The organism is Streptomyces sp. NPDC047706 (assembly GCF_043204795.1).
In the GTDB taxonomy this organism is placed as follows: Bacteria; Actinomycetota; Actinomycetes; order Streptomycetales; family Streptomycetaceae; genus Streptomyces.
The window spans coordinates 1-97108 of record NZ_JBIDCW010000030.1; the positions used below are offsets into that span (position 1 = coordinate 1).

Annotated in this window: 89 protein-coding genes, 3 tRNA genes, 7 pseudogenes and 1 riboswitch; of the genes and pseudogenes, 41 read left to right on the plus strand and 58 right to left on the minus strand. The window is 72.9% G+C overall.

Going from position 1 to position 97108, the window contains the following annotated elements; all coding sequences use genetic code 11:
* Window positions 1-656: 656 nt before the first annotated feature.
* Together rpsN and rpmB are read right to left on the minus strand one after the other, a co-directional pair.
* Window positions 657-962: a 30S ribosomal protein S14 gene (rpsN, locus tag ACGF8A_RS28985; RefSeq protein WP_393113164.1), complete on the minus strand. Its 306-nt coding sequence runs from the start codon at window positions 960-962 to the stop codon at window positions 657-659.
* Entirely contained in the window at window positions 962-1198 is a 237-nt protein-coding gene (gene rpmB, locus ACGF8A_RS28990) for a 50S ribosomal protein L28 (protein WP_004936751.1), read from the minus strand. Before rpmB ends, rpsN begins: the two co-directional genes overlap by 1 nt.
* A gap of 66 nt (window positions 1199-1264) precedes the next feature.
* On the opposite strand from rpmB, the gene rpmG reads away from it, so the two are divergent.
* The 4 genes from rpmG to rpsR are packed head-to-tail and all read left to right on the plus strand — an operon-like array spanning window position 1265 to window position 3167.
* Entirely contained in the window at window positions 1265-1429 is a 165-nt protein-coding gene (gene rpmG, locus ACGF8A_RS28995; RefSeq protein ID WP_393113165.1) for a 50S ribosomal protein L33, read from the plus strand.
* Between the two features lie 55 nt (window positions 1430-1484).
* Window positions 1485-1739: a type B 50S ribosomal protein L31 gene (locus ACGF8A_RS29000; protein ID WP_393113166.1), complete on the plus strand. Its 255-nt coding sequence runs from the start codon at window positions 1485-1487 to the stop codon at window positions 1737-1739.
* Window positions 1739-2893 (plus strand): CobW family GTP-binding protein, encoded by a 1155-nt coding sequence (locus ACGF8A_RS29005; protein WP_393113167.1) that lies wholly within the window; start codon window positions 1739-1741, stop codon window positions 2891-2893. The genes ACGF8A_RS29000 and ACGF8A_RS29005 overlap by 1 nt, the downstream gene beginning before the upstream one ends.
* Before the next feature lie 37 nt (window positions 2894-2930).
* On the plus strand, window positions 2931-3167 hold the full coding sequence (gene rpsR / locus ACGF8A_RS29010) for a 30S ribosomal protein S18 (protein ID WP_393113168.1): 237 nt from the start codon (window positions 2931-2933) through the stop codon (window positions 3165-3167).
* 197 nt (window positions 3168-3364) lie between these two features.
* Here rpsR and aztD read toward each other — a convergent pair whose 3' ends face one another.
* The 4 genes from aztD to aztB form a co-directional block, all read right to left on the minus strand.
* Entirely contained in the window at window positions 3365-4564 is a 1200-nt protein-coding gene (aztD, locus tag ACGF8A_RS29015) for a zinc metallochaperone AztD (RefSeq protein ID WP_393113169.1), read from the minus strand.
* A gap of 89 nt (window positions 4565-4653) precedes the next feature.
* On the minus strand, window positions 4654-5613 hold the full coding sequence (gene aztC, locus ACGF8A_RS29020) for a zinc ABC transporter substrate-binding protein AztC (protein WP_393113170.1): 960 nt from the start codon (window positions 5611-5613) through the stop codon (window positions 4654-4656).
* Window positions 5610-6848 (minus strand): hypothetical protein, encoded by a 1239-nt coding sequence (locus tag ACGF8A_RS29025; RefSeq protein WP_393113171.1) that lies wholly within the window; start codon window positions 6846-6848, stop codon window positions 5610-5612. The genes aztC and ACGF8A_RS29025 overlap by 4 nt, the downstream gene beginning before the upstream one ends.
* A gap of 10 nt (window positions 6849-6858) precedes the next feature.
* Window positions 6859-7755, minus strand: coding sequence for a zinc ABC transporter permease AztB (gene aztB, locus ACGF8A_RS29030; RefSeq protein WP_393113172.1), 897 nt, complete (start codon window positions 7753-7755; stop codon window positions 6859-6861).
* 14 nt (window positions 7756-7769) lie between these two features.
* Between aztB and aztA the strand changes: the two genes are divergently transcribed.
* The gene (gene aztA, locus ACGF8A_RS29035) at window positions 7770-8558 is read left to right on the plus strand and encodes a zinc ABC transporter ATP-binding protein AztA (protein ID WP_393113173.1); all 789 of its coding nucleotides are present in this window, start codon (window positions 7770-7772) and stop codon (window positions 8556-8558) included.
* A gap of 456 nt (window positions 8559-9014) precedes the next feature.
* On the opposite strand, the gene ACGF8A_RS29040 is transcribed toward aztA, so the two are convergent.
* Window positions 9015-10907 carry an ABC transporter ATP-binding protein gene (locus tag ACGF8A_RS29040; RefSeq protein ID WP_393113174.1) on the minus strand — a complete coding sequence of 631 codons (1893 nt, stop codon included), beginning with the start codon at window positions 10905-10907 and terminating at the stop codon, window positions 9015-9017.
* A gap of 150 nt (window positions 10908-11057) precedes the next feature.
* On the opposite strand from ACGF8A_RS29040, the gene ACGF8A_RS29045 reads away from it, so the two are divergent.
* From ACGF8A_RS29045 to ACGF8A_RS29070, 6 genes and pseudogenes are all read left to right on the plus strand, one after another.
* Complete coding sequence (locus tag ACGF8A_RS29045; protein ID WP_393113175.1) at window positions 11058-12026, plus strand: YbhN family protein; 969 nt, start codon at window positions 11058-11060, stop codon at window positions 12024-12026.
* 67 nt (window positions 12027-12093) lie between these two features.
* Entirely contained in the window at window positions 12094-12858 is a 765-nt protein-coding gene (locus ACGF8A_RS29050) for a crotonase/enoyl-CoA hydratase family protein (protein WP_393113176.1), read from the plus strand.
* Between the two features lie 282 nt (window positions 12859-13140).
* Window positions 13141-13917 (plus strand): annotated as a pseudogene (locus ACGF8A_RS29055) (amino acid permease); the annotation flags it as partial.
* Between the two features lie 179 nt (window positions 13918-14096).
* Window positions 14097-15191 carry a mechanosensitive ion channel family protein gene (locus ACGF8A_RS29060; protein WP_393113177.1) on the plus strand — a complete coding sequence of 365 codons (1095 nt, stop codon included), beginning with the start codon at window positions 14097-14099 and terminating at the stop codon, window positions 15189-15191.
* Between the two features lie 225 nt (window positions 15192-15416).
* Window positions 15417-17636: an NADP-dependent isocitrate dehydrogenase gene (locus tag ACGF8A_RS29065; RefSeq protein WP_393113178.1), complete on the plus strand. Its 2220-nt coding sequence runs from the start codon at window positions 15417-15419 to the stop codon at window positions 17634-17636.
* 140 nt (window positions 17637-17776) lie between these two features.
* Window positions 17777-18577, plus strand: coding sequence for an N-formylglutamate amidohydrolase (locus ACGF8A_RS29070; protein ID WP_393113179.1), 801 nt, complete (start codon window positions 17777-17779; stop codon window positions 18575-18577).
* Window positions 18578-18653: 76 nt separating this feature from the next.
* Here ACGF8A_RS29070 and ACGF8A_RS29075 read toward each other — a convergent pair whose 3' ends face one another.
* The 3 genes from ACGF8A_RS29075 to ACGF8A_RS29085 are packed head-to-tail and all read right to left on the minus strand — an operon-like array spanning window position 18654 to window position 21213.
* Entirely contained in the window at window positions 18654-19151 is a 498-nt protein-coding gene (locus ACGF8A_RS29075) for a hypothetical protein (protein WP_393113180.1), read from the minus strand.
* Window positions 19148-19723, minus strand: a complete 576-nt coding sequence (locus ACGF8A_RS29080) for an RNA polymerase sigma factor (protein ID WP_189701024.1) — start codon at window positions 19721-19723, stop codon at window positions 19148-19150. Before ACGF8A_RS29080 ends, ACGF8A_RS29075 begins: the two co-directional genes overlap by 4 nt.
* 59 nt (window positions 19724-19782) lie before the next feature.
* Window positions 19783-21213, minus strand: a complete 1431-nt coding sequence (locus ACGF8A_RS29085; protein WP_393113181.1) for a S8/S53 family peptidase — start codon at window positions 21211-21213, stop codon at window positions 19783-19785.
* Window positions 21214-21323: 110 nt separating this feature from the next.
* On the opposite strand from ACGF8A_RS29085, the gene ACGF8A_RS29090 reads away from it, so the two are divergent.
* On the plus strand, window positions 21324-23927 hold the full coding sequence (locus ACGF8A_RS29090; RefSeq protein ID WP_393113182.1) for a CHAT domain-containing protein: 2604 nt from the start codon (window positions 21324-21326) through the stop codon (window positions 23925-23927).
* A gap of 16 nt (window positions 23928-23943) precedes the next feature.
* Here the strand turns inward: ACGF8A_RS29090 and ACGF8A_RS29095 are convergent, their stop codons facing one another.
* Window positions 23944-25749: a LuxR C-terminal-related transcriptional regulator gene (locus ACGF8A_RS29095; protein ID WP_393113183.1), complete on the minus strand. Its 1806-nt coding sequence runs from the start codon at window positions 25747-25749 to the stop codon at window positions 23944-23946.
* Window positions 25750-25844: 95 nt separating this feature from the next.
* On the opposite strand from ACGF8A_RS29095, the gene ACGF8A_RS29100 reads away from it, so the two are divergent.
* Together ACGF8A_RS29100 and ACGF8A_RS29105 are read left to right on the plus strand one after the other, a co-directional pair.
* Entirely contained in the window at window positions 25845-26930 is a 1086-nt protein-coding gene (locus tag ACGF8A_RS29100; RefSeq protein ID WP_393113184.1) for a M12 family metallopeptidase, read from the plus strand.
* A 214-nt stretch (window positions 26931-27144) separates the two neighbouring features.
* Window positions 27145-27438, plus strand: coding sequence for an SCO4225 family membrane protein (locus ACGF8A_RS29105; protein WP_393113185.1), 294 nt, complete (start codon window positions 27145-27147; stop codon window positions 27436-27438).
* Window positions 27439-27491: 53 nt separating this feature from the next.
* Here ACGF8A_RS29105 and ACGF8A_RS29110 read toward each other — a convergent pair.
* Window positions 27492-27565: transfer RNA gene (locus ACGF8A_RS29110), tRNA-Pro, on the minus strand.
* Window positions 27566-27889: 324 nt separating this feature from the next.
* Here ACGF8A_RS29110 and ACGF8A_RS29115 point away from each other — a divergent pair.
* Window positions 27890-28234 (plus strand): cupin domain-containing protein, encoded by a 345-nt coding sequence (locus tag ACGF8A_RS29115; RefSeq protein WP_393113186.1) that lies wholly within the window; start codon window positions 27890-27892, stop codon window positions 28232-28234.
* On the opposite strand, the gene ACGF8A_RS29120 is transcribed toward ACGF8A_RS29115, so the two are convergent.
* Window positions 28224-29231, minus strand: a complete 1008-nt coding sequence (locus ACGF8A_RS29120; RefSeq protein WP_393113187.1) for a LacI family DNA-binding transcriptional regulator — start codon at window positions 29229-29231, stop codon at window positions 28224-28226. The two genes, ACGF8A_RS29115 and ACGF8A_RS29120, sit on opposite strands and share 11 nt — an antisense overlap.
* Window positions 29232-29344: 113 nt before the next feature.
* Between ACGF8A_RS29120 and ACGF8A_RS29125 the strand changes: the two genes are divergently transcribed.
* Window positions 29345-30508, plus strand: coding sequence for a Gfo/Idh/MocA family protein (locus ACGF8A_RS29125; protein ID WP_393113188.1), 1164 nt, complete (start codon window positions 29345-29347; stop codon window positions 30506-30508).
* Between the two features lie 10 nt (window positions 30509-30518).
* Here ACGF8A_RS29125 and ACGF8A_RS29130 read toward each other — a convergent pair whose 3' ends face one another.
* The gene (locus ACGF8A_RS29130) at window positions 30519-31130 is read right to left on the minus strand and encodes a TMEM175 family protein (protein ID WP_393113189.1); all 612 of its coding nucleotides are present in this window, start codon (window positions 31128-31130) and stop codon (window positions 30519-30521) included.
* Between the two features lie 74 nt (window positions 31131-31204).
* On the minus strand, window positions 31205-32239 hold the full coding sequence (locus ACGF8A_RS29135) for a LacI family DNA-binding transcriptional regulator (RefSeq protein WP_393113190.1): 1035 nt from the start codon (window positions 32237-32239) through the stop codon (window positions 31205-31207).
* Window positions 32240-32431: 192 nt separating this feature from the next.
* On the opposite strand from ACGF8A_RS29135, the gene ACGF8A_RS29140 reads away from it, so the two are divergent.
* Entirely contained in the window at window positions 32432-33436 is a 1005-nt protein-coding gene (locus ACGF8A_RS29140; RefSeq protein ID WP_393113191.1) for a Gfo/Idh/MocA family oxidoreductase, read from the plus strand.
* A 1-nt stretch (window position 33437) separates the two neighbouring features.
* Here the strand turns inward: ACGF8A_RS29140 and ACGF8A_RS29145 are convergent, their stop codons facing one another.
* Together ACGF8A_RS29145 and ACGF8A_RS29150 are read right to left on the minus strand one after the other, a co-directional pair.
* On the minus strand, window positions 33438-34820 hold the full coding sequence (locus tag ACGF8A_RS29145; RefSeq protein WP_393113192.1) for a glutamate decarboxylase: 1383 nt from the start codon (window positions 34818-34820) through the stop codon (window positions 33438-33440).
* A 173-nt stretch (window positions 34821-34993) separates the two neighbouring features.
* On the minus strand, window positions 34994-35923 hold the full coding sequence (locus ACGF8A_RS29150; RefSeq protein ID WP_393113193.1) for a GNAT family N-acetyltransferase: 930 nt from the start codon (window positions 35921-35923) through the stop codon (window positions 34994-34996).
* 154 nt (window positions 35924-36077) lie between these two features.
* On the opposite strand from ACGF8A_RS29150, the gene ACGF8A_RS29155 reads away from it, so the two are divergent.
* Window positions 36078-37031 carry a DUF3068 domain-containing protein gene (locus ACGF8A_RS29155; protein ID WP_393113194.1) on the plus strand — a complete coding sequence of 318 codons (954 nt, stop codon included), beginning with the start codon at window positions 36078-36080 and terminating at the stop codon, window positions 37029-37031.
* A gap of 44 nt (window positions 37032-37075) precedes the next feature.
* On the opposite strand, the gene ACGF8A_RS29160 is transcribed toward ACGF8A_RS29155, so the two are convergent.
* The 4 genes from ACGF8A_RS29160 to ACGF8A_RS29175 are packed head-to-tail and all read right to left on the minus strand — an operon-like array spanning window position 37076 to window position 41007.
* Window positions 37076-37984, minus strand: coding sequence for a sugar phosphate isomerase/epimerase family protein (locus ACGF8A_RS29160; protein WP_393113195.1), 909 nt, complete (start codon window positions 37982-37984; stop codon window positions 37076-37078).
* A gap of 1 nt (window position 37985) precedes the next feature.
* Complete coding sequence (locus tag ACGF8A_RS29165) at window positions 37986-38918, minus strand: ATP-binding cassette domain-containing protein (protein ID WP_393113196.1); 933 nt, start codon at window positions 38916-38918, stop codon at window positions 37986-37988.
* Between the two features lie 5 nt (window positions 38919-38923).
* Window positions 38924-39997, minus strand: coding sequence for an ABC transporter permease (locus ACGF8A_RS29170; protein ID WP_393113197.1), 1074 nt, complete (start codon window positions 39995-39997; stop codon window positions 38924-38926).
* A gap of 5 nt (window positions 39998-40002) precedes the next feature.
* The gene (locus ACGF8A_RS29175; protein WP_393113198.1) at window positions 40003-41007 is read right to left on the minus strand and encodes a sugar ABC transporter substrate-binding protein; all 1005 of its coding nucleotides are present in this window, start codon (window positions 41005-41007) and stop codon (window positions 40003-40005) included.
* Window positions 41008-41170: 163 nt separating this feature from the next.
* Between ACGF8A_RS29175 and ACGF8A_RS29180 the strand changes: the two are divergent.
* Window positions 41171-41376: pseudogene (locus ACGF8A_RS29180) on the plus strand (hypothetical protein); the annotation flags it as partial.
* Between the two features lie 232 nt (window positions 41377-41608).
* Here the strand turns inward: ACGF8A_RS29180 and ACGF8A_RS29185 are convergent.
* Window positions 41609-42274, minus strand: a complete 666-nt coding sequence (locus ACGF8A_RS29185) for an NUDIX domain-containing protein (protein ID WP_393113251.1) — start codon at window positions 42272-42274, stop codon at window positions 41609-41611.
* 147 nt (window positions 42275-42421) lie between these two features.
* Window positions 42422-42495: transfer RNA gene (locus ACGF8A_RS29190), tRNA-Pro, on the minus strand.
* A gap of 100 nt (window positions 42496-42595) precedes the next feature.
* Between ACGF8A_RS29190 and ACGF8A_RS29195 the strand changes: the two genes are divergently transcribed.
* The 3 genes from ACGF8A_RS29195 to ACGF8A_RS29205 all read left to right on the plus strand — a co-directional run bounded on the left by ACGF8A_RS29195 (window position 42596) and on the right by ACGF8A_RS29205 (window position 45199).
* A complete protein-coding gene (locus ACGF8A_RS29195; RefSeq protein WP_393113199.1) occupies window positions 42596-43111 on the plus strand; it encodes a DUF309 domain-containing protein in 516 nt (171 codons plus the stop codon).
* A 78-nt stretch (window positions 43112-43189) separates the two neighbouring features.
* Window positions 43190-43963 (plus strand): precorrin-6A synthase (deacetylating), encoded by a 774-nt coding sequence (gene cobF / locus ACGF8A_RS29200; RefSeq protein ID WP_393113200.1) that lies wholly within the window; start codon window positions 43190-43192, stop codon window positions 43961-43963.
* A 222-nt stretch (window positions 43964-44185) separates the two neighbouring features.
* The gene (locus ACGF8A_RS29205; RefSeq protein ID WP_393113201.1) at window positions 44186-45199 is read left to right on the plus strand and encodes a YbhN family protein; all 1014 of its coding nucleotides are present in this window, start codon (window positions 44186-44188) and stop codon (window positions 45197-45199) included.
* A 19-nt stretch (window positions 45200-45218) separates the two neighbouring features.
* Here the strand turns inward: ACGF8A_RS29205 and ACGF8A_RS29210 are convergent, their stop codons facing one another.
* Window positions 45219-45953, minus strand: a complete 735-nt coding sequence (locus tag ACGF8A_RS29210; RefSeq protein WP_393113202.1) for a cobalt-precorrin-6A reductase — start codon at window positions 45951-45953, stop codon at window positions 45219-45221.
* A gap of 103 nt (window positions 45954-46056) precedes the next feature.
* Window positions 46057-46422, minus strand: coding sequence for a VOC family protein (locus tag ACGF8A_RS29215; RefSeq protein WP_393113203.1), 366 nt, complete (start codon window positions 46420-46422; stop codon window positions 46057-46059).
* Window positions 46423-46531: 109 nt separating this feature from the next.
* Between ACGF8A_RS29215 and ACGF8A_RS29220 the strand changes: the two genes are divergently transcribed.
* Window positions 46532-47338: an HAD-IIA family hydrolase gene (locus ACGF8A_RS29220; protein ID WP_393113204.1), complete on the plus strand. Its 807-nt coding sequence runs from the start codon at window positions 46532-46534 to the stop codon at window positions 47336-47338.
* Here the strand turns inward: ACGF8A_RS29220 and ACGF8A_RS29225 are convergent, their stop codons facing one another.
* Both ACGF8A_RS29225 and ACGF8A_RS29230 read right to left on the minus strand, forming a co-directional pair.
* Window positions 47339-48115 (minus strand): sulfite exporter TauE/SafE family protein, encoded by a 777-nt coding sequence (locus ACGF8A_RS29225; protein WP_393113205.1) that lies wholly within the window; start codon window positions 48113-48115, stop codon window positions 47339-47341.
* A gap of 515 nt (window positions 48116-48630) precedes the next feature.
* Window positions 48631-49818: a thiolase family protein gene (locus ACGF8A_RS29230; protein ID WP_393113206.1), complete on the minus strand. Its 1188-nt coding sequence runs from the start codon at window positions 49816-49818 to the stop codon at window positions 48631-48633.
* 156 nt (window positions 49819-49974) lie between these two features.
* Here ACGF8A_RS29230 and ACGF8A_RS29235 point away from each other — a divergent pair, with 156 nt between their 5' ends.
* The 5 genes and pseudogenes from ACGF8A_RS29235 to ACGF8A_RS29255 all read left to right on the plus strand — a co-directional run bounded on the left by ACGF8A_RS29235 (window position 49975) and on the right by ACGF8A_RS29255 (window position 52621).
* The gene (locus ACGF8A_RS29235) at window positions 49975-50784 is read left to right on the plus strand and encodes an alpha/beta hydrolase (protein ID WP_393113207.1); all 810 of its coding nucleotides are present in this window, start codon (window positions 49975-49977) and stop codon (window positions 50782-50784) included.
* 43 nt (window positions 50785-50827) lie between these two features.
* Window positions 50828-51091: a WhiB family transcriptional regulator gene (locus ACGF8A_RS29240; RefSeq protein ID WP_393113208.1), complete on the plus strand. Its 264-nt coding sequence runs from the start codon at window positions 50828-50830 to the stop codon at window positions 51089-51091.
* Window positions 51088-51567, plus strand: coding sequence for a Dps family protein (locus ACGF8A_RS29245; protein WP_393113209.1), 480 nt, complete (start codon window positions 51088-51090; stop codon window positions 51565-51567). Before ACGF8A_RS29240 ends, ACGF8A_RS29245 begins: the two co-directional genes overlap by 4 nt.
* Window positions 51568-51642: 75 nt before the next feature.
* Entirely contained in the window at window positions 51643-51975 is a 333-nt protein-coding gene (locus ACGF8A_RS29250; protein WP_393113210.1) for a DUF3140 domain-containing protein, read from the plus strand.
* Window positions 51972-52621: pseudogene (locus ACGF8A_RS29255) on the plus strand (endonuclease). The gene ACGF8A_RS29250 and the pseudogene ACGF8A_RS29255 overlap by 4 nt, the downstream one beginning before the upstream one ends.
* A 31-nt stretch (window positions 52622-52652) precedes the next feature.
* Here the strand turns inward: ACGF8A_RS29255 and htpG are convergent.
* Both htpG and ACGF8A_RS29265 read right to left on the minus strand, forming a co-directional pair.
* Window positions 52653-54482: a molecular chaperone HtpG gene (htpG, locus tag ACGF8A_RS29260; protein WP_393113211.1), complete on the minus strand. Its 1830-nt coding sequence runs from the start codon at window positions 54480-54482 to the stop codon at window positions 52653-52655.
* Window positions 54385-55818, minus strand: coding sequence for an amidohydrolase (locus ACGF8A_RS29265; RefSeq protein ID WP_393113212.1), 1434 nt, complete (start codon window positions 55816-55818; stop codon window positions 54385-54387). Before ACGF8A_RS29265 ends, htpG begins: the two co-directional genes overlap by 98 nt.
* Before the next feature lie 247 nt (window positions 55819-56065).
* On the opposite strand from ACGF8A_RS29265, the gene ACGF8A_RS29270 reads away from it, so the two are divergent.
* Window positions 56066-57364 carry a serine/threonine-protein kinase gene (locus ACGF8A_RS29270; protein ID WP_393113213.1) on the plus strand — a complete coding sequence of 433 codons (1299 nt, stop codon included), beginning with the start codon at window positions 56066-56068 and terminating at the stop codon, window positions 57362-57364.
* Window positions 57365-57625: 261 nt separating this feature from the next.
* Window positions 57626-58636 carry a PucR family transcriptional regulator gene (locus ACGF8A_RS29275; RefSeq protein ID WP_393113252.1) on the plus strand — a complete coding sequence of 337 codons (1011 nt, stop codon included), beginning with the start codon at window positions 57626-57628 and terminating at the stop codon, window positions 58634-58636.
* Between the two features lie 29 nt (window positions 58637-58665).
* On the opposite strand, the pseudogene ACGF8A_RS29280 reads toward ACGF8A_RS29275, so the two are convergent.
* The 3 genes and pseudogenes from ACGF8A_RS29280 to ACGF8A_RS29290 all read right to left on the minus strand — a co-directional run bounded on the left by ACGF8A_RS29280 (window position 58666) and on the right by ACGF8A_RS29290 (window position 61688).
* Window positions 58666-60164: pseudogene (locus tag ACGF8A_RS29280) on the minus strand (flotillin family protein).
* Between the two features lie 56 nt (window positions 60165-60220).
* Window positions 60221-60703 (minus strand): hypothetical protein, encoded by a 483-nt coding sequence (locus tag ACGF8A_RS29285; RefSeq protein ID WP_393113214.1) that lies wholly within the window; start codon window positions 60701-60703, stop codon window positions 60221-60223.
* A 112-nt stretch (window positions 60704-60815) separates the two neighbouring features.
* Window positions 60816-61688, minus strand: coding sequence for a Cof-type HAD-IIB family hydrolase (locus ACGF8A_RS29290; RefSeq protein WP_393113215.1), 873 nt, complete (start codon window positions 61686-61688; stop codon window positions 60816-60818).
* Between the two features lie 218 nt (window positions 61689-61906).
* On the opposite strand from ACGF8A_RS29290, the gene ACGF8A_RS29295 reads away from it, so the two are divergent.
* Genes ACGF8A_RS29295 through ACGF8A_RS29310 form a run of 4 tightly spaced genes read left to right on the plus strand, consistent with a single transcriptional unit; the run spans window position 61907 to window position 65852 of the window.
* Entirely contained in the window at window positions 61907-62719 is an 813-nt protein-coding gene (locus ACGF8A_RS29295) for an SAM-dependent methyltransferase (protein ID WP_393113216.1), read from the plus strand.
* 36 nt (window positions 62720-62755) lie between these two features.
* Window positions 62756-64156 carry a glutamine synthetase family protein gene (locus tag ACGF8A_RS29300; RefSeq protein ID WP_393113217.1) on the plus strand — a complete coding sequence of 467 codons (1401 nt, stop codon included), beginning with the start codon at window positions 62756-62758 and terminating at the stop codon, window positions 64154-64156.
* A 1-nt stretch (window position 64157) separates the two neighbouring features.
* Entirely contained in the window at window positions 64158-65300 is a 1143-nt protein-coding gene (locus ACGF8A_RS29305) for an amidohydrolase family protein (protein WP_393113218.1), read from the plus strand.
* 24 nt (window positions 65301-65324) lie between these two features.
* Window positions 65325-65852: an NUDIX hydrolase family protein gene (locus ACGF8A_RS29310; protein ID WP_393113253.1), complete on the plus strand. Its 528-nt coding sequence runs from the start codon at window positions 65325-65327 to the stop codon at window positions 65850-65852.
* A gap of 105 nt (window positions 65853-65957) precedes the next feature.
* Here ACGF8A_RS29310 and ACGF8A_RS29315 read toward each other — a convergent pair whose 3' ends face one another.
* Together ACGF8A_RS29315 and ACGF8A_RS29320 are read right to left on the minus strand one after the other, a co-directional pair.
* Window positions 65958-66614, minus strand: coding sequence for a sigma-70 family RNA polymerase sigma factor (locus ACGF8A_RS29315; RefSeq protein WP_393113219.1), 657 nt, complete (start codon window positions 66612-66614; stop codon window positions 65958-65960).
* 179 nt (window positions 66615-66793) lie between these two features.
* Entirely contained in the window at window positions 66794-67489 is a 696-nt protein-coding gene (locus ACGF8A_RS29320; protein WP_393113220.1) for a hypothetical protein, read from the minus strand.
* A 203-nt stretch (window positions 67490-67692) separates the two neighbouring features.
* Here ACGF8A_RS29320 and ACGF8A_RS29325 point away from each other — a divergent pair.
* Window positions 67693-68440, plus strand: a pseudogene (locus ACGF8A_RS29325) (YqjF family protein).
* Window positions 68441-68442: 2 nt separating this feature from the next.
* On the opposite strand, the gene ACGF8A_RS29330 reads toward ACGF8A_RS29325, so the two are convergent.
* From ACGF8A_RS29330 to ACGF8A_RS29340, 3 genes are read right to left on the minus strand one after another with little or no spacing between them, the layout of a single operon-like run.
* Window positions 68443-68931 carry a copper chaperone PCu(A)C gene (locus tag ACGF8A_RS29330; protein WP_393113221.1) on the minus strand — a complete coding sequence of 163 codons (489 nt, stop codon included), beginning with the start codon at window positions 68929-68931 and terminating at the stop codon, window positions 68443-68445.
* Complete coding sequence (locus ACGF8A_RS29335; RefSeq protein ID WP_393113222.1) at window positions 68928-71156, minus strand: heavy metal translocating P-type ATPase; 2229 nt, start codon at window positions 71154-71156, stop codon at window positions 68928-68930. The genes ACGF8A_RS29330 and ACGF8A_RS29335 overlap by 4 nt, the downstream gene beginning before the upstream one ends.
* Entirely contained in the window at window positions 71153-71410 is a 258-nt protein-coding gene (locus ACGF8A_RS29340; RefSeq protein ID WP_393113223.1) for a hypothetical protein, read from the minus strand. The genes ACGF8A_RS29335 and ACGF8A_RS29340 overlap by 4 nt, the downstream gene beginning before the upstream one ends.
* A gap of 181 nt (window positions 71411-71591) precedes the next feature.
* Between ACGF8A_RS29340 and ACGF8A_RS29345 the strand changes: the two genes are divergently transcribed.
* A complete protein-coding gene (locus ACGF8A_RS29345) occupies window positions 71592-72011 on the plus strand; it encodes a molybdopterin-binding protein (protein WP_393113224.1) in 420 nt (139 codons plus the stop codon).
* On the opposite strand, the gene ACGF8A_RS29350 is transcribed toward ACGF8A_RS29345, so the two are convergent.
* A complete protein-coding gene (locus ACGF8A_RS29350; protein ID WP_393113225.1) occupies window positions 71977-72294 on the minus strand; it encodes a DUF899 family protein in 318 nt (105 codons plus the stop codon). The two genes, ACGF8A_RS29345 and ACGF8A_RS29350, sit on opposite strands and share 35 nt — an antisense overlap.
* Window positions 72295-72409: 115 nt before the next feature.
* Between ACGF8A_RS29350 and ACGF8A_RS29355 the strand changes: the two genes are divergently transcribed.
* Both ACGF8A_RS29355 and katG read left to right on the plus strand, forming a co-directional pair.
* Complete coding sequence (locus ACGF8A_RS29355) at window positions 72410-72844, plus strand: Fur family transcriptional regulator (protein ID WP_393113226.1); 435 nt, start codon at window positions 72410-72412, stop codon at window positions 72842-72844.
* A 33-nt stretch (window positions 72845-72877) separates the two neighbouring features.
* Window positions 72878-75097 carry a catalase/peroxidase HPI gene (gene katG / locus ACGF8A_RS29360; protein ID WP_393113227.1) on the plus strand — a complete coding sequence of 740 codons (2220 nt, stop codon included), beginning with the start codon at window positions 72878-72880 and terminating at the stop codon, window positions 75095-75097.
* Between the two features lie 158 nt (window positions 75098-75255).
* Here katG and ACGF8A_RS29365 read toward each other — a convergent pair.
* From ACGF8A_RS29365 to ACGF8A_RS29435, 15 genes and pseudogenes are all read right to left on the minus strand, one after another.
* Window positions 75256-75332 (minus strand) — tRNA-Pro (locus tag ACGF8A_RS29365).
* 98 nt (window positions 75333-75430) lie between these two features.
* Window positions 75431-76226: pseudogene (locus ACGF8A_RS29370) on the minus strand (hypothetical protein).
* Window positions 76227-76386: 160 nt separating this feature from the next.
* The gene (locus ACGF8A_RS29375) at window positions 76387-76746 is read right to left on the minus strand and encodes an MmcQ/YjbR family DNA-binding protein (protein ID WP_393113228.1); all 360 of its coding nucleotides are present in this window, start codon (window positions 76744-76746) and stop codon (window positions 76387-76389) included.
* 30 nt (window positions 76747-76776) lie between these two features.
* Window positions 76777-77310 carry a GNAT family N-acetyltransferase gene (locus ACGF8A_RS29380; RefSeq protein ID WP_393113230.1) on the minus strand — a complete coding sequence of 178 codons (534 nt, stop codon included), beginning with the start codon at window positions 77308-77310 and terminating at the stop codon, window positions 76777-76779.
* Window positions 77307-77918, minus strand: a complete 612-nt coding sequence (locus tag ACGF8A_RS29385; RefSeq protein WP_393113231.1) for a helix-turn-helix domain-containing protein — start codon at window positions 77916-77918, stop codon at window positions 77307-77309. The genes ACGF8A_RS29380 and ACGF8A_RS29385 overlap by 4 nt, the downstream gene beginning before the upstream one ends.
* Before the next feature lie 46 nt (window positions 77919-77964).
* Complete coding sequence (locus ACGF8A_RS29390) at window positions 77965-78867, minus strand: LysR family transcriptional regulator (RefSeq protein ID WP_393113232.1); 903 nt, start codon at window positions 78865-78867, stop codon at window positions 77965-77967.
* 17 nt (window positions 78868-78884) lie between these two features.
* A complete protein-coding gene (locus ACGF8A_RS29395) occupies window positions 78885-80078 on the minus strand; it encodes a glycine C-acetyltransferase (RefSeq protein WP_393113233.1) in 1194 nt (397 codons plus the stop codon).
* A gap of 29 nt (window positions 80079-80107) precedes the next feature.
* Window positions 80108-81136: an L-threonine 3-dehydrogenase gene (gene tdh / locus ACGF8A_RS29400; protein ID WP_393113234.1), complete on the minus strand. Its 1029-nt coding sequence runs from the start codon at window positions 81134-81136 to the stop codon at window positions 80108-80110.
* A 174-nt stretch (window positions 81137-81310) separates the two neighbouring features.
* The gene (locus tag ACGF8A_RS29405) at window positions 81311-81886 is read right to left on the minus strand and encodes a GAF domain-containing protein (protein WP_393113236.1); all 576 of its coding nucleotides are present in this window, start codon (window positions 81884-81886) and stop codon (window positions 81311-81313) included.
* Between the two features lie 61 nt (window positions 81887-81947).
* Entirely contained in the window at window positions 81948-82616 is a 669-nt protein-coding gene (locus ACGF8A_RS29410) for an ATP/GTP-binding protein (RefSeq protein ID WP_393113237.1), read from the minus strand.
* Window positions 82594-82971 (minus strand): DUF742 domain-containing protein, encoded by a 378-nt coding sequence (locus tag ACGF8A_RS29415; protein WP_393113238.1) that lies wholly within the window; start codon window positions 82969-82971, stop codon window positions 82594-82596. The genes ACGF8A_RS29410 and ACGF8A_RS29415 overlap by 23 nt, the downstream gene beginning before the upstream one ends.
* Window positions 82968-83402 carry a roadblock/LC7 domain-containing protein gene (locus tag ACGF8A_RS29420; protein WP_365451047.1) on the minus strand — a complete coding sequence of 145 codons (435 nt, stop codon included), beginning with the start codon at window positions 83400-83402 and terminating at the stop codon, window positions 82968-82970. The genes ACGF8A_RS29415 and ACGF8A_RS29420 overlap by 4 nt, the downstream gene beginning before the upstream one ends.
* Before the next feature lie 101 nt (window positions 83403-83503).
* Window positions 83504-85804, minus strand: a complete 2301-nt coding sequence (locus ACGF8A_RS29425) for an ATP-binding protein (RefSeq protein WP_393113239.1) — start codon at window positions 85802-85804, stop codon at window positions 83504-83506.
* A 591-nt stretch (window positions 85805-86395) separates the two neighbouring features.
* Window positions 86396-87358, minus strand: a pseudogene (locus ACGF8A_RS29430) (alpha/beta hydrolase); the annotation flags it as partial.
* 389 nt (window positions 87359-87747) lie between these two features.
* Window positions 87748-88941: an MBL fold metallo-hydrolase gene (locus ACGF8A_RS29435; protein ID WP_393113240.1), complete on the minus strand. Its 1194-nt coding sequence runs from the start codon at window positions 88939-88941 to the stop codon at window positions 87748-87750.
* A 144-nt stretch (window positions 88942-89085) separates the two neighbouring features.
* On the opposite strand from ACGF8A_RS29435, the gene ACGF8A_RS29440 reads away from it, so the two are divergent.
* Both ACGF8A_RS29440 and ACGF8A_RS29445 read left to right on the plus strand, forming a co-directional pair.
* Window positions 89086-90264 (plus strand): Glu/Leu/Phe/Val dehydrogenase dimerization domain-containing protein, encoded by a 1179-nt coding sequence (locus ACGF8A_RS29440; RefSeq protein WP_393113241.1) that lies wholly within the window; start codon window positions 89086-89088, stop codon window positions 90262-90264.
* 53 nt (window positions 90265-90317) lie between these two features.
* A complete protein-coding gene (locus ACGF8A_RS29445) occupies window positions 90318-90935 on the plus strand; it encodes a TetR family transcriptional regulator C-terminal domain-containing protein (RefSeq protein WP_393113242.1) in 618 nt (205 codons plus the stop codon).
* A gap of 38 nt (window positions 90936-90973) precedes the next feature.
* Here the strand turns inward: ACGF8A_RS29445 and ACGF8A_RS29450 are convergent, their stop codons facing one another.
* Window positions 90974-91759: an SGNH/GDSL hydrolase family protein gene (locus ACGF8A_RS29450; protein ID WP_393113254.1), complete on the minus strand. Its 786-nt coding sequence runs from the start codon at window positions 91757-91759 to the stop codon at window positions 90974-90976.
* A gap of 232 nt (window positions 91760-91991) precedes the next feature.
* The gene (locus ACGF8A_RS29455) at window positions 91992-92969 is read right to left on the minus strand and encodes a peptidoglycan DD-metalloendopeptidase family protein (RefSeq protein WP_393113243.1); all 978 of its coding nucleotides are present in this window, start codon (window positions 92967-92969) and stop codon (window positions 91992-91994) included.
* 4 nt (window positions 92970-92973) lie between these two features.
* Window positions 92974-93129, minus strand: a riboswitch (cyclic di-AMP (ydaO/yuaA leader).
* 572 nt (window positions 93130-93701) lie between these two features.
* On the opposite strand from ACGF8A_RS29455, the gene ACGF8A_RS29460 reads away from it, so the two are divergent.
* Window positions 93702-94499: a tyrosine-protein phosphatase gene (locus ACGF8A_RS29460; RefSeq protein WP_393113245.1), complete on the plus strand. Its 798-nt coding sequence runs from the start codon at window positions 93702-93704 to the stop codon at window positions 94497-94499.
* 2 nt (window positions 94500-94501) lie between these two features.
* Here the strand turns inward: ACGF8A_RS29460 and ACGF8A_RS29465 are convergent, their stop codons facing one another.
* The 3 genes from ACGF8A_RS29465 to ACGF8A_RS29475 all read right to left on the minus strand — a co-directional run bounded on the left by ACGF8A_RS29465 (window position 94502) and on the right by ACGF8A_RS29475 (window position 96804).
* Window positions 94502-94621, minus strand: a complete 120-nt coding sequence (locus tag ACGF8A_RS29465; RefSeq protein ID WP_393113247.1) for a DUF6126 family protein — start codon at window positions 94619-94621, stop codon at window positions 94502-94504.
* The gene (locus tag ACGF8A_RS29470; RefSeq protein ID WP_393113249.1) at window positions 94618-95238 is read right to left on the minus strand and encodes a helix-turn-helix domain-containing protein; all 621 of its coding nucleotides are present in this window, start codon (window positions 95236-95238) and stop codon (window positions 94618-94620) included. The genes ACGF8A_RS29465 and ACGF8A_RS29470 overlap by 4 nt, the downstream gene beginning before the upstream one ends.
* A 138-nt stretch (window positions 95239-95376) precedes the next feature.
* Window positions 95377-96804, minus strand: coding sequence for an aspartate aminotransferase family protein (locus ACGF8A_RS29475; protein WP_393113250.1), 1428 nt, complete (start codon window positions 96802-96804; stop codon window positions 95377-95379).
* Between the last annotated feature and the right edge of the window lie 304 nt (window positions 96805-97108).

The following is a 97108-nucleotide window of genomic DNA, read 5'->3' on the forward strand; positions in this document are numbered from 1 at the left end:
CGCACACGAACACGACCCCCTCACCACCGTGACGGGGCACTGAGACTCCGGGCCGGACGCTGGTCGCAGCCACGGCACCGTCCGGCCCGGTACACACCTGTGTCACGGAGGCCGCGCGGATCAGGGGAAGGCCGCGCCTGCGGACGGACGGTGCAGGAGACACTCCTCATCGCGCTGTACGACCGTGCGGTGGAGGACCGCACGGAACACGCCCTGCTGCGGGACACCCGTGCCGAAGAGATCGTCGCCCGATGGACTACTCCTTCGACGCCTTCGACGAGCTTCCCGGCCTCGCCAACGCGCTGCTGCGCACCCGCATCCCGAAGCCACCCTCGTTGAGATCGGCACCGGGCTCAACACGCGTCACGGACGCATCGGCAACGGCCAGGATCCGGCACGCACGACGTCCTCAGCACGGCAGACGCCCGCATGCACCGGCGCTGCCCCGACCCGGCCGGCCGACCGGCGGTCCGGGCCCGGCGTACCCGCACCGCACACCCTCGCGATCGCCGCTGCGACTCCCCCAGGTCGAGGGCCACCGGCTCAACCTCCCGCACCTGCCCTGACATCCGGGTCGCCTGCCCGAGGGCGTAGTTGCAGGCCGTGACCCCGCCGGGTCACGGCCTGCCACTACGCCCCTCATGCGAGCGGCAGGGCTACCAGGACGACTTGGTGACTCCTGGAAGGAAACCGGCATGGGCCTGCTCGCGTACGCGAACTCGTGACAGGCCGAACCTGCGCAGGTGGCCCCGCGGACGCCCGTCGACGCTGTCCCGGTTCCTCACCCGGGTCGCACTGGCGTCGCGGGGCTGACGGCGCAACTCTCGCGCTGCGGCCAGACGTTCGGCGTCGGTGGAGGACGGGCGGCGGATGATCTCCTTCAGCTCCGCACGCCGGGCCGCGTACCGCTCCACGGTCACCTTGCGCTTCTCGTTCTGGGCGATCTTGCTCTTCTTGGCCATCAGACCTTCCCCCCTCGCGCGCGGATACGGGCCACGGCGGCCTCGATACCGATGCTGTCCACGGTCTTGATCGCCTTGGCGCTCAGCGTCAGCCGGACATGCCGCCCCTCACTGGGCAGCCAGTAGCGCTTGCGCTGGATGTTGGGGTCGAAACGGCGCGAGGTGCGCCGGTGCGAGTGGGAGATGGTGTTGCCGAATCCCGGCTGGGCGCCGGTCAGTTGGCAGTGGGCGGACAAGGTTCTACTTCCTCTCGTCGGACACCTGGTTATCGATAATGGAAACCATTGCCATATAGTACCCGCATGGCACGCAACGAACTACGCCCGATCATCAAGCTCCGCTCCACCGCCGGAACCGGCTACACCTACGTCACCCGCAAGAACCGCCGCAACGACCCCGACCGCATGGTCCTGCGCAAGTACGACCCCCTCGCCCGGCGCCACGTCGACTTCCGCGAGGAACGCTGACCCACCGCCGCTCCGCCCCGTCCGCCCCCGCCGCCTCAAACTCAAGGACACCCCGATGAAGCCCGGCATCCACCCCGCCTACGGTCCCGTCGTCTTCCGCGACCGGGCCGCGAACTACGCCTTCCTCACCCGCTCCACCATGACGAGCGACAAGACCATCGAATGGGAGGACGGCAACACCTACCCCGTCGTCGACGTCGAAGTCTCCAACGCGAGCCACCCCTTCTACACCGGAACCGCCCGCGTCCTGGACACGGCCGGACGCGTCGAGCGCTTCGAGCGCCGTTACAACCGGCACGGAGCCAACTGATGCGGGCCGAAGCCCCACTGCCCGTCGTCCTCGTCGCCGGGCTCCACGCGGAGGCACGCCGCAAGACCGTCGACCACCTCCTGCACACCGTCCCCGGCAGCATCGCCCTCCACCACGACCTGTCCACAGCGGCCGAGGGCACCGTCCTGCGTCAGGCACGCGACGCCTCGGGCGAGCTGTCCAGCGGCGAAACCCCACTGGTCAACGACTGCGCGTGCTGCGCGCTGCGCGAAGACCTCGTCCCCGAGCTGGAACGACTCGCCCACTCCGGCCTCACCCGGCTCGCCGTCGTCGAGCTGTGGGACTCCGTCGAACCCAAGGGCATGGCCGAGGTCATCGTCCACCACGGTGCCGAGACGCTACGGCTCACCAACGTGATCACCGCGGTCGACCCCGCCCTCGTACTCCCCTGCCTCGGCAACGGCGACGACCTGGCCGAGGCCGGCCTCGCGGCCGCCGCCCGTGACCAGCGCGCCATCGGCGACACCTGGGCCAGACAGCTGGAGTACGCCCCCGTCCTCGCCGTCGTGGAGAGCGAGGAGGCCGACGACGAGGACCGCGCACTCCTCACCCAACTCCACCCCACCGCCCGGCACGTGGCAGCCGACTCCCCGGAACTCGCACGGCTGGCGTTCGCCGGCTTCGACGCGGACGCGGCCGCGGCGGCCCAGCACCCGGCCTGCGCCCTGCTCCCCCAGGAAGCCGACGAAGCCGGCGTCAGCACCTTCGTCTGGCGCCGGCACCGCCCGTTCCACCCCGAACGCCTCTACCAGGCGCTGGAAGACCTCTGCTGCGCAGCCGCCCGCAGCCGCGGACGGTTCTGGCTCGCCGACCGCCCCGACACCCTGCTCGCCTGGGACGCCGCCGGCGGAGCACTGTGCGTGGAGAGCGCCGGACCGTGGCTGGCCTCCCTGCCGGACGCGGCCTGGGAGATGGTCCCACCCGTACGCCGGGCCGCCGCCGCACTGGACTGGCACCCCGAACACGGCGACCGCTGCCAGCACCTCGTCTTCACCTCACCCGGCCTCGACCGCGACGGGCTCGCACGCGTGCTGGAGTCCTGCCTGCTCACCGACGCCGAGTACGCCGCGGGACCCGAAGCGTGGAAACACCTCCCGGCAGCGTTCGACTCCCTCCTCGACCCCGTCACATGACCCGGCCTCATCCACCCCGTCACAGAAGGAGCCACCCATGACCCCACGCAAAGGCCCCCGCAAGCCGCTGAAGTCCCGCCCCAACCCGCTCGACGCGGCCGGCATCACCTACATCGACTACAAGGACACCGACCTGCTGCGGAAGTTCCTCTCCGACCGCGGCAAGATCCGCAGCCGCCGCGTCACCCGCGTCACCGCCCAGCAGCAACGGCAGCTCACCACAGCGATCAAGAACGCCCGCGAGATGGCACTCCTGCCGTACTCGAGCCGGTAGGGGCTGAACACAGCACCGTGCGTGGAGGCGCCCCGTCCTCCTGTCACCGGTGATTCAGCACAAGGAAATGCACCCCCACGTGGGGGTGCATTTCCTTTACGGCCGGCACGGCATGCCATGCCATGCCATGCGGGCATCGCGGAACGCCCGCCGACACACGGTCGGCGGGCGCCACGACAACCTCGCGAGGGGGCCGATCAGTGACCGGCCACCGTGCCGGACAGTTCGTTGGTGGCCTTCGGGAGGGTCACCGACGTCAGCTTCTCGCCCGAGTCCAGGTCGAAGGCGTGCAGTCGGCGCTTGCCCGGCTCGGAGACGTACGCCGTGTGGTCACGGACGAAGAGCGTGGGCCTCGGCTGCTGCCAGTCCAGCGGCTCCGTCCAGTCGCCGACCGCTTCGATCTCCTTCTCCACCTTCCCGGTCTCCGGGTCGATGACGTGGAGGACACCGTTGGTGCCGAGCACGAGGGCCTCGCCGTGCGGGCCGCGGCCCAGCGAGCGGAAGGAGTAGCTGGTGCCGAGGTCGACCAGGCGCAGCTTCGCGGTCCGGGTGTCGATCAGCGATATGCGCGTGGGCCGTTCCAGTTCCGCCTCGGGGTCGGTCTTGTAGTCGCCGAGGAGGATCGGGGAGACGTCGCTGCCCGCCTGGTTGCCGATGCGTCCGTAGTCGTCAGGCGCGTCGATCTTGGTGAACTCGCCGTCCTTGTACAGCAGGACGCCGTCCTCGCAGCCGACGGCTATCACTTCGTCCTTCACGGCGGCCTCGCCGTGCACTCCCGGGCAGTTCTCGGCGCGCTTGATCTCCTTGTTGTTCTTGTCCAGGACCAGGGCACCGGTGCGCTTCTCCTCGGTGCCCAGGGTGCTGAGGAGTTCGCCGTTGCTCAGCTCGATGGCGACACCGTGGTGGGGCTTCGCGGACGTGTAGGTGCGGGCCTGCGGCTTGGCGCCGTCGCCGAGTTCGGCGGGGTCGAAGACGTTCACCTCGCCGGTGCCGTCGGTGAACAGCACGGTCCTGCCGGCGTGCCGCACCACGTGACCAGGCTTGGCACCCTTGAACTCGGTGCCTGTGAAGGTCTGCCGGGCGGCGTCGAACACGCGGAAGCCGCTGTCGGTGGAGATGACGACGTGGTCCTCGTCGCCCGCGGGGTTGACCCGGTTGAAGCCGGGCAGCTCGATCGTCTTCGCCGGCTTCAGGGTCTCGCCGTCGAGGACGTACAGTCCCCCGTCGAAGGAGGCGACCAGCGGGTTCTTGACCACGGCGGCGTCGCTGCTCTTCGTCTGCTTCGGCTTGGCGGCGGACGAGGCGTCGTCGTTCCCGCCGCAGGCGGTCAGTGCCATGGATGCCGTCAGGGCGAGGGCCGTGCCCGCGAGTGTTCTGGCGCGTGTCGGCTTGTTCATGGTGTGTGTTTCCTCTCCGGCCCTGGGTGGGGCGGGGTTGGGGGTGGAGCGGTCGGCGTTCGGTCCGCCGGGCCGCGGGGTAAGGGGGTTCAGTCGCCGGTGAGGCCCTCGGCCATGGCCGAGGTGTTGGCGCGCATCATCTCCAGGTACGTTCCGGCGCCCTTGCCCTTCTCGGTGAGCGACTCGGAGTACAGGGCGACGACGTCCACGTCGCCGCCCATCTCCTGGCGGAGGACCTCGGCCAGCCGGGTGGGCTGCGAGGAGTCGGCGAAGACCGTGCGTACTTTGGCCTTCTCCATGGCCTGGGTGAGGGAGCGCAGGTCGGAGGAGCTGGGCGAGGCGAGTGTCGTGCCGCTGGGGATGACCGCGCCGATCACGCGGAATCCGAAGCGGTCGGCCAGGTATCCGAAGACGTGGTGGTTGGTGACCAGCGCGCGGCGGTCCTCGGGGATGGCCGCGAAGGACTTCTCCATCCAGGCGGTGAGCTCGGTGAGTTGTCCGTCGTAGCGGTCGGCGTTGTCCCGGACGGCCTTCTCGCTCACGCCCTCGACGTGCTCGACGACCTGGTCGGCGATGAGGCCGGCGGCCTTGCGCACCCTGTCGGGGTCGGTCCAGAAGTGCGGGTCGGGCTCGCCTGCCTCCTCCGCCGGACCGCCCTCGTCCCCGATGTGGAAGGTGAGGGGGTCCGCCGCCTCGCCTGCCGCGAAGGTGGCCACGCCCGACTCGCGGGCGGCCTCCACGTGCCGCAGTACGTTCTCCTCCAGCCCGAGCCCGTTGTAGACGACGAGGTCGGCGTTCTCCAGTTCGGCGGCCTGTACGGCCGACAGGCCGAAGGAGTGCGGGTCGGCGTTGGGCTGCATGAGAACACTGACGTCCGCCTCCTTCCCGACGATCTCCCGGGTGATGTCACCGAGGATGTTGGTCGTCACGACGACCCGGGGCCGGTCGTGGCCGCTCGCGCAGCCGGTCACCGTACCGGCGAGGACGAAGAAGGCGACCAGGGTCAGCAGCAGGGCGCGGATCCGCGCGGTCCGTGCGCGCACGCTCATCGGCCCGTCTCCACCATCAGGGACGGCCGGACGTCCAGGTCGAACGTGCGGGCGACACGGAGGTTGTCGTTGTAGTCGATCTCGTACACGCGCTTGCCTGACGGGTCGTTGAGGTAGGCCCGGCTCCGGTCGACCTCGATCACCGGCGCCGCGGTCCCGCTCGTCGCGTTCTTGAGCAGGGGCTTGAGCAGGGGTGGGGTGACGGCGGTCTCCTTGCGGCCGGCGATGTCGTAGCCGTGGAGGGCTCCGTCGGTCTCCAGGACGACCAGCGGCGAACCCTCGCCCGCGGTGTTGGCGGCGACCACGGGGCCGGTCTCCACCCGGGTCCAGGCACGCCTGGTCACGTCCAGGACCCAGACGGCGCTCTCCCCCGCGGGTGCGGTCAGCGTGGTACTGCCCGCGCGGTGCCGGAACTCCATGGCCCGCTCCGCCTTCGGCACGTCCTCGCCGTACGGGATCTTCTCGGCGGTGAAGGCGCCGTCGTCCTCGCGGACGAGCAGGGCGCCGTCGGCGCAGCCGAGGACGACCCCGCGCCGGGTGACGGCGTCACCTCCCGGGTCCTCGCACCGGGCCTCCGGGGAGGCGATGCGCCTGCCCGCGCGGTCGAGCACGGCGACCTTCGCCGGGCCGTCCCCCTCGCGCGCGAGCGCGATCAGGTGTTCCGCGTACGGCACCACCGCCCCGGCGTAGGAGCCGGGCAGTTCGACGGGGGTACCGATCGCGCCCTTCTCCAGCTCGGCGCGCGTATAGACGTCCGCATCGCCGTCCGGGTCCGTCACCACGGTCACGCCGGTGTCGCTGCGGATGCCGGTACCGGCGCCGCCCGGAAGTTCGCCGGCGTCCTGGATCTTCGCGCGGTAGTAGTGCACGTGGTCACCGTGGTCGACCATCCACGCACCGCTGTCGAGGACGTGGGTGCGGTCCGGGCCGTGGAAGTAGCCGAAGCGGCCGTCCGTGGTGAGCTCCGTGACCCCTGCCCGGCGCGAAGTGGTGTGCACCTTGCCGGATATCAGGTCCAGGACCCGGGTCTCGCCGCTGCCGGGGTCGTTGAGCAGCAGCCGGGACTGCTGCTCGGCCGACTCGGTGGCTCCTTCGACGTAGCCGTGGGGGGTGGCGGAGGGAGAAGGGCCCCCGGAGACGGACTTGGTGTCGTCCTCGCCCGCGCAACCCGTGGTCGTCAGGACCATTGCCAGGAGTGCCGGTGCCAGGGATGTGACGTTTCTTCGGACGAACAAGGAGATCGCCTCAGGTTTCGTTCGGTCGGGTCGTGCGGGCGTGCGCGGTGAAGGGGGCGGCACTGGCGAGGAGACCGGCGCGGCGCGCGCGGCGCCGGTGCCGGAGCCCGGACGCAAGGTGGGACAGGAAGAAGAGGCTGACCGCGAGGGCCGAGACGGTCGCTCCGGCAGCGGTGCTCAGATGCCAGGACAGCAGCAGGCCGCCGAAGGTGGCGGTCGCGCCGAGGGCCGCCGCGAGGAGCATGACGCCGCGCACGCCTCGTGCCCAGGGCAGGGCCGCCGCCGGCGGGGCGATGAGCAGGCCGAGCACGAGCAGTGTTCCCACGATGTGGAACGAGGCGACGATGGCCAGCGCCAGCAGCCCCAGCAGTACGGCATGCGCCAGCCGGGGACGCAGACCGAGCGTCCGGGCCTTGCGCGCGTCGAACGCCAGGGCCAGGAAGGCACGGTGACCGAGCACCGAGACGGCCAGCGCCAGCAGCAGCGCCGCTCCCAGGAGGACCAGGTCGCTCTCGCGTACGGCGAGGACGTCGCCGAAGAGGAACCCGGTGAGGTCCACCGCGAAGGACTGCGAACGCGACACGATGATGACGCCGAGGGACAGCATCCCGACGAAGAGCAGGCCGATGCCGGTGTCCTGGGACAGCCTCGGAGTGCGCCCGAGGGCGGTGACGCCGGCTGTCATGACGGCGGCGCTCACCACCGCCCCCACCAGCAGATTGCCCCCGAGCAGCGCGGCGACCGCGACGCCCGGCAGCAGCCCGTGGGACATGGCGTCGCCGAGGAAGGCCATGCCCCTGAGCACCACCCACGTACCCGCGAGGGCGCATATCGCCGACACCAGAATCCCGGCCCACAGGGCCCGTTGCACAAAGGCCACCTCGAAAGGGGCCGTCAACCACTCCATGCGATGACCTTACAATGACAACCATGTTCAAAAAACACCGCCCCGAGCCGCCGGCCGGCGAGATGGGGAACCAGCGCGTCCGGTTCACCGACCTGGACGCGGGCTACCCGGGCAGGCCCGTGCTCCGCCAACTCAGCGCGGACATAACGGCATTGGCAATGACGGCGCTCGTCGGACCGAACGGGAGCGGGAAGTCCACCCTGCTCGGTGTCCTCGCCGGAGTGATCGATGCCACAGCCGGACGGCTCCGGTACTCCGAGGGGCGCCCGCCGGCGTTCGTGCCGCAGCGCGGCGCCGTCGGCGACGCCCTCCCGCTCACGGTGCGACAGACCGTGGAGATGGGGCGCTGGAGCGACCGCGGTCCGTGGCGGCGGCTCACCTCGCACGACCGGACGGTGGTCGATTCCGCCATGGAACGGCTGGGCGTCACCGACCTGGGCGGCCGCCAGCTCGGGGAGTTGTCGGGCGGGCAGCGCCAGCGCGTCCTGATCGCGCAGGGCCTGGCCCAGGGGTCGGATCTGCTGCTGCTGGACGAACCGACCACCGGTCTGGATCCCGAGGCCCGGGATCGGATCACCGCCCTGCTCACGGACCTGGTCGCCGACGGCGCGACCGTCGTCCAGGCGACACACGATCTGGAGGCCGCCCGATCGGCGGACGCCTGCCTGCTGCTCAGCGACGGACGGCTGGCCGGGCAGGGCCCGCCCGGCCAGGTCCTCACTCCGGCGGCCCTCGCCCGGATCTGGCAGCCGGCGCTGGACGCCGGGACCGTCCGCCGGATCGCGGAGCCCTCGGTTCCGTAGGGGAAGCGCTGACGCTCCGGCGGCTCGCTCCCCACCAGGCACGGCACGGGAACAGGGTCGCCCGCGTCGCCGGCTGTCCGAGGATCCCCGCCTAGGGAGCGGGCGCGCCGTTCCCGCTCATGCGCGACCAGGGCAGTGCGAGTCCGTCCGTGCCCCGCACCGGACGAGGTGCCAGGTCCTCGCCGGGCCGCCTCCCGGTGCCGGGCGAACAGGGTGTCGACGTAGCGGTGGCCGGTGTCGGCGGCGACGAACAGCGCCGTCCGGCCGGGTTCCTCGCGGCGTTCCCAGCGGGCGGCGAGCGAGGCGGCACACCGGTGAAACAGGCCGGCGCAGACGGCGTGCCGGCGCAGCAGGCCGACGCTCCCGCGAGCGGGGCGTCGAAGGCGGGCCATTTGGTCGTGCCGCGTCACCTTCCCGCGCGCCGGAGGACCGCGGGCACGCCTGCACCACCGCTGCCTACACCACCGCTGCCTCCGCCACCTCCTCGGTGCCCTCCTCGAACTGCGTCCGGTACAGCTCCGCGTACCGTCCGCCCGCCGCCAGCAGCCCTTCGTGCGTGCCCCGTTCGACGACGCGGCCGCCCTCGAGGACGAGGATCAGGTCGGCGGCCCGCACGGTGGACAGGCGGTGGGCGATGACGAGGGCCGTGCGGCCCTGGAGCGCCTCGGTGAGGGCCTCCTGCACGGCCGCCTCCGAGGTGTTGTCGAGGTGGGCCGTGGCCTCGTCGAGGATCACCACCCGCTGGCGGGCCAGGAGCAAACGGGCGATGGTCATGCGCTGGCGCTCGCCGCCGGAGAGGCGGTAGCCGCGTTCGCCGACCACGGTGTCGAGACCGTCGGGGAGTGAGTGGACGAGGGTGTCCAGGCGGGCCCGGCGCAGGGCCGCCCACAGTTCGCCGTCGCTCGCGGCGGGGCGGGCCAGGAGCAGGTTGGCCCGAACCGTGTCGTGGAACAGGTGGCCGTCCTGGGTGACCATGCCGACGGTGGCGCGCAGCGAGCCGGCGCTCAGGTCGCGGACGTCGACGCCGCCGACGCGGACGGCGCCCCCGTCGACGTCGTACAGGCGCGGCAGCAGCTGGGCGATCGTCGACTTGCCGGCGCCGGAGGAGCCGACGAGGGCGACGGTACGACCGGGTTCGGCGCGGAAGGAGACGCCGTGCAGGACCTCGGCGCCGCCCCGGCCGTCGAGGGCGGCCACCTCCTCCAGGGAGGCGAGCGAGACCTTGTCGGCGGCAGGGTAGGCGAAGCGGACGTCCTCGAACTCGACCGGCACAGGCCCCTCGGGCACCTCGACGGCGTCCGGCTTGTCCTCGATGAGCGGCCTGAGGTCGAGGACCTCGAAGACACGCTCGAAGCTGACGAGCGCGCTCATCACCTCGACGCGTGCTCCGGCGAGCGCCGTGAGCGGCGCGTACAGACGGGTCAGCAGCAGGGCGAGTGCCACCACGGCGCCGGGCTCCATGCTGCCGCGCAGCGCGAACCAGCCGCCGAGGCCGTAGACCAGGGCCAGCGCGAGGGCCGACACCAGGGTCAGGGCGGTGATGAACGCGGACTGCGCGGTCGCCGTACGCACGCCGATGTCCGCGACCCGCCGGGCCCGGACGGCGAACTCCGCCGACTCCTCCTGCGGCCGCCCGAAGAGCTTGACAAGGGTGGCTCCGGGCGCCGAGAAGCGCTCGGTCATCCGGGTGCCCATCGCCGCGTTGAGCGTCGCGGCCTCCCGCTGCATTCCAGCCATCCGGCTGCCCATCCGCCGGGCCGGGATCACGAACACCGGCAGCAGCACCAGCGCGAGCAGGGTGACCTGCCAGGACAGGGTGAGCATGACGGCGAGGGTGAGGACCAGCGTCACGAGGTTGCTGACCACGCCGGACAGCGTGTTGCTGAACGCCCGCTGGGCGCCGATCACGTCGTTGTTGAGCCTGCTGACGAGCGCTCCGGTGCGGGTGCGGGTGAAGAAGGCGACCGGCATCCGCTGCACATGGTCGAACACGGCCGTCCGCAGATCGAGGATGAGTCCCTCCCCCAGGGCCGCCGAGATCCTGCGGCCGAGGATGCCGAGGGCCGCCTCCACGACCGCGATCAGCGCGATCAGCAGCGCGAGCCGTACGACGGTCCGCTCGTCGCCGTGGCTGACGATCGCGTCGACGACGCGTCCGGCCAGGACCGGGGTGGCGACGGCGAGCAGCGCGGTCACCACCCCGAGCAGCACGAACAGCACGATCCGTGGGCGGTGCGGGCGGGCGAACGCGGCGATGCGGCGCAGGGTGGCGCGGGCGAAGGCGCGGCGTTCGTCTGTGGCGTTCATGACGCTGTACAGCTGCGTCCACGCCGTGGTCTCCATGCTCATGCGACCGACCGTAGAACCTCGACCAAACTTGAGGTCAAGCACTCCGCACGCACCCTCACGGAGATCGTTGTCCGCCCGCTCCCCGCACGTAATCCCCCGTCCCCGCTTCCGCAACCCGCAGTTGAGGCGGTGCGGAAAACCTCTCGAAGTGTGACAGCGGCAGAACGACAACCCGCGGGACAGCGCCCTGGACGCATTCCCTTCCGGCTGCTCCTCGGCCTGATCCCGCTCGCCTTCGTGGCATACCTCGCGGTGCGGCACCGCGACGTGCTCACCGACGGCTTCCACCACCTGGCGACGGCCAAGTGGCCGTGGCTGCTGGCCGCGGGCGGCGCCACCTGTCTGACCTGGGTCGCGATGGCGGTGACCCGGCAGGGCGCGGTCGTCGAACGACTCCCGGGCTTCCGGCTGCTCGCCACTCAGGTCGCGGCGATGGCCGCCAACCACATGCTTCCGACCGGGCTGGGCTCCAGCGCGGTCAACCTGCGGTTCATGACGGTGTGCGGGCTGCCGCTGGCCCGCTCCTCGGCCGCGGTGGCGCTCTATCTGCTCGCCGAGAGCATCGCCAGGGTCGGCATGCTGGCCGTCCTGCTGATCGCCTTCCCCGGCGCGCTGCGGCTCGGCACGCTGCTGCCGGAGAACGCGGCCGGTCCGCTGCTGCTCGTGCTGGCCGCGCTCACCCTGGTGGCGGCGGCGGTGCTGCTGCTCGTACGGCGGCTGCGCACGGCCGTGTTCTCCTTCCTGCGCACGGCGCTGGGCGAGGCGCGCTCGGTGCACACCCGCCCGGCGCGGGCGCTGGCCCTGTGGGGCGGTTCGCTGGCGTTCCCCGCGTTGCAGGCGGCCGGGCTGGTCGCGGTGGGCCTTGCGCTGGGGCTGGAGGTACCGCTGTGGCACATCGCCGTCGCGTATCTGGCCGCGACCGTCGCCGTCGCCGTGGTGCCCACGCCGGGCGGGCTGGGCTCGGTCGAGGCGGCGCTGATCGTGGCCCTGGTCGCGGCGGGCAGCCCGGCCGCGGTGGCCACGGCGGTGGTCCTGGCGTACCGCGTCATCACCGTCTGGCTGCCGCTGCTGCCGGGGGCACTCACACTGGGCGCGCTGGTGCGGCTGAAGGTGATCTGAAGCCGGCCCGGACCAGTAGCGTGCTGCCCTTCGACGAACACGAGGACGAAACGAAGGGGGCTCCACCATGCCGGTCCGCGTCGAGCGTCAGCGGCACGTCACCACCGTCATCCTGTCCCGCCCCGAGGCCCGCAACGCGGTGGACGGCCCGGCAGCGGCCGGGCTCGCCGCCGCCTTCCGCGAGTTCGAGGCGGACGACGAGGCACGCGTGGCGGTGCTGTGGGGTGAGGGCGGCACGTTCTGCGCGGGGGCGGATCTCAAGGCGATCGGCACCGAACGCGGCAACCGGGTCGCCGAGGACGGCGACGGCCCGATGGGCCCGACCCGTATGCGGCTGACCAAGCCGGTGATCGCCGCCGTGGCGGGTCACGCGGTCGCGGGCGGCCTGGAACTGGCGCTCTGGTGCGATCTGCGCGTCGCCGAGGAGGACGCCGTCTTCGGGGTGTTCTGCCGCCGCTGGGGCGTCCCCCTGATCGACGGCGGCACGGTGCGGCTGCCCCGGCTGATCGGCACCAGCCGCGCCCTGGACATGATCCTCACCGGGCGGCCGGTACCCGCCCGGGAGGCCTACGACATCGGGCTCGCCAACCGCCTCGTCCCCACCGGCCGGGCCCGCGCCGAGGCCGAGGAACTCGCGGCCGGCATCGCCCACTTCCCGCAGGCCTGCCTGCGCGCCGACCGCGCCTCGGCCCTGGAGCAGGACGGCCTGGACGAGCCGGCGGCGCTGCGCGGGGAACTCCGCCACGGCACGGGTGTGCTGGCGGAGAGCCTGGGGGGCGCCGCCCGCTTCGCGGCGGGGGCGGGGCGGCACGGCTCGTTCACGGACGGCTGAGCCCGGGCCCTCCGGGGCGGGCAGGGGCCACGCACACCCCCTCAGGGACCGCGGCGGTACGGCGGGCGCACCCGGGCGAGACCGCGCGACATCCGCCCCCCACGCCCTCGGCACTCGCCACGGCTCGCTCACCGCCCGTGGACGCCGCGCCCCGGCATCGGCGTCCACGGGCGCCACCGACGACGAAGCGCCGGGCCCGAGGCACGCGCGTGCCGCCCACTTCGCCGTCCGGCGCCGGCAGCCGGCCCGGCTCGTTCACGGACGCATGGCGCCGAGCCCCGACAACAGACCGCCAACGCCTCGGTGTCGGCGGCGCGGGGCATCGTCCGGGCCATCTGGGCGTCCTGGATAGCCGGTTTCGTGCTGCTCGCCGGCCTGACCTTCGCGATCCAGGACTACGACGCCACGCGGGCCGGCGAGACGGGCGTGCCGCCCGCCCAGATCCTGCTCGACGGGCTCGGCACCGACGGCGCGAGCGCGCTGCTGCTCGTCGTGATCGTGGCCCAGCTGTTCTGCGGCAACGCGGAGGTCGCGGCGGCCAGCCGGATGGTCTTCGCGTTCAGCCGGGACCGGGCCCTGCCCGGCTCACAGCTGTGGCGCAGGGTCAGCAGCCGCACCCAGACCCCCGTGCCCGCCGTCTGGCTTGCGGTGGGCGTCGCCTGCCTGCTCGCCGTGCCGTCCCTGTACTCCGCGACGGCGTACGGGGCGGTCACCGCCATCAACGTCATCGGCATCACGCCCGCCTACGTCATCCCCGTGTACCTGCGGCTGCGCGCCGGGGACCGGTTCACGCCGGGACCGTGGAACCTCGGCCGCTGGAGCAGGCCGATCGGCTGGATCGCGGTCGTGTGGGTGGCCTGCGTGACCGTCCTGTTCCGTCTGCCGCAGTCCTCGCCGGTGACGGTCGACACGATGAACTACGCGTCCGTCGCCCTGGTCGTCGTACTCGTCCTGGCCACCGCGTGGTGGTACGTCGCCCGCCGTTCGTACGGAACGCCCACCAGCGCCGCGTACGGATCGGACCGGGAACAGGCGGAAACGGCCGAGGGAATCGTCTGAGCCGCGCGATCCGGCCGCCGGACCAGGTACGAACTGGCGTGCCGGATACGGCAGGATGAGCGGTCGCGCCGCCCCCGCACTCCGCGACGGCGCGCTCGCACATCCCGTCTTCGAGCAGGTGACAACGTGACGCGACTTCACATCCGGTATGCCGCAGCTTGTTTCCCCGGAGGTGACCGATGACCCGCGCGCTGACCCTGGACGACCTCATGCTCGCCGGGATCGCCCTCGCGGCCGGTCTGCTGGCGGCGTTCCTGCTGCGCACGCTGCTGCGCTGGCTGGGCAAGCACGCGCTGCGGACCCGCTGGAGCGGCGACGACGTCATCGTGGACGCCCTGCGGACCGTGGTGCCGTGGGGGGCGGTCGTGGGCGGCGCGGCGGCGGCCGGAGGCGTGCTGCCGCTGACCCGGACGGTCCAGCACCACGTCAACCAGTCCCTGACGGTGCTGTTCATCCTCGTCGTGTCGGTGTCCGCGGCCCGGGCGGTCGCCGCCCTGGTGCGTTCGGTCGCCCAGTCCCGGTCCGGGGTCGCCGCCTCGGCGTCGATCTTCGTGAACATCACCCGGGTCGTGGTGCTGGCGATCGGCTTCCTGGTGATGCTCCAGACGCTGGGCATCTCCATAGCCCCGTTGCTGACCGCACTCGGCGTCGGCGGCCTGGCCGTCGCCCTCGCCCTCCAGGACACCCTCGCGAACCTCTTCGCGGGCATCCACATCCTCGCCTCCAAGACCGTACAGCCCGGCGACTACATCCGGCTGAGCAGCGGCGAGGAGGGCTACGTCACCGACATCAACTGGCGGCAGACCACCATCCGCAACCTCTCCAACAACCTGGTCATCATCCCCAACGGGCAGCTCGCGGGGACGAACATGACCAACTACAACCGGCCCGAGGAGCAGCTGACGATCCTCCTCCAGGCGGGCGTGGCGTACGACAGCGACCTGGAGCAGGTCGAGCGGGTGACCATGGAGGTCATCGCCGAGGTGATGAACGAGATCGACGGGGCCGTCCCCGAGCACGAGCCGGCGGTCCGCTTCCACACCTTCGGCGACTCCCGGATCGGGTTCACGATCATTCTGGGTGTCGGCGAGTTCAGCGACCAGTACCGGATCAAGCACGAGTTCATCAAGCGGCTGCACCGCCGGTACCGGGCCGAGGGCATCCGCATCCCGGCCCCGACCAGGCGGGTGTCGCTGGAGCATGGCCCGGTGTCGATACCACAGCAGCGGGGAGCCGGGGAGACGGAGGACATGGCGGCCTTCCGCATCAACTGAGCGGCCGGCCGCCGAAGGGTCGCCGGGCGCCCGCGACACGCCCGGCGACCTGCTGCTTCTTACGAGGTGAGGCAGCCCCGGGCGGAGCCGGCCGGCAGTGCTCGGCCACCGGGGCGGCGGGCGGGGGGCCGGATGCCCGGAATCACGCGGACCCCGTTCGAGTGAGGCCCCGGCACGAGATATCTTGATGTCGAGCAATGTTGCAGACGTGGAGCGGAGCACCCGGTGACTGACTCGACCATCATCTATACGCACACTGACGAGGCCCCCGCCCTGGCGACGTATTCCTTCCTGCCGGTGGTCCGGGCCTACGCCTCGCAGGCGGGTGTCGCCGTGGAGACGCGGGACATCTCGCTGGCCGGCCGCATCATCGCGGTGTTCCCGGAGTACCTCACCGAGGACCAGCGCATCCCGGACGCCCTCTCCGAGCTGGGCGAGCTGGCCAAGACGCCCGCGGCCAACATCATCAAGCTGCCCAACATCTCGGCGTCCATCCCGCAGCTGAAGGCCGCCGTCGCCGAGCTCCAGGGCCAGGGCTACGCGCTCCCGGACTACCCGGACGACCCGAAGACCGACGAGGAGCGCGAGATCCGCGCCCGCTACGACAAGGTCAAGGGCTCCGCGGTCAACCCGGTCCTGCGTGAGGGCAACTCCGACCGCCGCGCCCCCGCCTCGGTCAAGAACTACGCCAAGACCCACCCGCACCGCATGGGCGCCTGGACCGGCGAGTCGAAGACGAACGTGGCGACCATGGGCGTGGACGACTTCCGCTCCACCGAGAAGTCCGTCGTGATCCCCGAGGACGGCACCCTGCGGATCGAGCTCAAGGGCGACGACGGCTCCACCACCGTCCTGCGCGAGTCCGTACCGGTCCTCGCCGGTGAGGTCGTCGACGCCTCCGTGATGCGTGTCGCCGCACTGCGCGAGTTCCTGACCGCGCAGGTCGCCAGGGCGAAGGCGGAGGGCGTGCTGTTCTCCGTGCACCTGAAGGCGACGATGATGAAGGTCTCGGACCCGATCGTCTTCGGTCACGTGGTGCGCGCCTTCTTCCCGAAGACCTTCGCCCGGTACGGCGACAAGCTCGCCGCGGCCGGCCTCACCCCGAACGACGGCCTGGGCGGCATCTACAAGGGCCTGGAGGCCCTGCCCGAGGGCGCCGAGATCAAGGCCTCCTTCGACGCCGAGCTCGCCGAGGGCCCGGAGCTGGCGATGGTCGACTCCGACAAGGGCATCACCAACCTGCACGTGCCGTCCGACGTGATCGTCGACGCCTCGATGCCGGCCATGATCCGCACCTCCGGCCACATGTGGGGCCCCGAAGGCCAGGAGCACGACACCCTCGCGGTGCTGCCGGACTCCTCGTACGCCGGTGTCTACCAGGCCGTGATCGACGACTGCCGCGCCAACGGCGCCTACGACCCGTCGACGATGGGCTCCGTCCCGAACGTGGGCCTCATGGCGCAGAAGGCCGAGGAGTACGGCAGCCACGACAAGACCTTCGAGATCCCGGTCACGGGCACGGTCCGCCTGGTCGACGGCAACGGCGACGCGGTCATCGAGCAGACCGTCTCCGCCGGAGACATCTTCCGCGCCTGCCAGACCAAGGACGCCCCGATCAAGGACTGGGTGAAGCTGGCCGTCACCCGCGCCCGCGCCACCGGCGACCCGGCCGTCTTCTGGCTGGACGCCACCCGGGCCCATGACGCCAACCTCATCGAGAAGGTCGACGCCTACCTGGCGGAGCACGACACCGAGGGCCTGGACATCCGCGTCCTGGCCCCCGTCGAGGCCACCAAGCTGTCGGTGGAGCGCATCCGCCGCGGCGAGAACACCATCTCGGTCACCGGCAACGTGCTGCGCGACTACCTGACCGACCTGTTCCCCATCCTGGAGCTGGGCACCAGCGCCAAGATGCTGTCGGTCGTCCCGCTGATGGCGGGCGGCGGCCTGTTCGAGACCGGCGCCGGCGGCTCCGCGCCGAAGCACGTCCAGCAGCTGGTCAAGGAGAACTACCTGCGCTGGGACTCGCTCGGTGAGTTCTTCGCGCTGGTCCCCTCCCTCGAGCAGTACGCGCAGGTCACCGGCAACGCCCGCGCCCAGGTCCTCGCGGACACCCTGGACCGCGCCACGGCGACCTTCCTCAACGAGGACAAGTCCCCGACCCGCCGCGTCGGTGGCATCGACAACCGCGGCAGCCACTTCTACCTGTCCCTCTACTGGGCGCAGGAGCTGGCGAAGCAGACCGACGACGCCGACCTGGCGAAGGCCTTCGCGCCGCTCGCCGAGACGCTCACCGCGAACGAGCAGAAGATCGTGGACGAGCTGATCGCCGCACAGGGCAAGCCCGCCGAGATCGGCGGCTACTACCAGCCCGACCCGGAGAAGGCCGCGACGGTCATGCGGCCGTCGGCCACCTGGAACGAGGCGCTCGCCGCCCTGAGCTGAGGCCCGGCCCGAAGGACCGCCCCTTCCCTCTCCGCCCCGACCGGTGCACCGTCCGGCCGGGGCGGAGCCGTGTCCGGCGGACACGACGGCGTTGTGACACCTTGATCGTGATCACCCCGCCGACGACCCCGGAGCCGCCCATGACCAGCCCCACGCCGTCCTCCTTCGAGCTTCTGCCCGGAGCCGGCGACTCACCCGTGATCCTGCACGTGCCGCACGCCGCCCGTCGGATACCGGCGGACGTGCGGGCGGGGATCCTGCTGGACGACGGGGCTCTGGAGCGCGAGCTGGACCACATCGTGGACGCGTACACGGACCGGATCGCCGAGGGTGCGGCGCGGCGGGCCGGGGTGACGCCCTGGAGATTCGTCAACCGGCTGTCGCGGCTGGTCGTCGACCCGGAGCGGTTCCCCGACGACCGGGAGGAGATGCTCGCCGCCGGCATGGGTGCCGTGTACACGCGGACCACCCACCGGGGTGCGCTGCGGGGCGCCGGCTTCGACCCGGAGCCGCTGCTCGAGCGGTACTTCCGGCCCTACGCCCGGGCGATGACCGACGCCGTCACCGGACGGCTGGCCGCCACCGGGCGGGCCGTGATCATCGACGTGCACTCGTATCCGAGCGTCCGGCTGCCGTACGAGCTGCACGGGGACGGCGCACGGCCGGCCGTGTGCCTGGGGACCGACTCCTTCCACACCCCGCCCGCGCTGCTCGACGCGGCCCGGGAGGCGTTCGCGGGGATCGGGGGGACGGGGCTCGACAGTCCCTTCAGCGGAACGTACGTGCCGCTGCGGTACCACGGGAGCGAACCCCGGGTCTCCGCGCTGATGGTGGAGATCCGCCGGGACACGTACATGAGCGAGCCCGGCGGGCCGGCCGGAGCGGGGCTGTCCCGGCTCGCCTCGGCGCTGGCAGACCTGGTGGACGCTCTGACGCGGTGACCACCGGGGCAGGGAGGGTGGCTCGGCGAAGCTGCCCCGGACCTGGTGAGAGACCTGGGCCGGGCCCGGCCGGTGCTCAGGCCCGCAGCCACTCCGTCACGACCACCTCCCCGCCGGCCCGCAGGCGCAGCGCGAAGGGCCCGCAGGGCGCCACGCCACCGGCGAAACGGCCCATGGCGTCGGCGGTGAGCGTGTCCGGCGCGGCGGGCTGCGGGCCGCCCAGCACCTCGATCCGGGCCGGCTGCGGCGGCAGCACCTGCCCCATCAGGCCCTGGGCGGTCACCTCGACGTCGACGGTCAGGTCACCGCTGCGGAAGGTCAGCATCCGCGGCGCGTCCGTCACCCCCCGGACGGGGATGGCGTCGACCAGCGAGTCGAAGGTCAGCTCGGCGAGCCGGACGTCCAGATCGTGCAGTGCGAAGGCGTCGACGGCGACACGGCGCAGCTGAGCCGGGACCGGGTCCAGGACGGCGGCGGCGCCACGGAGCTCCTCCTCCAGCGGGCCGCCGTCGAACTCGTCCCCGTGCAGGGCGTCGTCGTTGTCGTCGAAGCCGTCCCGGTCGGTGGCGTTCACGATGCTCCCCGTGCGTCGAGTCGGGCCCGCAGACGGCGCAGGCAGCGCTGGCGCAGTGGCCCGATGCTGCCGACGGCGATCCCCAGGGCGGCGGACACCTCCTGGTAGCTGGGCGGCGGCGAGGCCATCAGGACCCGCAGCAACTGCCGGCAGCGCTCCCCCAGTTCCTCGAACTCCTGCCACAGCCGCCGGATGCGCTCGCTCTCGGCGGCCGCCTCCTCGGAGTCGATGACCGTCTGCTCGGGCGTACGGTCCTCGCTGACGCGGTCCAGCAGCTGCGGATCGTCGGTCGGTGTCGTCCGGCGCAGGCTCTTGAGCACCTTCAGGCTCTCGTGCCGCGCGGTGCTGGCGAGCCATGCGCCCGCCTTCTGCGGTTCCCGGATCCGGCCCAGGTGCTGGGCGAAGCGGAACCAGACGGTCTGATAGACCTCGTGCGCGTCGGCGTCGGAGAGCCGGTGGGCGCGCACCACCGACCACACCAGTGGGCTCAGCCCTTCCACCAGCGCTTTCCAGGCCGCCGCGTCACCGTCGACGGCGGACTGGACGAGCGCGCCGACATCTGCACGGTCCACGGTCCCACCCCTCGTGTACGGCAAGTCATCGTACGCCGTGGCGGGGACCGTCAGGACACTCATGCCGCGGCACCGGAGGTACCGGCCGGACCGGGGCGCCAGGTCGGCGGAAGCAGGGCCGGCACGATGGCGCCGCGCACCTCCGCGAACTCGGTGTTGCCCGCGAGCAGCTGCTGCCGGGCGGCACGCGGGTCGGTCTCCTTGTGGGCGACCATGTGCGAGGCGATCAGCCCGGCCACCACGGGGGTGGCGAAGGAGGTGCCGCTCCAGTTCGCGAGCCCCGCGAACATCACCCGGTCCGGCTCGTCCTGGCCGGCCTGCCCGCCGCTGAGGACCCCGGTGTGCCGGGGGGACTGGCAGGTGCAGGCGTAGCTGAAGCCGTAGCGGCAGGACTCGTACGTGGAGTGCTGGTAGACGTACGGGACGGGCTTGGTGAAGCCGGTGAGGGCGCTGGTGAGGCGCTCGCCGGGGGCGAAGACCTTGACCCAGGGGCCGTGGTTGCTGAAGCAGGCGCCGAACTCGCCGTCGCTGCGCAGCGCTCCGACCGACAGCACGGAGCTCGCGTAGTCGGGCAGGTCGGCGTAGGCGGCGGGCCAGAAGGGGGTGGCGCTGCCGTTGTTGCCGGCGGCGGCGACGAGCAGGGTGTCCCGGGTGCGCAGTTCCTCCATGAAGGCCTGGACGCCGAGCAGGCCGTCGGTGCGGCCGTTGGAGGTGCCGGCGGAGAGGCTGATGATGTCGGGCCAGCCGCCGTCGACGGCCTCGAAGAGCTTGTCGCCGAACTCGGACTCCAGGATGGCGCCCGCGTCGTTCAAGGTGTTGCGCACGGTGAGGTCGGTGTTGGGTGCGACGGCGGCGACGAGGCCGCCGATGAACGTGCCGTGCCCGACGTACTGCTGGAGCACGCCGTCGTCGTCGCACTCCTGGATCTGGTGGTCGCCCCGGGCGCGGGCCAGCGGCGGGTACGCCCGGTGGTCCTGCATCAGGCCGGTGTCGATCACCAGCACGCCGACCGCGGTGTCCGGGTCGTGAAGGCCCTCGGCGGGCGCCGGGTTGGGCTGCTCGGTGGGCTGGGCGGGCACGGGCTCGTCGCCGGGGCAGGCGTTGACCGCGATGTGCACCACGTGGTTGCGGCTGACCAGCCGGCGGCCCGCGCGGCCCTCCGCTGTGCGCAGCGCGCGCAGGGCGCCCGCCACGTCACGGTCGCCGCCGCGGTCGCCCTGGCCGGGGTCGCCGACCTGGATCCGGGTGATTCCGGAGCGGTTGGTCTCGGGGCTCGCCCGGCGCACGCTCTCCCCGACGAGGCCTGCGGTCTCGGTGAAGTGCGCGCGTACGGTGTCCTCCACCATGCGGGCCTCCTCGCCGTCGCGGGCGAGCACGACACCCCTCTCGTACATGAACTCGGCGGAGTCGTCCGGTCCCATCGCCAGGGGGACGTCCGGCATCGACCGCTGGATCTGGTCGAACTGCTCGCGGAATCGCTGTGGTGCCATGGCGGGTCCTCCCACTGGAGCGTTGCGTCGACAACTAGAGCGGACGAGCCGCTGATTGATACAGAGACAAACCCGTGTGGCATGGTTCCCGGCCCACTACCATCCGAGGGGTGACAGCGGGAAGCGACACGGTTCTCGAACTGCTGCCGATGGTGTTCGCCGCTCCGAACGACGCACTGGCGGGGGCGGAACGGGTGCTCGGCACGGATCCGCCGCCGTTGCACGCCTCCGTCGCCCATCAGGTGATCGGCATCTGGCAGCGGGACTTCGGCGATCTGCGGATCGCCCTGGACCATCTGCGCCGCGCCCGCGATCTGGCGGCGCGCGCCGAGTCGGCCGAGCGGGAGGCGGACGTCCTCGCCACGCTCGGCGTGGCGCTGGTGCACGCGGGCCGCACGCGGCAGGGCCTGGCCGCGTTCGAGCGGGGTGTGCTGCGCGGTTCGGGTCACACGCGCGCGCGGGTGCTCTACCGCCGGGCCTACGTGTGGTGGGTGCTGGGGCACCACCGGGAGGCGCTGGAGGACGTTCGCCGGGCCATTCCCGTGCTGCGGCAGGCGGACGACGTGATCTGGACGGCGCGGGCGCTGACGCTGCGGGCGACCGTGCATCTGGCGCTGGGCTCGGTGGAGCGCGCCGACGCGGACTTCACGGCGGCCGAGAGCTTGTGGGACACCACGGGGCAGGAGCACGACAAGGCCGACGCGGTGGAGAGCCGTGGCCTGGCCGCGTTCCGTTCCGGTGACATCCCGGCGGCGCTGCGGCTGCTGGACGAGGCGCAGGAGCGGTACGCCAAGCTCGGCACGCCCTCCTTCATGCTCGACATCCGGCGCTGCGAGGTCCTGATGGCGGCCGGACTGGCCAAGGAGGCGCTGGCCGAGGCGGACGCGGCGACAGGGGTGCTGGACGGCATCGGCGGGCAGTCGACGCGCAAGGCGGAGCTGCTGCTCGTCGCCGCCCGCGCGGCCCGGCTGGCCGGCGATCCGCACACCGCGATCGCCCGGGCGGCGCTCGCGGTGCGGCTGTTCGCGGCGCAGCGGCGCACCTGGTGGGAGACGCACGCCCGGCTGGTGCTGATCGACGCCCGGGTGGCCGCCGGGCGCCGTTCGGGCCGGCTGGTCGCGGACGCCGCCGCGGTGGCGGACCGGCTGGCCGCTTTCGGGGCACCGGCCGCACCCGAGGCGTCGCTGCTCGCGGGCCGGATCGCGCTGGGCCTGGGCTGGCGCGCGGACGCCGAACGGCACCTGGTGGTCGCCGCCCGCAGCAGGCACACGGGTCCGCCGCACGCACGGATGACGGGCTGGGCGGCACAGGCCCTGCGCGCGCGTGCCGCCGGTTCGAGCCGCGGGGTGCTGGAGGCCTGCCGGCGCGGGCTCGACGTGCTGGACGACCACCGGATGACGCTCGGCGCCTCGGAGTTGCGGGCGCGCGCCACCGAGCAGGGCGCGGAGCTGGCCGCGCTGGCCCAGCAGGCCAGCCTCACCGGCGGGGGCCCGCGGCGGCTGCTGGTGTGGAGCGAGCGCTGGCGGGCCACGGTGCTCTCCGCGCCGCCCACCAGGCCGCCCGCCGACCCCGCGCTGGTGCGCTCGCTGACCGCGTTCCGGGAGATCGCCGCCCGCGCCGAGGCCGCCCGCATGGAGGGGCGGCCGGTGCCGGCACTGGAGCGTGAACAGCGGCGCCTGGAGCGGGAGGTGCGCTCGCGGACCCTGCACATGCGGGGTGAGTCGCCGGGTGACGGCGACCTGTTCGACGTGGGGCGGCTGCTGGCGCGGCTGGGCGGGACGCGGCTGGTGGAACTCGCCGTGCTCGACGGGCGCGTGCATGTACTGCTGTGCGGTCAGGGCCGGGTGCGGCGGTACGAGGCGGGGCTGCTCACGGAGGCGGAGGCCGAGGCCGAGCACGTGCAGGCCGGGCTGCGGCGGCTCGCCCACCCGGGCGCGGAGGGGCGGCTGCCGGTGGTGGAGGCGGCAGGGCGGCGGCTGGAGGAGCTGCTGCTCGGGCCGGCGGCCGCGCTCCTTGGACCCGGGCCGGTCGTGGTGGTGCCGCCGGCCCGGCTGCACCGGGTGCCGTGGGCGCTGCTGCCGTCGCTGCGGGAGCGGGTGCTCAGCGTGTCGCCGTCGGCCGGCAGCTGGCTGCGGGCGCGGGAGACCGAGCCGCCACCGGGCGGCCGGCACGTCCTGGTTCGGGGGCCCGGACTCGCCACGGGGGGTGCGGAGGTGCCCGAGGCCGCGGACCGTTACGGCAGGCCGACCGTCCTGGAGCACGACGAGGCCCGCGTCCCGCGGGTTCTGGAGGAGCTCGACGGCGCGGCCCTCGCGCACATCGCCGCGCACGGCACGTTCCGCGCGGACAGCCCGCTGTTCTCCGCGCTGCGGATGGCCGACGGGCCGCTCATCGTGCACGACTTCGAACGCCTGGACCGCAGCCCCTACCGCATCATCCTCTCCAGCTGCGACACCGCCCGCCTCGCCACGGTCGGCGCCGACGAACTCCTCGGTTTGGTCACCGCGCTGCTGCCGCTGGGCACGGCGGGCGTCGTCGCGAGCAGCGCGCCCGTCAACGACGCCGCCGTCGTCCCCCTGATGCTCGCCCTCCACAAGGGCCTCGCCACCGGCCTCTCCCTGGCGGAGGCCCTCCGTGACGCCCGCGCCGCACTGCCGGGAGACGCGGTCCACCAGGCGACGGGGTGGGCGTTCACCGCGTTCGGGGCCGCGTGACACGGGGTCCCCGCGTCTACGCGGGCCGCGCGTCCGGCAGTTCCACCAGCCAGGGCAGGGCGGCGCGGTCTGCGGTGCCCAGGCGGGCGTAGGCGCTGTAGAGGTGGTTTCCGACCGTGCGGACGGAGAGGGTCAGCTGCTCGGCGATCTGGCGGTTGCTGAGGCCGGCCGCCGCCAGGGTGACGATCTGGCGCTGGCGGGCCGTGAGGGCGCCGAGGGCGAGGCCGGACAGGGCGGGGGTGCGGGCGCCCTGGCACCGCCGGGCGAGGGCGGCCGCCCGGGTGCGTGAGGTGCGGGCGGCGCGTGGGTCGCGGTGCGCCCGTACCGCCTGCGCGTGCGCCTCGGCGGCGAACAGCAGGAAGCCGCGCTCCTCCAGCCGCCGCGCCGCCCGGTCCAGGGCCGGCCCGTCGCCGCGGGCGAGCGCGTCGGCGTGCTCGGCGAAGACGCCACGCAGGCGGCCGGCGGCGTGCTCCGGCGCGCCGAGGCGTACGCCGTCGTAGGCGCTGTCCGCGCCGGCCGCCGCCAGGGCCCGGTCCAGGTCGCCGCGCGCCGCCGCGGTCCAGACGGCCACGGCTCCGCTCCCGCCGGCCTCCCCACGGTCGGGCACCTCGCCCGACTGCGCCGCGGCCAGGGCGAGTTCGGCACGGCAGACGGCGTCCCCGGCCGTGCCGCGCAGTCCCTCCCTGGCCCACGCCCCGGCCTCCCGCAGCTCTCCGCGCAGCCGCGCGAGGCGGGCCCGCACGGCGGCGTACCCGGCGGGCACGGTGGCCCCCTCGGCCACGAGCCACTCCCCCACGGGCGCGGCCGGCGGCCGTACGTCGCACTGCTCGATGTGCCGCAGCAGCGTGGCCTGTTCGGCCGCCAGGGCGGCGGCGCACCGGTCCGGCGTGCCCGCCAGGCGCCGGGTGCGCAGCTTGCCGGCCGTGGCGCGCAGGACGGGGCCGGTCAGGGGGTGGGCGAGTCGGACGGCGCCGTCGTCGTCGACGTGGATCAGGGCGTCGTGTTCGAGCTGTTCGAGGATGCCGAGGTCGAGGGCGTCCATGGGCAGCGGGAGCGGTTCGGCGAAGGCGAGGCGGTCCAGGGTCTCGCGCTCGTCGGGGGCGGTGCGCTCCAGGGCGGGGGCGATCCGGGCGAGCACGGTCGCGGTGACCGGCACCGGCCCGCGCCACGCCCGCTCGTCCGTGCCCTCGACGCGGGTGAGCAGGCCGCCGTCGCGGAGCGCGCCGACCAGGTCGCGCAGGACGCGCAGGTCACCCCGGCACAGCCGGTGCAGACGGTTCACGGTGAACGGCTCCACCGGGCCGCCCACGCCCGCGGTGATCAACTGCGCCGTCTCCTGCGCGGGCAGCGGTTCCAGGGCGAGCCGGGGCAGCAGTTCGCCGGTCCACAGTCGGGTCACCGCCGTGGGCACCGGTGCGCTCTCGGTCACGACGACCAGCAGGCGGGTGCGGCCGTGCACGGCGAGCTGGTGGACCAGGGCGGCGGAGGCGTCGTCGAGCAGGTGGGCGTCGTCCACCAGCAACAGCCGGGTGCCGGCGAGCAGTTGCACCGCGCGGTGCAGGGTGACCCGCTCGGGCAGCAGATGGGCGAACGCGGCGAAGGGGATGTCCCGGGTCTCGGGCGTCCCGGCCACCCTGGAGCAGCCGGCGCCCCGGACGGCCTCGGTGGCCAGGCGGGTCCTGCCGCACCCGGCGGGGCCGGTGACCACGATGCCGTGCCGGCCGGCGGTCAGCGAGCGGCGCACGAGTTCGAGTTCGTCCTGCCGGCCGGTGAAGGGCCAGGGCAGTTCCAGGGTCTTCGCGTCCTGTCCGTAAGTCGTCACATGAACAGGAGCGCCCCTACTCAGTCCTGATACAGGGCGACTTGAGTAGCCCCCGACTCAGGCGCCCGGGGTGAGCCCGACGGCAGGCTGTGCGCATGCCCGGACGCTACTGCTCCCTCGTGCAGGCGTCGGCCCCCGTGTTCGCGCCGGGGCTGACCGCCGAGCGGCTCGGTGCGCTCGCAGGCGGCAGCCGGATGTGGGTCAACGGCAGCGTGCTGCACTACTACTTCTTCGCCGGCGACCGCGACGCCTCCGTGATCCCCGTGCCGGGGACCGCGGAGAGGCGGCGGGTGTCGTGGGGCGGTGCCAAGGAGCAGCAGGACGTCGTCCGCGAGTGCCTGGCGCAGTGGCAGGGCCTGGGCATCGGCGTCACCTTCACCGAGGTCGACGACCGGACGGAGGCCGAACTGCGGATCGGCTTCCAGCTGGGCGACGGCTCGTGGTCGGCGGTGGGCAGGGACGCGCTGCGGGCCGGCCTGCACGAACGCACGATGAACTTCGGCTGGGACCTGACCGGGCCCGGGGAGCGCGGGACGGCCCTGCACGAGATCGGGCACGCGCTCGGGATGCTGCACGAGCACCAGAGCCCGTTCGCCGGTATCCACTGGGACGACGAGGCCGTCTACGACGAGTTGGCGGGCCCGCCGAACTTCTGGAACCGCGACCGGACCTTCCACAACATCTTGCGCAAGCTCGACCCGGACGAGGTCAACGGCTCCGTCTGGGACCCGCACTCGATCATGGAGTACGCGTTCCCGTCGGGGCTGATCCTGGAGCCCGAGCAGTTCCGTGCGGGGCTGAACCCGCCCGGCACCCTCTCCGCCCTCGACAAGGAGTTCGTACTGCGCTGGTACCCGCCGGCCGGCCCCTCCCGGCCGCCCGCGCTGGTGCCGTTCCGTTCCGCGCCGCTCGGTCTGGGGCCGGGCGAGCAGGCCGACTTCACCGTCGAGCCGCCGGAGACCCGCACGTACACCGTGGGCACCTTCGGCGACAGCGACACCGTCGTCGTGGTCTTCGAGGAGCGGGACGGCGAACCCCGCTACCTCGCCGGACAGGACGACGCGGGCACCTCCGGCAACGCCACCGTGCGGGTTCGGCTCGTCAAGGGCCGCCGCTACTTCGTCCGTGTGCGCCTGTACTCCTCGTGGGGTCCGGGCGAGACGGCGGTCATGTGCTGGTGACCGCAACTCCCCACACCACACGGACGCCTGGACCACAGTCCGGCACCGGGGGAGCGGTCGGGGTCCGTCACCTTCGGGGGAGGGTGACGGGCTCCGACCACGCCACGCCGTGCCTACGCGCGCCCAGCCTCCGTGCGAGCGGGGGCAGGGGGCCTCACGGCACCCGGCAGGGGGTACCCGGGCAGTGACACAGTCCCGTACCCGAGGAGACCCCATGCGCTCGCCCCGGCAGACCGCCGGTCTGTACACCCGCGGAGAAACCGCCCTGCTGCTGGCCGGGGGTTACGCCACGCTCGTCGTCGGCGTCGCCGCCTGGCTGGGCACGCTGGTCGCGGTGGGCGACCCCGGTTTCGGCGGGATCTGGCTCATCGCCCTGACCCTGCCCGTGTCCGTCCCCCTGCTCGCGATACCCGCCTCACCAGCAGCCCACGTCGTGCTGCTGACCGCCGGAGGCCTGGCCCAGGCCTGGGTGCTGTGGCGGGTGCTGCGCGGCAGGCGCGCCGCGTGAACGCGAAAGAGGGCCTTCGCCGGCTCCCACCGGCGAAGGCCCTCTTCGCACCGTCGGGACGACAGGATTTGAACCTGCGACCCCTTGACCCCCAGTCAAGTGCGCTACCAAGCTGCGCCACGTCCCGGTGCGTCGGCACCCGGGTCTCCGGGTGAACACGCAGGTAAACCCTACCCCATCCGGCGCGAGGGCTCGTTCACGCGCCGGGCCTCACCCGCCGCGGGCACCGGTCCGCGGCCCGCCGACCGGGCAGGCCACCGGCGTCCGCGGCGGCGGCCGGGCTGCGCGCGTCCGCGGTGCCCTACCTGCTCGTACGGCGGTGAGCGCGCCGGCGGGGCCGGTGCGTGCCGCCGGCCCGTCCCGCCGTCGCGACGAAGTGTCCGCCGGCGGGTGCGGATATCGCACAGCTTGTCGGCACCGGGTGGGCGTTCGCGCTGGTTAGGGTCCTGGCATGAACCACAGCTTCGCTCTGAACATCCCCGACGCCGAGCTCGAACCGGAGCCGCTCGACCCGGCGCAGATCGTCTCCGGGACGCCCGAGGTGACGGGCAAGGTGGTCTGGGAGTCGGCGGACGGACGCCAGGTCCGTGGCATCTGGCAGATCACGCCCGGCGTCGTGACCGACACCGAGGCCGACGAGCTGTTCGTGGTGGTCGGCGGGTCGGCGACGATCGAGGTGGCGGACGGTCCCACGCTGCGCGTCGGCCCGGGCGACATGGCGGTGCTGCGCGAGGGCGACCGCACGACCTGGACGGTGCACGAGACGCTGCGCAAGGCGTACGCGATCAGCCTCTGACGGCGGTGGTGGTGGTGCCGCGGATCTCCAGTGCCGGCACCGCCAGCTGGAGCCGCCCCTGTCCCCCGGGTGTCTCCAGCCGGTCCAGCAGGCAGCGGGCGGCACGGCGGCCGACCTCGTGCCCCGCGTTGTCGACGGTGGTCAGCCACAGATGCCGCAGCCGCGAGATGCTGGTGTTGTCGTAGCCGGTGACGGAGAGGTCCCCCGGCACGCTCAGGCCCAGATCCTCGGCCGCCGACAGGGCCCCGACGGCTGCGATGTCGTTGACGGCGAGGACCGCGGTCGGCCGGTCCGGGCGGGCCAGCAGCCGGACGGCGGCGCGGTGGCCGCCCTCCTCGGTCTGGTCGCAGGGTTCGACCACGGCGTACTCGGCGAGGCCGTGCGCGCGCATGGCCGCCTCGAAGCTGCGCCGGCGCAGCACGCCGACCGCACCGTATCCGGCGAGATGCGCGATGCGCCGGTGCCCGAGCCCGATGAGGTGCTCGGTGACCAGCCGCGTGCCCTGCTCGTCGTCGCCGGCGACGACGTCGACGCCGGGCGGTACCGGTTCGCGGGCGCCCGCGACGACGACGGGGATCCGGGCGGCGACCGTACCGAGCGCGGCCGGGTCGGGCAGGGTGCCGACGACGACCAGGCCGTCGGTCCCGAGGTCCAGGAAGGGTCCGGTGAGGTCGTGGCCGGTACGCCGGCTGAGGCGGGCGTCGGCGAGCAGCATGTGCAGACCGGCCGTGTGCAGCAGGGAGTTCAGGCCGTCGAGCAGGTCCACGAACCAGGGATTGCGCAGGTCGTTCAGGAGCACACCGACGGTGCGGCTGCGCCGTTCGCTGAGGCTGCGGGCGGCGGCGTTCGGCCGGTAGCCCAGCTCGCGCACGGCCCGCAGCACCGCCTCGCGCCTCTCCGGGCGGACCTGGTCCGAGCCGCGCAGCACCAGGGAGACCAGCGACTTGGAGACACCGGCGTGCTCCGCCACGTCACGGATGGTCGGCGGTCTTCGCATGCTCTGGACCGTTCCACGAGCCGCGCCGGGTTGTCAAAGGGCTTGACAGCGGGACGAGGGGCCGCTGATCGTGGGCTCGGCAGGAATGGACCGGTCCAAAGAGGGGGGCTGTCATGGTGAGCACGCTCGGTGTCGCCGTCGTCGGGTTCGGCTGGATGGGCCGCGTGCACACCCAGGCGTACGCCCGCCTGCCGCACCACTATCCGCACCTCGCCCTGCGCCCGGAGCTCGTGACCGTCGCCGAGGAGGTGCCGGGCCGGGCGGAGCAGGCCGCCGGGCAGTTCGGGTTCGCGTCGGCGACCCGTGACTGGCGCGAGGTGGCCGCCGACCCGCGCGTGCGGGCGGTCAGCATCACCGCGCCCAACTTCCTGCACCGCGAGATCGGCGTGGCGATGGCCGAGGCCGGCAAGCACATCTGGATCGAGAAACCGGTAGGCCTCACGGCCGGCGACGCCCGCGCGGTCGCCGACGCGGTGACCGGGGCCGGGGTCCAGGGCGCGGTCGGCTTCAACTACCGCAACGCGCCCGCTGTGGAGACCGCCCGCGAGCTCATCGCCGCCGGTGAGCTCGGGACGGTCACCCATGCCCGGATCCGTCTGTTCAGCGACTACGCGGCACATCCCGAGGGCGCGCTGACCTGGCGGTACGAACGGGAGCGCGGCGGCAGCGGAGTACTGGGCGACCTGGCCTCGCACGGGGCCGACCTGGCCTGCTTCCTGCTCGGCGACATCGCGTCGCTGACCGCCGACACCGCGATCTTCGTCCCGGAGCGGGCCCGTCCCACCGCCGCCACCGCCGGCCACTCGCGCGCCGCCGGCGGCGAACTCGGCCCGGTCGAGAACGAGGACTACGTGAACTGCCTGCTGCGCTTCTGCTCCGGCGCGCGGGGCGTCCTGGAGGCCTGCCGGGTCTCGGTCGGCGAGCAGAACAACTACGGGTTCGAGGTGCACGGCACCAAGGGCGCGGTGTTCTGGGACTTCCGGCGCATGAACGAGCTGGGGATCAGCCGCGGCACCAGCTACCAGGACCAGCCCGTGAGCACGGTGTACGTCGGCCCGGGACACGGCGAGTTCGCCGCCTTCCAGCCGGGTGCCGCCAACGCCATGGGCTACGACGACCTGAAAGTCATCGAGGCGTACCGCTTCCTGCGCTCGATCGCCGAGGGCGCCCCGTACGGGGCCACGCTCAGGGACGCCGTGCGCAGTGCGGTCGTCCTGGAGGCGATGGCACGGTCCGCCGCGAGCGGCACCTGGGTGACCGTCGACGCGCCCGGCTGACCCCCGGCGGTCAGCGGGCCCGCCTGGGCGCCCGGCTGATCCAGACCTTGGCCGGGATCAGGACCAGCCACCACAGCATCGCGCTCGGCCCGATCAGCGCGGCCAGCGGGACGGTGAGAAGGAAGACCGTCACCGTCACGGCGGAGTCGAGCAGTTCGCGCCCGCTGCCGACGTCCGTCGGCTCGTCACCGCGCAGCCAGGGCCGCCTGGCCACCAGGACGGCCATCGCCAGGTGGGTGGCGCCGAGGGCGGCGACCGCCGCGCCGTAGATCGCGGGCGAGGCCGGTTCCCCGCCGTAGTCGGAGACCAGCCGGGTGGGGAAGGGCAGCAGGGCGGCGGCGCCCAGCCCGAGCAGGGACAGGGAGATGAGCTGGCCGTCGACCTGCCGGACCGTGCGGAAGATCCTGCGGTGGTCGCGCCAGAAGCCGCCCAGCACCACCACGCTGAGCGCGTAGGCCCCTAGGTCGGGCAGCAGCTCGTACAACGCCTGCTCGTACCGCGCGGAGTCGAGGTCACGTGGCACGGAGAGGTCCAGCACGAGCAGGGTGATGGCGATGGCGAACACACCGTCGGCGAGCGCCAGCACCCGCTCGGGCCCGCCCTCCGGGATCGATTTCCACATGCGCAGGACGGTAGGGAGCGACGGCCCGGCGAGCGGGGATACACGCCCGGCCGGGGCCCCGGGCCGCGCCGATGTCACACGGCCGCCGCCTGGGGCGGCATGTTGCAGGGCGTCACCACCTGGATCGCGGACGGCAGGGTGGGACCGGCGGGGGGCAGCGCGCCGTGCGCGCGCATCACCAGGTGGCACGCCTCGCGCAGGTCCTGGCGCAAGTCGTGGTGGAGCACGGCCGACAGCCGGTGCTCGCGCAGCAGGCGGATGTTGTCGTGGTCGAGGTCGTGCGCGACGAACACCGCGCACTCGCGGCCCAGGTCCGCGAAGGCGCGCAGGGTCGCGTCGTTGCCACCGCCGATGGAGTAGACGGCGCGGATGTCCGGGTCGCGTTCGAGGGCGGCGCGGACGAGGTCGTACTGCGTGGCGTCCAGGCCCTGGCCCTCGGCGATCTCGACCAGGGTGCGTTCCGGGTGCCGGGCGCGCATCGCGCTGCGAAAGCCCATCTCGCGTTCCTCCTCGTTACGGAAGAAGCCGCTGCTGAGGCTGGTGAGGACGTTGCCGGGCCGGTCGCCGAGCCATTGGCCCATGAGGTACGCGGCGGTCGCGCCCGCCGCCCGGTTGTCGATGCCCACGTAGCCGAGACGGGCGCCGGCGGGCAGGTCGGTGACCAGGGTGACGACCGGGATGCCCGCCGCGTGGAGCCGGGCCGCGGCGGCGGTGACCTCGGGGACGTCCGGGGCCTTGAGGACCACGCCCTGGGAGCCCCGGCGGGCTAACCGGTCCAGGGTGCGCACCTGCTCCGCCACCGGCCCGGTCTCAGGGAAGTGGAACCGCGAGCGCACGACGGCCGGGTGCAGGGACGGCAGCTCCGCCTCCAGGGCGGCGCGAACGGCAGTGCTGAACCGCTGCGGCGCCTGCATCACGATGTCGATCATGAAGGTGCGGCCGGCCAGCCGGACCTGGCTGCGCTGCCGGTCCAGGTCGGCGATGGCGCGGCGCACCTCTTCGGCGGTGCTCTCGCGCACGCCGCCCCGCCCGTTGAGCACCCGGTCGACGGTGGCCTCGCTCAGACCGGCCTGACGTGCGATCTCCCGGATCGGGAAGGGGTGTCCCACGGACGGCTCCCTGAGGGGTTTTTGATGGGCTGCTGCTGGTTGTTGGAGGGGTTTGTACTGACAACAATGACAGCGGTGTGCCGTTCCGTCACCCGCGGACCACAAGGACCTCGACAGCCCACGACCCCAGCACCCCAGCACCCCAGCACCCCAGCACCCCAGCACCCCAGCACCCCAAGGAGCAACGCCCTCATGCGTATCGGAATTCTGGGCCTCGGCCGCATCGGTGCCTTCCACGCCGAAACCCTGTCCGGACTCGACGCGGTCGCGTCGCTCGTCGTCGCCGACCCGTTCGCGGAGGCCGCCAAGGCCGCCGCCGAGCGGTTCGGCGCCGAGGTCGCCGACTCGCCCGAGGCGGTGCTGACCGCCGGGGTCGACGGGGTGGTGATCGCCGCCGCGACCGACGCCCACCCCGGCCTCGTGCTGGCCGCGGTGCACGCGGGCGTGCCGGTGTTCTGCGAGAAGCCCGTCGCCCGCACCATGGCCGAGGGCATGGCGGTACTGAAGGCCGTGGAGGGCCGGGACGTGCCGGTGCAGATCGGCTACAACCGGCGCTTCGACGCCGCGTTCGCCGCCGCGCGGGACGCCGTGCTCGCCGGTGCGCTGGGCAGGCTGCACACCGTACGGTCCACGACCCTGGACCCGGCGCCGCCGCCGGCCGCGTACGTCGCCGCCTCCGGCGGCATCTTCCGCGACTGCTCGGTGCACGACTTCGACATCATCCGCTGGGTGACGGGCCGCGAGGTGACCGAGGTGTACGCCGTCGGCGGCAACCGGGGCGCGCGGTACATCGCGGAGGCGGGCGACGCCGACACCACGGGCGCGCTGCTCACGCTGGACGACGGCACGATCGCCGTGGTCTCCAACAGCCGCCACAACGGGCGGGGTTACGACGTCCGCATGGAGCTGCACGGCTTCGAGGACTCCATCGCCGTCGGTCTGGAGGACAAGCTGCCGCTGCGGTCGGTGGAGCCCGGGGTGAGCTTCCCCTCGGGCACGCCGCACGACTTCTTCATGGACCGCTTCGCCGCCGCCTACCGTGCCGAACTCACGGCGTTCACCGAGGTCGTCGCGGGCACCCGGCCCTCGCCGTGCACGGTCGCGGACGCGCTGGAGGCGGGCTGGATCGCGGAGGCCTGCACACTGTCGCTGCGGGAGCACCGGCCCGTGCGTGTCGAGGAGGTCCGTACCGTCTGACTCAGTGGTGGAACCCCGGCTGCGGCGACACATGGGCGGCCGGTCCCCCGCCGAGGACCCCGACTGCGGTGCGCAGGTCGTTCGCGAGGAGTGCGATCTTGTCGTAGCTGGTCCCGTGCCGGACCAGCACGCGCTGCACGACGGTGTCCTCCCGGCCGAGGGCGAGGGGGTACGCCGGGACCTGCCAGCCACGGCGGCGCAGCTGGTCGGTGAGGTCGTACAGCGTGAAAGGGGCCGTGCCGGGTTCGCTCAGCGTCCAGGTCACCGCCGGAAGAGCGCCCTGGCCGTCGTGGAGGACGGTGAAGGGGCCCATGCCGGCGACCTCTTCGGCCAGCATCCGGGCGGTGGCGGCGCAGGCGCCGTGCACCCTTGTGTAGCCCGCGCGGCCGAGCCGCAGCATGTTGTAGTACTGGGCGATCACCTCGCCGCCGGGACGGGAGAAGTTCAGGGCGAAGGTGGGCATGTCACCGCCGAGGTAGGCGACGCGGAAGACCAGGTCCTCGGGGAGCAGTTCGGGCGAGCGCCAGACCACCCAGCCGACGCCGAGCGGGGCCATGCCGTACTTGTGCCCCGAGACGTTGATGGAGGCCACGCGGGGCAAGCGGAAGTCCCAGGCCAGATCGGGCTGGAGGAACGGGGCGACGAAGCCGCCGCCGGCCGCGTCGACGTGCACCGGGACGTCGAGGCCGGTGTCCGCCTGGATCCGGTCGAGTTCGGCGGCGATCTCGGCGACCGGCTCGTACACGCAGGTGTAGGTGACGCCGAGGATGGCCACCACGCCGATGGTGTTCTCGTCGACGTACTCCCGCAGCTGGTGCGCGCGCAGCCCCAGCGCGTCCCTCTCCAGCGGGACCTGGCGCAGCTCCACGTCGAAGTAGCGGGCGAACTTCTCCCAGCACACCTGGACCGGCCCGACGACCAGGTTGGGGCGGTCGGTGGGCCTGCCCTCGGCGCGGCGGCGTTCGCGCCAGCGCCACTTCAGGGCGAGTCCGCCGAGCATGCCGGCCTCGCTGGAGCCGGTGGTGGAGCAGCCGACGGTGGTGGCGCCGTCCGGGGCGTTCCACAGGTCGGCGAGCATGTGGACGCAGCGGTTCTCGATCGCGGCGGTCTGCGGGTACTCGTCCTTGTCGACCATGTTCTTGCCGAGGCACTCGTCCATGAGCTGGTGCACCTCCGGCTCCGCCCACGTGGTGCAGAAGGTCGCCAGGTTCTGCGAGGCGTTGCCGTCCAGGCTCAGCTCGTCGTGGATCAGGGCCCGGACGGCGCGGGCCTCGGACACGTCCTCGGGCATCCGGTACTTCGGCAGCGCGCGCTCGCTGATGGGCAGGGCGTACACGTCGTCTTCGGGGCCCGATGCCGGGCGGCTGGTCTTGTGCAGGGCCATCGGGTCGAACCCCCGGTCGGTGGGACGTCACGGCGGGCGGGGCCGGGCGGGTACCCGATCGGCACAGGTGAGGGACAGCGACTCGCGCCCGGCCTCCCTCAGTCGGCAATCTCGCACACGGCCCGCGCCCGCGCCCGCCGAGCGCACCCGGACGACGGGCACCCGGCCCGCCCTCAGGGCGCCGACAGCACCATCCGGCGGGCGAAGTTGCGGTACCCGAGGCGGTCGAAGGCGGCCGCCATCGGGCGGTTGGTGAGGTCGGTGTCGGCCCGCACGACGTCCGCGCCCGCCTCCTCCGCGAGGATGCGGGTGATCTCGGCGAGCAGGTCGTCGACGTAGCCGTGACCGCGCTGCTCGGGCAGGACGCCCAGGTAGCCGACGACGTGCGAGCCGGTGTTGCGGGAGGGCAGGGCGAAACCCGCCGTGCGGCCGTCGGCGTCCTCGGCCACCCGCCACCAGGAGCGCTCGCCGGGCATCACGTCACGGTAGAAGGCCACGTCGGCGCGCGCCTGGGCGTCCGGGCCCACCGCCGCGGCCTCGGCACGGGACGCGGCGTCGAGCGTGCCGTCGAGCACCCGGCGGAACAGCCCGGCGAAGACCTCGTCGTCGGGCTCGGGGCGAAAGCGCAGCCGGCGGGGCGGCGCGGGGACACCGCGGTCGCGGGTCCACTCGTAGCGCAGGCGTTCCACCGCCGTGGTGAGTCCAGCGCGCCGGGCCGCCTCCTGCCGCCAGCCGAGCGCGGCGACGACGTCCGGCCGCTCCCGCCAGTCGGCGGGCAGCAGGATGTGGAACTCCGGCGCGGTCCCCTCGAAGGCCGCGTGGGCCCTGGCGAGGAGGCCCGCGGCGACCTCCGTACGGGCGGTGGACACGGCGTTCAGCGTGTCGAGCGCTCCGGGCCGCTCGTCACCGGGGTTGCCCCACCACACCGCCACGGCGTGCAGCTCACCCGCCTCCTCCGCGACCCACGTCCACTCCGGCCGGTACTCGCCCCCGGCGAGCCGCTCCCGGAACAGGTCCGCGTCGGCCCAGACGCCGGCCTGGCCGGCGGGCAGCAACGCGAGGACACGGTCGAGGTCCGACTCGGCCAGGGTGCGGTGGATCACGGGGCCTCCGGGATGGGCGTGGGGCGTGCGCGGGGTGTGCGCCATTTTGGCGTGCCCATGCGCGGTGTCCGCAAGCGGTTTGTCACCCCGGTGCGTAGACGCGGCGCGGCGCCAGGGCCTACGGTCCCGGGGCAGCCAAGCCCTGGAGTGCCGGATGCGCCGTAGCGCCTCGCCCTTCTCCCTGGTCCTGCTGGGCCTGGGTGTCTTCCTGCTCGTCCTCGCGCCGATGCTCGCGTGGTACGTCAAGCCACGCGCGGCCGTGACCCCGGTCGACATAGACGTGACCGCCGTCTACAAGGGCACGGGCAGCTATTTCGACGTCGCCGGGACCGAGACGGTCCACGACCGGCCCGTCACCGTCACCCAGCGGGTGCGCGGGGACGTCGGCGACAGCGAACGCAGCGGCCGCGCGGTGTGGGACGTGGTGACCACGGTCGACACCGAGAAGTCGCTGCCCGCCCCCGACCCGCACGACGCGCTGGACTTCTCGACCGCCCGCTGGGTCACCGATCGCCGGAGCAACCGGCCCGCCCACTGCTGCCAGGAGCAGCCGTACCACGAGGGCGAGGCCTACCTGAAGTTCCCCTTCGACGTGCAAAAGCGCGCGTACCGCTGGTGGGACAGCCAGCTCGGCTCGGCGGTCACCCTCTCCTACCGGGGCACCGAGAAGGTCCGCGGCCACCGGGGATACGTCTTCACGGGCACCGTCCCGCCGACGAGGATCGGCACCCGTCAGGTCCCGGGAGCCCTCGTCGGGCGGCCCGGCGCCTCGCAGGTGTTCGCGGAGGAGTGGTACTCCAACCACGGCATCAAGCTGGTCGTCGACCAGCCGACGGGCCGTGTCCTGTTCGCCCAGCTGGGCCCCCGCCAGACGCTGCGCGCCCCCGGCGCCGAGAAGGACGCCGTGGTCCTGCTGGACGTGGAGAAGCTCAGCCACACGCCTGCCACGCAGGAGTTCGCGGTCGACAAGGCGAAGGCGGACGGGGCACAGCTGCGCGCGGTCGGCAGGACGGTCCCGATCGGCGCGGCCGCCGCCGGGTTCGTGCTCGCCGCCGTGGGCGGGGTGCTGGTGGTACGGGGCCGGAGGCGGCCCGCGGACGAGCGGTGAGCCGCCCCCCTACGGACCGCCCCACGGACCGCCCCGGCGGGCCGTCAGGCTCCGCAGGACCGCAGGAACTTGCGGGTGCGGACCGCGATCGGCAGCGGCTTGTCGGGCTCGCAGGGGTACATGTCCTGCTCGACGATCGCGAACAGGTCCACGCCCAGCCCCTGGGCGGCCACCAGGACCGGGCCCAGCTCCGGCACACCGGACGGCGGTTCGCACATCACCCCGCGCTGCACGGCCGGCCCGAACGGCACCTCGTTCGCGACGACGTCGGCGAGGATCTCCGGGTCGACCTGCTTGAGATGCAGATAGCCGATGCGCTCGCCGTACGTCTCGACGAGCTTGACGCTGTCGCCGCCGCAGTAGGCGTAGTGGCCGGTGTCCAGGCAGAGCTGGACCAGCTCGGAGTCGGTGGAGTCGAGGAAGCGCTCGACGTGGTCCTCGGTGTCGATGTGGGTGTCGGCGTGCGGGTGCACGACGATGTCGAGGCCGAACCTCTCCCTGACCTCGTGCCCGAGGCGCTCCATGCCCTTGGTCAGGTGCGCCCACTGCTCACCCGTCAGCTCCGGCGGCTCCAGGATCTCGGCGGTCCTGTCGTCGCGCCAGAACGACGGGATGACCACGAGGTGCCCGGCGCCCATCGCCTGGGTGAGGGCGGCGACCTGGCTGACGTGCGCCCAGGTGGCGTCCCAGACGGACGGGCCGCGGTGCAGGCCGGTGAAGACGGTGCCGGCCGAGACCTTCAGGCCGCGCCTGTCCACCTCGTCGGTGAGCCGGGCCGGGTCGGTCGGCAGATAGCCGTAGGGGCCCAGCTCGATCCAGGAGTAGCCGGCTTCCGAGACCTCGTCCAGGAAGCGGGCCCAGGGCACCTGCCGGGGGTCGTCGGGGAACCATACGCCCCAGGAGTCCGGGGCCGAGCCGACCCGGATGCGGTCGAGAGCGGGGGTGTCGGCCATGTCAGGTGGTCCCTTCGGAAGTGGCGGCCGGAGAGGCGGCGGGCGCGGGAGAGTCCTTGGAGGGCGGCCCGGCGGGGTCCTCCGCCTCGGGAAGCTCCTCCACCTCGACGCCCCGCACCTGTGACAGCTCGTGCCTGAGGGCGGCGAGTTCCGCGCCGCCGGCCATGTGGTTGGTCAGCTCCTCCAGGCTCACCTCGCTGCGCTCGGCGCTCAGTTCGAGGGTGCCGAGGCGCAGCACGCTGAAGTGGTCGCCGACCATGTAGGCGTGGTGGGGATTGTGGGTGATGAAGATGACGCCGAGGCCACGGTCGCGGGCGGCGGCGATGTACTTCAGCACGACACCGGACTGCTTGACGCCCAGGGCCGCCGTCGGCTCGTCCAGGATGAGGACGCGGGCTCCGAAGTGGACGGCGCGCGCGATGGCCACGCACTGGCGCTGGCCGCCGGAGAGCGTGCCGATGGGCTGTTCCAGGTCGTCGAGGACGATGCCCATGTGGCGCAGTTCCTCGTCGGCGGTCCGCTTCATGCGGGCGATGTCGAGGCGGCGCAGTGGCCAGGGCCCCTTGGTGAGCTCGGAGCCGAGGAAGAAGTTGCGCCAGACAGGCATCAGCGGGACCGTCGCGAGGTCCTGGTAGACCGCGGCGATGCCCTTGTCGAGGGCCTCGCGCGGGGTCGAGAAGCGCACCGGCTCGCCGTCCACGAGGAACTCGCCCTCGGTGTGCCGGTGCAGCCCGGAGATGATCTTGATGAGGGTGGACTTGCCGGCGCCGTTGTCGCCGAGGACGCAGGTCACCTGGCCGGGGTGGACGGCGAGGTCGACGCCGTGCAGGGCGCGGATGTTTCCGTAGGACTTGCCGGCGCCGCGCAGTGCGACGAGGGCCCCGGCGCACTGGCGCGTGGCGTCCTGGGTCGCCGCTCCGTGGGTGGTGGTCATGGCGGTCACCTCCGGGTCGCGGTGCGCTGCACCCACAGATTGATGAGGACGGCACCGAGCAGCATCACACCCAGGAAGGCCTTGAACCAGTCGGGGTTCCACCCGGCGTAGACGATGCCCTGCTGGACCATGCCGAACATGAACGCGCCGAAGACCGGCCCGATGGCCGAGCCGTGGCCGCCGGTCAGCAGACAGCCGCCGATCACGGCCGCGGCGATGTAGATCAGCTCCTGCCCGACGCCCTCGCCGGACTGCACGGTGTTGAAGGAGAACAGCTGGTGCATGCCGACGAACCAGGCGCCGAAGCCGACCAGCATGAACAGCGTGATCTTGGTGAAGGTCACCGGGACACCGACCGCCCGGGCGCTCTCCCTGTTCCCTCCGACGGCGAAGATCCAGTTGCCGTACTTGGTGCGCAGCAGCACCCAGGTGGCCAGGGCCGCGAACACGAGCCACCACACCACGGTGATCTTCACCTGGACGCCCCCGACGTCGAAGGACGAGGCGAACAGCGCCCTGGCCTGCTCGAAGCCGTCCATGCTGCTGATGTCGTCGGTGGCGACGTTGCCGGTGACCGTCTTGGTGACGGCGAGGTTCACGCCCTGCAGGATCAGGAAGGTGCCGAGGGTGACCAGGAAACTCGGCAACCCCGTCTTCACCAGGACCCAGCCGTTGAACGCGCCGACGCCGACCGACACCACGAGCGCGACGACCACGCCCGTCCAGACGTTCAGGGTCAGTTGATAGCTCAGCATGGCCGCGGTGAGCGCCGAGGTGACCACGGCGACGCCGGCCGACAGGTCGAACTCACCGCCGATCATCAGCAGGGCCACGGGCAGCGCCATGATGCCGATGGTGGACGCCTGGTAGAGGACCGTGGCCATCGAGCCGCCCTGGCGGAGCGAGGGCGCGGCGATCAGGAAGAAGACGAACACGGCGACCGCGCCGAGGAAGACGCCGACCTCGGGCCGGGCGAGCAGTCTCAGCGCCAGGGGCCGCTCCCGGGTGCGTCCTTCGGCCGGCGGCCCGGCGCCCGGGTCCGGCGGTGCGCTCACCGCCGGCACGGCCTGCCCGGTCATGCCCCTCACCGGGTCCCCTTCGCGGCGAACGCGGAGACCCGCTCGACGTTGGACCTGTCGACGAACGCCGGGCCGGTCAGCACGGGCTGCTCACCGCCACCGCTGTAGTTGCCGTTGTTCTTGTAGAGCCACAGCCCGTCGATCGCCAGGTACCCCTGGAGGTAGGGCTGCTGGTCGACGGCGAACTGGATGTCGCCGCGCTCGATGGCCCCGGTCAGGTCCTTGTTGAGGTCGAAGGTGGCGACCTCGGCCTGGCTGCCCGCCTCGGACACCGACTGCACCGCGGTCATCGCGAACGGGGCTCCGAGGGCCACGACGTAGTCGATGGCGCTGTCCTGCTTGAGCTTGGCGGTGATCGTCGACTTCACGGAGGGCATGTCGGTGCCGTTGACGTTGAGGGTCTCGGTAGTGCCCTCGAACGTCTTCCTCACCCCGTCGCAGCGCTGCGTGAGACCGACGTTGCCCTGCTCCTGGATCACACAGACGGCCCTTTTCGCGCCTTCCTCGTTGAGCCGCTTGCCCAGTGCCTCGCCGGCCACGTTCTCGTCCTGCCCGAAGAACTCCATCAGGCCGAGCTCCTTCCAGTCGCTCACCCCGGAGTTGAGGCCGACGACCGGGATCCCGGCCTGTTCGGCCTTGGCGAGGACTCCCTTGAGGGCGTCCGGCTTGGCGAGGGTGACGGCGATGCCGTCTACCTTCTGGTCGATGGCGTTCTGGACCAGGTTGGCCTGGTTGCCGGCGTTGGGGTCGGCGGAGTAGACGAGCTTGATGTTGTCCTTGGCGGCGGCGGCCTCGGCGCCCTTGCGCACGATGTCCCAGAAGGTGTCGCCCGGCGCCTGGTGGGTGACCAGGGCGACCGTCATCCGGGGCGTACCGGCCTTACCCGCCGAGGCGCCGTCCGCTCCCTCCTCGGCCTTCTTGCCGCCGGAACTGCTGGAGCAGCCGGCCAGGGCCAGGGCCGCCGCCGCTGCCACGGCCAGGGCGGAAGTGATTCTGCGAGAGCGGTCCATCTTTCCTGCACCTCACTGTGCGATGGGGGAAAGGCTGTTGTTGGGACGGGATCAAAGTCCCTGGCGCGCCCACTGTCAATACTTTGTTAAGACATCATTTCACGAGCAGGTCCTAATGTAAGAACAAACTGTTCGTGCGGGCCGGGAGGGACGCCATGACTGGCAACCGGAGGCAGCCGTCGAGAGCGGCCGCCTCACCCCGGGGGACCAGCTGGGCAACGAGATCGACCTGTCGGTCCGCCTCGGCCTGCACCGGCCTGCACCGGCCTGCACCGGCCTGCACCGGCCTGCACCGGCCTGCACCGGCCCACGGTCCGCCAGGCCATCCAGTCGCCGGCCGACAAGGGCCTGCTGGTCCGCCGCCGGGGCGCGCCCCGGCACGCCTTCGACTTCCAGCTCCCGGTACGGCCCCGACGTCAGTGCGTCGCGTCCAGCCGGACCCGCTGATCCACCGCCAGCTCCAGCTCACCTCGGGGCGGTGCTGCGGATCGGTGCCTGGGGTGCGGTACTTCACGGTGATCCCTCCCGTTCGCTCCCGGTTGTCCGGGGCACGAACGGGAGTCTTCGGGCTGCAGCGCACTTCGAGTCGAGGAAGTACCGGCTACCGCTTGGCGAACGGCCCTTCGAGCGCGGCCCATTGCAGCAGCATGATCGTCTTGGCGTCGGCGATCTCGCCGGTGCGGATCATCTCCAGGGCCCTGCGGAAGGGCAGTTCGAGGATCTCGATGTCCTCACCCTCCTCGCCGAGCCCGCCGCCCGCGTGGGTGCGGGTCGCCGGCCCGTATGCGGCGGCGTAGAAGCTGACGCGCTCGGTGACCGAGCCGGGGCTCATGTAGATGTCGAAGACGTGCTGGACGGCGTCGATGGTGTGCCCGGTCTCCTCGGTCACCTCACGCCGCACGGCCTCCTCCGGGTGCTCGTCACCGTCGTCCAGCAGCCCGCCGGGCGTCTCGATCAGCATGCCGTCGGGGTGCCCGTTCACATACACCGGGAAGCGGAACTGGCGGGTGAGCAGCACGGTCTCGCGGGCGGCGTCGTACAGCAGCATCGTGGCGCCGTTGCCGCGGTCGTGCGTCTCGCGCTCCTGGGTGCTCCAGGTGCCGTCGGCGTGCCGGAAGTCGAAGGTGGTGGTCCGCTCCACGTACCAGTGGCTGGAGAGCAGTTTCACGTCCCGCACCTTCACGCGCGGGTTGCCGGACAGATCGCGGCCGGTCCGGTCGAGCCCGGTGCGGCCGCGGCGGTCCGGGGTGTCGACACCCGCGGTCATCGCGCACCGCCCGGACAGAAGGAGATCGAACACAGGGAGAGGGAACGGAAGGAGATGAATTCGTCGCTCATGCTCCCGCTTGTACCATCCTGGCCCCGCGAACCCATGGAAAAGGGGCCACCGAAACGATGGCCCCTCGCCGAACCGTCGGGACGACAGGATTTGAACCTGCGACCCCTTGACCCCCAGTCAAGTGCGCTACCAAGCTGCGCCACGTCCCGATGCGCCTCGTCGCGGAACAACCGCGTGAGCGCGCGCTGGGTACTTTACCCCACGCCCCCGGGCGCGCCGAAGCGGGACCCCGGGCGGCACAATCAACGTATGGCCAGTACACCGGAAGGACGGCGGACCGGCGCACGGGACCGCGACAGCGAGGGCCGCGCCCGCAACGCACGGCCACGCGACGGGCTCGGACGGCCCCTGCCGTACGACGCCCAGGGCGTGGCACGGCAGCCCGAGGGGGTCGTACGGGCGCCCGTGGAGACGGTCGCCGAGGCACAGGCCCTGCTGGACGCGGGCAAGCCCTTCCACGCGCACGAGGTCTTCGAGGACGCCTGGAAGTCGGGTCCCGACGAGGAACGCGCCCTGTGGCGCGGCCTCGCCCAACTGGCGGTCGGTCTCACCCACGCGGCCCGCGGCAACACGACGGGCGGGGCCCGGCTGCTGCGCCGCGGGGCGGGCGCGATCGAGGAGTGGGCGGCGCGGACGGGACGGAAGCGGCCGTACGACCTCGATCTGCCGGGTCTGGCGGAGTGGGCGCGCGCCCTGGCGGGCGACGTGGAGCGCGGGAGCGTGGTGGAGGCGGCGGCGCGCGCGCCGGGTCTGCGGGGCGTGTGAGGGACGTGAGGACGCGGTCCGGGCCGTCATGAACGAGGCGGTGGGACCGCTGCCGCCGGCGTGGGGCAGACTCGGCGCGTGCGAAGAATTCATGTCATCGGTATCGGCGCGGGCGACCCCGACCAGCTGACCCTGCAGGCGGTCCGGGCGTTGCGGAGCACGGACGTGTTCTTCCTGCTCGACAAGGGCGAGGTGAAGGCCGACCTCACCAGGCTGCGCAGACAGATGCTCGACACGCACCTGCCGGAGCGGACGTATCGCCTGGTCGAGGCGCGTGACCCGGACCGGGACCGGAGCGCGGGCGGCGCGGCGTACTCACCGGCCGTCGGAGACTGGCGCAGCGCCCGCGCCGGCATCTACGAGCGGCTGATCGCCGAGGAACTGGACGAAGGAGAGACCGGCGCCTTCCTGGTCTGGGGCGACCCCGCGCTGTACGACAGCACGCTCGGGATCCTGCAGGAGGTCCTCGGGCGCGGCACGGTGGACTTCGAGTACGACGTCGTGCCGGGCATCAGCAGCGTCTCGGCGCTGGTCGCCCGGCATCGCACGGGGCTGAACCGGGTCGCCCGGCCGGTGCAGATCACCACCGGCCGGCGGCTCGCCGAGGGCTTCCCCGAGGGCGTGGACGACGTGGTCGTGATGCTCGACGCCCACCAGGTCTTCCGGCGGTACGCCGACCAGGACATCGACATCTACTGGGGGGCCTACATCGGCACGCCGGACGAGGTCCTCGCCTCGGGCCCCATCGCCGAGGCGGCGCCCCGCATCGAGCGGCTGCGTGCCGAGGCGCGGGAGCGCAAGGGCTGGATCATGGACACGTATCTGCTGCGCAGGAACCCCAAGGACCGCTAGGGCCCGCCGGCGGCACCCGGGCCGGCCACGCCGCGGAGGGAACCGGCGAGTGGCACGGCGCCGTCACCGCCGGTTTCTTGCGCTGCCCGCTGGCGCCACTTCGGCTGCTGGACACCGGAGCGTCATGCCGGGCGGGCACGTTTCGGCCGTCCCCACCTTCTCTCGCCTTGCATCCGTCCGCCCCGCTCCTTCCGGGCGCGATGCGGAAGGACGACGTACGCCGTGACCCTGGTTCCGCCGGCCGCCGCTCTCCCCAGCGCGCTCGCCACCGCCGCCCCCGTCCGCTCGCCCTCCGCCGCACGCCTCTCCCGTCTCACCCGGCACGGCCTCACCGCGCTGCCGCTGCTGCTCATCGGGGGCTGGGCCGTCGTCGACTGGCCCTCCGTGCGTGACGGCGCCGCTCGGCTGGCCGCCGCCGACACCGGCTGGCTGCTCGCCGCCCTGGTCTTGACCTGCCTCGGCTGGCCGGCCGCCGCGCTGACACGGCAGGGCGCCGTGCCCGAGCGGCTGCCGCCGGGGCTGCTGATCGCCTCGCAGTTCGCCGCCGGCGCCGCCAACCACGTACTGCCCGCCAGCATCGGCGCGCACGCGGTGACCCTGCGCTTCCTCCAGGGCCAGGGCATACCCCTGGCCCGCGGCACCGCCTCCCTCGCCCTGTACTCACTGGTCAAGCCGGTGGCGAAGACGGCCGTACTGATCGTCTTCCTGGTGGCCCTCCCCGGCATGCTGCACCTCGGCGAACTCGTCCCCGACGACAGCACCCTGCTGCTGGTCGCCGCCGGCGTGGGCGTCGCCGGCGTGGTGGCCGGTTGCCTGCTGGCCGTCGTCCCCGTCCTGCGCCGCCAGGCCGTCTGCTTCCTGCGCACCGCCCTGACCGACGCCCGCCTGCTGCACACCCGGCCCAGCCGCGTCCTCGCCCTCTGGGGCGGCGCGGCCGCCACGCCGCTGCTCCAGGGCAGCGTGATCGCCACCGTCGGCTTCTCCCTCGGGCTTCAGCTGTCCTGGGCGCAGGTCGTCTTCGCCCTGCTCATCGCCAGCACGGCGGTCGGCGCCGTACCCGCGCCCGGCGGCATCGGGCCGGTGGACGCGGCGGTGGTCTTCACCATGGCCGCGTTCGGGGCACCGGTGGGCCTGGCGACGGCGACCGTGATCGCCTACCGCGTGCTCACGGTGTGGGTGCCGCTGCTGCCGGGAGCGCTGGTGCTGTCGGCGTTGGTGCACCGCAAGATCCTCTGAGTCGGGGCAGGCCCCGGCCTCATCCGAGCCACGCCAGGACGCCCGGCACGTCCGGTACGGCCGCCGCGCCCTGCGGCAGCGGTGGACGCCGTACGACGACGACGGGGACGCCGAGGTCACGGGCCGCCGTGAGTTTGGCGGCCGTCGCCGCTCCCCCGCTGTCCTTGGTGACGATCACGTCGATGCGGTGCTCCCGCAGCAGTGCCGCCTCTCCGGCGACGGTGAACGGACCTCGGGCCAGGACCAGTTCGGTGTGCGGCGGCATCGGCGGCTCGGGCGGCTCCACGGACCGAACGACGAAGTGCGGCTCCGTGAGAGGGGCGAAGGCGGCGAGGCCCAGGCGGCCGGTGGTGAGGAACACCCGGCGGCCGAGCCGCGGCACCAGCTCCGCGGCCGCGCCCAGGGAGGCGACCGGGTGCCAGTCGTCCCCGGGCGCCGGCCGCCAGCCGGGACGGCGCAGCACGACGGCCGGGACGCCGGCCAGGGCGGCGGCCAGGACCGTGTGCGCGGTGATCGCCGCGGCGAAGGGATGCGTGGCGTCGACGACGGCCGCGACCTCGTGCGCGCGCAGCCACCCGGCCAGTCCCTCGGCGCCGCCGAACCCGCCGGTGCGCACCGCTCCGTCGACCGCCCCCGGCCGCGACACCCGCCCCGCCAGTGACGTGGTGACCCGCACGTCGGTGCGGGTGGCCAGCACGGCGGCGAGTTCGCGGGCCTCGGTGGTGCCGCCGAGGAGCAGGACGTGACGGGGCATGGCGTCGAGGGTACGAGGCGCGGCGGGGGGCCTTCCGGCCGGCCAGGTGCGGGGCGGGAGCGAGTTCGCCCGCCCGGTCATGCCCGCGGCGGCGTTCGCCCGGTCACGCCCACGGCGGCTGGTGCAGGCCGAAGGGCGAGCCCTGATCGTCGCGGCACAGGGTGAAGCGTCCGAACCGTGCGACGGAGTCCGGGTCCTCCTGACCCCCCTCACCGATGTCCTCGACGCTGCCGCCGAGTTCCCGCACCCTGACCATCGCGGCGTCCATGTCGTCGACCCGGAAGAAGAGGTACGGGGACGCGTTCTCGCCGCCGCCGTGCATGCCGCCCGGCAGCCCGCCGGTGCCTATGGTGAACCCGTCTCCGCCCGGCCCGGCTTCGAGGTTCCAGCCGAAGAGGGCTCCGTAGAAGGCGCGACCGCGCTCGGGGTCGGCCACGCCGATCTCGAAGAAGGACGGTTCGCCTGCCATCACGTGTCTCCCCTCGCGGGCGTCGCGCGGTGCGGCCGACCGGCCCACAGCACCTCCCCATCATCGGCCGGGACCCCGCCCGGCGCACCCGAATGGCTATCGTCCAGGCATGGACCAGGTGCGTGCCGTGCTCATCGACATCGACGGCGTTCTCACCGTCTCGTGGCGGCCCCTGCCCGGTGCGGTGGATGCGCTGCGGGCGATCCGCGACGCCGGGCTGCCGGTCGCCCTGGTGACCAACACGACGTCCCGCACGCGCGCGTCCCTCGCCGGGACGCTCGCGGAGGCCGGCTTTCCGGTGACGCCGGACGACATCCTGACCGCACCGGCGGTGACCGCCGCGTATCTCACCGCGCACTTCCCGGGGGCGCGGTGCCTGCTGCTGAACAGCGGGGACATCGGGGAGGACCTGCGGGGCGTGCGCCTGGTGTCCGCCGACGCGGACGCCGGGGACGAGGCGGCCGATGTCGTGGTCGTCGGTGGCGCCGGGCCCGAGTTCACGTATCCGGCGCTCAACCGGGCGTTCGGGCACCTGCAGCGCGGGGCGCGGCTCGTGGCCATGCACCGCAACCTGTACTGGCGTACGCGGGACGGCCTTCAGCTCGACACCGGGGCGTTCCTGGCCGGGCTGGAGCGGGCGGCCCGTGCCGAGGCCGTGGTGACCGGGAAGCCGTCGGCCGCGTTCTTCGAGGCCGCGCTGGGCAGGCTCGGCGTGCGGGCGGGCGACGCCGTGATGGTGGGCGACGACATCGAGTCCGACGTCCTCGCGGCACAGCGGGCCGGGGTCACGGGGGTGCTCGTGAGGACCGGGAAGTATCTGCCGGAGACGCACCGGGCGGCCGACGGCACGCCCGATCACGTGATCGACTCGTTCGCCGGCCTCCCGTCGCTGCTGGGGCTGGAGGGGCGGCGCTAGCTAGCGCAGCAGCAATTGCAGGCCGCCGACCACCGTAGCCGCGATCACCAGCTGCTCGAACAGCCGCTGGTCGATCCGGTTCACGGCCCATTTGCCGAGGAGCGCGCCGGGCACCACGAACGCCACGAGCGCCGCGTCCAGCAGCAGCGACCGCCCGTCGATCAGCCCGAGGCCCACGCTGAAGGGCACCTTGGACACGTTGACGATCAGGAAGAAGAACGCGGAGGTGCCCAGGAAGCCCAGCTTCCGGAAGCCCGCCGACAGCAGGTACATCGACATCACCGGGCCACCCGCGTTGGCGACCATCGTGGTGAAGCCACCGAGGACGCCGTAGGAGCGGGCCTTGATCCGGCCCGGCCCGCCGGTCACCGAGTCCGGCTCCGCCTCCGCCGCCTGCCCGGACCTGCGGCGCCGGATCGTCACGCCCGCCATCAGCAGCAGGATCGCCCCGATCGAGGTCCGCACGACCCCGTCGTCGGCCCACACCAGGAACAGCGTGCCGAACACGACGCCCGCACCGACCGCCGGGAACAGCCGCCACAGCGTGGGCCAGTGGGCGTGGCGCCGGTAGGTGAGGACCGCGAGCACGTCGCCGGCGATGAGCACCGGCAGCAGCACCCCGGTGGAGGCGCGGGCCGGCAGCACGGCCGCGAACACGGCGAGGCTGACCGTGTTGGCCCCGCTCACGGCCGTCTTCGAGAAGCCGACCAGGAGCGCGGCGAAGGCGAGGGCGGCGAACTCCCAGCCGGTGATGTGCCAGAGTGTCATCGTGTCCATGCGGACACCGATGCTATGCCCATGCATCTGGTCGCCGTAAGGAGCGTCTCGCCAGGTGGCCCCTGCGCGGCTCGTGCCTCCCTCGCCGCGGCTACCGCGTGAAGCCCGCCCGCGGCTCCCGCTCGACCACCTCCGCAGGTCGTCGGGCAGACCGATCACGGTGACCTGGGCGATGCCGGGGTTCGGCGAGGCCGAGGGTGGGCCATGCGCGACTGCGCCGTCTTCCTGACCACGGCTCCGGCTCGGGCTCCGGGCTCCGGGTCGGGCTCCGGCTCCGGGCTCCGGGTCCGGCTCCGGCTCCGGCTCCGGGCTCCGGGTCGGGCTCCGGGTCGGGCTCCGGGTCCGGGTCCGGCTCCGGGCTCCGGGTCCGGCTCCGGGTCGGGCTCCGGGTCGGGCTCCGGCTCCGGCTCCGGGTCCGGCTCCGGCTCCGGGTCCGGGTCCGGCTCCGGGTCGGGCTCCGGGTCGGGCTCCGGGTCCGGGTCCGGGTCCGGGCTCCGGCCGCTGCCGCACCGCCGCTAGTGCCGCTCCACCAGCACCGCGCTCCCCTGTCCCACACCCACGCACATCGTGGCCAGTCCCCGCCCCGCGCCCGTGCGCCGCATGCGGTGCAGCAGGGTGGTCAGGATGCGGGCGCCGGAGCAGCCGAGCGGGTGGCCCAGGGCGATCGCGCCGCCGGTCGGGTTGACCAGGCCGGGGTCGATGCCGAGCCGGTCGACGCAGGCCAGGGCCTGGGCCGCGAACGCCTCGTTGAACTCGGCCTCCTCGATGTCGCCGACGCTCCAGCCGGCGCGCCCCAGCACCTTCTGCGTGGCCGGGACCGGGCCGATGCCCATCACGTCCGGATGGACGCCGGCCGAGGCACCCGCGACGTACCGGCCCATGGACTCCAGCCCCAGGTCGTTCAGCGCCTCCTCGCTGACCAGCAGGACTCCCGCCGCCCCGTCGTTCATGGGGGACGCGTTGCCCGCGGTCACCGTGCCGCCCTCGCGGAAGACGGGCCTGAGCCGGGCGAGCTTGTCGTACGACGTGTCCTCACGGACGCATTCGTCGCTGTCGACCACCACGCCGTCGGGGCGCCGCACCGGCAGGAGTTCGTCGTCGAAGTGGCCGTTCTTGCGGGCGTCGGCGGCCAGCCGGTGGCTGCGCAGCGCGAACTCGTCCTGGCGCTCCCGCGGGACGCCGTAGCGCTCGGCGACCTCCTCCGCGGTCTCCCCCATGGACAGCAGGCCGTGCAGTTCCTTCATCGCCGGGTTGACCAGCCGCCAGCCCAGGCGGGTGTCGGCGGTCTCGATACGGTGCGGCAGCGCCTCGTCGGGGCGGGGCAGTACGAAGGGGGCGCGGCTCATCGACTCGGAGCCCCCCGCGAGCACGATGTCGGCCTCGCCCGCGGCGACGGTACGGGCCGCGAGAGTGATCGCTTCGAGGCCGGAGGCGCACAGTCGGTTGACGGTGGCGCCCGGGACTGTCTCGGGGAGGCCGGCGAGCAGGGCGGCCATCCGGGCGACGTTGCGGTTGTCCTCGCCGGCCTGGTTGGCGGCGCCCCAGTAGACGTCGTCGATGCGGGCCGGGTCGAGGGCGGGCACATCGGCGACCAGCCCGCGGACGACCGCGGCGGCGAGGTCGTCGGGCCGTACCGGGGAGAGGGCTCCGCGCAGCTTGCCGATGGGGGTGCGGCGGGCGGCCGCGAAGTGGACGGGACGCACGACTGACTCCTGACCGGGAGCTGGACCACCAGCCCCGAGAGTTAGTTAGCACTGCTAGTTTTCGACTATAGCTCTCCGGGGCCCGCCCTGGGAAGCCATCCGGGCTCCGCCCTGGGAGGATCCCCGGAAGCCTTCACCGACGCAGCAGGGGACACCATGACCGACACCCGCGAGCACGTCCTGACCGGCACCCGGGGCACGATCACGGCACGCGAGTGGCCGCATCCCAGGCCCTCCTTCCTCGCCCTCGTCTCGCACGGCTACGGCGAGCACATCGGCCGGTACGAAGGGGTCGCGGGGACGCTGCTGGCGCGGGGGGCCGCCGTGTTCGGCCCGGACCACATGGGGCACGGCAGGTCCGGGGGCGAGCGGGTGCTGATCGCGGACTTCGAGGAGGTCGTCACCGACCTGCACGCGGTCGCCGAGCGGGCCAGGACGGCGTACCCGGGCCTGCCGCTCGTCCTGATCGGGCACTCCATGGGCGGACTGATCGCGGCCCGCCACGCCCAGCGCCACGGGGACGCACTGACCGCGCTCGTCCTGTCCGGTCCCGTGATCGGCACCTGGGACACACCGGGCCGGCTGCTCGCCCACGACGTGATCCCCGAGGTGCCAGTCAGCCCGTCCGCGCTGTCCCGCGACCTCGCCGTGGGGGCCGCCTACGCCGCCGACCCGCTGGTCTGGCACGGCCCGATGAAGCGCCCGACCCTGGAGGCGTTCGCCCGGACCCTTCAGGCCGTGGCCGGGGGCGGGGATGTCGGCGGCCTGCCGGTGCTGTGGCTGCACGGCGGCGACGACCGGCTGGTGCCGCTCGCCGGGAGCCGGGCCGGTGTGGAGAGGCTGAGCGGGGGCGACCTGACCGAGCGGATCTACCCGGGAGCCCGCCACGAGGTCTTCCACGAGACGAACAAGGCCGAGGTCCTCATGGACATGACCCGCTTTCTCGACAAGGTGCTCACCGGCTGAGACATGCCGTTTGCACCGGTTCGGCCGGGGCACCCGCGCCCGCATGGAGTGGTTGCGGCGAGCCGCCTGCGTGGACGAGGACCCCGAGTTGTTCTTCCCCGTGGGCACGACCGGACCGGCGCTGAGGGACATCGCGGCCGCCAAGCGCGTCTGCGCCCGGTGCACGGTGATCAGCCAGTGTCTGCATTACGCGCTGAACAGCGGGCAGACGTCGGGCGTGTGGGGCGGGACCGGCGAGCACGAACGCGCCGAGCTGCTCCGTACACCGAGGACCAGGGACGACATGAGAGGGAGAAACGCACCATGACCGTCGTGAGGAGCACACTTCCCGACGACTCCCGGCGGGTCGCCACCGACGCGCTCCAGGAGACCCTGGTGGACCTGCTCGGACTGTCACTGACCGGCAAGCAGGCGCACTGGAACATCGTGGGACCCCGGTTCCGCTCGATCCACCTCCAGCTCGACGAGGTGGTCGCGTCCGCCCGTGGCTTCGCCGACACGGTGGCGGAGCGCGCCGCGGCCCTGGGCACCCCGCCCGACGGCCGCCCGGAGACCATCGCCACCCGCTTCTCGCTGCCCGGCCCCAAGGACGGCTGGCTGCGTGACGACGAGGTCGTGCAGACGATGGTGGAGGCGCTGGAGGCGGCGATCGGCGGGCTGCGGTCGCGGATCGAGGCGACCGAGAAGCCGGACCCGGTCACCCAGGACCTGCTGATCTCCATCACCGCGGAGCTGGAGAAGCAGCGGTGGATGTTCGAGGCGGAGAACGTCCCGCGCGACTGACCGCGCGACTGACCGCGGGACGGCACCGGGCCGTACGAAGTCCGTACAGCACCCCCGTACGAAGGGAGGGCACCCATGACCGACGCCCTCGAACTCGACGCGCTGTGGGAGGACTTCCACCGCGCGGTGAACATGACCTCGCAGGAACTGGCGGCCTGGCTGCGGGTCCGCGACGCCGGCGAGGACGCGGAGCCCCTGCCGGAGCGGGCCGGCACCCCCAGCGGGCAGGACGTGATCGCGATCCTCCAGAAGCGGCGCACCGACCTCACCGACGAGGACATCCAGGTGATGTACGACGTGGTGGACACGGTCGACGCGCAGGCGGACGTGGCGAACGAGCCCGAGCCCGAACAGACCCGCCACCGGCACCGGCTGATGACGCTGGGCCACGACCCGCTCAGGCCATGACCGGCAACGAGCGGCGCGTCGTGGGCGAACTGCTGAAGGCGCACGGGCAGACGTACGCCGGGGAGGCGGGTATCCGGCTGCGCGACACCCCGCAGCCGCTGTACCGCCTCCAGGTGCTGTCACTGCTGCTGAGCGCCAGGATCCGGGCCTCGGTCGCCGTCGCGACCGCGCGTGCCCTGCACGAGGCGGGGCTGCGCGACCCGCGGCGGATGGCGGGGGCGAGCCGGCAGGACCGGGTGGACGCCCTGGGCCGGGGCGGCTACCGGCGCTACGACGAGCGCACGGCCACCCAGCTCGGCGACGGCGCGGAGCTGCTCACCGAGCGGTGGGGCGGCGATCTGCGGCGGCTGCGTGAGGAGGCCGGTGGCGAGGTTCCCGAACTGCGCCGGCTGCTCCAGGAGATCCCCGGGACGGGGCCCGCGGGCGCCGACATCTTCCTGCGCGAGGCCCAGCGCGTATGGCCCGAGGCCGCTCCGTACCTGGACGCCAAGCCGCTGTCCGGGGTGGAGCGGCTCGGCCTGCCGAAGGATCCAGAAGGCTGGTGGAACTCGCGGGTGACGCCGAACCGGCCGTGCCGGCCGCGGCGTCGGTGCGGGCGGCACTGGACAAGGAGGTGGCCGAGGACAGCCTCCGCCGCGCCGCCTGACCCGTCTCAGGGGCCGGCGGCGCGGCGCCGGTCACATGGTGCGGGCGAGGCGGTCGGAGAGCAGCTTGGCGAAGCGTGCCGGGTCGGCCAGGTCGCCGCCCTCCGCGAGCAGGGCCGTGCCGTACAGCAGCTCGGCCGTCTCGGCCAGCTCCGCGTTCGCTCCGCGCTCCTCGTACGCCGCCCTGAGCCCGCTGACCAGCCGGTGCTCGGCGTTGAGTTCCAGGATGCGCTTCACCGGGGGCAGTTCCTGCCCCATCGCCCGGTACATCCTCTCCAGCGCAGGAGTGATGCCGTCGGCGTCATTGACCAGGCAGGCCGGCGAGTCGGTGAGGCGGGTCGTCAGCCGTACGTCCTTGACCTCGTCGAGCGTCTCGTTCAGCCAGGTCAGCAGCGTCGCGTACGCGCCCGACTTCTCCTGGGACAGCTGTTCCTGCGCGGGCAGGTCGACCGAGCCACGCGCGACGGACCGGAACTCCTTGCCCTCGTGCTCACGCACCGCCTCGACCCAGATCTCGTCCACCGGGTCCGTGAGCAGCAGGACCTCGTACTCCTTGGCCCTGAATGCCTCCAGGTGCGGGGAGTTCTCGATCTGCGCCCGGCTGTCGCCGGTCATGAAGTAGATCTTGTCCTGGCCGTCCTTCATCCGGGCGGCGTACTCGGCCAGGGTGGTGGGTTCCTCGCCGGCGGTGGAGGCGAACGACGCGATGTCGAGGATCGCCTTGTGGTCCTCGGCGGGATCGAGCAGGCCCTCCTTGACCACCGCGCCGAACTCGCGCCAGAACGTCCGGTACTTCCCGGCGTCGTCGCGCAGGAGGTCCTTGACGGACGACAGGACCTTCTTCGCGAGGCGGCGCCGGATCAGCTGGATGTGCCGGTCCTGCTGGAGGATCTCCCGGGAGACGTTCAGCGACAGGTCGGCGGCGTCCACGACGCCCTTGACGAAGCGGAGATGGCCCGGTAGCAGCTCGCGGGTGTCGTCCATGATGAACACGCGCTTGACATACAGCTGGACGCCGTGGCGGGCGTCGCGCTGGAAGAGGTCGTGCGGGGCGCGCGACGGGACGAAGAGCAGGGCCTCGTACTCGAAGGTGCCCTCGGCGCGCATCTGGACGATGTCCAGGGGCTCCGACCAGTCGTGGCTGATGTGCCGGTAGAACTCCCGGTATTCCTCGTCCTCGACCTCGGACCGCGGACGGGCCCAGAGCGCCTTCATCGAGTTGAGGGTCTCGTCCCCCATCCGGATGGGGAAGGAGATGAAGTCCGAGTAGCGCTTGACGATCTCCCGGATCTTCCCCTCGTCGGCGTAGTCGTGGAGGGCGTCCTCCTCGTCCGCGGGACGCAGGTGGACGGTCACCGACGTGCCCTCCGGCACGTCCTCGGCGGTCTCGATCGTGTACGTGCCGTCGCCGTCCGACTCCCAGCGCACGCCGGTCTCCTCGCCGGCCTTGCGGGTGCGCAGGACGACCCGGTCGGCGACCATGAAGACGGAGTAGAAGCCTACTCCGAACTGACCGATCAGCTCGGCGGATTCCTTGCTCTCCTTGAGCCGGCGCAGGGTCTCGGCCGTGCCGGACCGGGCGAGGGTTCCGATGAGCCCCACCACGTCCTCGCGCGACATGCCGATGCCGTTGTCCCGCACGGTCAGGGTGCGGGCGTCCTTGTCCGCCTCGACGGCGATGTGCAGGTCGTCGGTCCGCAGGCTGTCGTCCTTGAGACCGGCCAGGCGCCGTTTGTCCAGGGCGTCGGAGGCGTTGGAGATCAGCTCACGCAGGAAGACGTCCTTGTTCGAATAGATCGAGTGGACCATCAACTGCAGGAGCTGGCGCGCTTCGGCCTGGAACTCCAGCGTCTCGGTGCTCATTGCGTCCCTTCTTCTCAGGTGGTGCGGGGTGCGGGCCATCGAAATCTGACACAACGGCAGCAGAGCACACAAGCGCGCCCGGCCCGGCGCGCTGCTGGCCGAGCCGGCTGAGCGCCGCCGAGACGAGCGTGCGCACCCCGGGGACGAGCACCGAGAGGTCGGGGGCGAAGAGCGGGCTGTGGTTGCCGGGCACGTTGCCCAGCCGCTCCAGCAGCGCCTCGCCCTCCGCCGCCTCCCACACCTCGGCCGGCGTCGTCGTGACGTACCAGTAGTCGTAGGGCACCCCCTGCGGCGCCAGCAGCGAGAAGTCCTCGCTGCCCATCGCCGGGCCGAGGACGAACACCGTGTGCGCACCGAACAGTTCGCGGTGCACGGCGGCGATCTCCTCGTCGAGGGACGCGTCGTTGACGGTGTTCGGATAGCCGGGGCTGACGGTGACCAGGGGCGGCCGCGGACAGCCGGCGGCGTGGCACTCGCCGTCGACGATACGGTGCACGGCGGCCAGCACGCGCTCTCGCACCTGGGGGTCCTGGGTGCGCAGGTTCAGCGCGAGCCGGGCCTCGGCGGGGATGATGTTCGCCTGTGTCCCGGCGTGGAACTGCCCCACCGTCAGCACCGCCGAGTGTGCCGCCGCGACCTCCCGGGAGACCACCGACTGCAACCTGGTGACGATGTACGCGCCGGTCACCAGCGGGTCGACGGTGGACTCGGGGCGTGAGCCGTGGCCGCCGATGCCGTGCACGACGACGTCGATGTCGTCGGAGGCCGACATGATCAGGCCGGGTGTGTGCGGGTACAGCCCGGCAGGACCGGGGGCGGCGTGCTGGCCGAACAGCACGTCGGGGCGCGGGAAGCGCTCGTGCACCCCGTCCGCGACCATCGCCGACGCTCCCCCTCCGGACTCCTCCGCCGGCTGCCCGACCACCACGAGCGTGCCCGACCAGCTCTCCCGCCCGGCCGCGAGTGCCTCGGCGGCGCCGATCAGCCAGGTGACGTGCAGATCGTGCCCGCAGGCGTGCATCACGCCGTCCACGGTGGAGGCGTAGGCGAGGCCCGTCGCCTCGGGCACGGGCAGCGCGTCCATGTCGCCGCGCAGCCAGACGACCGGGCCCTGCCCGTTGGCGAGCACGCCGACGACGCCGGTACCGCCGACGCCTTCCGTCACCTCGTAGCCCGCCGCGCGCAGCCGGCCGGCCAGCCGGGCGGCGGTGCGGTGCTCCTGGAAGGCGAGTTCGGGGTGGCGGTGCAGATCGCGGTAGAGATCCTCCAGGCCGTCGGGCTTGAGGCCGGTGGTGAGGGCGAGGGCGAGGCGTGCTGTGGCGGCGGGTTCGCTCATGGCTGCTTCGTTCTCCTCCGACAGGGGGGCACGCTCACCGACGGGCGCCGCGTGCGGGATGGCTGGGGCCTGTGCCGGCCATCCTGCCGCCTGCCGGGGGGCCGGGCCATCCGTAGGTGTGATCATGAGCACCGCCCCGCTGCCGGTACGCTGTGGCAGCTGCGGCACACCCTCCACCTCACCCGCACCGGCGGTGAGTTACGGCCTGCGGCGCCGAGACTTCACACAGCATGAGGATGAATCACAGGTGCTCATAGCGGGCCGGTACCAGCTGCAGGATCCGATCGGGCGCGGCGCGATGGGAGAGGTCTGGCGGGCGTACGACGAGACGCTCGGCAGACGGGTCGCCGTCAAACTGCTGCTGCCCCAGGACTCCGACCCCACGGCCGCCTCACGCTTCCGGCTGGAGGCGCAGACCGCCGGACGTCTGCATCACCCCTACGTGGTGGGCGTGCTGGACTTCGGTACGTTCGAGGACCGGCTGTTCCTGGTGATGGAGCTGGTCGACGGCGACAGCCTCGCCGGGGTGCTCGCCCACGCGGGTCCGCAGCCCGCCGACCGGGTGGCCCGGATCGCCGCGCAGGCGGCCGCCGGGCTCGCCGCCGCCCATCAGCAGGGCATCGTGCACCGGGACATCAAGCCGGCCAACCTGCTGCTGGACGCCGACGGCACCCTGAAGATCGGCGACTTCGGCATCGCCCGCTTCCTCGACGACCCGGCCGCGGCGCTCACCGCCACCGGCCAGATCGTCGGCACCAGTCTCTACCTCGCTCCGGAACGCGCGCTCGGCCGGCCGGCGGGGCCTGCCAGCGACGTGTACTCGCTGGGCTGCGTCCTGTACCAACTCCTCACCGGAAGCCCGCCGTTCCAGGCCGACACCCCCATCGCGATCCTGCACCAGCACCTGGACGCCACCCCGGTACCGCCCCGGCAGCTCGGCGCCGACCTCCCGCCCGCCTTCGAGAGCTATCTGCTGGGCCTGCTGGACAAGCAGCCCGAGCACCGGCCCGCCGCCGCCCAGGTCGCCGACTGGTTCGCGGCCGGCGCCTGGCAGGGCCGCCCCGAGCCGCTGCCCGCCACCGCACCGGCACCCGCACCGTCGCCGAGCCCGGAGCCGTCGGCCGGCGGGACGGGGCCCGCGACGACGTACATGCTGCCGTCCGCCCCGAGGACGGCGTCCCGGCGCCGCGGCCGGCCGGGGGTGCGGGCCGTCGTCCTGCGGCCCCGCGTGCTGGGGTCGGCCGCCGCGGTGGCGCTGTTCCTGGCGGCGGTGGCCGCGGGCATGCTGTGGTTCTCGCCCGACGACACGGCGGCGGAGGGCTCGCGCACGGACTCCCCCGGCTCCACGCCCACCGCCTCCACCGCGCCCACTCCGCCGGGGTCCCCGGCGGTCGTGTCGGCCGCACCGACCGCCGGGACGTCGCCGGCGCCCGCCACGACGAAGACGCACGACAAGCACGAGGACCGGGAACGGGAACGGCGGCGTCACACGGACGACGAAGGCGACGAGGGGCGCGAGGGGGACGACGGGGGCGGGGAGGACTGAGTCCCGCCCGCGCTCCTGCCGACGCGGCGTGCGGGGCCCGGTGCCCCCGTCCGTCCCGGGTGTGCGGCACCGCAGCCCCGCGGCTCCCCACCGCCATGATGACCGGACCGAGGTGCCCCGCGCATTGCCGTGTTCCGGCAAGGGTGACTACGCTCCCGGTGCCGTAGGCCGTCAAGAAGGCGTCAAGGCGGCATCGAGAGAGGCGGGGGCGCGGTGAGCGTGACGGCGACCGAGGAGACGTATCTGCGGGGGTACGCCGACATGCTGACGGAGGTCTGGGCCACCGGGCGCCGGCCGACCCGCGACGAGCTCCAGGAGCGTCGCGCCCTCGGGGAACGGGCCGCGGAGGCCGGGCACAGTCTGCGCGCGCTGGTGCGTCAGCACCTCGACGCCACCCGCGCCTGGTGGCCCGGGACGCCGGGCACGGCGGACAGTGTGCTCGCCGCGGTGTCCCAGGCCGTGGACGCCTTCGCCGAGGGATACGAGCGAGCACAGCAGCTGTCGGTGCGTCAGGAGGAGGCCGCGCGACGGGAGTTCATCGACGACCTGCTGTACGGGCGCAGCGACCTGGGGCGGCTGGCCGAACGGGCGGAGCGCTTCGGGCTGGTCCTGTCCAGCGCGCACGCGGTCGCGGTCGCCGAGGGCCCGGAGGCGTACGCGGACACCCACCCCGTGACCCGCCGTGTGGAGACCGCCCTGATAGCGCGCTTCGGCAACCGGCGCATCCTGCTGGCCACCAAGAACGGGCAGCTGATCTGCATCGCGCCCGGCGACCAGGACGAGGTGCTCGTCTTCTTCGCCCAGCAGGCCCGCGCGGCGACCGAGGCCGGGCGGGTCGCCATCGGGCGGCCGCAGCCCGGAGCGGGAGGCGTGGTCCACTCCTACGAAGAGGCTCTCAACGCCCTGCAACTGGCGCAGCGGCTGGCGCTCCACGAGCCGGTGGTGCGCGCCGCCGAGCTGCTGGTCTATCCGGTCCTCACCCGTGACCGGCAGGCGATGGCGGACCTGGTGCTGAGCGCCCTGGGGCCGCTGCGCGGGGCCCGGGGCGGCGCCGAGCCGCTGCTGCGGACGCTGGAGGTGTACTTCGACTCGGGGTGCGTCGCGGCGGAGGCGGCCCGGCGGCTCGCGCTGAGCGTGCGCGCCCTGACCTACCGCCTGGAACGCATCCACGAACTCACCGGCGCCAACCCGGCCGAGCCGATGCACCGCTACACCCTGCAGACGGCCGTGATCGGCGCACGGCTGCTGGACTGGCCCGCCAAGGAGCTGTGACTCCCGGGCGGGCCCGCTGCCCGTGGGCCTCAGCCGGTGATCTCGACCTTCTCGGCCGCGCCGTCCCGCCGCGTGACGCCCTTCAGCAGCTCAGCGAGGTCGACGCCCGTGGTGGCGCCGAGGAGTTCGATGCCCTGGGTGACGTTGTCGGCGACCGCGCGGGGGATCCGGCCTGCCCCGTCGGTGGAGATCACGGTCATCTTGTCCACCGCCGCGAGCGGTTCGGACGCCTTGGCGACGACCTGGGGCAGCACCTCGACCAGCATCTGGAGGACGGCCGCGTCGCCGTACCGGCCGAAGGCGTCGGCCTTCTGCCGCATGCCTCCGCCTCGGCCGCGCCCTTCGCGCCGATCGACGCCGCCTCGGCCTCGCCCTCCAGCCGCACCGCCTCCGCGACCGCCGCCCGCCGGGCCCGCTCGGCCTCACCCTGCTTGAGGCCCTCGATGGCCTCCGCCTCGGCCAGGGCGCTGCGCCGTTGCTTCTCTCCCTCGCCGGTCAGCCGGGACCGCTCGGCCTCGGCCTGCGCCGCCGCGATGCCGGCCAGCCGCTCGGCCTCGGCCTGCTTGACCCGCGCCACCCGCCTGGCCTCGGCCTCCTGCTCGGCGGCGTACCGCTGGGCGTCGGCGGGCTTGCGCACCTCGGTGTCGAGCTGGCGGTCCTTCAGCGCGGCCTGCCGTTCGGCGACCTTCTCCTGCTGGGTGAGGATGTCCTGCTGCCGGGCCGCCTCGGCGAGGGGTCCGGCGGCGTCCGCCTGTGCGGCCGCGGCGTCCGTCTCGGCCTTGATCTCGGCCTGCTTGAGCGCGAACGTCCGCTGGGCGACGGCGATCTCCTCCTCGGCCTTCAGCCGGGCCTGCTCGGCCGCACGCCGGGCCTCGGCCTCGGCGATGTCGGCCTCCTGCTTGGCGCGGGCCGCCTCGGGCCGGCCGAGGTCCTCCAGGTAGGAGCCCTCGGTGGAGATGTCCTGGATCTGGAAGGCGTCCAGCACCAGGCCCTGCCCGGACAGGCTGGCCTCGGCCTCCTCCGCGACCTGCCCGGCGAAGGCGGCCCGGTCGCGGATGACGTCCTCCACGGACATCCGCCCGACGATCGCCCGCAGCGCGCCGGACAGCACCTCCTGGGTGAAGCCGACGATCCCGTCCTGCTGCATCAGGAACCGCTGCGCGGCCGCCCGGATCGAGTCCTCCGTCCCGCCGACCTTGACGATGGCGACACCTTCGAGGTGGGCCTTGATCCCGCGCAGGGTGACCGCGCCGCGCACCGCGACCGGAATGTGCCGCGAGGACAGGTCGAGCGTGAACCGCTGCTGCACGAACGGCACGACGAACACGCCGCCGCCGACCACGACCTTCTGCCCGCTGTTGTCGGTGAACACCCGGCCGGTCGCCGGATCGGTGGCCTGCTTGCCACGCCGCCCGGTGACGATGAACGCCTCGCTCGGGCCCGCCACCTTGTAGCGGCTGACCACCACCAGGGCGAGCAGCACGAACAGTACGACGACTCCCACCACGGCGATGACGACAGAACTCATGACAATGCCCCGTTCCAAGAGCTGAATCTGCATGAAAAGGACAGGCGGCCCGGCCGTCAGCCGACCGGGCGCACCACGACGGAGGTCGCGGACGGTGCCGCCTCCACCCACACCTCGGCGCCCCTTGCCACCGGCACGGCGCTGCGCGCGGCGAACTTGACCGGCTGGCCGCCGAGTTGCAGCAGCACCTCGCCGAAGCCCCCGGCGGGGATGGCCGTCACGACGCTGCCCGAGGTGCCCACGAGGTCCTCGCCCCGGGGGGCGACGGCTCCCTGATCGCGCATCAGGGCCCGGCTCAGGCGGTACGTCAGCCAGGCGGCGCCCAGGCCGCAGACGCCGCCGCATCCGGTGGCGAGCGCGGGGCCGGCGCCCGTCGTCCCCAGGGCGAGCGCTCCGCCGAAGCCGGTCATCGCCAGGAACCCGGCGACGACCGGCAACGAGAGCCACCCGTCGAGGACACCGTCCAGCACCCCGTCGAGCACCGGCGTCAGGGCGAGCAGCACGACCCCCGTGATACCCAGTCCCAGGAACCAGGCCATGCGCGCAGCCCCCTCTCGCCCCTCGCCGGTCTCCCCCGTTGACGGGATCCTGACATGCAGGGCCGCAGGGTTTCACTGCCGGGTTCCGGCAATCTTTACGCGCCTTTTATGCCTACGTCCCGATCTCCGGCAGGCCCAGCACGCGCGTGATCGTGCGGAGCACGCCGTTGTCCGTGTTGGCGGGAGCCAGGTGGCGGGCGCGGTGGACGACGTCGGGGTGCGCGTTCGCCATGGCGAAGGACCACTCGGCGGTGTCCAGCATCTCCAGGTCGTTGAGGTAGTCGCCGAACACCATGGTCTGCGCGGGGGTGATGCCCAGCTCGCGCTGGAGGCGGCGGACGGCGGCGCCCTTGTCGGCGGTGCGGTTCATGACGTCGGCCCAGTGCTCGCCGGAGACAACGACCTGGTGGGTGGCGGCGAAGCGGGCGAGGGCCGGCGCGGTGCCGCGCTCCACGGGGCCGAAGTCGTAGAGGGCGACCTTGAGGATGTCGTCGTCGACCGCGGTGACGTCGCCGACGACGCGGTGCTCGACGTAGTACTTGCGCACCTCCGCCAGGAACGGCTCGTCGGCGCGTTCGACGTAGGCGGACCGCTTGCCGCAGACGACGGCGCCCAGGTCGGTGCCGCCCTCCGCGAGCCCCCGTACCGCCTCGACGACATCGGTGACGACGGCCGGGGCGAGCGGGTCGGAGCTGAGTTCCACACCGTCCCGGACGACGTACGTGCCGTTCTCCGCGATGAACACCATGCCCTCGGCCGCCCGCGCGAACTCGCGTGCCAGCGTGGCGTACTGGCGGCCGCTCGCCGGGCAGAACAGCACCCCGCGCTCCCGAAGCTGCTCCAGCACCTCCCACAGCCCGGCGGGGACGCGCTTGTCGTCGTCCAGCAGCGTGCCGTCCATGTCGGTCACGACGAGGCGGATACCGGGGATGCCGGGCTCCGGGGAGGCGGAGGGGGTGGGCAGAGTCGCGTGGGAGTGGGGCATGTCCTGTTTCCTGGGGCTCGGGCCGTGTTGCCGGGCCGCTCGGCCGCTGTCCCGGGGTGCCCGCTCACGCGCCGCTCGTCGTTCCGGTCGCGGCCGTCAACCCTACCCGGGCCACTCCCCCGCACGAGTGAGTCCCGGTCCCCCGGTTCCCGCCCCGGGCCGATCTTGAACGCGGCACAATGGCGGCGACTGCGGTACGGGCGAGGAGAGGAAGAGACGTGAGCGAGGCTCCCACCCCGGCGGAGGGATCGGCACGCCTGAACACCGGTGTGGCGCACAACGCACGGGTCTGGAACTACTGGATCGGCGGCAAGGACAACTACGAGGTCGACCACCGGGTCGGCGACCACGTCGCCTCGATGTTCCCGCTGATCCGGGACATCGCCCGGGCGGACCGCGAGTTCCTGCACCGGGCGGTGTCACTCCTGGCAGGTGAGCACGGGGTGCGGCAGTTCCTGGACATCGGTACCGGGCTCCCGACGGCGGACAACACCCACGAGATCGCACAGCGCATCGCGCCCGAGTCGCGGATCGTGTACGTCGACAACGACCCCATCGTGCTGATCCACGCCCGGACCCTGCTGACCGGCACTCCCGAGGGCGTCACCGACTACGTCGACGCCGACGTGCGCGATCCGCAGGGCATCCTCGACCGCGCCGCGCGCACCCTGGACCTCACGCGCCCCGTCGCGGTGATGATGCTGGGCATCCTCAACTTCGTGCTGGACACGGGCGAGGCCCGGGAGATCGTGCGCCGGGTCATGGCCGCCGTCCCCTCGGGCAGCTTCCTGGTCATGACGCACCCCACGCACGACGCGGAACTGGGCGGCGAGGGCCAGATCCCGGCCATGAGGTTCTGGAACGAGAACGCCACGCCGCCGGTGACCGCCCGCAGTGGCGCCGAGATCGCATCGTTCTTCGAGGGCCTGGACATGATGGAACCTGGCCTGGTGTCGTGCTCGGCCTGGCATGCGCGACTGCACGCCCCCGCCGTGGTACCGCAGTACGGCGCGGTGGCCGTGAAACCCTGACACCGGCACCGACCCGGCCGCCGAGGAGGACGACCCATGACGACTCTTGCCGACCCGGTCCCCGGCGGCCGCCCCGGTGAGACCGAACGGGCCGGCGCGCTGAGCGGCGAGCTCGCCGCGCGGGGTGTCCACGGCATCGTGCTGTCGTACGTCGACACGGCCGGCATCGGCCGGGTGAAGACGATCCCGACGGCGCGCCTCCCGGCGGCCGTGGCGTGGGGTGTGGGGATGTCGCCGGTGTTCGACACGTTCCTGGCGGACGACTCCGTCGTCGCCACCGACGTGCTCGGCTCACCGGACGGCGATCTGCGGCTCTACCCCGACCTGGACCAGGTGGCCGTGCTGGCCGCCCAGCCCGGCTGGGCGTGGGCGCCCGTCGACCGGATCACGCAGGACGGTGAGCCGCACCCGGCCTGTGCCCGCACCTTTCTGCGCCGTGTCGTCGCCCGCGCGGCAAGGGAGCACGGGGTCACCTTCCGGGCGGCCGTGGAGATCGAGTTCGTGGTCGGGCTGGGGTCGGCGCCGGACGGGGCGTTCGTACCGGCGGTGTCGGGACCGGCCTACGGCGCCACCCGGCAGGTGGAGCTGAGCGACTGCACGGCCGATCTGCTGGCGGCCTGCGCGGCGCAGGGCGTGGACGTCGAGCAGATCCATCCCGAGTACGCGGCCGGGCAGTTCGAGGTGTCGGTGGGCGCGCTCGACCCGGTCGCGGCGGCTGACCGGAGCGTGCTGCTGCGCCAGACCGTCCGCGCGGTGGCCCGGCGGCACGGCCTGCGGGTCTCCTTCGCCCCCGCAGTGTCCGGCAAGGGCGTCGGCAACGGCGGCCATCTGCACCTCTCCGCCTGGCGCGACGGCGTCAACCTGCACTCCGGCGGCACCGGCCGGCACGGCATGACACCGGACGCCGAGTCCTTCGCCGCCGGGATCCTCGGCCATCTGCCGGGCCTGCTGGCGGTCACCGCGCCGAGCCCGGCGAGCTATCTGCGGCTCAGGCCGGCGCAGTGGGCCGGCGTGTTCACGGCGTGGGGCCTGGAGACCCGGGAGACCGCGGTGCGGGTCATCACGGGCACCGCCGGACTCCGTGACCAGGCCGCCAACCTGGAGGTGAAGCCCGTGGACCTGGCCGCCAACCCCTATCTCGCCCTCGGCTGTGTCGTCGCCGCCGGACTGGACGGCCTGGCGGCGGGAACAGCGCTGCCCGAGGCCATCACCGGCGACCCGGCGCGGCTGGGGGCCGAGGCGGCGCGGCGGGGGGTGCACCGGCTTCCCGAGTCGCTGGAGGAGGCCGTCGCCGCGTTCCGCCGGGACGACGGGGTGCGGGCCGCGCTGGGAACGGTGCTGGCCGACGCGGTGACCGCCGTACGGCTCGGGGAGATCGCCGCAGTGGCCGGTCTGGACGACGACCAGGTGGCGGCGGCGTACCGCTGGGTGTACTGACGTGGGCGCCGCCGGACCGGTCGCGCGGGCGCTGGACGCGCTGCCCCTCGTGGACCACCACTGCCACGGCGTCGTCACCGCCGGCCTGGACATGCCGGGCTTCGCGTCGCTGCTCACCGAGGGCGAGGCGTGGCCCGGCATCTCGCCCTTCGACAGCCCCGTCGGTGTCGCCGTCCGGCGGCACTGCGCGCCCCTGCTGGACCTGCCCCGCCACGCCCCGGCCGAGGAGTACGTGGCCCGCCGGGCCGGGCTCGGCGTGCGGGAGGTGAACCGGCGCTTCCTGTCCGCCGCGGGGACCGGGGTGTTCTGCGTCGACACCGGGTACGGCCCACCGGACCTGACCACTCCCGGGCAGCTGGCCGGGACGGCGGGGCCAGGTGCCGTCGCGTACGAGGTGGTGCGGCTGGAGAACGTCGCCGAGGCGGTGGCCGCGGCGGGGGTCGAACCGGACGCGTACGCGCCGACGTTCGAGGCGGCCGCGGCGGAGGCGGTACGGCGGCCCGGTGTGGTGGCGGTGAAGTCGGTGGCCGCCTACCGCACGGGCTTCGACCTGGACCCGGCCCGCCCGGCCGGCGCCGAGGTGACCGGGGCCGCCGGGCGCTGGCTGGCGCGCGGCGGCCGGCTGGACGATCCCGTGCTGGTACGGCACCTCCTGTGGACGGCCGTCGGCCTGGGGCTCCCCCTTCAACTGCACACGGGCTTCGGCGACAACGACGTCCGGCTGCACCGCTGCGACCCCACGCACCTGACCGACTGGCTGCACCTGACGTCCGGCACGATCCCGGTGATGCTGCTGCACTGCTGGCCGTACCAGCGCCAGGCCGCCTACCTCGCCGCCGTGTTCGAGCAGGTGTACCTCGATGTCGGCCTCACCCTGCACCATGTGGGACCGGGCCGGGCCCGGGCGGTGCTGGCCGAAGCGACGGAGATCACGCCGTTCCGCAAGCTGCTGTACAGCTCCGACGCCTACGGTGTGGCCGAGTTCCACCTGCTGGGCGCCCTGGCCTTCCGGCGGGGGCTGGCCGAGCTGCTCCAGGAGCGGGTGGACTCGGACGAGCTGAGCCTGCCCGACGCGCTGCGCATCGTGCGGTGGGCGGGACGGGACAACGCCCACCGGGTCTACCGGTTTTCCGACGACACCTGAAAGTATGATCAAGCAATGTCTGACATGACCGAGACCACGCCCGGTTGGCTGTCCTCCGACGAGCTGGAGATCGCGCGCGCCCACATGCCGATCCTGTACGTCGAGGCGGTGCCGGTGCGCGTCGACGACAGCGGTGAAGTCACCAGCATCGGCCTGCTGCTGCGCATCGGACCGGAAGGGACGGTCAGTCGGACCCTCGTCTCCGGCCGGGTCCTGCACCACGAGCGGGTCCGGGACGCCCTGCTGCGGCACCTGGAGAAGGACCTCGGCCCGGTGGCGCTGCCCCGGATCCCGGCCTCCCTCCAGCCCTTCACGGTCGCCGAGTACTTCCCGACCCAGGGCATCACGCCGTACCACGACCCGCGTCAGCACGCGGTGTCCCTGGCCTACGTGGTGCCGGTCACCGGCGACTGCCGGCCCCGCCAGGACGCGCTGGACCTGGAGTGGTTCGACCCGCACGAGGCGGCCTCGCCGGCGTTGCAGAGCGAGATGCCGGGCGGGCACGGGGTGCTGCTCAAGCAGGCGCTGGCGCACGTGGGGCTGGCGTTCTGACCGGCCGCGCCGGTTGACGCCGTAGCCGCGGCGGCACCGGGCGCGCGCGGTACGACAGGCCGGACGGACGGAGGGTGCCGGTGGAAGCCGGCACCCTCCCGTCGGTCAGGCGACCAGCACCGCCGGCTCGTCCGCCGCCGCCAGCAGGCCGGCCAGCGTGGCGCGAGCCCGGTTCACCCGGGATCGGACGGTGCCGACCGGGCAGCCGCTGAGCACGGCGGCCTCCGCGTACGGCAGTCCCAGCAGCTGGGTGAGCACGAACGCCTCCCGGCGCTCCTCCGGCAGCGCGGCCAGCAGATCGAGCAGCGCGACGCCGTCCTCGAAGCCGGGCAGGTCGCGGGGCTGGGCCAGTTCCACGGCCAGCCGCCAGTCCGGCACGTCGCACAGGCGCGGCCGGGTGGCCGCGTAGCGGTAGCTGTCGATCACCGCGCGCCGCGCGATGGACAGCAGCCAGGCCCGCGCGGAGGAGCGGCCCTCGAACCGGTGCAGGCTGCCGAGCGCCCGCAGGAACGTGTCCTGCGCCAGGTCGTCGACGGCCTGCGGGTCGCCGCACAGATGGGCGACGTAACGCAGGACGTCGCGGTGCAGGGCACGCACGAAGCGGTCCACGGCCGCCGGGTCACCGGTCCGGGCGGCCAGCGCCCATGCCGTTATCGAGTCGTCGGCGGATTCGGCGCCGTGGGGACCGGTTCGGTCGTGGTCGCCGGTTTTGCGGTGGTCCTCGGTTCTCTCGAGTGCGTCGGGCAGGGCAGGAGTGATCACCTGGTGTCCTTGTCGGCCGTCCGGATTCCCGGCCGGTGGCGCGCGGGCGCGCGTGGCGGTGCGGGATCCGGTGAGTGGGGAGCCGGCCGTACGGCGACCCGCGCGGCACGGGCAGGCCCGCGCGTGCGTACGGCCGTGACCCGAGGCGCGTACGGCTGCCCCGGGTTACCGGCTGTCGTTCAGACAGCGGTCCCCAGGGGTGGGCCCCGAGAGGTGATCGCATGGACGAGGAGGAGCCGCCGGGGTGTCCGTGCCGGGGCCCGGCGCCACAGACGCGGGCGGGGGTGCCGCGGCGGGGCGGGCACGACCGGCGGCAGCCGCAGCGGTGCCGCGAGCCATCCGGCCACGGCCCGCAGCAGGCGGAACGCGGCGCGCTCACCGTGCGCGAGCCACAGCCCGCACAGCAGCGCGGCCAGCAGGTGGGCGGCGAGCATGCCGAACGAGGACGAGGCGTCCATGACGTGGGGCATGTCCCCGCCGTGGCCCATGTCGACGGCGTCCGGGGCATGGGTGTGGGTGGCGCCCCGGTGCGCCGCCGGCATGCCGGCGGCATCCATGGGCATCGCGGGCATCCCGTGCCCCATGGCGCCGGCGTGCGCGGGGGCCGCCGGACCGGCGGCAGCCGACTGGGCGACGGAGAAGGCGGAGTGCAGCGCCGTCTGCGCGGCGACGACGACGGTCACGATCAGCGGCAGCCCACGTTCCCGTCCGGCCAGCCCCCAGCCCGCGGCGCCGGTCGCGGCGCCCCCGGCGGCCAGCGCCCACCAGGGCACATGACTGCCGGACATCAGCACGTGACCCAGGGCGGCGAGCAGCACACAGACGGCCGCGAACACCGCGGCCCGAACCGTGCGAGAACACCACCCAGCAGTCATGACGGCCCTCATCCTTGCATCCGGCGCGCGGTCGTCAACGATGGGTACGGAATCGGGTGGTGCCGGTGACTCATTCCGAGACGCGTGAGACAGACCACACGCATATGCCGGAACCGGCAGGGCACCGGGACCGACTGCTGAGGGAGGCGGCATACGCCCTGGCCCCACTGCCCCTCTGGCATCCTCGACACGTACCCCTCCCCCTGCCTCCCGCCGGACCCGAGCCGATATCGGCGGATCCGCCCGGTTCCACGCCCCGCCCGCTGCTCACCCAGTCGTGGCTGGATCTGGCCTTCCTGCACTGGGCCGCGGACCCCGGGGACGTGGCACCGCCGCTGCCGGCCGGGTGCGTACCGGACACCCCGCACGGACAGACGTACGTCGGTCTCGTCGCGTTCCGGATGCACCGGGCCGGCTGGCTGCGGCTGCCCGGTGTGCCCTACTTGGGCAGCTTTCCGGAGACCAACGTCCGGCTCTACTCGGTGGACAGCCACGGCCGTCGCGGAGTGGTCTTCCGCTCGCTGGACGCCTCCCGGCTGCTGCCGGTGGCGATCGGCCGCTCGGCGTTCCGGCTCCCCTACATGTGGTCGAGGATGACCGTCTCCCGGGACGGACGTGCTCACCTACAGCAGCACGCGGCGGCTGCCCGGCCCCAGGGGCGCCCACAGCAGGATCACGCTGCGCGTCGGTGAGCCGGTGGCCGAGCCCACCGCGCTCGAGCACTTCCTGACCGTCCGCTGGGGCATGCACACCTCTGTCCTCGGCCGCCCTGTGCACCTGCCGAACACCCACCCCCGCCGGCCCCTGCACCGCGCCGAACTCCTCAAGTGCGAGGAGGACCTAATCGCCGCCGCGGGCCTGCCCGCGCCGTTCGGCGAGCCGGTGAGCGTGCTGTACTCGCCGGGGGTGCCGGTGCGCTTCGCACGCCCCGCCCGCCGACGAGGCCGGTGACCCTAACCGCCCGGCAGCACCACCACCGCCGACGTCTCGACCTGGCCGCTGTGCTGGAAGTACAGCGTGAACGGCACCACGTCGCCCACCCGCCAGTCCGCGCCGGCCCGCAGGACCACGTCCAGGCCGAGCGGTGTCATCGACAGGCCGCCGCCCGCGGGGACGGAGGCGGAACCGACGGCGGCACGGTAGGCCGCTCCGCCGTCGGTCATACGGTGGAGGCTGAGCGTGGGTTCCCGGCCGGCCGCGCCCGACCTCACCGCGACCAGCCGGTCCTCCGCTCCACCCGAGTTGGTGATGTCGAAGAACGCGGCCGTGTCCTCGGTGTCCCCGAACGGCAGGAAGACCCGTCCCGGCGCGACCTCGATCCGGGGCGGGCTGCCCGCCCGTCCGGCCCCCACCCACGCGCTCAGCGCGCCGAGGGCGACCGCACAGGCCGCCACCGGGGCGAGGGCGCCGATCAGCGCGTCGGCGGCGCGCGGCCGGCTCATCGCGCGGCCCCCCGTCGACGCGCCGGCTGCCAGGTGCGCAGCCGCAGGCTGTTCCCGACGACCAGCAGCGAGCTGACGGACATCGCCGCCGCCGCGAGCATCGGGGTCAGCAGCCCCACCATGGCAAGCGGCAAGGTCACCGCGTTGTAGCCGAAGGCCCACACGAGATTGGCGCGGATCGTGGCCAGGGTCCGGCGAGCCAGCCGGACCGCGTCCGCGAGCGCCTCGATGTCCCCCCGAACGAGTGTCACGTCCGCCGCCCCGACGGCCACGTCCGTGCCGCCGCCCATCGCGATGCCGAGGTCGGCGCCGGCCAGCGCGGCGGCGTCGTTCACCCCGTCGCCCACCACCGCGACCCGGCGTCCGTCCGCCTTCAGCCGCCGGACCAGCCCGGTCTTGCCCTCCGGGGTGCGGCGGGCGTGCACCTCGGTGATGCCGAGGCCCGCCGCCACGGCCCGCGCGGGCGCTTCGGCGTCGCCGGTCGCGAGGACGGGCTCGATTCCGAGGCGGCGCAGCCGGTCGACAGCGCGGTAACTGCCCGGCCGCACGACGTCCCCGATCTCCACGACCGCCTCGGCGATCCCGTCCACCCGGACCAGCACCGGCGTCCGCGCCGCGGCGTGGGCCGCCTGCCTCGCCTCGGCCAGCTCCCCGGGCAACTCGCCCTCGCAGGCGCCGACTTCGACCAGCCGGCCCTCGACGAGGCCCCGCACTCCCCGTCCGGCCTCGGCGGTGAAATCCCGCACGCCGGGAAGTGGCCGCCCCGCGCAGGCGGCGATCGCACGCCCCAGCGGATGCTCGGACCCCTGTTCGACGGCCCCGGCCAGCCGCAGTACGGCGTCCCGGCCCCGACCACCGGGCGGCGTGGTGACCCGGGCGACGGTCATGTGCCCGGAGGTGAGCGTGCCGGTCTTGTCCAGGACCACGGTGTCGATGTGCCGCAGCCCCTCCAGCGCCTGCGGCCCGGTGACCAGTACACCCAGCTGCGCGCCGCGTCCGGTGGCGGCCATCAGGGCGGTAGGGGTCGCGAGGCCCAGCGCGCACGGGCAGGCCACGACCAGGACCGCCACCGACGCGGTGATCGCGGCCTGCGGCGCGGCGCCGGCCCCGAGCCAGAAGCCCAGCACGGTGACGGCGAGTGTCAGCACCACCGGTACGAACACCCCGGCCACCGTGTCGGCCAGCCGCTGCGCCTTCGCCTTGCCCGTCTGCGCCTCCGTCACCATCGCGGTGATCCGGGCGAGTTGGGTGTCCGCCCCGACGGCCGTGGCCCGGACGATCAGCAGCCCGCCGGCGTTGACCGCCCCGCCGACCACCGCCGAGCCGGGCCCGACCTCGACGGGTTCGCTTTCGCCGGTGACGAGGGCGAGGTCCACGGCGGAACTGCCCTCCAGCACCTCACCATCGGTCGCGACCCGTTCTCCGGGGCGCACGACGAAGTCCTGCCCGGCCGTCAACCGCTCGACGGGGACGAGCCGTTCCCCGCCGTCCGCCTCGCGTACGGACACCTCCTTGACGGCGAGCCGGGCCAGTGAGCGCAGCGCCGCGCCGGTGCCGTGCCGGGCACGCGCCTCCAGGCAGCGGCCCGCCAGCACGAACAGCGGTACGGCGACGGCCGCCTCGAGATACACGTGCGCGACGCCGTCCGTGGCGGACGGCACCAGGCTGAACGGCATCCGCATGCCGGGCGCGCCCGCCCCGCCGAGGAAGAGCGCGTACGCCGACCAGGCGAAGGAGGCCAGTACACCGAGCGAGACCAGGGTGTCCATGGTCGACGCGGCGTGCCGCAGCCCACGCGCCGCCCGTACGTGGAACGGCCAGGCTCCCCAGACGACGACCGGTGCGGCGAGGACGAAGCAGAGCCACTGCCAGTTGCGGAACTGCAGCGCGGGCGCCATCGACAGCACCAGCACGGGGACCGCGAGCAGTGCCGTCACCGTCAGCCGCCCGAGCTCGGATGCGTTCGCGGCACCGGGCTCCGCGGCTCGGGACGGTGTGGGCAGGGCGGCCGTGTAGCCGGCCCGCTCGATCGTGGCGATCAGTTCGGCGGGGCTGATGTCCGGCGGGTGGGTCACGCGGGCCCTGCCGGTGGCCAGGTTGACGCCCGCGGTGACGCCGCCGAGCCGGGTCAGCCGCTTCTCGACCCGGGTCACGCAGGCCGCACAGGTCATTCCGCCCACCGTGAGGTCGGTCGTCGTCAGGACGGGAGCCGGTCCGGTCGTCACGGGGCGTGGCCTTCGTGGTTCCCGGTGTGGCTTCCGGTGGGGTCGCCGTGCGTGCCGGTGTGGGGATCCGTCTCGCTCGTGCCGGTGCCGGGGCGCTGCATGCCGGGGGCGACCGGGCCGACGGCGGATCCGACGGCGTACGCCACCACGAACACGGCGGCGAGCAGCAGGAGGAATGCGCCGAGGGCGGGCGGGGGCAGCAGGTCCCGGAGCGCCCTCGGGGCGCGGCGGGCGGGTGGTGGGGAGTCGTGCATCACCGGTCTCCTGATCGCGTCGCACGGCGTCACTCGGTTCGCACCGTGCCGGTACAGGAGTCGGGGACGGGGCACGCGGAGTTCCACGCCACCGGTGTGGGGTAGGTCACACTGTGCGTTCGCACGGTTACCGTGGGGCGCGCAGCGAGCACCGTTACTTCCCCTTTTGAGGTGTTTCACCATGGTCCTGAGTATCCGCAACCAGCTGCCCGGCACCGTCACCGCCGTCACCCCCGGCGAGGTGATGGCGACCGTCGCGGTCCGTCTCGACGGCGGACAGGACATCATCGCGGCGATCACCGTGGACGCGGTGCGGGACCTGGCGCTGTCCGAGAAGGCCGCCGTACGCGTTCTCGTGAAGTCCACGGAGCTCGCCCTCGCCACCGGCCCGGTGGACGGACTGTCCATCCGCAACAGGCTTCCCGGCACGGTGCTGGCGGTCGGCACGGGCGGCGCGATGGCCTCGGTCAGGATCGCGGTGGACGGCGGTGAGCTGACCTCGGCGATCACCAGGGACGCGGTCGACGACCTCGGCCTCGCGCCGGGCTCCCCCGTCGTCGCCCTGGTCAAGGCGACGGAGGTGTCCCTCGCGGCAGGGTGACGCGGGCTCGGCGCCACACCCCGCCCCGTCCGGACCCTCGACGGTGCACGGCGTGCCGACGCGGGCCATCGACGGCGTACGGCTTGCCGACGCGGACCATCGGCGGCCACCGGCGCCGGGCGCCGTCCCGGTCGCGGGCCCGGGTGAACTCCTGCTGCGCGGCCGGCGGTTCCGTGCGCGCGGCCGGCCACTCCCCGCCGGAGACCACCTCGGGCAGATCGGTCATGACCGTCAGCTCTCCGCGGTCGGGACGACGGCACCGGCGCCCGCGCTTCTCCCCCATGCCCACGCCCGCCACCGCGACCCGTCCCGGGCGGACGGGCGCCGTCCGGCACGACTCTTGATTTAACCCTTCGTTTTATTGAACCGTTCGTCTTTACCGCGATAGGTTCGCCGGCATGACCGCAGCCGGGAACCCGACCACCGCCGAGGAGTTGCGCGGGGCCGGCCTGCGGGTGACGGCCGCCCGCGTCGCACTGCTCGAAACCGTCCGGGCCGGCGACCACCTCGGCGTCGAGGCGATCGCGTCCGGGGTGCGTGAGCGCGTGGGCCACATATCCCTGCAAGCGGTGTACGAGGCCCTGCACGCGCTGACCGCGGCGGGGCTCGTGCGCCGGATCGAGCCCGCGGGCAGCCCGGCCCGCTACGAGGGGCGCGTCGGAGACAACCACCACCACCTCGTGTGCCGTTCCTGCGGCACGGTCACCGATGTCGAGTGCGCGACCGGCGAGGCCCCCTGCCTGACCGCATCGAACGACCACGGCTTCTCGGTCGACGAGGCCGAGGTCATCTACTGGGGCCTGTGCCCCGAGTGTTCCACCCGCAGTTCCTGAGCACCGTGATCCACATCCGGAAGAAGGATTCCCATGGCTGAGAACCCTGACGCAATCGTCACCGAACCCAAGACGGAGGGCACAGGTGGCTGCCCTGTCGCGCACGGGCGCGCCGCGCATCCCACGCAGGGCGGTGGCAACCGTCAGTGGTGGCCCGAGCGCCTCAACCTGAAGATCCTCGCCAAGAACCCCGCCGTGTCCAACCCGCTCGGTGAGGGGTTCGACTACGCAGAGGCCTTCCAGGCCCTCGACCTGGCGGCCGTCAAACGGGACCTGGCCGAGGTGCTCACGACCTCGCAGGACTGGTGGCCCGCCGACTTCGGCCACTACGGTCCGCTGATCATCCGGATGGCGTGGCACAGCGCCGGTACCTACCGCATCAGCGACGGCCGGGGCGGCGCCGGCGCCGGCCAGCAGCGCTTCGCGCCGCTGAACAGCTGGCCGGACAACGCCAACCTGGACAAGGCCCGCCGTCTGCTGTGGCCCGTGAAGAAGAAGTACGGCCAGAGCATCTCCTGGGCCGACCTGATGATCCTCGCCGGCAACGTCGCGCTGGAGACGATGGGCTTCGAGACCTTCGGCTTCGCCGGTGGCCGTGAGGACGTGTGGGAGCCGGAGGAGGACGTCTACTGGGGTCCCGAGACCACCTGGCTCGACGACCGGCGCTACAGCGGCGACCGCGAGCTGGAGAACCCCCTCGGCGCGGTCCAGATGGGCCTCATCTACGTCAACCCGGAGGGCCCGAACGGCAACCCGGACCCGCTGGCCGCGGCCCGCGACATCCGTGAGACGTTCCGCCGGATGGCGATGAACGACGAGGAGACCGTCGCTCTCATCGCCGGTGGCCACACCTTCGGCAAGACCCACGGCGCCGGCCCCGCCGACCACGTGGGCAACGACCCCGAGGCCGCCACCATGGAGGAGCAGGGCCTCGGCTGGCGGAGCACCTACGGCACCGGCAAGGGCGGGGACGCCATCACCTCCGGCCTGGAGGTCACCTGGACCACCACGCCGATCCGGTGGAGCAACAACTTCTTCGAGAACCTCTTCGGCTACGAGTGGGAGCTGTCCGAGTCCCCCGCCGGCGCCAAGCAGTGGGTGGCGAAGGACGCCGAGGCCGTCATCCCCGACGCGCACGACCCGTCACGCAAGCGCCTTCCGACGATGCTCACCACCGACCTGTCGCTGCGCTTCGACCCGATCTACGAGCCGATCTCGCGCCGCTTCTACGAGAACCCGCAGGAGTTCGCGGACGCCTTCGCGCGCGCCTGGTACAAGCTGACCCACCGTGACATGGGCCCGAAGTCGCAGTACCTCGGCCCCGAGGTGCCGGCCGAGACCCTGCTGTGGCAGGACCCGCTGCCCGAGGCCGAGGGTGAGATCATCGGTGCCGAGGAGATCGCGGTCCTCAAGGGCAAGCTCCTCGACTCCGGCCTGACCGTCCCGCAGCTGGTCGGCACCGCGTGGGCGTCGGCGTCGACGTTCCGCGGCAGCGACAAGCGCGGCGGCGCCAACGGCGCCCGGATCCGCCTCGAGCCGCAGCGCGGCTGGGAGGCCAACGACCCCGACCAGCTCGCTTCGGTGCTGCGCACCCTGGAGAACGTCCAGCAGGAGTTCAACGCGGGCTCCGCCAGGAAGGTCTCCCTGGCCGACCTGATCGTCCTCGGTGGCTGCGTGGGCGTGGAGAAGGCCGCCAAGGACGCGGGCCACGACATCGAGGTGCCCTTCACCCCGGGCCGGGTCGACGCGACCGACGAGCACACCGACGCCGAGTCCTTCGCCGCCCTGGAGCCGACCTCGGACGGCTTCCGCAACTACCTCGGCAAGGGCAACCGTCTGCCGGCCGAGTACCTGCTGCTCGACCGGGCGAACCTGCTGACGCTGAGCGCCCCCGAGATGACGGCGCTCGTCGGTGGCCTGCGCGTCCTGGGCGCCAACCAGGGAGGGTCCAAGCACGGCGTCCTCACCGAGAACCCGGGCACGCTGACCAACGACTTCTTCGTCAACCTGCTCGACCTGGGCGTGACCTGGAGGTCGACGTCCGAGGACCAGACCACCTTCGAGGGCCTCGACGCCATGACGGGCGAGGTCAAGTGGACCGGTACCCGTGCCGACCTCGTCTTCGGCTCCAACTCCGAGCTGCGCGCGGTCGCGGAGGTCTACGCGAGCGACGACGCGAAGGGCAAGTTCGTGACGGACTTCGTCGCCGCGTGGGACAAGGTCATGAACCTGGACCGGTTCGACCTGGCCTGAGACCGGTACTGACCTGAGTCAGCCATGAGGCCGTCCAGGCCGGCGCCCTTGAAGGGCCGGCCTGGACGGCCGCGGTCGTTCCGGGGAAAGGACACCGCACACACGGGAAAGGCCGCCTTCTCATCTCTGAGAAGACGGCCTCCGACCTGCGGTGAAGCTGGTCGGGACGACAGGATTTGAACCTGCGACCCCTTGACCCCCAGTCAAGTGCGCTACCAAGCTGCGCCACGTCCCGGTGCGGTCTGACCTGGGGTTTCCCCCGGGTGAACGCGCAGGGAAACAATACCGCACTCGGGTCGGTGGTCGCGCACCCGTTGACGACCGCCGCGGCGTTCACGACGGGGACGCGCCGGGCCGTGCTGGCCTGCCGTGGGCGTCGACGCGCACCAGCTCCCGTATCGCGGGCACCGCGAGCAGGGCGACCACGACGACGAGGCTCATGGCGCCGGACACGAGCAGGACCCGGCCGGCGCCGAGGGCCGCGGCGGCGGGACCGGCGAGAGCCTGCCCGACGGGCAGCATCGCGAGGGACCCGGCCACGTCGTAGGCGTGGACGCGGTTGAGTACGGCGGGCTGGACCTGGGTCTGCACGCTGGTCGCCCACATGACGCCCCAGAACGACATTCCGGCCCCGGCGACGGCCGCGCCGGCCGCCATCGCGGGCACGTCGAGTCCGAGCCCGACGGTCGCCGGGAACCCGGCGAATCCGAACAGGGCGATCGCCCCGGCCCGCAGCATCCGGCGCGGGCGCAGTCGCAGGGCGAGCAGACCGCCGACGACGGTGCCGGCGCCGAGGGCGGAATTGACCAGGCCGTAGGCGCCCGGGCCCCATCAGCTTGCGGGGGCTGAACCGGTCGGCGACGACCCCGCCGAAGACGACCAGCGCGGCGAACGCCCCGGCCGTCGCGGCCATGGCCAGGCCGACGGCGCCGGCGCCGTACCCGTGCTGGAGCAGGCCGGCGGCGAGTGCCACCGGGAGCATGGTGTCGCCGAGCCGGGCGACCGCACGGGCGACGAAGAACAGCGCGAAGTCACGCGACCAGACCGGCCGGGCACCCGGACCCGCCGTTCCCCCGCCCGACCTGCCCCGCACACGCACTCTGGCAACGTTGTCCGACACCCCGCCCATCCCCTGGCGCTCCCCTCCCCGCACCTCCCACACGAACCCCGCCGCCCCGGCGGCCGTGGGTATCGCCCCCCGGATCATGCCACCCGGCGCGGACGGCACCGGAGGGATTCTCACCCCGGGCACCCTGGAGGATCACCTTCCAGGGATCCCGGAGGGCGTCTCACCCCCCGGCAGACAGCCCCAACTCCGGGTACGCCTCCAGCAGCCTGGCCGGGGCGGCCTGCCGCCAGGAGTCGGCGAGGATGTCCCGCAGCTCCTCCTCGTCCTCCAGCGCGGAGAGCCGCGCCCGCACCCAGGCGAACTGCGCCTCGTGGTCGGCGACCCAGAACTTCCCCGGCTCGGCCAGGACCAGCTCCTCGCGCTCCTCCTTGGGACAGCGCACGGCGACGGAGGTCTCCTCCTCCGGCAGCGTGGCGAACATCTTCCCCGCGACCCGGAACGTGGGCATACTCCAGGCGATCTTCTCCGTCGTGTCCGGCAGGGACAGGGCGATACGGCGTACGTCTTCGGCATCCGGCATGAGAGGCAAGGTAGCGCCTGCCACCGACAGTCACCCTGCGGCGGCCTGCGCTCCGACCTGCTTGTAGTAGACGGTCGTCGGCCGCAGCACCCCCGCCGGGTTCGCCGCGTAGCCGGGAATCGCACCGAGCGGTGTCCAGCCCGCCGCGCGGTAGAGGCGCTCGGCCGGGCTGCCGGTCTCGGTGTCCAGGTGGAGGAGCGTGACGCCGGCCGCGACGGCCGCCCGCTCGGCGGTGTCCAGGAGCAGCCGGCCCCAGCCCCGTCCGCGGGCCTTCCGGTGCACCATGAGCTTGACCAGTTCCGCCCGGTGCCGGCTGTTGGGCTTGTCCGGGAAGGCCAGGCTGACGGTGCCGGCCACCCGCGTCCCCTCGTACGCCGCCCAGACCGCCAGCCCACCGGCGGCGACGCCGGCCGCCCGCGTCCGCCACCAGGCCAGGGCCTCGGCCGGGTCGAGCGGCGCGAGGAAGCCCACCGACGCGCCGCCGCCGACCATGTCGACCAGCAGTTCGGCCAGCTGCCCGGCCCGGTCCAGCACCTGGGCCTCGTCCAGCGTCTCCACGATCACGGCAGCACCACCGCCAGCACGTAGCGCACGTCCTCGTCCCCCGCGCACCAGAACCGCGTCGCGCCCCACACCCGCAACCGCAGACAGTCCCCCGCCGCGAGCCGGTGCTCGACGTCCCGCACGGTCACCGAGAGAGTGCCTTCCAGCACCCAGACGTGCTGCTCCAGACCGGGCACGGGCGGCCGGTCGTACGCGATGTCCGCGCCCACCGCGAGCCGCCCCTCGACGAGTTCGCCGCGCAGCCCGGCATGCGGCGGCGAGACGGACCGCCGTACGAAACCGGCGGCCCGGTCCGCCCAGACCTGCTGGTCCGCCGCCCGCACCAGCAGCGCGGACTCCCCTTCCACCTCGCTCAGCAACTGCGACATCGTGCGCCCGAACACGGCGCACAGGCGGTTCAGCATCGCGGCCGTGGGGCTGATCTCCGCACGTTCGGCGCGGGACAGGGTCGACCTGCTCACCCCGCTGCGCTCCGCCAGCTCCCCGAGCGTCCAGCCGCCCTCGGCCCGCAGCTGGGCGAGTCGAGCACCGAGCCGGGTGTCGACATCTTGCGCGGCGCCGTCGTGCGAAGCGCCGTCAGGCGGGGCGCCGGATACCTCGTTTCTCATATCCGGGACGCTATCCCGGATATGGGACGACGGGGTTAACGAATCCTCACGCCCGCGCCGCCTCGCCGAGCGCCTCCAGCACCGGCCGGATCAGGGGATGCCCCTCCGCGCCCCGGCGTACGGCGGCGAAGACCCGGCGCGTGGGCGCCACCCCGTCCACGGGCCGGACAACGACACCGGACAGGTCCGTCCCGCGCAGCGCGGAACGCGGCACGAGGGCGACGCCCGCATCCGCCGAGGCAAGGGCCACGACCGCGCGGAAGTCGTCCGAGGAGTGTTCGAGGCGGGGCTGGAACCCGGCGCTCTCGCAGGCCAGCACCACCACGTCATGACACGGATTGCCGGGGTAGGGGCCGATCCACGGTTCCTTGGCCAGTTCCGCCAGGGCCACCTCGCCCGCCTCCGCGAGCCGGTGGCTGACGGGCACCACCGCGTCGAAGGGCTCGGCGTACAGCGGGACGTGGGCGAGCCGTGGATCGTCGGCCGACGGCGCCCCGCGGTACTCCACGGCGACCGCAACGTCGACCTGCCGGTCCAGCACCATGGGCAGGCTGGCGTCCCCCTCGGCGTCCCGGACGCGCAGACGGACGCCGGGCGCGGTCCGCGCGAGCCGGGTCACGGCCGGGGCGACGACCTGAGCGATGCCGGTCGCGAAGGACGCGACGGTCACGGTGCCCGCGGCGCCCGAGCCGTACGCGGCGAGCTCCGCCTCCGCCCGCTCCAGCTGGGCGAGGACCGCGTTGGTGTGGCCGAGCAGGATCTCGCCCGCCGCGGTGAGCCGTACCCCCTTGGCGCCGCGCTCGACCAGCCGGTGCCCCGTCTCCTGCTCCAGAGCCGTGAGCTGCTGGGACACCGCGGAGGGTGTCAGATACAGCGCTGCGGCAGCCGCCGTCACGGTGCGGTGGTCGGCCACCGCACGGAGGATGTGGAGCCGCCGCGCTTCGATCACGACCCGATTGTCTCAGGTCAGGCGCCCAGCTCCGCCCGCGCGGCGACGAAGGCGTCCACGGCCCGGTTCACGTCGTCCGTCGAGTGCGCCGCGGACAGCTGGACGCGGATCCGCGCCTGGCCCTGGGGCACCACCGGGTACGAGAAGCCGATCACGTACACGCCCCGCTCCAGCAGCAGCTCGGCCATCCGGCCGGCCCGTGACGCGTCGCCGATCATCACCGGTGCGATGGCGTGGTCGCCGGGCAGGATGTCGAAGCCCTCCTCGGCCATCCGGCGCCGGAACAGCGCGGTGTTGTGCGCGAGCCGCTCCCGCAGGTCGCCCGCCGACTCCAGCAGGTCGAGCACCTTCAGCGAGGCGGCGGCGATCACCGGTGCCAGCGTGTTCGAGAAGAGGTACGGCCGCGAGCGCTGCCGCAGCAGCGCCACGATCTCGGCGCGGGCTGCGACGTAGCCGCCGGAAGCGCCGCCGAGGGCCTTGCCCAGCGTGCCGGTGATGATGTCGACCCGGTCCATCACGCCGTGCAGCTCGGGGGTGCCGCGGCCACCGGGGCCGACGAAGCCGACGGCGTGCGAGTCGTCCACCATGACCATGGCGTCGTAGCGGTCGGCGAGGTCGCAGATCTCGCGCAGGGGAGCCACGTAGCCGTCCATGGAGAAGACGCCGTCGGTGACGATCAGCCGCCGCCGCGCGGACTGCGCCTCCTTCAGCTGGCGCTCCAGGTCGTCCAGATCACGGTTGGCGTACCGGAAGCGGCGGGCCTTGGACAGCCGGATGCCGTCGATGATCGAGGCGTGGTTCAGGGCGTCGGAGATCACCGCGTCCTCGGGCCCGAGCAGCGTCTCGAAGACACCGCCGTTGGCGTCGAAGCAGGAGGAGTACAGGATCGTGTCCTCCTGCCCGAGGAAGGCCGACAGCCGCGCCTCCAGCTCCTTGTGCACCTCCTGCGTGCCGCAGATGAAGCGCACGGAGGCCATGCCGTAGCCCCAGCGGTCCAGGGCCTCGTGGGCGGCGGCGATCACCTCGGGGTGGTCCGCGAGGCCGAGGTAGTTGTTGGCGCAGAAGTTGAGCACCTCGCCGGGGCGGCCGCCCGCGGAGACGTTGACGGTCGCGGACTGCGGGGTGTCGATGACGCGTTCGGGCTTGTGCAGGCCGGCGGCACGGATCTCGTCGAGGGTGGCGCGCAGGTCGTCGCGCACGGAGTCGAACATGACGGGGTCTCCTTGAGGTGCTGTCGGGGTTACGCGGTCCAGTCGAGGATGACCTTGCCGCCGCGGCCGCTCGCCGCGTCGGCGAACGCCGTCTCGAAGTCGCGGTAGCCGTACCGGCCGGTGATCACGGGCGCGAGGTCGAGGCCGGCCTCCAGCAGCACCGACATCGCGTACCAGGTCTCGAACATCTCCCGGCCGTAGATGCCCTTGATGGTGATCATCGACGTGACGATCCGGGCCCAGTCGACCGGGAACTCCTGGGCGGGCAGTCCGAGCATCGCGATCCGCCCACCGTGCGTCATGTTCGCGATCATGTCCTGGAGGGCCTCCGGGCGGCCCGACATCTCCAGGCCGATGTCGAAACCCTCCCGCAGGCCGAGGGCCCGCTGGCCGTCCTCGATCCGCCCGTCCCGCACGTTCAGGGCGAGGCTGACGCCTATCTTGCGGGCGATGTCGAGGCGTTCCTCGCTGACGTCCGTGATGACGACGTTGCGGGCGCCCGCGTGCCGGGCCACGGCCGCCGCCATCAGCCCGATCGGGCCGGCCCCGGTGATCAGCACGTCCTCGCCGACGAGCGGGAACGACAGCGCGGTGTGCACGGCGTTGCCGAACGGGTCGAAGATCGCCGCCACGTCGAGGTCCACGGGCACCCGGTGCACCCAGACGTTGGTCGCGGGCAGCACGACGTACTCGGCGAAGGCGCCGTCCCGTCCGACCCCGAGCCCGACGGTCGCCCGGCACAGGTGGCGGCGGCCCGCCAGGCAGTTGCGGCACTTGCCGCACACCAGGTGGCCCTCGCCGCTGACCCGGTCGCCGGACTTGATCTCGGTGACGTCCCGGCCCGTTCCGACGACCTCGCCGACGAACTCGTGCCCGAGCACCAGCGGGGTGCGGATCGTCTGCTGCGCCCAGCCGTCCCAGGCGTGGATGTGCAGGTCGGTGCCGCAGATACCGGTGCGCAGCACCTTGATCAGTACGTCGCCGGGGCCGACGTCGGGTTCCGGGACGTCCGTGAGCCGCAGCCCTGGTGCCGCCTTGTCCTTGACCAGTGCCTTCACCGCTACGGCTCCTGAGGGTGAGTTCCCTGCCGCGGGCATGGCGAAGAAGCCCCCGGACGGGGAGAGAAGTGGAATCGCACAGCAATCTGCCGTACGCCGCCGTCCTGGTCCATCGAGGATTTCTTAACCGCCGCCGCAGCTTTCCTTCACGCCCGTGGCGCGACGTTCACCTGGTCAGAGCAGAGATCCGCCGGACCAGGGCCCTTCGAGCCGTCCGGTGAGATCCGCTGCCGCCGCCTTGATGGTGTCCAGACCGGAACGCCCCCAGGGCCGCGGGGAGACATCGGCGGCGCAGACGGTGCCGAGCACCATGCCCGTGGTGTCGATGAGCGGCGCGCCGAGGTAGGAGTGGATGCCGAACTCGTCGACCACCGGGTTTCCCGCGAAGCGCGGGTAGTCGCGGACGTCCTCGAGCACCAGCGCCTTGTGCCGGACCACCACATGGGGGCAGAACCCGTGGTCGCGGGGCAGGAAGCGGCCCATCACCGGCCGGGTCCCGTCCTCCTTCACGACGAGCCCGACGTCGGGCGCGTGCAGGCCGGCGAAGAACTGGCCCCCCTCACCGGGGAAGTTGACCATCGCGTACGGCGCACCCGTCAGCGACGCCAGATGGCCCGCGAAGGCGTCGAGGCCGGGCTCCGGACGTTCCCCCAGGCCCAGTTGACGCAGCCGCCGCGTCCTCGCGGGCGCCTCCTTGTCCTCGGGGGTGAGCAGCAGCCGACCGGCCGGGCGCGGCGGGTCGTACCTCATGTCCGGGTCCCGTCGCTGTGGGCGTACGTCATATGCGGCTCCGGTGCGGTGTGTGCGGTGGTCACATGTGCGCGCCGTGGCTGGGCGCGGGGGTGACGGGTGCGTGGGCGATGAGATGGCGTACGAGGGTGAGCAGGGTCTGGACGCCGGAGGCGGAGATCCGGGCGTCGCAGCACACGACGGGGATCTCCGGGTCGAGGTCGATGGCGGCGCGTACCTCCTCGGGGTCGTAGCGGTGGCCGCCGTCGAACTCGTTGACGGCCACGATGAATGCGAGTCCGCGTTCCTCGAAGAAGTCGACGGCCGCGAAGCAGTCCTCCAGTCGCCGGGTGTCGGCGAGGATCACCGCACCGAGGGCGCCCTCGCACAGTTCGTCCCACATGAACCAGAACCGCTCCTGTCCCGGCGTGCCGAAGAGGTACAGGACGTGTTCGGGGTCGAGGGTGATGCGGCCGAAGTCCATCGCCACCGTCGTCTCGACCTTGTTCTCGATGCCGTCGAGACTGTCGGTGGCCGCGCTGACGGTGGTGAGCAGTTCCTCCGTACTGAGCGGCGCGATCTCACTGACGGCGCCGACGAAGGTGGTCTTGCCGGCCCCGAACCCGCCCGCGACCAGGATCTTGAGCGCGGTGGGGAACGGGTCGGCGTCGTGGCCGGAGCCGTCCGCGTAGCCGGGTCCGTCGTCGTGGCCGGAGTCGTAGTCGTGGTCAGAGCTGTCGTCGTAGTCCATCGAGCACTGCCTCCAGAAGGGCCCGGTCCGTGGGGTTGTGGTGGAACTCGGGGGGTTTGGTGGTGAGCACCCCGCAGTCGACGAGGTCCGACAGGAGCACCTTGGTGACCACCGCCGGCAGCATGAGGTGCGCGGCGACCTCGGCGACCGACACCGGCGCCCGGCACAGGTCGAGTGCCTGTGCGTGTTCGGGGCCGAGATAGCCGAGGGGGGTGGCTCCGGTGGCCATCACCTGCGAGATGAGGTCGAGGGCGACGGTGGGGCGGGTGCGGCCGTTGCTGACCGTGAAGGGGCGCACCAGCCGTCCGGCCGCCTCGTCGAGCCAGGGCCCGTCGCCGGCCGCCGTCGCGCTCAAGGCCTCATCGCCGGGGGTTCGACGGACTGCTGCCGGGGAGCGGTCACCAGGTACGGGCGGACGCTCTTGACCAGCATGGCCATCTCGTAGCCGAGCACCGCGGCGTCGGCCTCGCGGCCGGCCAGCACGGCCAGGCAGGTGCCGGAGCCGGCGGTGGTGACGAACAGCAGGGTCGAGTCGAGTTCGACGACGACCTGCCGGACCTCACCGCCGTCGCCGAACCGCACCCCGGCGCTGCGGCCGAGGGAGTACAGGCCGGAGGCCAGGGCCGCCATGTGGTCGGCGCTGTCGGGGTCGAGACCGTGGACCGACTTCACGAGCCCGTCGCAGGAGAGGAGCACCGCGCTGCTGGTGTGCGGTACGCGCTGCACGAGGCCGCTCATCAGCCAGTCGAGATCGGATACATGGCCGGTGGGGGCATCGGTCGCCATGGTGGATCGACTCCTTGGGATACGAAGGTCTGCGGGCGCGCCCGTGGGGGCGCCGGCGGTCATTGCGGTGGGGGTGGCGACGGCGGCGGCAGCTGCGGCGGTCATCCGGCTGGCCCGCTCCCGTCGTGCCGGGCGGGGTGGTCCGGGGTCATGTGGGGTGCTTGGGGCCCGTGGGACCCGTCCATGTGCGGTACGCCCGTGTGGTGTGCGTCCGTGTGCGGTACGCCCATGTGGTGTGCGTCCATGTGCGAGGCGTCCGTGTGCGGTACGCCCGTGCGGTGTGCGTCCATGTGCGAGGCGTCCATGTGCGATACGCCCGTGCGGTGTGCGTTTATGTGCGGTATGGCCATGGGGAGTTGCGCCGACCTAGGGGGAACGTCTGTGTGGCGGGCATCCGTTGGCGAGGCCGACGGCGTGTGGGGACGACCCAGGTGCTGGGGCTCCGGGGAGGGGTGCCCGCGATGGGAGGCCTCCAGGTGGGAGGTCCCGGGGCGAGAAGGCTCCGGTGAGGACGGCTCCGGGCGCGAAGGCCCCCGGCGGGAAGGCTCCACAGGCGACGGCTCCAGACGGGAGGGCGCCAAGTGGGAAGGGGCAGGAGCGGAGGGCTCCGGGTCGGACAGGTCCGCGTACGGAGGCTCCGGGTGCGCGGACGCCGAGTCGCCGGACCGCGCCTGCTGAGCCTCGGCGAGGCCGATGCCGCGCTGGAACGCCGCCATCAGACCAGGGTCGTGGCCGACGAGGTGCTCGTCCTCCTGGCGGGGCGCCGGGCCGCCGCGCAGCTGCGGCACGATGTGCTGCTGGGCGCGCCGCCGGGGCAGCTGGGGCTTGCCCATGGTGCCGCGGACGGTGCCGGTGTGCGGGGCGAGGGGCGTGGCGGTGTTTCCCTCGACGGCCGGCCGGTCCTCGGGCCGGATGCCGGGCACGGCCTCGGCCGGGTTGGACCGCTCCTCGTGGGTGCCGCGGACCGGCAGGGGCGAGGGGCTCGTGCCGGTGGGAGCGGGCGCCGACGGGACGCCGGGTGCGGGCTGGTGATGCTGCGGGGGCTGAGGTGGAGCGGGGCGGGCGGCCTCGGGGGCGGAGTGCTGCGGCGGCGGTGCGGGACGGGCGGTATCAGGGGCGGGGTGCTGCGGCGCCGGGCGGGCGGCCTCGGGTGCAGGGTGCTGCTGCGGCGGCGCGGGGCGGCCGGCCTCGGGCTGCCGACTGCCGAGCAGCGCCTGCGGCACGACGAGGACGGCCTGGACACCGCCGTAGATGTTGGTCTGCAGGCGGACGGTGATGCCGTGCCGGCGGGCCAGCTGGGAGACGACGAACAGCCCGATCCGGCCGTCCGCGAGCAGGCGGCCGACATTGACCTGGTCGGGGTCGGTGAGCAGGGCGTTCATCTTGTTCTGCTCGGCGACGGGCATCCCCAGGCCGCGGTCCTCGACCTCGACGGCGAGGCCGGAGGTGACGAGGTTGGCGCGCAGCAGCACCTGGGTGTGCGGGGCGGAGAAGACCGTGGCGTTCTCCACGAGTTCGGCCAGCAGATGGATCACGTCGGCGACGGCGTGGCCGCGCAGGGTGCCGTCGATCGGCGGCACGAGCCGCACCCGTGAGTACTGCTCGACCTCGGCGATGGCCGAGCGCAGCACCTCGGTCATGGAGACGGGGTTGCTCCACTGGCGCCGGGAGACGGCGCCGCCGAGGACGGCGAGGTTCTCGGCGTGACGGCGGATGCGGGTCGCCAGGTGGTCGACGTGGAAGAGGCCCTTGAGCAGGTCGGGGTCCTCGATCTCGTTCTCCAGGTCGTCCAGGATCGCGATCTCGCGGTGCACCAGCGACTGGAGGCGCCGGGCGAGGTTGACGAAGACCTCGAGCTTCTGTTCGCTGCCGGCCTGGCTGGAGAGCTGCGCGGCCTGCACGACGGCGGTGACGGCGCCGTCGTGCGCGCGGGCCAGATCGGCGGCGAGCAGTTCGAAGTCGTCGGCGTCCTCGGGCGGACCACCGCGCGGCTTGCGCTGCGGTGGCAGCTCTCCTCGGCGCAACGCCTCGACGAGGGTGCGCAGATCGGCCTCCCGGCGGGCGCTGCTGCGGCGCAGCGCGCCGACCCGTTCGTGCACGGCGCGGGCGGCCCGGCCGGCGGCGATCGCGGCGATCCCGATGCCGGCGAGCGTCACACAGACCGCGCAGGCGAGCACGGCCCACAGGGTGATGCTGGTGCGGGCGCCGGTGGAGCGGACGGTGAACAGCACCGCCGCGCAGGCGCTGAGGGCGACCGCGACCGGGGGCAGTACGGCGAGTCGCAGCAGCTGCGGCCGTATGTGGGCCTCGGGCAGCGAGGGAGCGGTGCGGGCGACCGGCCGTCCGTGCCGCCCGCCCTCGCGGCGGTCTGCGCGTGCGGCCGGTGCGCGGAGGTGTGACATCGGGCGTCCTCGTACTGGTCCGGCGGTCGGAAGCCGGGGCGGGGCCCGGTCTGCTGGACTCGGGCATGCGGCGGCTCGGTGCCGGGCCGACGACGGCGGGGAAATCCGGCCCTGCGTCGCCCGGCGGACACTCACAGTAGTCGGCAACGCATCATGTGCGGTGGGCAGTTGACAAAGTCCTACGGCAATCGTCCCGCTCTGGTATGAGGCCTCGTACGACAGACCGATAAGCGCGCCGAGGCGACGGCACCCGAGCGGATCCCAGAAGGGCCCTGTTCAGAGCCGGTTTCTCGGCTCGTCGTCCTTCGTTCAGTCGCCCAGAGCGTCAAAGCCGAGAGTCCGTCCTGCTCAGGGCTGAGCAGAGTACGGCGACCAGCTCACCCGGGGAGACGCCCCCGCTCGCTGCGGACGCCGGCGCGCACATCATGTCCCTCGCAACACCTCCGGCCGCCACAGTGGAGTCGTGCCCTCCAGCCCAAGCACCCCGCACCCTGTATAGGTTGGGACGGCAGTACGGGCTTGTCCCACGCCCGGCACACCGGGTGGACCGAACCGCCCCGGGTGATGTGGAGGATCGATTCCGTAGGCGGCGTGCAGCACGGCACGCAGGGTCGTGACGGCCATCGTGACGGCAGCCTCGGCGGCGTGCGTGCCACGCAGCGCGTCGAGCATCACGAAGTCGTGGATGGCGCCCTGGAAGCGCACGGCGGTGACCGGGACGCCGGCCTCGCGGAGCTTGTTGGCGTACGCCTCGCCCTCGTCGCGCAGGACGTCCGCCTCGGCCGTGATGACCAGGGCCTTGGGCAGACCGGCGAGCTGACCGGTGGTGGCCCGCAGCGGCGACGCGGTGATCTGCGCGCGCTCGGCCTCCTCGGTCGTGTACTGGTCCCAGAACCACTGCATGGCGTCCCGGCGCAGGAAGTAGCCGGTGGCGAACTGCCGGTAGGAACCCGTGTCGAAGTGCGCGTCCGTGACCGGGTAGAACAGCACCTGCTGCACCACCGGGGCGTCTCCGCGCTCCTTGGCCATCAGGGTGAGCGCCGCGGTCATGTTGCCGCCGACGGAGTCACCGGCCACGGCCAGCCGGGAACCGTCGAGCCCCTTGCTCGCGCCCTGCTGGACGACGCACTGGGCGACGGCGTAGTTCTGCTCGACGGCGACCGGGTAGCGGGCCTCGGGCGAGAGGTCGTACTCGGGGAAGACGACGGCGGCGCCGGCCCCGACGGCGAGTTCGCGGACCAGCCGGTCGTGGGTGTGGGCGTTGCCGAAGACCCAGCCGGCGCCGTGGATGTAGAGAATGAGCGGCAGGGTGCCCGCGGCTCCGGCGGGCTTGACGACGCGGGCCCGGACACTGCCCGTCGGACCGCCCGCAACGGTGATCCACTCCTCGTCGATCTGCGGCTTGTCGATCTCACCGGACTGCACCTCGTCGACGGCCTTGCGCCCCTCGGCGGGAGCGAGGTCGAAGAGGTAGGGCGGATTGGCGGTGGCCTCCGCGAACGCGGCCGCCGCGGCTTCCAGTACCGGCTGCACCGGCTCGACAGCGTCGGACATGTGTGACGCCTGGAGTGTCGTGCGCTCCGCCGTCCCTCCGGCGGAACGGCCCGGACGCCTGCGGGAGGACTCCGGGGCCGTGGCTCAGCACGTTAGGACGGGCACGCGGCCGGCAATTGCCCGTGCGTGCACCGCCCATGGCTCCACGGCGCACGGAGATACGGCACCTGTGCGCGGTGAGGAGGATTCCGGCGCACGCAGAGGAAGCCGCGGTGCGCGGCCGCCCCCAATGGGCCGGGCCGACCAGGGCCGACCAGGGGCGGCCCGGCCCACCGGGTTTCCGGGCCGTGAGCCGGGAGTGGCCCGGCTCGCCTACGGCGGTGGCCGCACGGCATTTCGCAGGACGCTCGCGCGTCCGCCGGGCGGCCACCCGCCACCCGCGCCGCCCGCTACCGGTCACCCGCGAAGTCGAGGTCGCCCTGGGCGGCCGGTGTGGCGCCGGGGCCCGGGGTGCGGAGCCAGTGGCGGGCCACAGGTGCCGTGACCGAGCGCCACCAGGGCTCCACCGGGAGCGTGCCGCCCGGCTCGAAGGGCTCGCCGGGCCGGGGCAGCGCCACGGCCACCCCGGCCGCTCCGGCGGCGTCCTTCGTCCATTCGCCGGGCTCGGCGAAGGGGTGCGGGGCGAGGTTGAAGGTCCCCCAGTGGATCGGCAGCAGCACGCCCGGGCCGGCGTCCCCGCCCTGCAGGTCCAGGTGCGACCTGACGCCCTCCTGCGGGGTCATGTGGATGTCCGGCCAGAATTCGCTGTAGGCGCCGATCTGGATCATCGTGGCATCGAAGGGGCCGTAATCGGCGCCGATGTCACGGAAGCCCTCGAAGTACCCGGTGTCGCCGCTGTGGAATAGCCGGTGGTTCTCGCCGGCCACGACCCAGGACGCCCACAGGGTGTGCTGGGTGTTGCGCAGGCCGCGACCGCAGAAGTGGCGCGCCGGGGTGGCGGTGAGGGTGAGCCCGCCGACCCTGGCCGACTCGTGCCAGTCGAGCTCGCGCAGCCGGTCCGCGCAGACCCCCCAGTGCTCCAGGTGGGCGCCGACGCCGAGCGGCACGGCGAACAGCGTGTCCGTGCCGGCCAGCGCCTTGATCGTGGGCAGGTCCAGGTGGTCGTAGTGGTCGTGCGAGATGACCACGGCGTCGACCGGGCCGAGGGCCGTCAGGGGCAGCGGCGCCGGATGCAGCCGCTTGGGCCCGGCGAAGGCGAACGGGGAGCAGCGCTCGCCCCAGACGGGGTCGAAGAGCACCCGCTGTCCGTCGATCTCCGCGAGGACGCTGGAGTGGCCCAGCCAGGTCAGCCGAAGGCCGGTGGCGGGCGGCCGGGCGAGGTCGGCGGCCGTGGTGGGGTGCACCGGCACCGCACCGTGCGGGGTGCGGCGGTTGCGCGCGTCCCTGTCGAAGTAGGTCTTGGCGAACTCGAGCGTGGAACCCGAGGGCCGGATCCGCGAGGGCCCGCCGGGGTTCTGGAACACGCCGTCCTTGAAGTGCGGCGATCTGCGGATGCGTGCCATGCGCTCGCCGCTCGGCTCCACGCCGAAGGCCGCGGGCTGCAGCGCGCGGAGCCCGGAGCTCAGGGAACGGGAACCGGCCACGGTACCTCCAGGTGGAATCGGTGAGAACTCCATTATGGTCCGCCCCACCGACACCACTCGCCGCCCGGCCCCATACTGACTCGTGATTCAGTATGGGGGGTCTGTGCACGAGCCGGGAAACCCCTGCTGCCACGAGGAGCTTCCGTGACCACCCCCCTGCTGTCGCTCACCTGGACCGACCACGTCACCGGCCGCCGGGGCTTCCTGGTCGTGGACCGTCTGGTGCGCGGCCTCGCCAGCGGCGGGCTCCGGATGCGCGCGGGCTGCTCGCTGGACGAGGTCGCCGGGCTCGCCCGCGGAATGACGGTGAAGGAGGCCCTGCACTACGACCCCGAAGCCCGCTACGTCCCCCTCGGCGGCGCCAAGGGCGGCATCGACTGCGACCCCCGGGACCCGGGCGCGTACGGACTGCTGGTGCGGTACCTGCGCGCCGTGCGGCCGTACATCGAGACGTTCTGGACCACCGGCGAGGACCTCGGTCTCAGCCAGGACCTGGTGGACCGGGCCGCGGCCGAGGTGGGGCTGGTCTCGTCGATCCAGGCCGTGTACCCGCTGCTGGACGACGAGGTGGCGGCCCGCGGCCGGCTCGCCGACGCCTTCGCGGTGCGGGTGGACGGGATCGGGCTGGGTGAGCTCGTCGGCGGCTGCGGGGTCGCGGAGTCCGTGCTGGCAGCCCTGGACCGGGCAGGCGTGCCGTACGCGGGCACCCGGGTCGCCCTGCAGGGCCTGGGCACCATGGGCGGCGCCACGGCACGTTTCCTCACGCGCGCGGGCCTGACCGTCGTGGCCGTCGCCGACGTCAGGGGCACGATCGCCAACCCGGCGGGCCTCGACGTCGACGCGCTGCTCGCCGCGCGGGACGCCTACGGCACGGTGGCCCGCTCGGCGCTGGGCCCCGGGGACCGCGAACTTCCCGGCGACGCCTGGCTGGCCGCCGACGCGGAGGTGCTGGTGCCGGCCGCCGTCTCGTACGCGGTCGGTGTCGCGGACCAGGACCGCGTCACCGCCCGATGGATCGTCGAGGCCGCCAACATGCCCGTCGTCCCGGAGGCGGAGGCGCTGCTCACCGCGCGCGGGGTCACGGTGCTGCCCGACGTGGTGGTCAACTCCGGTACGAACGCCTGGTGGTGGTGGACGCTGTTCGGCGACATCGGCGCGGACGCGGACGAGGCGTTCGCGTACACGCGGCGCGCGATGCGCGCCCTGACCGACGTGGTGCTGGCACGTGCGGAGGCCGACGGGAGCACGCCGCGTGCCGCCGCGCACGCCGTGGCCGCGGACCGGCTGCCGCTGCTCGCGGAGCGCTTCGGGTCGTACCGCTGACGGGAGGGTCACCGCCCGGCCACCGGCCGGACGTGGCCCGTTAGGGTGACGGGGTGGCGAGAGTGCGGTTGACCGTGGCGGAGCGGCGCGAGGAGTTGTTGCGCGCCGCCGTGGAGCAGATCGAGGCACGGGGCGTGGCGGCGGTGCGGATCGCCGATGTGGCCTCCGCGCTCGGTGTGAGCAACGCGCTGGTGCTGTACCACTTCTCGACGAAGGAGAAGCTGGTCGCCGCCGCGTTCGCGTACGCCGCCGAGGACGATCTCGCCCATCTGGGCAAGCTGCTCGGGCGGCGCACGACGGCCCTGCGCCGGCTGCGGTCGGCGGTGCGCTGGTACGCGCCGACGGGCCCGGCCAAGGGCTGGCGGCTGTGGATCGAGGGCTGGGCGGCGGCGCTGCGCGAGCCCGCGCTGCTGGAGGTCACCCGGGACCTCGACAAGCGGTGGAAGGCGGCGATCACCGAGGTCATCGCCGAGGGTGTGGCGGCCGGCGAGTTCCGCTGCGCGGACCCCACGGGCGCGGCCCTGCGCCTGACCGCCCTGCTCGACGGGCTGGCCGTGCAGATCACGTCCTACGCGGGAGCGGTGTCCCGCGCGCGTGCCCAGGAGTGGGTGGACGAGGCGCTGGCCCGGGAACTGGGGCTGACGGAGGTGCCGACGGCCGGGCGGCGCTGAGCCGCCGGCACTTCCGTCGCGCTTGTCCGGTGGACGCCTCAAGCCACGGACGCGATCCGCGTCTTGATGTCGTCCGGCGACAGCATCCCCTTTGCTGTGACGTGGTCACCCGAGGACTGACCGCGCAGCCGCCGGCCGATCCACGGCACCAGGTACTCACGCGCCCAGTACACGTCGTCCCGGCGCACGTCGAGGGTGCCCCGCGGCGGAAGCGGCGGCCAGGGCTGCTCCGGGTCGGCGGGGACGGCGAGGCGGAGGGCCTGACCGGCACGCAGCGCCACGCGCGTGTGCCCCTCGGGAGACAGGTGCAGCCGGTCGTGGTCCCAGGCTCGGCGGTCCTGGACGGACTTGAGCGACCACAGGTCGAGCACCGGGCAGCCGTACCGGTCGGCGATGGCCCGCACATGGCCGTTGTAGGTGGCGATCTTGCCGCGCAGATGCCTGAGCACGGGGACGCCCCGGGTGTCGAAGCCGGTCGTCACCAGGACGGTGCCGACGGCGGCGGTCAGCGCGGCGACCGCCCTCTCGAAGCGCTCGGCCACGTCGTCCGGGTCGGTGCCCGGGCGGATGATGTCGTTGCCGCCGGCGCAGAACGACACCAGGTCCGGCGCGAGTTCGACGGCCCTCGGAACCTGTTCGGCCACGATCTGGTCGAGCAGCCTGCCGCGCACGGCGAGATTGGTGTACTGGAAGTCGCCCTCGGGGCGGCGGTCCGCGAGCAGTACGGCGAACCGGTCGGCCCAGCCGACGAACGCCCCGTCGGGGCCGGGGTCGCCGACGCCCTCGGTGAAGCTGTCCCCCACCGCCACGTACGACCCGATCACTGATCTGCTGTCACTCTTCGAATCGTCTGCCACGTCGGGACATGATTCCCCTTCGAATGTGACCTACGCGACCGTAGGAAGGGGTTGACGGACGGTGAGAAGGGCCACGGTCAAAGGATTGGTCAATTGCGGAATAGAGCCGCAGGCCGGAACGGCCGCGGACTCCGGACGCACCGAGGGCCGGACCCCGGGGTTCGGGGTCCGGCCCTCGGTGGCGTGAGCGGCGCGTGTGTCAGCCGATCGCGACGCCCTTGGAGGCGAGGTAGGCGACCGGGTCGACGTCCGAGCCGTAGTCCGGCGTGGTGCGGATCTCGAAGTGCAGGTGCGGGCCGGTGGAGTTGCCGGTCGAACCGGAGAGGCCGATCTGCTGGCCGGCGGTCACGCTCTGGCCGCTGGAGACGGAGAGCGAGGACAGGTGGGCGTACTGGGCGTAGTAGCCGTCGGCGAGCTTGATGACGACCTGGTTGCCGTACGCGCCGGCCCAGCCCGCGGAGACGACCGTGCCCGCGCCGACAGCCTTCAGCGGGGTGCCGGTCGGCGCGGCGAAGTCGACGCCCGTGTGGTAGCCGCTGGACCACATGCTGCCCGCCACACGGTAGGCGGTACCGACGCCGGCGCCGTCCACGGGGGCGGAGAAGCCGGTGGAGGTGGCGGTGTCCGCGGCCTGGGTGGAGGCCGGGGCCTCGGACGTGTTCGCCGCGGCTTCGGACGCGTTCGAGGACTGCGACGCCTCGGTCGTGGCCGGCGATTCGACCGGGGCGGAGGGAGCGGCGGCGGAGGACGGCGCGGTCGACTGCTTGCCGCCGCTCGCCGCGGCCTTCGCGCCGATCGTGAGCTTCAGACCGGGGTGGATGAGCGACGGGTCCTGGCCCACCGCCTCACGGTTGTCCTCGTAGAGCCGCTGCCAGCCACCGCTGACGTTCTGCTCGTCAGCGATCTTCGAGAGGTAGTCGCCGGCCTTCACCGAATACGTCCGCGCACCGGCCTTCTTGGCGGTGGACTGCTTTGCGGCGGACTGCTGCTGCACTGCCGTCTTCTGGACCGGGACAGACTGGACGGCCTTCTCCGCGGCGGACTGGGGAGTGGCGGCGTGGGCGACGGCGGCCCCCATCAGCGGGAGGGCGAGTGCGGCGCCACCGGTTCCGGCGACGGCGATGGAACGGGCGAAGCGCTGGGTCTTCGGACGGCGGTGCTTACCCTTCGCGGGCATGGCGAATTCCTCTCCGGCGCCTGCGAGGTGAGCTGTCGGGTGCGGACTGGAGATGTCCGGCCGCGTCGGGACGAGGCTTTACCCCGAGCCGTTCCGGGAACCGGAACAGGCAACTACCTGTGGGTCCCCCGCTCCTGCCGAACACGGGTGGGTTTGCGCGGGCACCGGGCGGCGGCAGGATTAGGCGTCCGCCCGGATCGGTGTGGAACGTAAGCGACCACGACGCAACGGGACAAGCAAGAGGTTCCGCCGGAACGCCGTTTTCGTGATCCGTTCACCCGAATTCCGGTCACACTCCGTGCATCGGAGGGCGTGTGATTTCCGTAAACGCCCTTGAAAGGCATGTGAATTACACATGCGTGACAGACGACTCTCGGTCACGGATATGACGCTGCTCACGTGACCCTGCTCCAGGTTTCCTTATTTCAGACAGAGTTGGAATGAAGAGCTCAATTCGGGCAGATCACCCATACGTGACGCGGCGGGAAAGCAGTCGCATTCAGGGGCCGAGGGGCTCTTCGGGATGCGACCCGCATCGCGGCATGAAAGCATCCCGCACATTTCGCCCGATTCTCCGCATTCGTACCGCTCTGTCGCGTGTACGGCTCGCGGGGGCAGATCGTGCTCCCCTGACCGCCTCAGAACAACTCATGGCCGCGGGAATCCGTGTCGTATCGTCAAGACGTGCCCGTCGACGAGCCGCGCCGGCGGGGCCGATGGGAGGGAGCCCCCGTGACGCAGCACGTGCCGTCGACCGAGCCCGAACTGGCCGGAGTGCGCAACTTCCGTGACGTGGGCGGACTGCCGACGGTGGACGGGCGCCGGGTGCGGCAGGGAGTGCTGTTCCGCAGCGGCCACCTCGCCCACGCGACCGCGCAGGACGCCACGTTCCTCGCCTCGCTGGGACTGCACACGATCTTCGACTTCCGCAACGCCGCGGACCAGAAGCTGGAAGGCCCGGACATCGAGCTGCCGGGCGTGCGCAACGTCAACCTGCCGCTGACCGACCCGGCGGACGGCGCGGAGTTCTGGAAGATGGTCCGGGACGGCGACGTGGAGCAGCTGCGGGAGGTCCTGGCCGACGGCAGGGCCGCGGACCGGATGGTCACCTCGTACCGCATGATCGTCAAGGAGCGCACCGGCGAGCACTCCCAGGTTCTGCACGCGATCGCCGAGGACAGCGTCCCCGCGCTGATGCACTGCGCGGCGGGCAAGGACCGCGCCGGGCTGTCGATCGCCGTCACGCTGCTCGCGCTGGGCGTGGAGCGCGAGGCGATCCTCGCCGACTACCTGGAGTCCAATGCCAAGCACCGCCGCTACAAGGTGCACCGGGGCGGCAGCTCCGACTCGGCCTACTCCGCGGAGATCATGGAGCTGCTCAGCCCGCTCTTCGACGCGCGTGCCGAGTATCTGACGGCTGCGTTCGAGACCATCGAGGGGACCTGGGGAGACGTCGACACCTACCTGGCGCAGGGGCTCGGCGTAACCGCCGGGACCCGGGAACGGCTGCGGGAGCGCCTGCTCGACTGACCCTATTTGGCCCCGACCTCGAACAGCAGATAGAGGAAGCCGGCGAAGAGGTGTCCCGCCACGATGTAGATGACGAACCGGACCCAGATGCCCCGGGGAATCTTCTGCTCGATGTCTGTCATGGCATGTCTCCCGTGGTAGGGCCGAGGCACAGCGCGGCCGTGGGGCTCTGCAGCAGAGTGTGGACGAAGAGGAGGTCGACCCCGCCCGGGTCCTCGGCGGCGATGCGGTGCGGGGTCAGGGAGTCGAAGTGGGCGCTGTCACCCGGTCCGAGCCGCTGCGCGGCGTCCCCGAGGCGCAGTCGCAGCCGTCCCTCGAGGACGTACAGCCACTCCTCACCGGCGTGCACCCGCACGATGTCGCCCTGCGAGCCGTGGGGCACATGCACCCGCAGGGCCTGCATGCCCCGCCCGGACGCGCCGGCCTGCCAGTACGTCCAGCCGCCGGCGCCGCTCGGCTCCATGTCGGCGGCCCGCACGACGGCGTCCCGGTCGGCGACCATCTCGCCGAGCAGGTCCGAAACGGTCGTACCGTAGATACGCGCGAGGGACAGCAGCATCGGCAGCGAGGGCTGGCGCTGCCCCGTCTCCAGCCGGGACAGGTGGGCGGGCGAGAGCCCGGCCGAGCGAGCGGCGGCCTCCAGGGTGAGGGAGGCGCGCCGACGCAGTTCACGGAGTTGCGGGGCGACGGCCGGCAGTGATACGGCCGGCTCGGCCCCGGGCTCGGAGGAGGAGCTCATGGCTCCATTCAGCCGGATCGTTGCCTCATGGGCAAATCGTTTGCCTCTAGGGCAAAACCCGGTGCCGGGCCACGCTGACGCCGGGGCCCGGAGCCGGACCCCGGCGTCAGAGGCAGAGCCCGGAGCCGGACCCCGGCGTCAGCGGTTGGCCACCGCCTGCTTCACGAGCGTCCTGCCGAAGTCCCACAACAGCCCGCCGCCGCTGTGCGCGTCGTCCATCACGGCCGTGAAGGCCTCCACGAACCGGTCCACCTCCCGCTCCCCGATGATCAGCGGGGGGATCAGCTTGATCACCTCCAGGTGGTCGCCGGAGACCTGGGTGAGGATCCGGTGCCGCTGGAGCAGCGGGACGACGACCATCTGCGCGAAGAGCCCCTTGCGTGCGGCCTGGAGCATGGCCCAGCGACTGCGCAGCTTCAGCGACCGGGGCCGGCCGAACTCGATGCCGATCATCAGTCCACGGCCACGCACGTCCGCGAGCAGTTCGTACGTGTCGACCAGCGCGGCCAGCCGGGACCTGAGCAGCTCGCCCGTGGCCCGGACGCCCGCGACGACCTGTTCGCTCTCCATGACGGACAGCACCGCCAGACCGGCCGCCATGGCCTGGGCGTTGGAGCCGAAGCTGGCCGAGTGGACCAGCACCCGGTCCATCGACGAGTAGACCTTCTTGAAGATCCAGTCCTTGCCGAGCGTGGCACCCACCGGCACATATCCGCCGGAGAGTGCCTTCGCGACGCAGACCAGGTCGGGCTCGACGCCCTCCTCGTGCTGGTAGGCGTAGAAGTCGCCGGTGCGGCCCAGGCCCGTCTGCACCTCGTCCGCGATGAGCAGCGCCTTGTGCCGGTGCAGCAGCTCCTGCGCGGCCCGCAGGTAGCCGGGCGGGGCCTCGTGCACACCCTTGCCCTGGATCGGCTCCACGATCAGCGCGGCGACGTCGCCCTTCTTCAGCTCCCGGGCCAGCGCGTCGAGGTCGCCGAGCGCCACCGCGGTGTCCGGCAGCAGAGGGGCGAAGCCGTCCCGGAAGCCCGACTCGCCGTTCACGGAGAGCGAGCCGGTGGTCAGGCCGTGGAAGGCGTGCGCGCAGTACAGGACCCTGGGCCTGCCGGTGACGAACCGGGCGAACTTCAGCGCGGTCTCCACCGCCTCCGTGCCGCTGTTGCCGAAGAACACCCGGTCCAGGTGCGGGCTGTGGGCGAGCAGCCGCTCGGCGAGCAGTCCGGGCAGCGGCTGGCAGTCGAACCGGGTGAGGTCGGCGAGCTGCGCGTCCAGCACGTCGTGCAGGGCCTTGCGGACGACGGGGTGATGGCGCCCCAGGCCCATCACCCCGAAGCCGGCCAGCATGTCCAGGTAGTCGCCGCCGTCCGCGTCCCAGAAGTAGGCGCCCTCGGCCCGCACGTAGACCTTGTCGAAGCCGATGGTGCGCAGCATGCGCGGCAGCTGGTGGTTGAGGTGCCGGGCGTGCAGCTCGTAGCGCTCGGCCCCACGCCCGGCGAGCAGCGCACCGAGGTCGAATGCGCCGCCGGGCACCGGCTCCGGCGCTGGGGTGGCGGATTCCGCGGTGGTCATGCGGGGTCCTTAAGAATGTGAGGCGGTCCGGGAGGACCGGGTGTGGCTGATGCGGTGGTTGCCTGAAATGGCTCTAGGAGAATGGCCGCCCGGTCCTTCGGGACGCTCCGACTGCTGATTGAGAACTGCGGGTATCGCTGGTTGAGGACCTGTTGGCGGAGTGCTCCTCGGACCACGAAAGTGCTGGGCACGGAGGAACAGGAGCGACACGGTTGACCACGCGGCATGCACGCATATGGGTCGGCATCGACGCCGGCAAGGGGCACCACTGGGCGGTGGCCGTCGATACCGACGGCGAAACGGT

Coding starts and splice junctions, on each gene's coding strand:
- rpsN (WP_393113164.1), bottom strand. CDS start 962: ATGGCCAAGAAGAGCAAGATCGCCCAGAACGAGAAGCGCAAGGTGACC.
- rpmG (WP_393113165.1), top strand. CDS start 1,265: ATGGCACGCAACGAACTACGCCCGATCATCAAGCTCCGCTCCACCGCC.
- ACGF8A_RS29000 (WP_393113166.1), top strand. CDS start 1,485: ATGAAGCCCGGCATCCACCCCGCCTACGGTCCCGTCGTCTTCCGCGAC.
- ACGF8A_RS29005 (WP_393113167.1), top strand. CDS start 1,739: ATGCGGGCCGAAGCCCCACTGCCCGTCGTCCTCGTCGCCGGGCTCCAC.
- rpsR (WP_393113168.1), top strand. CDS start 2,931: ATGACCCCACGCAAAGGCCCCCGCAAGCCGCTGAAGTCCCGCCCCAAC.
- aztD (WP_393113169.1), bottom strand. CDS start 4,564: ATGAACAAGCCGACACGCGCCAGAACACTCGCGGGCACGGCCCTCGCC.
- aztC (WP_393113170.1), bottom strand. CDS start 5,613: ATGAGCGTGCGCGCACGGACCGCGCGGATCCGCGCCCTGCTGCTGACC.
- aztB (WP_393113172.1), bottom strand. CDS start 7,755: ATGGAGTGGTTGACGGCCCCTTTCGAGGTGGCCTTTGTGCAACGGGCC.
- aztA (WP_393113173.1), top strand. CDS start 7,770: ATGACAACCATGTTCAAAAAACACCGCCCCGAGCCGCCGGCCGGCGAG.
- ACGF8A_RS29040 (WP_393113174.1), bottom strand. CDS start 10,907: ATGAGCATGGAGACCACGGCGTGGACGCAGCTGTACAGCGTCATGAAC.
- ACGF8A_RS29050 (WP_393113176.1), top strand. CDS start 12,094: ATGCCGGTCCGCGTCGAGCGTCAGCGGCACGTCACCACCGTCATCCTG.
- ACGF8A_RS29060 (WP_393113177.1), top strand. CDS start 14,097: ATGACCCGCGCGCTGACCCTGGACGACCTCATGCTCGCCGGGATCGCC.
- ACGF8A_RS29070 (WP_393113179.1), top strand. CDS start 17,777: ATGACCAGCCCCACGCCGTCCTCCTTCGAGCTTCTGCCCGGAGCCGGC.
- ACGF8A_RS29085 (WP_393113181.1), bottom strand. CDS start 21,213: ATGGCACCACAGCGATTCCGCGAGCAGTTCGACCAGATCCAGCGGTCG.
- ACGF8A_RS29100 (WP_393113184.1), top strand. CDS start 25,845: ATGCCCGGACGCTACTGCTCCCTCGTGCAGGCGTCGGCCCCCGTGTTC.
- ACGF8A_RS29105 (WP_393113185.1), top strand. CDS start 27,145: ATGCGCTCGCCCCGGCAGACCGCCGGTCTGTACACCCGCGGAGAAACC.
- ACGF8A_RS29115 (WP_393113186.1), top strand. CDS start 27,890: ATGAACCACAGCTTCGCTCTGAACATCCCCGACGCCGAGCTCGAACCG.
- ACGF8A_RS29120 (WP_393113187.1), bottom strand. CDS start 29,231: ATGCGAAGACCGCCGACCATCCGTGACGTGGCGGAGCACGCCGGTGTC.
- ACGF8A_RS29125 (WP_393113188.1), top strand. CDS start 29,345: ATGGTGAGCACGCTCGGTGTCGCCGTCGTCGGGTTCGGCTGGATGGGC.
- ACGF8A_RS29130 (WP_393113189.1), bottom strand. CDS start 31,130: ATGTGGAAATCGATCCCGGAGGGCGGGCCCGAGCGGGTGCTGGCGCTC.
- ACGF8A_RS29140 (WP_393113191.1), top strand. CDS start 32,432: ATGCGTATCGGAATTCTGGGCCTCGGCCGCATCGGTGCCTTCCACGCC.
- ACGF8A_RS29145 (WP_393113192.1), bottom strand. CDS start 34,820: ATGGCCCTGCACAAGACCAGCCGCCCGGCATCGGGCCCCGAAGACGAC.
- ACGF8A_RS29155 (WP_393113194.1), top strand. CDS start 36,078: ATGCGCCGTAGCGCCTCGCCCTTCTCCCTGGTCCTGCTGGGCCTGGGT.
- ACGF8A_RS29160 (WP_393113195.1), bottom strand. CDS start 37,984: ATGGCCGACACCCCCGCTCTCGACCGCATCCGGGTCGGCTCGGCCCCG.
- ACGF8A_RS29165 (WP_393113196.1), bottom strand. CDS start 38,918: ATGACCACCACCCACGGAGCGGCGACCCAGGACGCCACGCGCCAGTGC.
- ACGF8A_RS29170 (WP_393113197.1), bottom strand. CDS start 39,997: ATGACCGGGCAGGCCGTGCCGGCGGTGAGCGCACCGCCGGACCCGGGC.
- ACGF8A_RS29175 (WP_393113198.1), bottom strand. CDS start 41,007: ATGGACCGCTCTCGCAGAATCACTTCCGCCCTGGCCGTGGCAGCGGCG.
- ACGF8A_RS29185 (WP_393113251.1), bottom strand. CDS start 42,274: ATGACCGCGGGTGTCGACACCCCGGACCGCCGCGGCCGCACCGGGCTC.
- ACGF8A_RS29195 (WP_393113199.1), top strand. CDS start 42,596: ATGGCCAGTACACCGGAAGGACGGCGGACCGGCGCACGGGACCGCGAC.
- ACGF8A_RS29210 (WP_393113202.1), bottom strand. CDS start 45,953: ATGCCCCGTCACGTCCTGCTCCTCGGCGGCACCACCGAGGCCCGCGAA.
- ACGF8A_RS29215 (WP_393113203.1), bottom strand. CDS start 46,422: ATGGCAGGCGAACCGTCCTTCTTCGAGATCGGCGTGGCCGACCCCGAG.
- ACGF8A_RS29220 (WP_393113204.1), top strand. CDS start 46,532: ATGGACCAGGTGCGTGCCGTGCTCATCGACATCGACGGCGTTCTCACC.
- ACGF8A_RS29225 (WP_393113205.1), bottom strand. CDS start 48,115: ATGGACACGATGACACTCTGGCACATCACCGGCTGGGAGTTCGCCGCC.
- ACGF8A_RS29235 (WP_393113207.1), top strand. CDS start 49,975: ATGACCGACACCCGCGAGCACGTCCTGACCGGCACCCGGGGCACGATC.
- ACGF8A_RS29240 (WP_393113208.1), top strand. CDS start 50,828: ATGGAGTGGTTGCGGCGAGCCGCCTGCGTGGACGAGGACCCCGAGTTG.
- ACGF8A_RS29245 (WP_393113209.1), top strand. CDS start 51,088: ATGACCGTCGTGAGGAGCACACTTCCCGACGACTCCCGGCGGGTCGCC.
- ACGF8A_RS29250 (WP_393113210.1), top strand. CDS start 51,643: ATGACCGACGCCCTCGAACTCGACGCGCTGTGGGAGGACTTCCACCGC.
- htpG (WP_393113211.1), bottom strand. CDS start 54,482: ATGAGCACCGAGACGCTGGAGTTCCAGGCCGAAGCGCGCCAGCTCCTG.
- ACGF8A_RS29265 (WP_393113212.1), bottom strand. CDS start 55,818: ATGAGCGAACCCGCCGCCACAGCACGCCTCGCCCTCGCCCTCACCACC.
- ACGF8A_RS29275 (WP_393113252.1), top strand. CDS start 57,626: ATGCTGACGGAGGTCTGGGCCACCGGGCGCCGGCCGACCCGCGACGAG.
- ACGF8A_RS29285 (WP_393113214.1), bottom strand. CDS start 60,703: ATGGCCTGGTTCCTGGGACTGGGTATCACGGGGGTCGTGCTGCTCGCC.
- ACGF8A_RS29290 (WP_393113215.1), bottom strand. CDS start 61,688: ATGCCCCACTCCCACGCGACTCTGCCCACCCCCTCCGCCTCCCCGGAG.
- ACGF8A_RS29300 (WP_393113217.1), top strand. CDS start 62,756: ATGACGACTCTTGCCGACCCGGTCCCCGGCGGCCGCCCCGGTGAGACC.
- ACGF8A_RS29310 (WP_393113253.1), top strand. CDS start 65,325: ATGACCGAGACCACGCCCGGTTGGCTGTCCTCCGACGAGCTGGAGATC.
- ACGF8A_RS29320 (WP_393113220.1), bottom strand. CDS start 67,489: ATGACTGCTGGGTGGTGTTCTCGCACGGTTCGGGCCGCGGTGTTCGCG.
- ACGF8A_RS29330 (WP_393113221.1), bottom strand. CDS start 68,931: ATGAGCCGGCCGCGCGCCGCCGACGCGCTGATCGGCGCCCTCGCCCCG.
- ACGF8A_RS29340 (WP_393113223.1), bottom strand. CDS start 71,410: ATGCACGACTCCCCACCACCCGCCCGCCGCGCCCCGAGGGCGCTCCGG.
- ACGF8A_RS29345 (WP_393113224.1), top strand. CDS start 71,592: ATGGTCCTGAGTATCCGCAACCAGCTGCCCGGCACCGTCACCGCCGTC.
- ACGF8A_RS29350 (WP_393113225.1), bottom strand. CDS start 72,294: ATGGGGGAGAAGCGCGGGCGCCGGTGCCGTCGTCCCGACCGCGGAGAG.
- ACGF8A_RS29355 (WP_393113226.1), top strand. CDS start 72,410: ATGACCGCAGCCGGGAACCCGACCACCGCCGAGGAGTTGCGCGGGGCC.
- katG (WP_393113227.1), top strand. CDS start 72,878: ATGGCTGAGAACCCTGACGCAATCGTCACCGAACCCAAGACGGAGGGC.
- ACGF8A_RS29375 (WP_393113228.1), bottom strand. CDS start 76,746: ATGCCGGATGCCGAAGACGTACGCCGTATCGCCCTGTCCCTGCCGGAC.
- ACGF8A_RS29385 (WP_393113231.1), bottom strand. CDS start 77,918: ATGAGAAACGAGGTATCCGGCGCCCCGCCTGACGGCGCTTCGCACGAC.
- ACGF8A_RS29395 (WP_393113233.1), bottom strand. CDS start 80,078: ATGTTCGACTCCGTGCGCGACGACCTGCGCGCCACCCTCGACGAGATC.
- ACGF8A_RS29405 (WP_393113236.1), bottom strand. CDS start 81,886: ATGAGGTACGACCCGCCGCGCCCGGCCGGTCGGCTGCTGCTCACCCCC.
- ACGF8A_RS29410 (WP_393113237.1), bottom strand. CDS start 82,616: ATGGACTACGACGACAGCTCTGACCACGACTACGACTCCGGCCACGAC.
- ACGF8A_RS29420 (WP_365451047.1), bottom strand. CDS start 83,402: ATGGCGACCGATGCCCCCACCGGCCATGTATCCGATCTCGACTGGCTG.
- ACGF8A_RS29425 (WP_393113239.1), bottom strand. CDS start 85,804: ATGTCACACCTCCGCGCACCGGCCGCACGCGCAGACCGCCGCGAGGGC.
- ACGF8A_RS29455 (WP_393113243.1), bottom strand. CDS start 92,969: ATGCCCGCGAAGGGTAAGCACCGCCGTCCGAAGACCCAGCGCTTCGCC.
- ACGF8A_RS29465 (WP_393113247.1), bottom strand. CDS start 94,621: ATGACAGACATCGAGCAGAAGATTCCCCGGGGCATCTGGGTCCGGTTC.
- ACGF8A_RS29470 (WP_393113249.1), bottom strand. CDS start 95,238: ATGAGCTCCTCCTCCGAGCCCGGGGCCGAGCCGGCCGTATCACTGCCG.
- ACGF8A_RS29475 (WP_393113250.1), bottom strand. CDS start 96,804: ATGACCACCGCGGAATCCGCCACCCCAGCGCCGGAGCCGGTGCCCGGC.